Origin of the sequence: Cupriavidus sp. SZY C1, assembly GCF_032190535.1 — a bacterium.
GTDB lineage: Bacteria > Pseudomonadota > Gammaproteobacteria > Burkholderiales > Burkholderiaceae > Cupriavidus > Cupriavidus pauculus_C.
This window is the reverse complement of record NZ_JAUANU010000012.1, coordinates 1-110769: the sequence shown is the minus strand read 5'-3', so window position 1 is coordinate 110769 and position 110769 is coordinate 1. Positions and strand designations below refer to the sequence as shown.

The following is a 110769-nucleotide window of genomic DNA, read 5'->3' as shown; positions in this document are numbered from 1 at the left end:
GCCGCCGAGCACCCATTCCACGACTTCCATCGTTTCCTCGTCGGTCACCCGCATGCCCTGGATGAACGTGCCGACCTTGCCCACCTTCTTCAGCGCCTCGTCGATCTGCGGGCCGCCGCCGTGCACCACCACCGGGTTCATGCCCACCAGCTTCAGCAGGATCACGTCGCGCGCAAAGCCGTGCTTGAGCTTTTCCTCGGTCATCGCGTTGCCGCCGTACTTGACCACAATGGTCTTGCCGTGGAACTTGCGGATGTAGGGCAGGGCCTCGGCAAGGATTTCGGCCTTGAGGGCGGGGGCGATGGCCGCTACCGACGTGGTGGCAGGCCCAGGATTGTCAGCGTTCATGGCTTCGGACATTCCGTGTGATCTGGAGCAGGTATCATGACGAACCGTCCGCCGCAGGACGGCGATACGGGGCGACCCGGCAATGCGGGCAGGCGCCGATTCTACAAGAAACCGGCGGCGGCATTGCAACTGCGGCAATGCAACAAGGATACACGCCATGACCGACCCGTCGACGATCCAGGCCGGGCGCCTGCGGCCCGTGGAGCGTTGCAGCGCCTGCGGTGCGGCCTTCGTCTGCGGGTACGCGGCGGGGCTGCCCGAATGCTGGTGCGCCAGCCTGCCGCTGCTGCCGGCGCGCCAGATCGTGCCGGGCCAGCATTGCCTCTGTCCGGACTGCCTGAAACGTCGCCAGTCTGAGACACCTCCCAATCCGTCGTGAATTTTTTCGCGCCTGCGGTTACGCGAATGACAAAACGGGCCCACTCCGGTTTAACATTCGCGTCATGAATAGCCTTCGTGGAATCGACCTCAACCTGCTGGTGGTGCTGGAAGCACTGCTGGCCGAACGCCATATCTCGCGCGCGGCGCTGCGGCTCCAGCTCAGCCAGCCGGCCGTCAGCCATTCGCTGGCGCGGCTGCGGCAGTTGCTGGACGATCCGCTGCTGGTGCGCGGCCAGGGCGGGCTGGTGCTCACGCCCCGGGCCCACGAACTGACCGCCCCGCTGGCCGAGGCGCTGGCGCAGGTGCGCATCCTGCTGGGGCCGGGCGGGTTTCAGCCGGCCACGGCGCGGCGCTCGTTCCGCATGGCGATGTCCGACTATGGCGAACTGGTGGTGCTGCCGCGCCTGCTGCGCGCGCTGCGCCGGGCGGCCCCCAATATCGACCTGGTGGTCACGCAGGCCAGCCGCGAGACGATGACGGCCCAGATTGCCGACGGCGAGCTGGACATCGCGCTGGGCGCCTTTGCGTTCGAGCCCGAGGGCGTGCGCACGGCGGTGCTGTTCGACGACGACTTCGCCTGCGCGGTCGATGCCGCCACGGTGCGCGACACGGGCCGGCTCGACCACGTGGCCTACCTGGCGCGCTCCCACGTGCTGGTGACCGCCGCCACCGAGCGCGGCGAGGCCATCGACGCGGCGGTGACGCGGCTGGGCGGGCGGCGCAAGATCGCCTGCTCGGTGCCGCACTGGAGCGTGGCGCCGGCGCTGATCGTCGGCACCAACATGGTCCTGACCACGGCGCGGCGCAGCCTGGAAGCGCTGGCCGACAGCCGCCTGGCGATCTTCGAGGCGCCGTTCACGATCCCCGGCTTCACCTACAGCATGATCTGGCCCGAGAAGGCCGACGCCGACCCGGGCCACACCTGGCTGCGCGAGCGCGTGCGCCAGGCCGTGGCCGCGCCCGAGGACGAGGACGCGGCGGCCATCAGCCTGCGCGGCTGAGCGGCGCCCGCCCGCCGGCGCCGCCGCCGGGCAATGCCGGTGCTCAGTGCTTGTGCTGCATGTGGCCGGCCGGCTGGGCCGCCGGCGCGGTCACGTCGCGCACCTCGGCCTTGACGGTCTGCTCGGTCACCTTGCCGTTCTGCTCGAACTTCAGCGTGATGGGCACCGTGTCGCCGGCCTTGAGCTGCTGCTTCAGGCCCATCAGCATCACGTGGTAGCCGCCCGGCTTGAGCTGCACGTCCTGCATCTTCGGCAGGTCCAGCGACGGCACTTGCCGCATCCGCATCACGTTGTTGTCCATCTTCATCTCGTGCAGCTCGGCCGACGCCAGCGGCGACGACACGCCGACCAGCTTGGCCGCATCGTGCGCATGGATCGTCATGAACGCGCCGGACGCGGTCTGCGCCGGCACCGTGCCGCGCACCCAGGCGTCGGTGACGTCGACCTGGGCCATGGCCTGGGCGCTGGCCAGCAGGCCGGCCAGGCCAAGGGTGACGATAGCGGCGGCACGCGCCGCGCGGACTTTGGCTTGCATGGGTAACCTTTCCACGATGGGGCTCGAAGGGGGCATTTCAGGGGCGATCATTAGACCACGGCGCGCCGGACGTCGTCCTGCCGCGCCACGCAACCGGGTAGTCTGGCAGCACCGCCGCCGCGCCTGAATGCGGCACGGTGTCGCATCGCGGGCAGCCGCGCGCAGCATTGCTACACTCGCGCCATGCCTGCCCAGATCGACCTGTCCCCCGCCCCGCCGCCCGCCATCTTCGGCGTGCCGGCGCAACGCCACAGCCTTGTCAGCCTGCGCCGCCTGTGCTGGCTGCGCTGGGCGCTGCTGGCCGGGCAGGCGATGCTGCTGGTGTCGTGCGAATCGGCCGCCGGCATCATCCTGCCGTACCAGCCGCTGCTGTTCCTGTTCGCGGTGCAGGCCGCCTTCAACCTGTACACGGTGGCGCGGCTGCGCTGGCATGCCACGCGCGGCACCATGCCCGGCGACGGCGAGCTGATGGTGCAGATGCTGGTCGATCTCAGCGCGCTGTCGGCCATCCTGTTCTACACCGGCGGCGCCACCAACCCGTTCGTGTCGTTCTACCTGCCCGGGCTGGCCATCGCGGCGGCCATTCTGCCGTGGCGGCTGGTGGTGGTGCTGGCGCTGTACGCGCTGTCCTGCTATTCGCTGCTGCTGCTGGAATACCTGCCGCTGCACCTGCACAACCCCGACAACGCGGTGAACTACCACCTGGCCGGGATGTGGCTCAACTTCGTCGCCAGCGCGGTGATGATCGCGTTCTTCGTGGCGCGCCTGTCAAACGTGCTGCGCCAGCGCGACGCCCAGCTCAACCAGGCCCGCGAGCTGCTGCTGCGCGAGGCGCGCGTGGAAGCGCTCAACGACCAGGCCGCCGCCGTGGCCCACGAGATCGGCACGCCGCTGGCCACGCTGGCCGTGATCGCCGGCGAACTGCGTGCCGATGCCGCGGACACCGCGCGCGGCGAGACCCCGGTGGCCGCCTACCTGCCCGACCTGCGCACCATGGAGCAGCAGCTAGACCTGTGCCGCACGATCCTGGCGCGGCTGCGCGAGGACAACGAGACGCTGGCGCCGCAGCGCATCGACGGCTGGATTGCCGCGTTCGTCGAACGGTGGCAGCTCCGGCATCCGCAGGCCAGCCTGCAGGCCGATGTCTCGCCCGACGCCGGCGCGCAGGCCGTGGACACCGCGCGCGTGAGCCAGATCCTGACCATCGTGCTGGACAATGCCGCGCGCAGCCAGCAGACCGCCGGCGGCGCGCCGGGCCAGGCCCCGCCGCTGGCGCTGGACGTGACGCGCACGGCCGAGGCGCTGGTCTGGCGCGTGACCGACCACGGCAGCGGCATCGCGCCGGACCTGCGCGCCAAGCTGGGCGAGGCGCCGGTGACCAGCCGCCACGGCGGCCAGGGCATCGGTTTGTACCTGGCGCAGAGCGCCGCGCGCCAGCTCGGCGGCCGGCTGGCGTGGCGCGACAACCCCGCCGGCGGCACCGTGACCGAACTGCTCCTGCCCCTGGCCACGGCCGGGCAGGCGCCCCTCCCTACCTCCGCCTACGAATCGTGATGACCGACGCTCCCGCCAACGTGCCCACCGACGCCCCCGCGGGCACGCCCTTCCTTGTGATCGATGACGACGAGGTGTTCTCGGGCACGCTGGCCCGGGCGCTGACGCGGCGCGGCTATGCGGTGCAGGTGGCGCACACCGGCAGCAGCGCGCTGGCCATGGCGGCGCGCACGGCCTTTGCCTACGTCACGCTGGACCTGCACCTGGGGCCGCCGCCCGAGGCCAGCGGCACGGCCGCCGAGTCGGGGCTGCATTTCGTGGCGCCGCTGCGGCAGGCGCTGCCCGACGCGCGGATCCTGGTGCTGACCGGCTACGCGAGCATCGCCACGGCCGTGGCGGCCGTGAAGCAGGGCGCCGACGAATACCTGGCCAAGCCGGCCAATGTCGACTCGATCCTGACGGCGCTGATGGCGGGGATTTCGGAGGATGCAGCCGAGGCCGCGCTGGAAGAGCCGGTGCCGCTGTCCGTGGCGCGGCTGGAATGGGAGCACATCCAGCGCGTGCTCACCGAGCACGGCGGCAATATCTCGGCCACGGCGCGGGCGCTGAACATGCATCGGCGCACGTTGCAGCGCAAGCTCGGCAAGCGGCCGGTATCGCGCTGATCGCGCTACCGGCCGATCGGCACGCGCCGGCGGAGGATCGACAAGCGGATCAGAGGCGAAGCTGGACGTAGTCCCAGCCCAGGTCGTCGTCGTTCGACGCCTCGGCCATGCGCGCCGCGTCGCGGGCGTGGCGGTCGGCCAGCGTGACGAGCGCGCCGGACGCCATCGCTTCGGCCGCCACGGCGGCGCCGCGGCCGGTCGAATCCCCGGACCTGGCCGACCTGTCCGACTTGCCCGACTTGGCAGGCGTGACGGACTCGGCCGGCATGGCCGCGGCGGTGGCCGTCGGCAGCATGGCGGGACGAACGCAGAGAAAGACGGTGGCGGCCGTGATGGCGCCGACCACGGCGGCGGTGGCCATGGCAACGCGGCGTTTTCGCACGCGGTTGCTCTTGAAGAAGGTGGTGCGCAAGGCAGACTCCCGGTAGGTATTTGTGCAGAATGCGGTGGCTCCCGCATCGGTCCATCGACCAACAAGGTGCGCAAGGGTCGCATCGGCGCGGGGCCGGACGCCAGCATGCTTACCAATGCTTACGCGGGTTACGGGGCCGAGATCGCGCGGCACGGCGCTGAAACACGGCCGACTTGTTTGCCGGTGCCGCGCCACTGCGGCACCACGCCGCAGGGTGGCCATCGCGGCCCGCCGCTAGACTGACGCACTTTCCGTCCATCTCCGTTCCGCCATGATCTTCCGCACGTTCATCGCCCTGCTGCTGGCCGCCGCCGCGTCGCTGGCCTCGGCCCACATCGTCTTCGAACAGAAGCAGGCCAGCGCGGGCAGCTACTTCAAGGGCGTGCTGCTGGTGGGCCATGGCTGCCAGGGCAGCGCGACCAAGGCCATCACTGTCACCGTCCCGGACGGCGTGCAGGGCGCGCGTCCGCAGCCCAAGCCCGGCTGGCAGCTCGACGTGCAGCGCGCCAGACTGGCCAAGCCCTACACCTCGCACGGCCGGACCATCGAGGACGACGTGCGCACCATCCGCTGGTCCGGCAACACGCTGTCCGACCAGCATTTCGACGAGTTCCAGCTGCTGATGAAGCTGCCCGAGCAGGCCGGCAAGCTCTATTTCCCCGTGGTGCAGGAATGCGAGAACGGCAGGTCCGAGTGGACCCAGATCCCGGCCGATGGCCAGAACCCGCGCGAGCTGAAGTTGCCCGCCCCGGCACTGGAACTCGTCGCCCCGGCCGGCCACGCGGGGCACAACCACTGACCGACGCGCGCGGCAGATTCGCCCAGGCAAAAAAAGAGCCGGACCCTCGTCCGGCTCTTTTGCGTGGGCGATGACGCCGCGTTACAGCACGTAGCGCGACAGGTCCTCGTTGCCCGCCAGGTCGCCCAGGCGCTCGTCCACGTAGGCGGCGTCGATGGTCACCGTGGCGCCCGACGACTTCGCCGCGTGGAACGACAGGTCTTCGAGCAGGCGCTCCATCACCGTGTACAGCCGGCGCGCGCCGATGTTCTCGACCTTCTCGTTGACCGAGAACGCAATCTCGGCCAGCCGGCGGATGCCGTCCGGCGCGAACTGCAGGTCCACTTCCTCGGTCTTCAGCAGCGCCTGGTACTGCTTGGTCAGGCTGGCGTCGGTCTGCGTCAGGATGGCCTCGAAGTCCTGCACGGACAGCGATTCCAGCTCCACGCGGATCGGGAAGCGGCCCTGCAGTTCCGGGATCAGGTCGCTCGGCTTGGACAGGTGGAACGCGCCCGACGCGATGAACAGGATGTGGTTGGTCTTGATCATCCCGTACTTCGTGTTGACCGTGGTGCCTTCCACCAGCGGCAGCAGGTCGCGCTGCACGCCCTGGCGCGACACCTCGCCGCCGCCCACGTCGCTGCGGCTGGCGATCTTGTCGATCTCGTCCAGGAACACGATGCCGTTCTGCTCCACGTTGGCGATGGCCTTGTGCTTGAGCTCTTCCTCGTTGAGCAGCTTGGCGGCTTCCTCGTCGATCAGCAGCTTGAACGCTTCCTTCACCTTCATCTTGCGGCGCGCCTTCTTGCCCTGGCCCAGGCCCGCGAACATCGTGCGGATCTGCTCGGTCATGTCCTCCATGCCCGGCGGGCCCATGATGTCCATGCTCGGCAGCGCGGCGGCCACTTCCAGCTCGATGTCCTTGTCGTCCAGCTGGCCTTCGCGCAGCTTCTTGCGGAACACCTGGCGCGTGTTCGAATCCTTGTCTTCCTGCTGCTGGAAGCCGATGTCGCGCGGCGGCGGCAGCAGCACGTCCAGCAGGCGGTCCTCGGCCGCGTCCTCGGCCTTGGTGCGCACCTTCTTCATCTCGGACTCGCGCGTCTGCTTGACGGCCATCTCGGCCAGGTCGCGCACGATGGTGTCCACGTCGCGGCCCACGTAGCCCACCTCGGTGAACTTGGTGGCCTCGATCTTGATGAACGGGGCGTCGGCCAGCTTGGCCAGCCGGCGCGCGATCTCGGTCTTGCCCACGCCCGTGGGCCCGATCATGAGGATGTTCTTCGGCGTGATTTCCTGGCGCAGCGGCTCTTCCACCTGCTGGCGGCGCCAGCGGTTGCGCAGCGCCACGGCCACTGCCTTCTTGGCCTTGTTCTGGCCGATGATGTGCTTGTCGAGTTCGGAAACGATTTCCGACGGGGTCATGGTTTGCGACATGGGAATCCGTTGGCGCGTCAGTCGAGGCTCTCGATGACGAAGTTGGTGTTCGTGTAGATGCAGAGTTCGCCGGCGATGGTCAGCGCTTTCTCGACCACGTCGCGCGGGGCCAGCTCAGTGTTCTCGACCAGCGCCTTGGCGGCCGACTGCGCGTACGCGCCGCCCGAGCCGATGGCCGCGATGCCGCCCTCGGGATCCAGCACGTCGCCGTTGCCGGTGATGACCAGCGTGGTGTCCTTGTCGGCCGTGATCAGCATGGCCTCCAGGCGGCGCAGCGCGCGGTCCGAGCGCCAGTCCTTGGCCAGGTCCACCGCCGCGCGGGTCAGGTTGCCCTGGTACTTTTCCAGCTTCGCCTCGAAGCGGTCGAGCAGCGAGAATGCGTCGGCCGTGCTGCCGGCAAAGCCGACCAGCACCTTGCCGTTGTAGATGCGCCGGACCTTGCGGGCCGTCCCCTTCATCACGATATTGCCGAGCGTGACCTGTCCGTCACCGCCGAGCGCAACCTGGTTGCCGCGCCGGACGCTGACGATGGTGGTGCCGTGATACTGTTCCATGGTGCCTTTGCGTGAGAGGTGTCAGCCGGGTAGGTGGCGCCACATGACGGGCTTTCAAGAGCGGCCGGTGGCGGGCACGGTCTTCCAATATAGGAAACGGTCGGACACGGCGCGGCGCCCGGCGGTTCCGCACGGGCGCGCTGGCGCACCGGCGGATGCGGCGGCCCAATGAAAAAGGCCACGCGTCGTTCGCGTGGCCCTGGCGTGGCTTCGGGGGCACCGGCCGGGCGGCCGGCGCATCCGTGGCAACTCAGTCGGCGTACACCCCTGCCTTCTTGATGACCGGCGTCCACTTGTTGATCTCGGACGCCAGGAACGTGCGCAGCGATTCCGGCGTGGCGCGCTGGGCCGGCACGGCCTCGGCGCCCAGTTCGGCCATCTTGGCGCGGAAGGTCGGGTCCTGCACCGACTTCTGCAGCGCGGCCGACAGCTTGTCGATCACCGGCTTCGGCGTGCCCTTCGGCGCGTACATCGCGTGCCAGATCTTCACTTCCACACCCGGCAGGCCCTGCTCGGCGGCCGTCGGGATGTCCTTGAACGCTTCCACGCGGCGCGACTGCATCGCGGCGTACGGCTTCAGCGACCCGGCCTTGAGCTGGCCGGCGATGTTGGTGGTCTGGTCGCACATCAGGTTGACCTGGCCGCCCAGGATGTCGGTCAGCGCCGGGGCCGTGCCCTTGTACGGCACCGTGGTCAGCTCGGTCTGGATGGCGCTCTGGAACAGCAGGCCGCACAGGTGCGACGCCGACCCGATGCCGGCGTTGGCCAGCGACAGCTTGCTGGCGTTGGCCTTGATGTACGGCAGCAGTTCCTTGAACGTGGCCGGCGGCAGTTGCTTGTTGCCCACCAGCACCATCGGTACGTCGGCCAGTTCGCCGACCATCTCGAAGTCCTTCAGCGGGTCGAAGCCCAGGTTCCGGTACAGCGCCGGGGCGGTGGACATGCCGATATGGTGGATCAGGATCGTGTAGCCGTCGCCCTTGGCCTGCGCCACTTTCTTGGCGCCGATGGTGCCGCCGGCACCGCCCAGGTTCTCGATCACGATCGTCGTGCCCAGGTGCTTGGACATGATGGCGGTCAGTTCGCGCGCCACCTTGTCGGTCGGGCCGCCCGCGGCGAACGGCACCACTGCCTGCACCGGCTTGCTACCCGGATATTCCTGAGCCTGGGCTCCCGTGAAGGCACCCACGCCGGCAACGGCCAGCGCGGCTGCGATATGCATTGCAACTCGTTTCATTACGTCTCTCCTGTTCCTTCTGGGATTCCCCGTTCCAACGCCGCGCCTGCCGCCGGCACCGCGCGATGCGCAGCGCCGGAACGCGTCGATCCATATCGGAAAAACGCGCTGACCATCGGCAGGATGTATGGGTGGCATGCAGCGTCAAACCCCGCCGACAGGCGGAGCCGGAGGTGGATGTTAGCAACGCGGAACAAGCGGCAGGTATAGGGGCTAACCCGCGAGAATGTGGCGTTTCTAACGCGAATGTAATGAAACTGGGATTTTCTTCCCGCAGCGTGTCGGCGGCGTGCGAAGGGCATCCGCAAGTCGCCTTGCGTGCGTCGCTCTATATATATAGGCACGTCGCCGCCATCCGAAAAAAGACCCTGCTTGTGCAACTGAATTGCAACTCGTGAGGGCCTATGGTTAAATCGCCCGCATGAACCGCCCCACCCCCCATCCGGACGCCGACACCGGGCACGGTGCCGCCCCCGCCGACAGCGCTGGCAGCGTCGATGCGGCGCAGTCGCGCCTGCGCCAGTTGGGCGCGCGCGTGACGCAGCCGCGCGTGGCCATCCTGGCGTGCCTGATCGACGCCGAGGCGCCGCTCACGCACCAGGCCGTGATCGACCGCCTGCCCGCCGATGGCGACGTGGACCGCGTGACCGTCTACCGCGTGCTGGACTGGCTGGTGGACCAGGGGCTGGCGCAGAAGCGCGCCGGCAACGACCGCGTGTTCCGCTTCACGCTGGTGGAACACGAGGCCGCGCGCGCCGAAGTCCATCGCCAGCACAGCCACTTCCATTGCACGCGCTGCGACCGCACGTACTGCCTGGAGGCGGCCGGCAAGTCCGTGGCGCCCAAGGTGCCGAGCGGCTTTGCGGTGGAACACGTCGAACTGACCGTCAACGGCGTCTGCGCGGCCTGCGGCAAGGCGCCGGGCGGCCATGGCGGCGGCAGCGATCACTGATTGAACCGGGGCGGCGCGGTTGCCGCCCTGTCTTACCGGCTTACCGGCTTCCTCCTCGGAGCACAACAACATGTCCAAACTCGTCCCGGTCACGATCCTTACCGGCTTCCTCGGCAGCGGCAAGACCACGCTGCTCAAGCGCATCCTCAACGAGCAGCACGGCATGAAGATCGCCGTCATCGAGAACGAGTTCGGCGAGGAAAACATCGACAACGAGATCCTGGTGCAGGACGGCCGCGAGCAGATCGTGCAGATGAGCAACGGCTGCATCTGCTGCACCATCCGCGGCGACCTGGTCCAGGCGCTGTCTGACCTGATCACCCAGCGCGACGAAGGCAAGCTCGACTTCGACCGCGTGGTGATCGAGACCACCGGCGTGGCCAACCCCGGCCCGGTGGCGCAGACGTTCTTCATGGACGAGGAAATCGCGTCGCGCTACCTGCTGGACGCCGTCATCACGCTGGTCGACGCCAAGCACGGCAACGTCCAGCTCGACAAGCAGGAAGAAGCCCAGCGCCAGGTAGGCTTTGCCGACGCCATCTTCATCACCAAGTCGGACCTGGTGACCCCGGCCGAGGTGGACGACCTGCGCCACCGCCTGCAGCACATGAACGCCCGCGCGCCCATCCGCGCGGTGAATTTTGGCGAAACGCCGATCGACACGATCTTCGACCTGCGCGGCTTCAACCTGAACGAGAAGCTGGAGATCGACCCCGACTTCCTGCGCGCCGACGAGCACGACCATTCGCACGAGCACGGCGAGCACTGCGCCACCGACTGCGGCCACGACCACGCGCACGACCATGGCCACGGGCACGACCACGACCACGACCACGGCCACGGCCATGCGCACGACCACCACCACCATCACCACCACACGGACCGCATCGCGTCGTTCGTCTTCCGCAGCGACAAGCCGTTCCACTACGGCAAGCTGGAGGAATTCCTGTCGGGCATCCTGTCGGTCTACGGCGAGAAGCTGCTGCGCTACAAGGGCGTGCTCTATATGGAAGGCGTGGACCGCAAGGTGGTGTTCCAGGGCGTGCACCAGCTGATGGGCAGCGACATCGGCGCCAAGTGGGAAGACGAGACGCCGGGCACCAAGATGGTCTTCATCGGCGTGGATCTGCCCCGCGACGCCATCCTGAAGGGCCTGGCCGCCTGCCTGGCCTGATTTCCCGCCCGGGTGCGTCCGCCGCCGCCCGGCGGCCGGACGCACTGCCGCCCCGCCGCCGCCCGCCACCCTCCCGTCGGGTGGGGAATACCGGGAAAACTCCTGTCTCTTGTCGGTCTTTCTCCCATATCTCCGAAAAATTTGTTCAAGTACAATAGGCCGGATTTGATACCGACGGCGCACCTCCGGGTGCCAGCGGTATTTGCAGGGCGGCGGTCGTCGTCAGCATGAGGCGGGGCCGCCGGCAGGCGCGGTCGTTGGCTTCGTGCGGAGACCGCCCTCCGCCTGGGGCCCCACGATCGGAGCGCCGTCACTCTTCGACGCGTTGAGAGAGGTGTCCCCATGACAGCCGCAACAAAGACCAAGGAAAGCCGCAGCAAGACAGGTACCGCTGCGGCGGAGACGCTCAAGGCTTCGCCCGAAAAGGCGACGCCAGCTCCCCGCGGCAGTACGGCGCACGCCGATGCGGGCGAGGCCAAGGGAGGCACGCGAAGCAGCAAGACTGCAGCCAGCCAGAGTGAAACAGCCGCCCCGCGCAAGCGGGCGGCCACTGCACCCGAGCGGACGAAGACGCCGCCGGTCGCATCAACAAGAGAATCAGCAGGAACCATGAGCAGCAACAAACTTCTGACTGAAGCTGAAATCCTGAAGATGAGCGACAAGGATTACATGAACGAGGCGCAGCTTGCCTTCTTCAAGAATCGCCTTGAGCAGCTTCGCGATGAAATCCTCAAGAATGCGGACCAGACCACGGAGCACCTGCGCGAAACGGTCATCGTGCCCGATCCGGCGGACCGCGCCACCATCGAGGAAGAACACGCCCTGGAACTGCGCACGCGCGACCGCGAGCGCAAGCTGCTGAAGAAGGTGGAACAGTCGCTGCAGCGCATCGAGTCCGGCGACTACGGCTGGTGCGAGGAAACCGGCGAGCCGATCGGCGTGCCGCGCCTGCTGGCCCGCCCCACGGCCACGCTGTCGCTGGAAGCCCAGCAGCGCCGCGAACTGCGCCAGAAGCTGTTCGGCGACTGATCGCCCTGGCGGCCCGACGCGCCGTCATCGCCCGCGCGGCCCGGTCATCCGGGCCGCTTTGCCTTTCTGGCGGCGCGTTTTGCCTTTGTGGCGTCGCGGCGACGGCACTACCATTGCGAAAGGCCGCTGCTATGCCCGCTACGGCCTTTCTGTTACAGTCGCAACTTTGTTGCAACAACCGGCTTTCCCACCCATGCCCGCTCGCCTGCCCGTCACCGTGCTGTCCGGATTCACCGGCGCCGGCAAGACCACCGTGCTGCATCGGCTGATGTCGCAACCTGGCGTGCGTGTGGCCGTGGTGGACAGCCGTGCCGACCTGCTGGCGGAAGTGGATCGGCTGGCCCAGACCGGCCAGTACGATTTCGCGGTCATCGAGGCCGATCCGACCGACGAGCCGCTGGGCATCGCCGAAGGCTTTGCGTTCGAGGACGCCCACGGCGAACAGGCGCCCGGCGTGGCCCACCTGGACACGCTGGTGACCGTGGTCGATGCCAGCCGCTTCCTGACCGACTTCCACGACGCCGATTTCCTGTCCGCGCGCGGCCTGGCCGCCCACGATGACGACGACCGCACCGTGGTGGACGTGCTGATCGAGCAGGTCGAGGTCTGCGACGTCATCGTCATCAACAAGATCGACCTCGTCGATGCCGGCCAGCTTGGCCGCCTGCACGTGGTGCTGCGCGCGCTGAACCCGCGCGCCGCCATCGTCGACGCGAGCCAGGGCAACGTGCCGGCCGCGCAACTGCTGGGCACCGGCCGCTTCGACATGGAAGCCACGCCCAACGCAGCCGGATGGCAGGCGGCGCTGCAGGGCAACGCGGTGCCCGACGCCGCCGGCATCGCCACGCTGGTCTATCGCCGGCGCCGGCCGTTCCACCCGCAGCGGTTTGCCGACCTGATCCACACCGAATGGATGCGCGAGCATGGCGACGTGCTGCGGTCCAAGGGCCTGTTCTGGCTGGCCAGCCGCATGGATATCGCCGGCGACTGGAGCCAGGCCGGCGGCGTCTGCCGTCCCGGCGCGGCCGGCGCGTGGTGGGCCGCGATCGATCCCGACGAATGGCCGGCCGAGGGCCTGGCCCGCGCCGCCATCGACGCCGACCTGCTGGAGGACGGCCTGCCCGCCGAACACGGCGACCGCCGCCAGGAACTGGTGCTGATCGGCGCCGACCTGGACGTGCCCGCGCTGGAAGCCCGGCTCGACGCCTGCCTGCTGACCGACGAGGAAATGGCGGCCGGCCCCGATGCCTGGGCGGCCTATCCGGACCCGTTCCCGGACTGGGGCGATGCGTTCGACGACGATCACGACCATGATCACGGCCACGACGGCCATCGGCACGACCATGGCGACGGACCGTGCGACTGCGGGCATGCGCACTGATTTCCCGCTCCTCGCACGCTGGCGCGCGCGCGGCATCGGCTTCTGGCCGGCGCTGTGGCTCGTGGCCTGCCTGCTGCTGGCGCAGCACGCCGGGCTGGTGCACCGCGTGGTCCACGGCGGGCTGCCCAATGCCGCCGCGCCGGCGGCCGCCATCGTGCCCGTCGCCCAGCATGCCGCGGGCGACACCCATGGCGAACCATTTTCCCTGAAGCTCGGCCTCCACTCGTGCGTGCTCTTTGACGGCGCGACGATGGCCGACGCCCATGCCGGCGGCTTCACCCCGCCGCCGCTGGTCTTCGGCAAGCCGGTCAAGCCGGCCAGCCTGGCGTACCGCTGGCCGGACCTGCCGGCCGCCCGCCCGTTCCACTCCCGCGCCCCACCGGCCGCCTTCGCATTCGCCTGAACAGCCGGGCACGCGGCGCCATGCCGCGCGTCCGCGCATGCCTGAACGGGCGCGCCCACGCCATGCGTGGCGCCGCGCCCGCCCACCGAATCCGAAGCATCGCGAGCCATGTCCTCGAACAAGAACCTTTTTCCGGCGGTGCGCCGCACCCCGCTGGCGGCGCTCGCCGCCCTGATCGCCGCTGGCCTCTCCTCGCACGCCGTGGCGCAGGATGCCACCCCGGCCGCCCCGGTGGCGCCCGTGGCCCAGCCCGCCTCCCCGCAGACCCTCAAGGAAGTGGTGGTCACCGCCAACCCGCTCGGCAGCGACCTGAACGACATGGTCGCGCCCGTTTCCACGCTGGGCGGCGACGCGCTGACCGTGCGCCAGGCCAGCACGCTGGGCGAGACGCTGAACAGCCTGCCCGGCGTGACGTCGAGCTACTTCGGCCCCAACGCCAGCCGCCCCATCATCCGCGGCCTGGACGGCGACCGCATCAAGGTGCTGCAGAACGGCGGCGCCACGCTGGACGCATCCACGCTGTCCTATGACCATGCGGTGCCCATCGACCCGCTCGTCGCCGAGAAGATCGAGGTGGTGCGCGGCCCGGCGGCGCTGATGTACGGCGGCAACGCCGTGGGTGGCGTGGTCAACGTGATCGACAACCGCATCCCGCGCGACCCCATCACCGGCGTGACCGGCGCGGCCGACGTGAGCGGCACCATCGGCGGCGACAAGGGCCGCAACGCCAGCGGCCTGCTCGAAGCCGGCAACGGCAGGTTCGCCGTGCACGCCGACGCCTTCGTGCGCCAGACCAGCGACCTGCGCATCCCCGGCTACGCCCGCAGCGGCAACCTGCGCGCCACCCAGCCCCTGCCCGAGGGCGAGACCGAGCCGTACGGCAAGATCCCGAACACCAACGCGCACCAGGAAGGCGGCTCGATGGGCGGCGCCTACACGTGGGCGGACGGGTTCGTCGGCGCCAACTGGTCGACCTACCGCAACGACTACGGCACCCCGGCCGAGGAAGCCGCGCGCATCAAGATGCGGCAGGACCGCTTTGCCGTGGAAGGCGAATCGCGCAACCTGGCCGGCAGCACCAACGGCATCTTCCAGTCGGTCAAGGGCAAGTTCAGCTACACCGACTACGAGCACCGCGAGATCGAGGACGGCGAGACCGGCACCACGTTCAAGAACCACGGCTGGGACGCCCGCATCGAAGCCACGCACGGCAAGATCGGCAACATGACCGGCGTGATCGGCACCCAGTTCGGCCACACCAACTTCTCGGCGCTGGGCGAGGAAGCCTTCGTGCCGTCCACCGCCACCGACAACGCCGCGTTCTTCGTGTTCGAGGAACTGCCGCTGATCCCGTCCGGCGACCTGAAGCTGAACTTCGGCGGCCGGCTGGACCACAGCCGCGTCAAGGCCACCGCCAACGGCAACGACCGCTTCAGCGACGCCGAGCGCAGCTTCAACGCCGGCAGCGCGTCGGCCGGCCTGCTCTACAAGCTCAACCCGGTCTGGACGATGACGTCGAACCTGTCGTACACCGAGCGGGCGCCCACGTTCTACGAGCTCTACGCCAACGGCCCCCACCTGGCCACCGGATCGTTCGAAGTGGGCGACCCGAATGCAGCCAAGGAGCGCGCGACGTCGATCGACCTGGGCGTGCGGTTCAAGCAGGGCGACCACAGCGGCAGCGTGTCCGGCTACTACAGCCGGTTCCAGAATTACCTGGCGCTGCTGAACACGGGCGCCTACCGCGACAGCGAAGGCAACGTGGTGGCCGCCGGCAGCGACGGCGCGCTGCCCGAGCTGACCTACCTGGGCGTGCCGGCCACGCTGTACGGCTTCGAGGCCGAGGGCAAGACCCGCCTGCTGAACAAGCTGCTGACCACCAGCGACACGCTCGACTTCGAAGCCCGCGCCGACTACGTCCACGGCGAAAACCGCAGCAACGGCGAACCGCTGCCGCGCCTGTCGCCGCTGCGCCTGGGCGGATCGCTGGTCTACGCCGCCGGCGCCTGGGGCGCCCGCGTCAACGTCGACTGGAACGCCCGCCAGAGCCGCGTGCCGTCCGGCGACACGGCCACCGACGCGTACACCATGCTCGGCGTGGCGCTGACCTACAAGGTCAAGCTGTCCGGCACCCAGACGCTGTTCTACGTGCGCGGCGACAACCTGACCAACACCGAAGCCCGCAGCGCCACGTCGATCCTGCGCGACATCGCCCCGCTGCCAGGCCGCAGCGTGCGAATCGGGATGCGGACGCAGTTTTGATTGGGGGATTTGACTCCCCTCTCCCGCCTGCGGGAGAGGGGCTGGGGGTGAGGGCCAGCGGTTCAAGACGCGACATGGCAACTTGCACAGCCATGCCCTCACCCCCGCCCCCTCTCCCACGATGTGGGAGAGGGGAGCAAACCAGAGGTGACGATGCTGCGAGGCGGCAATCCGCCAATGCCCTACCCCCCACCATCACCCCCTACCGCCCCCCTCAAATGACTCAGGCACCAGCGAATACACGGCGGCCGCCACGGGCCGGCCGCGCAGGATCAGGCGGTTGCGGGCGATGCATTCGAACTGCGCACCGATCTTTTCGGCGACGGCGCGGCTTGCGAGGTTGGTCTCGACGGCCACGATCTCCAGGCGCGTGAGCGCCAGCGCGTGGAAGCCGTGGCAGGCCATCATCGCGGCGGCGCCCGACGCCAGGCCGCGATGCTGGCGGCTTTGCCGGATCCAGTAGCCCAGGTTGCCCAGGTTGTCCTCGCGGCGGATCTGGTTGATGGCCACGCCGCCGTACAGCTCGCGCCCGTCCGGCGAGAACACGCCGATGTCGTACGCGGCGCCCTCGTCCATCATCGCCGCGCAGCGGTCGAACCACTCACGGGCGTCGTAGATGCCGTAGTCCGGGCGCGCCCAGGGCATCCAGAGGCCCACCGTCGGCATCGATTCCCGCACGGCCATCACGAACTGCGCCTCGTCGCTGGCGCGGAACGGGCGGAGCAGAAAGTCCTGGCTGCGCAGCGGCTGCATGGTCAGCCCGCGTCGACGACCCGCTCGCCCTCGCGCCGCAGCGCGCCGGCGCTCTCCAGCGCCTGCAGCGTCTGGTCGAACAGCGCGTCGAGCGGCTCCTCGGCCAGAAAGCGGGTGTGGATGCGGTGCATCAGCGGCGTGGCCCGGAACCACGCGTACAGCGCGTCGCGGGACAGCGCCTGCGCCTCCAGCAGCCGGAACTTCACGAGCACGCGCATCGCGTGGGTGGCATTGCGCAGCGGATCGCCGCGCAGGTAGTCGAGCCGGCTGCGCGCCCGCGCCACCGCGCCGGTCACGTCGCCAAAGACGGCACCGTGGCCGGGGATCACGATGCGGGCGCCGAGCGTGTCGATGCGCGCAAGGATGGCGGCCTGCTCGGCAAAGCCGCTGTCGCCGTCCAGTTCCGGAAAGATCACGCCGAAGCCGTTCTCCCAGAGCGCATCGCCCGAGATCAGGATGCCGTGCGCCGGCGCGAACAGCATGACCGCGTGCGGGTCGTGGCCCGGCGCGGCGATCACCTGCCAGTCGATGCCGCCCAGCGTCAGCGTGTCGCCGTCGTGCAGCACCGCATCGAACGTGAACCGGTCGCACTGCTGGCCGGTGGCGTCGAAGCTCAGCGCGTCGGCGTCCCAGGCGGACACCGCGGCGGCCTCGGCGGCCGGGATGGCCGTGCGCGGCTGCCAGCGCCGCTGCAGCGCCGCGTTGCCGCCGCAATGATCGGAATGGAGATGGGTATTGATCACGCGCCGCAGCGGCCGGCCCTGCAGTGCCGCTTCCACCAGCGCCACGGTCTGGGCGGCGTGCGTGACGTAGCCGGTATCGACCAGCGACGTGTCGCCGCTGGCATCGTCGACGAACAGCACGTTGTTGGCCGACAGCCAGCCACGCTCGAACACGCGCATCGTGGCGAGCAGCGCCGGGGCGGTCATGCCGCGCTGTCCTCGCACAGCCGCGCCACGCGGGCGGGCAGCAGCGCCCAGATGCGCCGCCGCTGCGCGTCGTCGGCGCCGGACCAGCCGGCGATCTCGTCGATGGTGCGCAGGCAGCCTTCGCAGAAGCCGCTGTCGCGGTCCATCTTGCAGACGCTGCGGCACGGCGACGGCACCGGCGAGACGATCTGCGCCGCCGCCGCGCCGCGCACCATGTCAGCCAGCAGCCGGCGGCGGGCGGGCGTCATGCCGGGGCCTGCTGCTGCGCCACGTCGGCCACGTCGGCGCCGGTCATGGCCTGCAACTGCTGGGGTGTCAGGTTGAAGACGGCGTGCGGATGCCCGGCGGCGGCCCAGACGCTTTCGTAGCGGAACAGGTCGGCGTCCAGCAGCATCACCGGCTTGACCGCGTGGCCGATCGGGCAGACGCCGCCAATCGCGTAGCCGGTCTTCTCGCGCACGAACCGGGCGTCGGCCTTGCCCAGCGCGCCCACGCGCGCGGCCACCTTGGCCTCGTCCACGCGGTTGCTGCCGCTGGCGATGACCAGCACCGGCGCGTCGTCCTCCACGCGCCGGAAGATGATCGACTTGGCGATCTCGGCCACGGTGCAGCCCAGCCCGGCCGCGGCCTCGGCGGACGTCCTGCCGGTGGCCGGCAGCATCACCACCGGCCGGTCATGGCCGATGCCGGCCAGCAGGTCCGCCACGCGCTGCGCGGATTCGGGGAGCGAGTTGTCACCCATGCTTGCAGTCCTCCCTGGTTCAGACGCAGACGGTGGCGTCCGCCGCCGCCGCCCACTTGGTCAGCAGTGCCTTGCCCACGCGCGAACTGTTGGCGCGGCCGATGGCCTGCGAGATGAAATCGCCGGCCCGGACCACCGCCTCCAGGTCGATGCCCGTGTGCAGGCCCATGCCGTGCAGCATGTACAGCACGTCCTCGGTGGCCACGTTGCCGGTGGCGCCCTTGGCATACGGACAGCCGCCCAGCCCGGCCACCGATGCGTGGAAGATGCCGATGCCCACTTCCAGGCTGGCCAGGATGTTCGAGAGCGCCTGGCCATAGGTATCGTGGAAATGGCCCGACAGCCGGTCCATCGCGAATTCGGCCGATGCGGCGCGCATCACCTCCTGCACCCTGACCGGCGTGCCGACGCCGATGGTATCGGCGATGTCGATCTCGTCGCAGCCCAGCTCGCGCATCCGGCGGACCACGTCCACCACGGCGCTCACGGGCACCTCGCCCTGGTACGGGCAGCCCAGCGAGCACGAGATGCTGCCGCGCAGGCGGATGCCGGCTTCCTTGGCGGCGGCCGCCACCGGCTCGAAGCGCGCGATCGATTCGGCAATCGAGCAGTTGATGTTCTTCTGCGAGAACGCCTCGCTGGCCGCGCCGAAGATCACCACCTCGTCGGCGCCGGCAGCCACGGCGCCCTCGAAGCCCTTCATGTTCGGCGTCAGCACCGAGTACAGCGTGCCCGGCCGGCGGGCGATGCGCGCCATGACCTCGGCGCCGTCGGCCATCTGCGGCACCCATTTCGGCGACACGAACGACGCCGCCTCGATGTTGACAAAGCCGGCGTCGGTCAACTGGTTGATCAGCGCGACCTTCACGTCGGCCGGCACCATCGCCTTTTCGTTCTGCAGGCCGTCGCGCGGGCCCACTTCGACGATCTTCACGTACTGGGGGATAGTCATGGTTGTCTCCTCGTTTGCCGGTTCGGCGCCGCTCAGTAGCCGCGCCCCAGGTCCACCACGCCGGCGATGGGCTTGCCCGCGGCGAGCAGGCGGATCTTGCCGGCGATCTGGGCGATGCTGTCCTCGCGCAGCGTCAGCGCCGAGATATGCGGGGTGATGGTGATGCGCGGCTCCTGCCAGAACGGATGCTCGGCGGGCAGCGGCTCGGTGCGGAACACGTCCAGCGTGGCGCCGGCGATCTGCCCGTCCTGCACGGCCGCCAGCAGGTCCGCTTCCACCAGGTGCTGGCCGCGCGCCACGTTGACCACGTACGCGCCCTTGGCCAGGCGGTAGAGCAGCGCGGTATCGATGATGTCCTCGGTCTCGGGCGTCAGCGGCAGCACGTTCACCAGCACCTTGAGCCCGTCCAGGAACGCGCCTTGGCCGTCGGTGCCGTGGAACGACTGCACGCCGTCCACCGCCTTCGGCGACCGGCTCCAGCCGCGCACCGGAAAGCCGAAACCGGCCAGCGTGCGCGCGATATGGGCGCCCAGCGCGCCGATGCCCATCACGCCGACCGTGAAATCGGCACGGCGGTGGGGCTTCAGGAATTTCCACGTGCCGGCCCGCTCCTGCGCGTCGTAGGCATCGAGCTTGCGGAAGTAGCGCAGCACGGCCGCCGTGACGTACTCGCCCATCTGGGCCGCCATGCCGGCGTCATCGAGCCGCACGATCGGCACGCCGGCCGGCAGCGCGTCGGGGGCCGTGTCGCGCAGCCGCAGGATGCCGTCCACGCCGGCGCCGAGATTGAAGACCGCCTTCAGGTCCGTGCGTCCGCGCAGCATCTCCAGCGGCGGCCGCCACACCACGGCGTAGTCGGCCTGCTGGCCCTGGCTGTCTTCCCAGGTCAGGCACTGCGCCTCGGGCAACGCCTCGGCAAATCCCTCGATCCACGGCGCGTAGCGGCCATCGGGCACATACAACTGCAACTTCATCTCGACTCCATTGTGTCTTGCGGGGCTATGAGCGGGAATTATGCGCGCATTTGCGGGCCGCGGCGGGGGGTACTGCAGGGCGGGATGGCGCGATGCCGCGGCCGTCGCACGCTTGCGGGCGCTGCCGCGGCTGGAACCGCCTGGGCCTCTCCCCCGGCCCCTCTCCCGCCTTGCGGGAGAGGGGAGCAAGAAGCCTCCGGGCTAGTGCGATTGCGCCTGCCTTGGTGAGGCCCCGGTCCCGCTCAGGCCACCGCTTCCGCCGCCGCGAAGGCCAGCAACTGCGCGCCTTCGGCCACCTGTTCGCCGACGCCGTAGAGCACCTCGCTGACCAGCCCGTCGGTGGGGGCGTGGATGGTGTGTTCCATCTTCATGGCCTCCATGACCAGCAGCGGCGTGCCGCGCGTGACCTTGCTGCCCGGCTCCACCATCACGGCGATGACCTTGCCCGGCATCGGCGCGGTCAGCTTGCCGCCCTCGCCTTCCGATTCGCCGGCGTGGGCCAGCGGGTCCAGCCAGGCCACCACGGTGTGGCGGCCGGCGTGGAACACGTGGAAGGTGTCGCCCTCGCGGTGTACCTGCCCGTGCGTGCGGCGTGTACCCAGGTCGACGCGGATGTCGTCGGCATTGAACGTGTAGGCGAACGGCGCGGCCTGATCGGCGTAGATCAGCGTGCTCTTGCGCGTGTCGCGGGCATCGCCCTTGAGCACGACTTCGAGCCGGTGGCCACCGCCTTCGAAATGCAGCGTGCGTGTGTCGCGCCCGTTCAGGCGCCAGCCGCCGGCCTGCGTCCACGGCGAGTGGCGATCAGCTTCGTCCACGCGGCGCTCGCGCGCCTCGCGCTCGAGCAGCGCGGCCACGGCCAGTGCGATGGCCTCGATGCCGACCGACTTCTGCGGCGGAAACAGCGTGGCCTGGTTGCGCTCGATCAGCCCCGTGTCCAGGTCGGCCGTGCGGAAGGCGTCGGACTTCACCAGCCGCTGCAGGAACGCGACGTTGGTCGACAGCCCCACCACGTGGTAGCCGGCCAGCGCCTGCGCCATGCGCGACAGCGCCTCGTCGCGGTCGCGGCCCCAGACGATCAGCTTGGCGATCATCGGGTCGTAGAACGGACTGATCGCGTCGCCCTCGCGCACGCCGGCGTCGATCCGCACGCCGGCCGGGCCATGGGCGTCGCCGCCACGCATGAACTGCACCGCCGGCGGCGTGCGCAGGAAGCGCAGCGTGCCGGTGGACGGCAGAAAGCCCTTGTCGGGGTTTTCGGCGTAGATGCGCGCCTCCAGCGCGTGGCCGTCGATGCGCAACTGGTCCTGCGTCAGCGGCAGCGGCTCGCCGGCCGCCACGCGCAACTGCCATTCGACGAGGTCCTGCCCGGTGATCATCTCGGTCACCGGATGCTCGACCTGCAGCCGCGTGTTCATCTCCATGAAGTAGAACGAGCCGTCCTGGTTGGCGATGAACTCGACGGTGCCGGCGCCCACGTAGCCCACCGCGCGCGCGGCGGCCACGGCGGCCTCGCCCATGGCGCGGCGGCGGTCCTCGGTCATGCCCGGGGCCGGTGCTTCTTCCAGCACCTTCTGGTGGCGCCGCTGCACCGAGCAGTCGCGCTCGAACAGGTAGACGCAGTTGCCGTGGGTGTCGGCAAACACCTGGATCTCGATGTGGCGCGGCCGCGTGAGGTACTTTTCCACCAGCACCTTGTCGTCGCCGAAGCTGGCCAGTGCCTCGCGCTTGACCGACGCCAGCGCGGCCTCGAAGCCATCGCCCGCCTCCACCACGCGCATGCCCTTGCCGCCGCCACCGGCGCTGGCCTTGAGCAGCACCGGGTAGCCGATGCGGTCGGCCTCGCGCCGCAGCAGCGCGGCGTCCTGGTCCTCGCCGTGGTAGCCGGGCACCAGCGGCACGGCCGCCTTTTCCATCAGCTGCTTGGCGGCGCTCTTGCTGCCCATCGCGTGGATGGCGTCGGCCGGCGGGCCGATGAACACGAGCCCGGCCTCGGCGCAGGCGCGCGCAAAGTCCTCGTTCTCGGACAGGAAGCCGTAGCCCGGATGGATGGCCTGGGCGCCGGTCTCCTTCGCCATCTCGATGATGTGGTCCGCGCGCAGGTAGCTGTCGCGCGCGGCCGGGCCGCCGATATGCACGGCCTCGTCGCAGAACGCCACGTGCCGGGCATCGGCATCGGCGTCCGAGTACACCGCCACGGTGCGGATGCCCAGCCGGCGGCACGTAGCCGCCACGCGGCAGGCAATCTCGCCACGGTTGGCGATCAGGATCTTGTTGAACATGGCTCCTCCCTTGTCTCCGGTAAGGCGAGCCGTGCTCCGTCGGACCAGCGGTACTGCGTCCCCCTGGCGTCGGTTACCCCGCGTAGCCTTCCGCGCGGATATCCAGACGGGCCAGCAGTGCGCGGTCGCGCTCTGCCTGGGGATTGCCGGTCGTCAGCAGCTTCTCGCCATAGAAAATGGAATTGGCGCCGGCCATGAAGCACAGCGCCTGCAACGCTTCGTCCATGGCCTCGCGGCCGGCGGACAGGCGCACCATCGCGCGCGGCATCGTGATGCGTGCCACGGCAATGGTGCGGACGAATTCGAACGGGTCCAGCGCCTCGGTGCCGGCCAGCGGCGTGCCTTCCACCTGCACCAGGTTGTTGATGGGCACCGACTCCGGGTACGGGTCCATGTTGGCAAGCTGGGCAATCAGCCCGGCGCGCGCCGCGCGCGACTCGCCCATGCCGACGATGCCGCCGCAGCATACGTTGATGCCCGCCTCGCGCACGTGGCCGATGGTGTCCAGCCGGTCCTGGTACGTGCGCGTGGTGATGATCTTGCCGTAGAACTCGGGCGACGTATCGAGGTTGTGGTTGTAGTAGTCCAGCCCGGCGTCCTTGAGCCGCTGCGCCTGTTCGGCCTTGAGCATGCCCAGCGTGACGCAGGTCTCCAGGCCCATCGCCTTCACCTCGCGCACCATGTCGATCACGGGCTCCAGGTGGCGGTCCTTGGGGCTGCGCCAGGCGGCGCCCATGCAGAAGCGCGTGGCGCCGTTGGCCTTGGCGGCGCGGGCGGCGTCGAGCACGGCGTCCAGCTCCATCAGCTTCTCGGCCTTCACGCCGGCCTCGTGGTGCGCGCTCTGCGGGCAGTAGCCGCAGTCTTCCTCGCAGCCGCCGGTCTTGATCGACAGCAGCGTGGAGAGCTGCACCGTGTTCGGGTCGAAGTGCTCGCGGTGCACCTGCTGCGCGCGGAACAGCAGGTCGTTGAACGGCAGGGCAAACAGCGCGGCCACGTCGTCCACGCGCCAGGCGTCGTCCGCCTTCGCGGCGGCGGCGGCGAGGTTGCGGGCCGACTGGCGCAGGGCGTCGGCGGAGATGGTGGCAACGGCCTGGCTGTCGTTGGTCCGGGTGTTCTGGGTGTTCTGGGTGTTCTGTGCGATCTGGGTCATTTTGTCTGGCGAATTCGGTTTGTCGGGCGCGGGTCAGGCGTGACGCGGCGCGCCGGTTTCGGCGGAGGGACCGGGCAGCGGGCTGGCAAACAGCGGCGCGAGGTCCAGGTGCTGGGCGGCGGCGGCCGGGGCCACCTGCCAGGGCAGCTCGCCCAGCAGCGGCGCGTCCAGCGCGTCCTGCAGCGTGACGATGTTCTCGGTGGGCAGCAGCATGTCCGGGTCGATGCGGTTGGCGATCCAGCCGGCCAGCTTCAGCCCGCGCGCACGTACCGCCTCGGCGGTCAGCATCGCGTGGCTCAGGCAGCCCAGCCGCACGCCCACCACCATGATCACGGGCAGGTCCAGCATCACGGCCAGGTCGGCGGTGGTCCACCGCACGGCGCCCACGTCCAGCGGCACCACAAAGCCGCCCACGCCCTCCACCACCACGGCGTCGGCCTTGCGGCGCAGCACCTCGAAGGCGTCGCGGATCGGGCCGCGCGTGATGCGCTCGCCCTCCAGCGCGGCGGCCAGGTGCGGCGACGCCGGCGTGCGGAAGAAGAACGGGCACATCTCTTCCTGCGGCACGATCACGGAGCCCGCCGCGCGCAACTGGTCGACGTCGTCGTTCTGCCAGCGGTCGTCCAGCCATTCGCCGCCGGCCGCCACGGGCTTCATGCCCACGGTGCTGTAGCCGGCGCCGTGCAGCGCGTGCAGCAGCGTGGCCGTGGCGTGCGTCTTGCCCACGCCGGTGTCGGTGCCCGTGACAAAGCAGGCAAAGCGCGCGGGACGGTGGGTTCGGATGGCAGTCATGCGGCCTCCCGTAGCACCTGCGGCGTGGCGCGGGCGATGGCGTCGAGCAGGCGCGCCACGTCGGCCGCCGTATGCGACGCCGACAGCGTGATGCGCAGCCGCGCCGTGCCGGCCGGCACCGTGGGCGGCCGGATCGCGCCCACGCGGATGCCTTCGGCCTCCAGCGCGGCGGACAGCGCCAGCGACGCGGCGTTGTCGCCCACGATCAGCGGCTGGATCGCCGTGTCGCTCGCGCCCAGCGTCCACCCTGCACGCGCGGCCAGGCCCGCCAGCCCGGCGCGCAACTGCGCGATCAGGTTAGCCAGATGGGCGCGGCGGCTGCGGCCTTCCTCGCCGCCGATGATCTCCAGGCTCGTCAGCAGCGCGTGCGCCACGGCCGGCGGCGCGGCCGTCGTGTAGATATACGGGCGCGCCGTGTTGACCAGGTGCTCGACGATGGTCTCGTGCGCGGCCACGAACGCGCCAGCCACGCCAGCCGCCTTGCCCAGCGTGCCGATGTAGATCAGCCGCTCGGAGCGCAGCCCCAGGTGTTCCAGCACGCCCCGGCCGTGCGCGCCGAGCGCGGCAAAGCCGTGCGCGTCGTCGACCACGATCCACGCGTCGTGGCGCTCGGCCAGCGCCAGCAGCGCGGCCAGCGGCGCGATGTCGCCGTCCATGCTGAACACGCTGTCGGTGACAATCAGCTTCAGCGTGCCCTGGCTGGCCTGCAGCAGTGCGTCCAGCGCCTGCACGTCGCCGTGCGGATAGCGTTGCACGTCGGCCCGGGCCAGCCGCGCGCCGTCGATCAGCGACGCATGGTTCAGCGCCTCGCAGAACAGCGTCGCCCCGGCCGTGCCCAGCGCGGTCAGCACCGCCAGGTTGGCCATGTAGCCGGTGCAGAAGTACAGCGCCTGCGCCTGCGGGATGTGCGGCGCCAGCCAGCGCGCCAGTTCGTGTTCCAGCTGCGCGTGCGCCAGCGAATGGCCGCTGACCAGGTGCGACGCGCCGCTGCCGGCGCCGTAGCGATGCGCGCCCTCGGCCAGCGCGTGGGCGATCGACGCATGGTCGGCCAGCCCCAGGTAGTCGTTGCTGCAGAACGTCAGCAGCGGCGTGGGCGTGGCGTCGACGGCGCCTACCGACTGATGCGGCGCGCAGGCCGTGTGGGCGATGCGGCGGCGGCGCGTCAGCGACTGCGCCTCGCGCTCGGCGGCGGCGCGCTTCAGGTGGTCAAGCAGCATGGCGAACCTCCTGCGCGGCGCCGATCACCGCGTGCAGCGTGGCACGCAACTGGTCGCCCAGCCACGCCGCCAGCGCGGCATCGAACACGTACGGCGGCATCACGTACAGCGTATGGCCAATCGGCCGGACCAGCACGCCGTGCGCGCGCGCGGCCAGGTGGAAGCGCGCGGCAAAGTCGGGGCCGGCGGCGGCCGGGTCGATGTCGGCCGCCCAGATCAGGCCGCGCTGGCGCACGTTCGTCACGCGCGGGTCGGCGGCGATGCCGGCCATGGCGTCGGCCAGCCACTGCGCGCGCTCGCGGTTGCGGGCCAGCACGTCGTCCTGCGCGAACAGGTCCAGCGTGGCCAGCGCCGCGCGGCACGCCAGCGGGTTGCCCGTGTACGAGTGCGAATGGAGGAAGCTGCGCGCGATGTCGTCGGCCACGAACGCGCGCTGCACCTCGGGCCGCGACAGCACCAGCGACAGCGGCAAGTAGCCGCCCGTGATGCCCTTGGACAGGCACAGGAAATCGGGCCAGCCATGCGCCGGCACCGGGTCGCCGCCGCGCGCCTGTTCCCAGGCGAAGAACGTGCCGGTGCGGCCGCAGCCCACCGCGATCTCGTCGGCGATCAGGTGCACGCGGTAGCGGTCGCACAGCGCGCGGGCGCCGTCCAGGTACGACGGGTCGTACATCGCCATGCCGGCCGCGCCCTGCACCAGCGGCTCGACGATCAGCGCGGCGATCTGGCCGGCGCGCTCGCGCAGCAGCGCTTCGAGCGCGGCCAGCGCTCGGGCGGCCACGTCGGCCGGCGTCTCGGCACCCACGGCCTGGCGCGCATCGGGCGACATCACCACGTGGGCGCGGCGCGTGAGCGGGTCGTAGGCGTCGCGGAAGATCTCCACGTCGGTCACGGCCAGCGCGCCCACCGTCTCGCCGTGGTAGCCGTGGCGCAGGCAGACGAACTCGCGCTTGGCCGACAGGCCCGTGTTGCGCCAGTAGTGAAAGCTCATCTTCAGCGCGATCTCGACGGCCGACGCGCCGTCGGACGCGTAGAACGCATGGCCCAGCGCGCCGCCGGTCAGCGCCGACAGGCGCTCGGCCAGCTCCACGGCCGGCGCGTGCGTGCAGCCGGCCAGCATCACGTGTTCCAGCGTCTGCAACTGCCGGGTCAGCGCCGCGTTGATGGCCGGGTTGGCGTGGCCGAACAGGTTGACCCACCACGAGCTGATGGCGTCGAAATAGCGGCGGCCGTCGGTATCGACCAGCCACGGGCCGTCACCGCTGGCAATGGCCAGCGGCGGCTCGTTGGCCGAAGCGTCGGGACGCAGCCGCGTGCAGGGATGCCAGACGGCGCGCTGGCTGCGCGCCGCGAGCGTGGCATCGCCCGTCGCGGATTGGGGGACAGGATGTGTCATGGGACCCTCCTTGGATAAGCCATGACCCGCCACGCCGGGCACGGCAGCGGCTGCCGGGGCGGTGCGGGATCGGGGGAGGCTCATGGTAGGAAGGTCCTTGGACGGTTGGCAAATCGCGTGGCGCTGGCCGTTTGGCGTCGCGTTAGGCGAGGTTGGGCGATGTTCGGGGCGCTGGTGGCGAGTGTGGCACCTGGGTGGACGGCTTTTGCGTGTAACGTCGGCCAAGATTTCGTGATGACCGGGGCGCTGGCCCTCTCCCCCAGCCACATCGGCATGACTGCCGCCGCGGGCTGACCTGGGAGCGGGCTGGCATCGCCATCACCGGCCTACACCTTCCACGCCGGTGCGCGCTTTTCCAGGAACGACCGCACGCCGTCGCGGCCTTCATCCGAGGCGCGGATGGCGGCGATGCGGTTGGCGGTGTCGGCCAGCAGGTCGCTGTCGATGGGGCGGCCAGACACTTCCTGCACCAGGCGCTTGCTCTCGCGCACGGCGTTGGGGCTGTTGGCGGCCAGTGTGGCGGCGATCTCGGCCACTTTCTCGTCCAGGTCCTGCGGCGGCACCACGGCGTGGACAAAGCCCAGGCGCAGCGCCTCGGCGGCGTCGAACCGTTCGGCCGTGATGAAGTAGCGACGCGCGGCCTGCTCGCCCATCGCGCGGATCACGTACGGGCTGATGGTGGCCGGCAGCAGGCCCAGCCGGGCCTCGGACAGGCAGAAGTTGGCCGTTGCCGACGCCACGGCGATGTCGCACGCGGCCACCAGGCCCATGCCGCCGGCGTAGGTATCGCCCTGCACGCGCGCGATCACGGGCTTGGGGCAGATCCAGACCGTGTGCAGCATCTGGGCCAGGGTCAGGGCGTCGGCGCGGTTCTCGTCGTCCGAGTAGCCGGCCATCTTCTTCATCCAGTTCAGGTCCGCGCCGGCGCAGAACGCCGGGCCGTTGCCGGCCAGCACGATGGCGCGCACCTCGGGCGTGTCGCCCAGCGCGCGGAAGGCGCCGGTCAGTTCGGCAATCACGGTCTCGTTGAACGCGTTGCGCACGTCGGGCCGGTTCAGCGTGACCGTGGCAACGTGGCGCTCGGCCGTCACGGTCAGGGTGGTGAATTGCATGGTTCTGTCTCCGGTAGATCGGTCGTGATCAGGATGCCTGGCCGGCGGGCCGGCCCCGGACCGGCAGCGCCCGCTCGGGCAGTTCGTCGAACGGCAGCCCCAGGTGGCGGAAGAACGCCTCTACCTCGGGCAGCCACAGCGCCACGCCGGCGCGGTTGCTGAACAGCCGGTGCGAGTCGCCCTCGAACTCGCCCACGTCGACAAAGCGCGCATCGGCAGCCGGGCCGCGCGCGTTGGCCTTGTAGCTGTTGAACATGCGCTCGGGCAGCGGCCACGGCCAGTAGCTGTCGTTGGCGCCGTAGATCCACAGCGACGGGTAGCGCGCGCCGCGCCCGTAGTCGCCGAACGCGTCGATCAGGTTGTTCTCCCAGCCCACGCAGTTGTCGTTGCGCAGGCCGCCCGCGAAATTGACCACGCCCAGCACGCCGGGGTAGCCAATGGCCGACAGCGCCATGGTCGACAGCCCGCCGTGCGACTGGCCCAGCACCACGATGCGCGCCGGATCGACGTAGGGCTGCTGCGCCAGGTAGTCCAGCGCCGCCACCACGTCCTCGGCCTGCATCATGCCGTTGCCGCGCACGTCGCAGCTACCGCCCACGTACTGGCCGCCCGATTTCGAGAAGCCCTGGCGCATGGGCAGCGCCACCACGTAGCCGCGCCGCACGAACTCGGCCGATTGCGCCGCAAAGCGCGCCCGGCCCTGGAACGCGGGCTTGCCCGGCGACTTGCCGTGGTTGATCACCACGAGCGGGAACGGGCCGTCGCCGGCCGGGCGGATGATCGTCGTCTCCAGGTCCACGGTGGCCTGCGCGTTCACCTTCGGCACCATCACCACCTGCTCCACGGCCTGCGGCGGCAGCGCGGCCTGGGCGGCGGCGGGGCCGCACCCGGCAAGGCCGGCCAGCGCGGCCAGCGTGGCCAGCGCGCGGTGCAGGGAGGGAACAGCTCGGGACATGACGACGACCAACCTTCCAGTCAAATTCGATGACCAACGTTAAGGGCCACGCCCGGCATCACATGCGGAAGACGCCGAACTTCATCTCGCCGATCGGCGCGTTCAGGCTGGCCGACAGGCCCAGCCCCAGCACCGTGCGGGTCTGGGCCGGGTCGATCACGCCGTCGTCCCAGAGCCGCGCGCTGGCGTAGTACGGATGGCCCTGGCGCTCGTACTGGTCGCGGATCGGCGCCTTGAACGCCTCTTCGTCGCCGGGGCTCCACTGGCCGCCCTTGGCCTCGATGCCATCGCGGCGCACCGTCGCCAGCACGCTCGCGGCCTGCTCGCCACCCATCACCGAGATCCGCGCGTTCGGCCACATCCACAGGAAGCGCGGCGAATAGGCCCGCCCGCACATGCCGTAGTTGCCGGCCCCGAACGAGCCGCCGATGATCACCGTGAACTTGGGCACCTGCGCCGTGGCAACAGCCGTGACCATCTTGGCGCCGTTGCGCGCGATGCCCTCGTTCTCGTACTTGCGGCCGACCATGAAGCCCGTGATGTTCTGCAGGAACACCAGCGGAATCTTGCGCTGGCAGCACAGTTCGATGAAGTGCGCGCCCTTCAACGCCGATTCCGAGAACAGGATGCCGTTGTTGGCCACGATGCCCACCGGGTAGCCCCAGATCCGCGCGAAGCCGCAGACCAGCGTGGTGCCGTAGCGGGCCTTGAACTCGTCGAACTCGGAGCCGTCGACAATGCGCGCGATGACCTCGCGCACGTCGTACGGCTTGCGCGTGTCGGTGGGGATCACGCCGTACAGTTCCTCCACCGGGTACAGCGGCTCCACCGGTTCGTGCAGGCGGATCTGGTCCGGCTTGCGGCGGTTCAGGTGCTGGACGATGTTGCGCGCCAGCGAGAGCGCGTGATGATCGTTCTGGGCAAAGTAGTCGGCCACGCCGGACAGCCGCGTGTGCACGTCGGCGCCGCCCAGGTCCTCGGCGCTCACTTCCTCGCCGGTGGCCGCCTTCACCAGCGGCGGGCCGCCCAGGAAGATCGTGCCCTGGTTCTTGACGATGATCGACTCGTCGCTCATGGCCGGCACGTAGGCGCCACCGGCCGTGCACGACCCCATCACCACGGCAATCTGCGGAATGCCTTGCGCCGACAGGTTGGCCTGGTTGTAGAAGATGCGGCCGAAGTGGTCGCGGTCCGGGAACACGTCGTCCTGGTTGGGCAGGTTGGCACCGCCCGAATCGACCAGGTAGATGCACGGCAGGTGGTTCTGCTCGGCAATCTCCTGCGCGCGGATGTGCTTCTTGACCGTCATCGGGTAGTACGTGCCGCCCTTGACCGTGGCGTCGTTGCAGACGATCACGCATTCCTGGCCGGCCACGCGGCCGATGCCGGTGATGATGCCGGCGCCCGGCGCGGCGTCGTCGTACATGCCGTAGGCGGCAAGTTGCGACAGTTCCAGGAACGGCGTGCCGGGGTCCAGCAGTTGCTGCACGCGGTCGCGCGGCAGCAGCTTGCCACGGCCCAGGTGCTTGTTGCGGGCATCCTCGCCGCCCCCTTCGGCCAGCCTGGCGATTTTCTGACGCAGGTCCGCCACCAGCGCCTGCATGGTCTCGGCGTTGGCCTTGAACGATTCCGAGCGTGCGTTCAGTTTGGTTTCCAGCGTGGGCATGTCTCTTCCTGTGGATGCTTGTTGTCTAGCCTGTTCCTGCCGGGTCCGGGGCGGGCGGTGCGGTCAGTCCGGCTCCCGGACCGTGCCGTCGACGTAGAGCCAGCGCGCCGGCGTGCCCGGCTCGCGCGGCTCGAAGACGAAGCGGCTCAGTTCCTCCAGCCGATGGGCGCGCCCGCCCACCTTGTAGCGCGCCACGAAGGCCACCGTGGCGTGGGTGTCGTCCTGCTGCGCGTGCGAGCGCACCGTCAGCCCCAGCCAGCGCGTGCCCGGATCGGGCGACAGGTCGTCGGGGCAGGTGGACACATGCCAGGTCTGGCGCAGCCAGCCTGCGTCGCCCAGCACGTAGGCGCTGTAGCGCGAGCGCATCAGCGCCTCGGCCGTCTGCGGCATGGCCTCGCCGCGATGAAAGCGGCCGCAGCACGAGGCGTAGGCGCCGTTGCCGCACGGGCACGGCTCGCTGGCGGCGCCGGCCGCGCGCTTCCTGGTCATCCGAGCAGCTCCGGCAGGTCGCGCATGTCGGTGAACACGGTCCGCACGCCGGTGGCGCGCAGCGCGTCGGCATCCGTGCGGGCGGCGTAGCCGAACACGGTCATGCCGGCCGCCACGCCGGCCGTGGCGCCGGTGGGGCTGTCCTCGATCACCGCGCAGCGCGCCGGGTCCACATTCATGGTGCGGGCGGCCAGCAGGTAGACGTCGGGCGCCGGCTTGCTGTGCTCCACCTCGCTGGCCGTGAAGATGTGCTCGCGCGTGTCGTCGGTGAACAGGTCCAGCAGCGCCGTGTGCGTGAGTTGGAGCTTGACCTTGATGCGGTCCGCGCCGGACGCCACGCACACGGGCAGGCCGCGCGCCTTGATCGCCTCGATGGTCTGGCGGATGTGCGGCACGGCCTCCAGTTCCTCGATCAGCGCGGCGTCGCGGCGCACGAACCATTCGGACAGAAAGTTGCGCGGCAGCGGCTTGCCGAGGCGGGCCTCGATGTTGCCGAGTTCGTCGCGCACGGCGCGCCCGAGGAACCATTGCATCGATTCCTCCAGCGTGATCTCGATGCCGAGTTCGTTGAGCACGCGGTTCAGCACGCGATGGACGATCGGCTCGCTGTCGACGAGCACGCCGTCGCAGTCGAAGATCACGCAATCGAAACGGGCGGCCTGGTTTGCTGCGGTCATGCGGGTTTCTTTTCCTTGGAAAGTTCGTTGCCGCCGACGGCGCGCAGTTCGGTCTGCCGCCGGCTCTTCAGGTGGGCCTCGACCTGCTCGAAGCGGTCGAAGCCCCAGAACGGCTCGCCGTCGATGATCACGAACGGCGACCCGAACACGCCCTTGGCCATCGCCACGTCGATCTCGGCCTTGAGCTGGTCCTTGATCTGGTAGCTCGTGGCGCCTTCGTTCATCGCCACCGGGTCGATGCCCAGCGCCTCGGCCAGCCTGCCCAGCTCGGCCGGCTCGGCGATGTTCAGGTCGTCGACGAACAGCGCGCGGTACACGGCCTTGGCAAAGCTGGCGGCCAGGTCGGCGCCGTGGTGGTTCTGCAGCCAGAGCATGGCGCGGGCGGCGTGCTGCGTGGGCAGCGGGAAGTGCGTGGGGCGCTTGTACTCGATGCCGTGGAACTGCGCGGTGCGCTCGAAATCGCGCCAGCAGTACTCGCCCTTGAGCGGGATGGACGGCAGCGGCGACGAGCCCGTGGTCTTGAACACCACGCCCAGCAGCACCGGGTGCCACAGCACGCCGCGCCCGTACTTCTGCGCGAGTTCGTCGATGCGGGTGCTGGCAAAGTAGCCGTAGGGCGAGGAGAAATCGAAGTAGAAGTCGATGGGGGCGGTCATCGCAGGGGGCTCCGGTTCGGGTACGACGGCGTGGACGGGGACGGTTTCAACGGGACGGCGGGTACATCATCCTAGCGCGCGGGCGATCAGGATCTTCTGGATGTCGCTGGTGCCCTCGTAGATCTGGCACACGCGCACATCCCGGTAGATCCGCTCGACCGGGAAATCGTTCACATAACCGTAGCCGCCGAACACCTGGATGGCGTCCGAGCACACGCGCTCGGCCATCTCGCTGGCGAACAGCTTGGCCATGGCGGCCTCCTTGAGGCAGGGGCGGCCGGCGTCCTTGAGCGACGCGGCGTGCCAGACCATCTGGCGGGCCACCTCGATCTGCGTGGCCATGTCGGCCAGCCGGAACTGCACGGCCTGGTGCTGGAACAGCGGCTGGCCGAAGCTCTCGCGCTCCCTGGCATAGGCCAGCGCCGCCTCGAACGCCGCGCGCGCCATGCCGATGCTTTGCGACGCAATGCCGATGCGCCCGCCTTCGAGCCCGGACAGCGCCATCTTGTAGCCGGCGCCCTCCTCGCCCAGCAGGCAGCCGGCCGGGATGCGGCAGTCCTCGAACACGATCTGCGCGGTGTCCGACGAGTGCTGGCCCAGCTTGTCCTCCAGCCGCGCGACGATGTAGCCGGGCGTGGACGTGGGCACCAGGAACGCGCTGATGCCGCGCTTGCCGGCCGCCTTGTCGGTCACGGCCATCACGATCGCCACGTCGGCATGCTTGCCGCTGGTGATGAACTGCTTCACGCCGTTCAGCACGTAGTGGTCGCCGTCGCGCGTGGCCGTGGTGCGCAGCGCGGCGGCGTCGGAGCCCACGTGCGGCTCGGTCAGGCAGAACGCGCCGAGCATCTCGCCCCGGGCCAGCGGCACCAGCCACTGCTGCTTCTGCGCGTCGCTGGCGAAGGCCATCAGCATGCTGCACACCGGGCAGTTGTTGACGCTGATGACGGTGGACGTGCCGCCGTCGCCGGCCGCGATTTCCTCCAGGATCAGCGCCAGCGACAGGTAGTCGAGCCCGGCGCCGCCCAGTTCCTCGGGCACGGCCACGCCGTAGGCGCCCAGGCGCGCCAGTTCGCGGTGCACGTCCTTGGGAAAGGTCTTGTCGCGGTCCCACTGGGCGGCCTGCGGGGCGATGACGTCCTGCGCGAACTGGCGCACGGCGTCGCGGATCATTTCCTGTTCGGGGGTCAGCAGCATGGGCGTCGGGCCTTACCAGGGGATGGGCGAGCCATCGTAGTTGTGAAAGCTGCCATTGTCGTGATGCGTCAGGCCGGCCAGCGTGCGGCGCATGCCGGCCACGCTCTGCTGCGGCTTCAGGTCGGCGTTGGGGCCGCCCATGTCGGTCTGGACCCAGCCCGGATGCAGCGCCACGCAGATGGCGTGCCGCGCGTCCAGCGACACGGCCTTGACCACCGCGTTGGCGGCGGCCTTGCTGACGCGGTACATCCAGGCGGCATTGCTTTCCATGCCGCCAATACTGCCCATCTTCGACGACAGCACGGCCAGCACGCCGCCCCGGCCGTGGTTGCCGGTCTCGACGAACGGCAGCACCAGCGGCAGCGCCATCATCGGGCCCAGCACGTTGGTGTGCATCACGGCGTCGAAGTCCTGCCGCGACACGGGCTGCGCGCCTTCCGTGCGCGGGCCGATCACGCCGGCGTTGTAGATCGCCACGTCAAAGCTCTCGCCGTCGAGCTTCCAGCCCAGGCCGGCCACCTGGCCGGCGTCGGTCAGGTCCACCTGGTGGGCCTCGGCGCCCAGCGCCGCCAGCGCGGCGACGCCTTCGGCGCTGCGCGCGGCGGCCACCACGCGCCAGCCATCGGCGCGGTACTGCCGGACGAATTCGAGACCGAGACCCCGGGAAGCCCCAAGGACGAGCGCGGTAGGCATGGCGAGACTCCAGCAGGTTGCGGGAAAGATGCGGTCAGACGATTTCGATGCCGACGGCCGTGGCTTCGCCGCCGCCGATGCACAGGCTGGCCACGCCGCGCTTGCCGCCGGTCTTGCGCAGCGCGCCGATCAGCGTGGTCATGATGCGCGCCCCGGACGCCCCGATGGGGTGCCCCAGCGCGCACGCGCCGCCGTGAATGTTCACCTTGTCGTGCGGAATCTTGAGGTCGTGCATCGCCGCCATCGGTACGACGGCGAACGCTTCGTTGATCTCGAACAGGTCCACGCTGTCGGTGGTCCAGTCCAGCTTGCGGTAGAGCCTGGCGATGGCCTCCACCGGGGCCGTGGTGAACCAGCCCGGCGCCTGGGCGTACGAGGTGTGGCCCAGCATGCGCGCCAGCGGCTGCAGGCCCAGTTGCTTCGCGGTGGATTCGCGCATCATCACCAGCGCGGCGGCGCCGTCGTTGATCGACGACGAAGACGCGGCCGTGATGGTGCCGTCCTTGGCAAAGGCCGGCTTCAGCGACGGGATCTTGTCCACCTTGATGCGGCGCGGGCCCTCGTCGGTGTCGATCACCGTGTCGCCGCCCTTGCCCGAAACCGTCACCGGGGCGATTTCCCAGCGGAAGTCGCCGGACTCGGTGGCCCGCTGCGCGCGGCGCACCGATTCCATCGCAAAGGCGTCCTGCTGTTCGCGCGTGAACTGGTACTTGGCGGCGCAGTCCTCGCCGAACGTGCCCATGGCGCGGCCCCCGCCTTTCTCGTCACGAATGTAGGCGTCTTCCAGCCCGTCCAGCATCATGTGGTCGTAGATCATGCCGTGGCCGATGCGGTAGCCGCCCCGGCCCTTGGGGATCAGGTACGGCGCGTTGGTCATGCTTTCCATGCCGCCGGCCACGGCGACGTCGAACGATCCGGCCAGCAGGCCGTCGTAGACCGACATGGCCGCGCGCATGCCCGACCCGCACATCTTGTTGACCGTCGTGCATGCCACGTCGAGCGGCAGCCCGGCGCCCAGCGCGGCCTGCCGCGCCGGTGCCTGGCCCTGCCCGGCGGGCAGCACGCATCCGAAGACCACCTCCTGCACCTGCTCCGGCCGGATACCGGCCCGCTCCACGGCCGCGCGGATGGCCGCCGCGCCAAGCTGGGGCGCCGTCAGGCTGGCCAGCTCGCTCTGGAACGCGCCCATCGGGGTGCGCGCCGCGGAAACGATGACGATGGGATCGCTGGAAGGATGTTGCATGTCGGTGTCTCCTCGGAGGCCCGGTCCGGGCCTCGACTGGTGGATCAGCGGATCGATGCCTGGGGGGGCTCGCCGTACTGCTGCAGCGCCGCGGCGGTCTGGGCCTGCAGTTCGTCGTTGTTGCTGGCGGCCATGCCCAGGTCGCGCAGCAGGCCGTCGGACACGCCGTAGATCCAGCCGTGCACGGTCACCTGCTGGCCGCGTGCCCAGGCGTCCTGCAGCACGGTGCTCTGGCAGACGTTGTTGACCTGCTCGATCACGTTCAGCTCGCACAGGCGCGTGTGGGCGTCGTCCTCGCGCAGCACGGTGCCCAGGTAGGCCGCGTGCTTGTCGGCCACGTCGCGCACGTGGCGCAGCCAGTTGTCGCACAGGCCCACGCGCTCGCGCTTGAGCGCCACCTTGACGCCGCCGCAGCCGTAGTGGCCCACCACGGTGATGTGGCGCACCTTGAGCACCTCGACCGCGAACTGGATCACCGACAGCGCGTTCAGGTCGCTGTGCGAGATCACATTGGCGATATTGCGATGGACGAACACCTCGCCCGGGGCCAGCCCCAGGATCTGGTTGGCCGGCACGCGCGAATCGGAGCAGCCGATCCACAGGTACTCGGGCGCCTGCTGGTTGGCCAGGCGGGTGAAGAAGGCCGGGTCTTCCGCGTTGACGCGGTCCACCCATTCGCGGTTGTTGCGGAACAGCTGGGCGATGGCGTCACTCATGCTGCCCTCCTTGCGTGGTCGGTTGTTGCGGCACCGTAGCGGTGGATGAAGCGGATGTGTTGTGGATAGGCAAAGACATCGTGAAAATGGCCGGCCAGCAGCCGGTCCTTGTGTTGCTGCCACATGGCGGCGTCAAAGAAATCGGGATGGTGCCGCAGGAACGCGGCGCGCACGCGGTCATCCCCGAGCAGGAACGTGCGAAAGGTTTCCGGAAAGATGTCGTGCGGACGTACGGTGTACCACACCTCGCCGGACATTTCCTCTTCCTCGTTGCGCGGCTCGGGCACGCGGCGGATGTTGCAGTCGGTCAGGTACTCGATCTCGTCGTAGTCGTAGAACACCACGCGGCCGTGCCGCGTGACGCCGAAGTTCTTGTAGAGCATGTCGCCGGGGAAGATGTTGGCGGCCATCAGCTCCTTGATGGCGTCGCCGTACTCGCGCACGCCGTGGTCCACCTGGGCGTCGGTGCCGTCCTGCAGCCAGATGTTCAGCGGCGTCATGCGGCGCTCGATGTACAGGTGCCGCACGACGATTTCCTCGCTGCCGTCGGGCGCGCGCTGGCGCTCCAGCATCGACGGCACGTGCTGCTCCAGCTCGCGCACCAGCGCCTCGTCGAAGCGGGACAGCGGGAAGGCCACGTCCGAATACTCCAGCGTATCGGCCATGCGGCCCACGCGGTCGTGCCGCTTGACCAGCTGGTACTTGGCTTCCACCTGGGCGCGCGTGGTCTCCTTGGGCGGCGCGAAGGCGTCGCGGATCACCTTGAACACGTACGGGAACGACGGTAGCGTGAACACCAGCATCACCAGCCCCCGGATGCCGGGCGCCACGATGAACTTGTCCGACGAATGCTGCAGATGGTGCAGGAAGTCGCGGTAGAACAGGTTCTTGCCCTGCTTCTGCAGCCCCAGGCTGGTGTAGATCTCGGCGCGCGATTTGCGCGGCAGCAGGTCGCGCAGGAACGTGACGTAGGCCGACGGAATCTCCATGTCGACCAGAAAGTAGGCGTGCGTGAACGAGAACAGCACCAGCAACTGCTCGTGCTGCAGCAGCACCGTGTCCAGCACCAGCTTGCCCGACGCGCCATGGACGACCGGGATCGCCATCGGATAGGTCTGGTCGCCGTTCAGCACCCGGCCGATGATGAACGCCGACTTGTTGCGGTAGAACAGCGACGACAGCGTATGGACCTGGAAATTTGGCGCAACGGCGAAGTCGCCGGCGTGCTCGTCGATGGCGCGCAGCACGTAGCCAATGTCGCGCTTCAGGTCCTCGAACGGCACGTCGAGCTGGAGGTTGTGGACGATCCGCTCCAAGCAGGCCGCCATGCCGGCCCGGCTGCCCGGGTAGTAGGCGCGGTAGGTGGGCCGCGTGGGCGATTCCTCGTTCTCGATGTACTCGGTGGACAGCGCCGGCCGCACGAAGATGAAGTCGTTGTTGAAGTACGACCGGTGCAGGATCCGCGTGCAGACCGAATTGAAGAACGTCTCGGCCAGCTCGGGCTGGTGGTGGTTGGTCAGCAGGCCGATGTAGTGGAGCTTGATCTGCTGCCAGATATCGTCGGCGATGCGCCCGGCGTCGTATTGCGCCTGCAGGATCGCCACGGCTTCCTGCACGCGGTCGTTGTAGAACGCGATGCGGTCCCGCTGCAGCTTGCGCAGGCCGTGCCAGTCCGCGGCCTCGAAGCGCGCCTTGGCCTCGATGCCGGCGTCGCGGAACAGCCGGTAGTGCTTGTCGAAGCCGTCCAGCATGGTCCGCGCCACATCGTAGGCAATCTGCGACGACAGCAGCTTGGGAAAGTGGGACATGGCTCTCGAAGGGTTCCGGGGCGCGGCGGGAGGGTCTGCAGACGAAATTGTAATGGCGTTCGGGACTTCCCTTCGGGTCGCCCCGAGCGCCGTTTGCGTAACTTCTGTCCTTACATTGTTTCCGCGAACAACTCGCGGCCAATCAGCATGCGGCGGATTTCGGACGTACCGGCGCCAATCTCGTACAGCTTGGCGTCGCGCCAGAGCCGGCCCACCGGGTATTCGTTGATATAGCCGTTGCCGCCCAGGATCTGCACCGATTCACCGGCCATCCACGTGGCCTTCTCGGCCGTGTAGAGGATCACCGCGGCGCAGTCCTTGCGCACCTGGCGCACGTGGTCGGTGCCCAGCGCGTCGAGGTTCTTGCCCACGGTGTACAGGTAGCTGCGGGCCGCCTGCAGCGTCGTGTACATATCGGCCACCTTGCCCTGGATCAGCTGGAATTCGCCGATGCTCTGGCCGAACTGCTTGCGGTCGTGGATGTACGGCGTCACCACGTCCATGCACGCCTGCATGATGCCCACCGGGCCGCCCGACAGCACGGCGCGCTCGTAGTCCAGCCCGCTCATCAGCACCTTGGCGCCGCCGTTTTCGGCTCCCAGGATGTTCTCGACCGGCACTTCGACGTCCTGGAACACCAGTTCGCCCGTGTGCGAGCCGCGCATGCCGAGCTTGTCCAGCTTCTGCGCCACCGAGAACCCCTTCATGCCCTTTTCGACGATGAAGGCGGTCATGCCGCGCGCGCCCAGGTCTGGCTCGGTCTTGGCGTAGACCACCAGCACGTCGCAGTCCGGGCCGTTGGTGATCCACATCTTGGTGCCGTTCAGTACATAGCGGTCGCCCTTGAGATCGGCGCGCAGCTTCATGCTGACCACGTCGGACCCGGCGTTCGGCTCGCTCATCGCCAGCGCGCCGATCCAGTCGCCCGACACCAGCTTCGGCAGGTACTTCGCCTTCTGCGCAGCCGTGCCGTTGCGGTGGATCTGGTTCACGCAGAGGTTGGAGTGCGCGCCGTACGACAGCCCGACCGACGCCGACGCGCGGCTGATCTCCTCCATCGCGATCATGTGCGCCAGGTAGCCCATGTTGGCGCCGCCGTATTCCTCGGCCACGGTGATGCCCAGCACGCCGAGGTCACCCATCTTCTTCCAGGCGTCCATCGGGAACTGGTCGGTGCGGTCGATCTCGCCGGCGCGCGGCGCCAGCTCGGCCTGCGCCCAGTTGCGCACCGATTCGCGCAGCATCTCGATGTCTTCGCCGAGGTGGAATTTCAGGCCGGGGAGTTCGGTCATGGTTGGGTCTCCTGTTTGTCCGGATATTTTATTGACGTTTACGTAAACGTCAATTGGGGCCGACACGCGGGGCAGCGTGCGGCGGCGCGATCAGGCCGACTGCGTCTTGGGAGCGCCATGATGGCTCGCCAGCAGCGTCTTGCACTGGCGTTCGTGCTGGTCGATCTCGGCCAGCTGGGCCTGCAGGTCCTCCAGCTGGCGCTCCAGCGCGCCGCGGTGCTGGGCCAGCAGGTGCAGAAAACGTTCGAGCTGCGGCGCGGTGTCGCGCGGCGATTCGTAGAGATCCAGGATTTCGCGGATTTCGTTGAGAGTAAGCCCTAACCTTTTGCCGCGCAGCGTGAGCTTGAGGCGGGTGCGTTCCCGCCCGTTGTACACGCGCTTGCGTCCGCTGGGGCCTTCGCGGTCGGGTGACAACAGGCCTTGGTCCTCGTAGAACCGTATTGCGCGCGGCGTGATCTCGAATTCACGTGCCAGATCGGTGATCGAGTACGTGGCGGTGGATGGCTGAGCCGACATATGGCGTCCTGCAAAAATGAACGGTCGTTCGCGGATTCGTTGCACGATCAACTTTTGAACTAAGATGACGTGCAGGGCCGGCGAATTGACGTTAACGTTAGCGTCAACCGTCGCGCCTGACAATCCAGAAGAGCGAGCCCCGCAGCCCGCCGCCTTTTCCACGAGACAAGCCCCATGAACGCACTCGAACATCAGCTTCAATACCCGTTTGGCGATGCCATGCCCGACCCCGGCACGCGCCAGGAAGTGGCGCCGGGCGTGTACTGGCTGCGCATGCCGCTGCCGTTCGCGCTGGACCATATCAACCTGTGGCTGCTGCGCGACCGCATCGACGGCCGTGACGGCTGGACCATCATCGATTGCGGCATCACCAACGACACGATCCAGGCCCACTGGGAAACGATCTTCGCCAACGAGCTGGAAGGCTTGCCCGTGCTGCGCGTGCTGGTCACGCATTGCCACCCGGACCACGTGGGCCTGGCGCACTGGATCTGCAAGCGCTGGGACGTGCGACTGTGGATGAGCCTGGGCGACTACATGTCCGCCCGCGTGATGGCCGGCGGCTCCGGCGTGGGCTCCAACGCCGGCGGCGACTTCGCGGCCAGCCATTTCGCCCGCCACGGCCTGACCGACCCGGAAAACCTGGAAAAGCTGCGCGCGCGCAAGAGCTACTACCCGTCGCTGGTGCCGGACCTGCCCACGCAATACCGCCGGCTGATGGACGGCGATACCGTCCGCATCGGCGCCGATCCGGCCACGGCCGCGTGGCGCGTCATCACCGGCTACGGCCACGCCCCGGAGCACGTGGCGCTCTACAACGCCGCCACCAACGTGCTGATCTCCGGCGACATGGTGCTGCCGCGCATCTCCACCAACGTCAGCGTCTTCGACATGGAGCCGGAAGCCAACCCGCTGCAGCTCTACCTGGACTCGCTGGGCAAGTACGAGGACCTGCCGGCCGACGTGCTGATCCTGCCGTCCCACGGCCGGCCGTTCCGCAACCTGCACACGCGGCTGCGGCAACTGCACGAACACCATGCCGACCGCCTGGCCGAGACGCTGCAGGCGTGCGCCGAGAAGCCGTGCAACGCGCACGACATCGTCGGCGTGATCTTCCGCCGCCAGTTCGACATCCACCAGTTGACCTTTGCGATGGGCGAGGCGCTGGCGCACCTGCACGCGCTCTGGCATCGCGGCGAACTGGTGCGCCAGGTGGACGACGACGGCGTGGTGCGGTTCCGCAAGGCTTGAGCGGGGTCAAACCCCCGCCGCCGCCAGATCGCGCAGGTACCGCACGCCGGCCACCGCCCGGCTGCCGTACCAGGACAGCATCTCGCCATCCACCAGCAGCACCGGCTTGCCGATCTGGCGCTCCAGCGTGTCGGCGTGGTCCTCGGTGAAGCGGTACGGCTCGGTCGACAGCAGCACGGCGTCCAGGTCGCGCACCAGCGCGTCGCTCCAGCGGAACGTCGGGTAGCGCTCGCCGCCCGCGTTCGGCCGGCTGCAATCGCCGTCGACGCAGGCCAGCGGCGTGGCGTCGGGCCACGTGGCCCAGTTCACCAGCGCCAGCATCTGGCTGATATAGGTGTCGCGCGACACGGTCATCCACGGGTCCTGCCAGATCGCGTAGAGCACGCGGCGCGCCGGCCAGGTGCGGTCCTGCAAGGCATCCAGCGCGGCGCTCAGGTCGTCACCCAGCCGGGCGGCCTGCGCCTGGCGGCCGAAGATGCCGCCGATCAGGTCATAGAGCGCGAAGTTGTCGGCCGGCCGGCACGGATGGGTGACCACCACATGCGGCACGAAGCCGCGAATCTCGTCCACGGTCTCGCGGCGGTTCTCGTCGATGTTGACGATGACGTGGGTCGGCGCCAGCGCCCGCAGCTTGTCGAGCCGCACGTCCTTGGTCCCGCCCACCTTTTCCACGGCACGCACCGCCGGCGCCGGATGGATGCAGAACCCCGTGCGCGCCACGACCTGCCCGCCGAGCCCCAGGTCGAACAGCAGCTCGGTGATCGACGGCACCAGCGACGCGATGCGCACCGGCCCGCTGGCCGGCGCGTGCGGCTGCCCGAGCGCGTCAGTCCACATCGTGCGGCTGGCCAGCGCTGCCCGAGGCGCCGGGCGGGAAAGGGGTCTGGGAGGTCATGGGCGTCAATATAGCGCTTCCGGCCAGCGCGGGCCCGGCGGCGGTCGGAAACAAAACAGCCCGGGCAGGCGCTGCACCGGGCTGTTTCGAAAGGCGGCGGGGGGAGACGATCAGAGCTTCTTGTCGCGCACGCCCGTGACCAGGAAGTCCATCGCCTGGATCGCGGCGCCCTTGGTGCCAGCGATCGACGGCGACGTCTCGTACTTGCCCTGCACCACCACGGTCGGCACGCCGTCGATCTTGTAGGCGTCGGCCACCTTGTTGGCGCGCTGGGCGTTCGTCGTCACCGAGAACGAGTTGTACGTGTCCAGCCACTGCTTGCGGTCGATGCCGTTGGCGGCCATGAAGTCGGCAATCTCGTTCGTGTCCACCATGCGCTTGCGCTGCTTGTGGATCGCGTCGAACACCTTGGTGTGCATCGCGTCGACCTTGCCCAGCGCTTCCAGCGCGTAGAAGATCTTGGTGTGCGGCAGCAGGTCGTCGCGGAAGGCCACCGGCACGCGCTTGAACACCACGTCCTTGCCCTGCTTCTTCACCCACGCTTCCAGTTCGGGCTCGAAGTCGTAGCAGTGCGGGCAGCCGTACCAGAAGAACTCGGTCACTTCGATCTTGCCAGCGGGCACCGGCTGCGGGGCTTTCAGAACCGTGTAGTCCTTGCCTTCGGTCGGCGCGGCCATGGCGGCTGGCGCGGACATCAGCAGGCCGCTCACGGCGGCAGCGGTGGCGATCAGTGCGGCGATTTTCTTCATGTCAGAAGGGCCTTACGGGTTGTACGCGCTCGGCGAGCGGATGGATTGCGTCTAAGACCGGGCCGGCGGCACTTGGTTCGCATGGCCGGCCCGGTCAGATTTATTTCAACGGATTACTGCTTGGTGAACCGGATCACCGAGGCGTCGAAGCCGGCCGACTGCAGGCGGTCACGCGCACGGTTCATGTCCTCGATCCGGTTGAACGGTCCCAGTCGAACGCGGTACATCTTGACGCCGTTGACATCGCGGTCGGTCACCTTGGCCTCGAACCCCTGCATGGCCAGGTTGGCCTTCTGGCGGTCCGCGTCGTCCTGCGAGCGGAAGGCGCCCACCTGCAGCAGGTAGCCCACCTTGTTGGCATCGGCCTGGGCGATCTCGGCGATCGGGTCCGCCACCGGCTTCTCGGCCGGGCGGGTGGGCGGCTTCTCGGCAGGCTTTTCGGCCGGCTTGCTGGCCACCGCGCCGTTGCTGGCGCCGGGCACCTCGGCCGGGCGGCTGGTGGCCACGGGCGGCTGCGGGGCCGCCGGCTGCTCGGCCGGGGCCACCGGCTTGGCCGGCGTCTTGCTCCAGAGCGGCTTGTTCGGATCGCTGGGTTCGCCGCCGGGCTGGGCCTGCTGGGCCGGGTTGGGCAGCGTGCTGGACACATTGCCCGGCTCGGTCGGCCGCGGCGCGGGCGCGTTGCCGCCCTTGAACGGCGCCGGGGACTTGGTGATGTACAGCGCGATGACCACGGCAATGGCCAGGCCGACGATCAGCCCGAGCACCAGGCCCAGGAACGTGCCGCCACGCTGCGTCTGGCGATGGCGGACGGCGCGCAGGGCGCGCTTGGCATTGTGTTGCATGTAGTCCTCTTCGGTGATGCCGGGGATTATAGAGCCACTGCCGTGACGCGAAGTTCAGGCCGCCGGGGAATCGGCTTCCGGGGCGCGATCCATCCGTTGCGGCGCCGACACGCCGATCACGGCCAGGCCGTTGCGCAGCACCTGGCGCGTGGCCGCCAGCAGCGCCAGGCGGGCCTGCTTGACGGTGTCGTCGTCCACCAGCACGCGGTCGGCGTTGTAGAACGCGTGGAAGTCGCCCGCCAGGTCGCGCAGATAGAACGCCACCGCGTGCGGGGCCAGTTCGCCGGCGGCGGCAGCCAGCATGTCCGGGAATTCGGCCAGCCGGCGGCCCAGCGCGATGGCCTGCGGGCTCACGTCCGCGGCCGTCACGGCGGCCAGGTCCACGCTGGCCAGCGCCGGCAGGCGGGCCTGCCAGTCCGCGCCGCCCCAGGCCTCGAAGATCGAGCAGATGCGGGCGTGGGCGTACTGCACGTAGTACACCGGGTTCTCGTCGTTCTGCTTCAGCGCCAGGTCCACGTCGAACACGAACTCGGTATCGGCCTTGCGCGACAGCAGGAAGAAGCGCACCGCGTCGCGGCCGCGCGTGAAGTGGGCGGGCCAGTCGGCCACGCCGCCGTCCAGGCAGCCGCGGATCGTCTCGTCGCCGCCGTTGCTCCACTCGATCAGGTCGCGCACGGTCACGTACGAGCCGGCGCGCTTGGAGATCTTGACCTCCTCGCCGTTCTTCATGACCGTGACCATCTTGTGCAGCACGTAGTCGGGGTAGCCCTTGGGAATGCCGATGTCCAGCCCCTGCAGGCCGGCGCGCACGCGGGCGATGGTGCCGTGGTGGTCGCTGCCCTGCACGTTGATGACCTTGGCGAAGCCGCGTTCCCACTTGGTGGTGTGGTACGCCACATCCGGCACGAAGTACGTGTACGTGCCGTCGGACTTCTTCATGACGCGGTCCTTGTCGTCGCCGTCGTCGGTGGTGCGCAGCCACAGCGCGCCTTCGTTCTCGTAGGTCTTGCCCTTGCCGACCAGCGATTGCACGGCGGCATCCACGCGGCCGTCGCTGTACAGCGACGATTCCAGGTAGTAGCGGTCGAACTTCACGCCAAACGCCTGCAGGTCGATGTCCTGCTCGTTGCGCAGGTACGTGACCGCGAAGCGGCGGATCGATTCCAGGTCCTCGATGTCGCCCGACGCCGTGACCGGCTCGCCGTCGGAGGCCGCCACGGTCTTGCCGGCCTTGAAGTCGGCGGCGATATCGGCGATGTAGTCGCCGTTGTAGGCCGACTCGGGCCAGCCGGCGTCGCCCGGCTTCAGGCCCCGGGCGCGCGCCTGGACCGAGATGGCCAGCGTGTGGATCTGCACGCCGGCGTCGTTGTAGTAGAACTCGCGGTGGACCTTCCAGCCCTGCCAGGCCAGCAGGTTGGCCAGCGCGTCGCCCAGCGCCGCCTGGCGGCCGTGGCCCACGTGCAGCGGCCCGGTGGGGTTGGCCGAGACGAATTCGACCAGCACCTGGCCGTGCTCGCCGGCCGGGCGGGCGCCGAACTGGTCGCCATCGGCCAGCACGGCGCGCAGCACCTCGGCGCGGGCGGCCGGGCTCAGGCGCAGGTTGATGAAGCCGGGACCGGCAATTTCCAGCGCCGCCACCAGCGCGGACGCGCGCGGGTCGGCCTGCACGGCCGCCACCACCTTCTGCGCCAGTTCGCGGGGGTTGGTCTTCAGCGCCTTGGCCACCTGCATGGCGATGTTGCAGGCCAGGTCGCCGTGGGCGGCGGCCTTGGGGCGCTCGAACGTGACCGCGGGCAGGGTGGCGTCGGCCGGGGCGAGCGCGCGCACGGCGTCAGTGAACGCGGCGGCGAGTTGGGAGGTCTGAACAGGCAGCATGGATATCTTGGCCCTGAAAGGCTGGAATGCTTCCGGCTGGGGGCAGGCTCGAAGTGGAGGCCCCGCCGCGCGCGCCGGCAGTCGAAATCGGGAAACGCGGAATTTTATCAGGTGCTATGCTGACATCATGCGACGACCTGTGCGCCCCGCGCCTCCACTGTCGCGTTACGTGAAAGGAAACATCATGCTGATCACCTTCAAATCCCACGCGGCGCAGGACCTGATCATGATGAAGGATCTTGCCATGACCCTGCTTGGCATCATCGGCAAGCACTTGGGCGAACGCGGGGTGATCACGTCCGAGGAGCTGCCGGGCGCCATCCGCAAGCTGGAAGCCGCCGTCCTGGACGCGAAGAAGGTCCACCCCGCCGACACCACGGTCCACCCCGACGTGGATGACGAGCGCGAGGAAGAACCGCTGCACCTGGGCCAGCGCGCCTACCCGTTCCTGGACATGCTGCGCGCGTCGCAGAAGGAAGGCACGGACCTGATGTGGGGCGTCTGAGGCGCCCCCGCTGATTCCGGGCTGCCTTCGGGCCGCCCGGCCCGGTTCCACCCCACCCTGACGTGCGCCGCCACCCCGGCGGCGTCTGTCCACCCCCCGCCCCGGGGCGCGACGCCGCCCCACCCCCTTCTTCGACAGCAAAAAAAAGAACCCGGACACCGCTGGGTGTCCGGGTGTCCCGGATCAGGGATATATCCGGAAAGGGGGTTGCTGCAGGGCAGAGGGGAGAGACCCTCGGTATTCTTGCGGGCCCCGGCTGTGCCGCCGGTACGTCCCGGGCGCGCCCGGCTATTCGCCGTGGCGGCGCGAGGACGCCAGCAGCAGGCCGACAAAGGCACCCACCAGGGCTGCCACGCCCACCGCCTTGAGCGGGGATTCCACGACGCGCTGGCGTCCGTGGTCGACCGCGACGTCCACCTGCCCGCGCGCCCAGTCCATGCCTTCGCGGCTGCGTTCGCGCATGCGGTCGGTCAGTTCGTGGGCGCGGGCCCGCAGGCGGCGGCCGGCGGCCATGCCTTCGGCGGAACCTTCATGCGCCAGCACGTCGATGGTCTGCTGGAGCTGGGTGATCAGCGCCTTCACTTCGTCGGATACCGGGCCGACGGCGTCGCGGGTGTCGCGGGCCGAATGCCGGATCTGGCGCACGGCGGCATCTGCGCTGTCGTGCAGATGGTTGATTTCCTTCCGGATCTTTGGATTCTGCGTGAGCATGGATACTCCTTTAAGTCCAGTCCTGGCGTGGAGTCCCGCGGTATGCCACCGCGGGCCCCGCGAACCTGGCGCTTAACGTCGGCGCACCAGGCCCATCACGGCGGCCACGAGGGCCACGACCAGGAAGATGAAGAACAGGATCTTCGCGATTTCCACGGCGCCGGCTGCAATGCCGCCGAAGCCGAAGATTGCCGCCACGATGGCGACGATGAAAAAGACGAGTGCGTAGTACAGCATGACCAGTCTCCCGAGGTTAGCGAACGCGCCGTCCTGGCTTTGCGTTCTGCTTGCGCCACGGTGCGCAAGCTCATAGCCTCACTCTAGGGTTCGGCATGTGGACCGCACACCGAAAACAGACCGATTCAGATGTCAGCCGAGTCCTACACCTCACCCCGTCGGGCGCTGGATGCGCGGCCGTGGCGGCCCCGGTACGATTGACCCTGCCAAAATGATGTGATTCCATGTCCGCACGCCCGCGCGGGCGCGTGCCCAACCCGCTGAGTTCCGATGGCCAAGCATTCCCTACTCCTGAGAAATACCCTGCTGCTGGCGGGAGGCATCGTGCTGACGCTGGCCGTGCTGATCGCATCGGAAACGGGCAACCTGCGCCTGCGCCAGGGCTACACCGAGGCCATCCGATCCCAGCAGCTGCAGAGCGACCTGGGCGCGCTGATCGCCGAACTGGTCAACGCCGAGGCCGGCCAGCGCGGCTTCCTGCTGACCGGCAAGGAAAGCTACCTCGACCCTTACTACAAGGCGCTGCCGCAGATCAACGAGCTGATGGCCCGCGTGCGCCAGCACTACGCGAACGACCCCGAGGGGCTGCGCCAGTTCGGCGAGGCGTCGCAGTTCGTCACGCGCAAGCTCAACGAGATGGCCCTGACGCTGGTCTACGGCAAGCGCGACGTCGACGTGGCGCTGGACCTGATCCGCACCGACTTCGGCAAGCAGACGATGGAGAGCGCGCGGCGCGGCCTGGAGCAGCTGCAGGTGCGCGAATCGGGCACGGTCACGCACAACCTGGAGGCCGCCGAGCATGACCTGCAGTTGTCGCGCTACGGCATCGGCCTGCTGACGGCGATCAACATCCTGCTGCTCGTGGCCGTGGGCCTGGGCCACCAGCGCCGCATGAAGATGGCCGAGGCCGCCCGCGCCCAGCTCGAAGAGGAAAGCGCCCGGCTGGACCGCAAGGTGCGGGCGCGCACGCGGCAGCTGTCGGCCCTGGCGGCCCACCTGCAGCGCGTGACCGAGGACGAGAAGACCCGTCTGGCGCGCGAGCTGCACGACGAGCTGGGCGCCATCCTGACCGCGATCAAGCTGGACCTGCACTGGGTGAAGATGCGCGTGCAGGCGTCGCACCCCGACGCGCGGGACAAGATCACGCGCGTCATGCAGCATGCCGACCAGGCCATCCAGATCAAGCGCCGCCTGATCGAGGACCTGCGTCCGACGGTGCTGCTGAACCTGGGGCTGCGCGAGGCCATCATCCAGCACGTGGAAGACGTGGGCGCGCGCAACCAGTGGGAAACCGAGGTGGACCTGCCCGAGTCGCTGCCGCAGTTGCGCGACAACGCGGCCATCGCGCTGTACCGGATCGTGCAGGAATCGCTGACCAACGCCAGCAAGTACGCCGAGGCCAAGCACATCTCGGTGGCGCTGGCCTGCACCAGCCAGCAACTGACGCTGACCGTGCGCGACGACGGCCGCGGCCTGCCGCCCGACTTCGACGCCGGCAGCATCGCCGGCCATCACGGCCTGCTTGGCATGGAACAGCGGGTACTGGCGCTGGGCGGGACGATCCACGTCGACTCGTCGCCCGGCCAGGGCGTGGCCATCCGCATCGAGGTGCCGCTGACCACCAGCGTGCTGGCACCGCCGGAGGAAACCACGGAAGTTTGAAGGGTGTCGTCCGCGATGTCCCGCTCGCCTCTCCCGCCGCGCGGGAGAGGGCCGCAAACCCATCCGGAGATTTGAGTCAGGGCCGGCTTACGCCGACGTCGCGTAGTCCTCGATCACCCGGAACACCTGCTCCAGCTCCAGGGACTTGTCGAAGAAGTAGTCCGCGCCCGCCTCGGTGCACTGGCGGCGGTACATCGATACCTGCGCGTGGTTGGTGTAGACGATGCGGATGCCCGATAGCTGGGCCTTCTGCATTTCGCGCAGGACGTTGATGCCGTTGCCCTGACGCAGTTGCAGGTCGACGATGGACACGTCGTAGTGGCCCTGGGTGGCCAGCTTGACCGCGCCGCTCTCGGTATCGGCCCAGTCCACCGACTCCACGAACGGGAAGGCGGTCAGGTATTCCAGCAGCATGCCCCGCAAGACTTCGGAGTCCTCGATCAGGAGGACTCGCAGCGAGCGGTTGGGAGAGGCCGAGGCGTGCTCCGGCATGGCGCTAGGCAACTGTCAGGCGAAGGGGTGGACGAGCGAGGGCGCTGGCATGTGCAACGTGATGTCGGCCTATTCCACGAGCCCGTTCTTGATGGCGTAGTAGGTCAGGTCGGCATTGGTCTTCATGCCCATTTTCTCCAGGATGCGGGAGCGGTAGGTACTCACGGTCTTGACGCTGAGGAACAGCTCGTCGGCGATCACGGACACCGACTGGCCGCGCGACAGCTTGCAGAAGATCTGGAACTCGCGCTCGGACAGCGTCTGGTGCACGGGTTGCTCGGTCGGCTTGTCGAGCCCGCCGATCAGCAGGTCCGCCACGGTGGGGCTCACGTAGCGGCGGCCCTGGGCCACCGTACGGATTGCCTTGACGAGGTCGTCCGGCGCCGATTCCTTGGTCAGGTAGCCCGAGGCGCCGGCACGGATCAGGTTGATCGCGTACTGGTCTTCCGGGTAGGTCGACAGGATCAGCACCGGCAGGTTGGGCAGGCGCTGACGAATCAGCTTCAGGACATCGATGCCGTTGCGGTCCGGCATCGAGATGTCGAGTACGAGTACGTCGAACTCGCTGTCGCGCAACTGCGCCATCACTTCGTCGCCGCTGGCGGCTTCGCCCGTCACCTTGATGTCGGGTTCCTCTGAAATGAACTGGCGCAGACCGGCGCGCACGATCTCATGATCGTCGGCGATCAAGACGCGAATCATCGGTGTCTCCACGGTGAGGGGGGCGACCCGCGGCCGAAAGGCGGCCCGGGCCGGTTTCCTGCATTGTAGTGCCGACGCGACGCGGAAGCTGTCGGCGTCCGGCTGACATGACGCGCCACGGCGACGGGCACCCGGCGGCGTGTTGACGCCCATCCGGGCGGTTGGAAATTGGCGCGATTGCTGCGCCGCGGCAGCGGACGGCCGGGTGCGGCTGCCAGGGACGAAAAAAAACGGGCGCCATGGCTGGCGCCCGTTCGTCCATTCGCGGCCGCGGCGGCCGGGGCGGTCTGGAGGGGCCCGCCCCGGGCCTTTCGCGGACAGGCCGCTTACTTCGTCATCGTGCTGGCACCGGCGTCCGCGCCGCCCGTGGCGCCCAGCGTATCGCCCTTCTTCGACTTCGACTTGGCGTGGCCGGAATGCTTGCCCTGGTTCGTCTTGTCGGTCGTGGTCGACGTGGTGGTGTCGTTCTGCGCCTTGGCGCCCAGGCTGGCCTTGCTGCCCGGATCCGCAGAGCTCGGGCTGGCCGGGGTCACCGCGCCGCCCGCCGCGCCACCGGCGTTGAGGCCGGCGTTGGCACCTGCATTCGTGGAAGGTGCGTTCACGGAGGCGCCGACGCCCGCTTGGGTGCCAGCGGTGGCACCGGTGCCTTGCGCCATCGCCATCGACGAGGCAGCGGCAATCGACAGGGCGGACAGGGAGATCAGCAGCTTCTTCATGGGAGAGACTCCTTTACTGAATGCGCCACGGCGAACCATTCGCCTGCGGCATCCACGCGGTGTCACGTGAACTGGTTCCCAGTCTAGGGACGCCCGCCGTGCCGGTCTGTGAGCACTTGTCAGTGTGTGTAAGCAGTCGTGAAGACATTGCGAACATGGGCGCCACGCCCCGTTTGCCCGCGCCCGCGCGGCGCCAATCGCCGCCTGCCCTTGTGCATCAACGGCTGCCGCGCCCATGAAAAAACCGGGAGGCCCCGCGATACGCGGCCTCCCGGTCATTGCAACTGCTTACAGCTACGCCGAAGCGATTACAGGTTGGGCGCCAGCGCGCGCTCCAGCGTCAGGCGATCCTCGCCGCGGCGCGCCACCATGTCGTCAAGCTGGTCCTGGCCAATCTTGCCCACGCTGAAGTAGGTGGATTCGGGATGCGCCAGGTAGAAGCCGCTGACCGACGCCGCCGGCGTCATCGCCAGTGCCTCGGTGATGCCCATGCCGATCTCGGCCGCGTCCAGCAGCTCGAACATCGGCGCCTTGACCGTGTGCTCCGGGCAGGCCGGATACCCCGGCGCCGGGCGGATGCCCCGGTACGCTTCGGCGATCAACTGGTCGTTGGTCAGCGTCTCGGCGGCGTCGTAGCCCCACAGGTCGGTCCGCACGCGGGCGTGCAGGCATTCGGCAAACGCCTCGGCCAGCCGGTCGGCCAGCGCCTTGAGCATGATCGCGCTGTAGTCGTCGTGGTCGGCCTCGAACTGGGCCTCCTTCTTGTCCACGCCGATGCCGGCCGTGACCGCGAACAGGCCGATGTAGTCGGCTACCCCGCTGGACTTGGGCGCGACGAAATCGGCCAAGCAGCGGTTCGGCCGCTTGACGCCGTCCACCACCGGGCGCTCGCTCTGCTGGCGCAGGTTGTGCCAGGTCAGCGCCACCTTGCTGCGCGACTCGTCGGTATAGATCTCGATGTCGTCGTCGTTGACCGTGTTGGCCGGCAGCAGCGCCATCACGCCGTTGGCCGTCAGCCAGCGGCCCTGGATCAGCCGCGACAGCATGCTCTTGCCGTCCGAATAGACGCGCCGCGCGGACTCGCCGACGATCTCGTCGTTCAGGATGTCCGGGAATTTGCCGGCCAGGTCCCAGGTCTGGAAGAACGGGCCCCAGTCGATGTAGTTGGCCAGTTCGGACAGGTCGTAGTTGCGGAACACGCGCCGGCCGATGAACTTGGGCTTCGGCGGCGCGTAGGTGCTCCAGTCCACCGGCGTCTTGTTGGCGCGCGCGTCGGCCAGCGACACCATCGGCGTGGCCTTCTTGTTGGCGTGCTGGTGGCGGATGCGGTCGTAGTCGGTCTTCAGCTCGTCCAGGTAGCGCGCGGCGCCCTCGTCCGACAGCAGGCTCGACGCCACGCTGACCGACCGCGACGCGTCCGGCACGTAGACCACCGGGCCCTCGTAGTTCGGCGCGATCTTCACGGCCGTGTGCACGCGCGACGTGGTGGCGCCGCCAATCAGCAGCGGAATCTTCTTCACGCGGAAGTAGTCGTCGCGCTGCATCTCGGCGGCAACGTAGGCCATTTCCTCCAGCGACGGCGTGATCAGGCCCGACAGCCCGACGATGTCCGCGCCCTCGACCTTGGCACGCGCCAGGATCTCGTTGCACGGCACCATCACGCCCATGTTCACGACCTCGAAGTTGTTGCACTGGAGCACCACCGACACGATGTTCTTGCCGATGTCGTGCACGTCGCCCTTGACCGTGGCGATCACGATCTTGCCGCGCGCGCGCACGTCGCCGCCGGCCTCGGCCAGCAGCCGCTTTTCTTCCTCGATGAACGGCAGCAGGTGGGCCACGGCCTGCTTCATCACGCGGGCGCTCTTGACCACCTGCGGCAGGAACATCTTGCCGGCGCCGAACAGGTCGCCGACGATGTTCATGCCGTCCATCAGCGGGCCCTCGATCACCTCGATGGGCCGGCCGCCGCGCGCCGCGATCTGCTGGCGCGCTTCCTCGGTGTCCTCGACGATGTACGTCGTGATGCCGTGCACCAGCGCGTGCGCCAGGCGGTCGCCCACAGACACGGGCGCCTCGGGCGTGCCGCGCCAGGCCAGGTTCTCTTCCTTCTTCTGGCCGCCGCCCTTGAAGCGGTCGGCAATCTCCAGCAGGCGGTCGGTGGCGTCGTCGCGGCGGTTCAGCACCACGTCCTCCACGCGCTCGCGCAGTTCCGGGTCAAGCTGGTCGTACACGCCAAGCTGCCCGGCGTTGACGATGCCCATGTCCATGCCCGCCGCGATGGCGTGGTACAGGAACACGGTGTGGATGGCCTCGCGCACCACGTCGTTGCCGCGGAACGAGAACGACACGTTCGACACGCCGCCGCTGACCTTGGCGTACGGCAGGTTCTGCTTGATCCAGCGCGTGGCCTCGATGAAGTCCACGGCGTAGTTGTTGTGCTCCTCGATGCCGGTGGCCACCGCGAAGATGTTCGGGTCGAAGATGATGTCCTCGGGCGGGAAGCCCACCTCGTTGACCAGCACGTCGTAGCTGCGCTTGCAGATTTCGGTCTTGCGCGCGAACGTGTCGGCCTGGCCCTGCTCGTCGAACGCCATCACCACCGTCGCCGCCCCGTAGCGGCGGATCAGCGTGGCGTGGTGGCGGAACTGTTCCTCGCCCTCCTTGAGCGAGATGGAGTTCACCACGGGCTTGCCCTGCACGCACTGCAGGCCGGCCTCGATCACGTCCCACTTGGACGAGTCGATCATGATCGGCACGCGCGCGATGTCCGGCTCGGACGCAATCAGGTTCAGGAACCGCACCATGGCCGCGCGCGAATCGAGCATCGCCTCGTCCATGTTGATGTCGATGATCTGCGCGCCGTTCTCCACCTGCTGGCGGGCCACGGCCAGCGCCTCGTCGAACTGGCCGTTCAGGATCATCCGCGCGAACGCCTTGGAGCCCGTGACGTTGGTGCGCTCGCCGACGTTCACGAACAGCGTGTCGTCGTCGATCGTGAATGGCTCCAGGCCGGACAGGCGCATCGGACGCGGGGGCAGGTTTTGCTGGCTCATGTGTGGGGTCTCTATGCTTCGTGCGTGCGATGCGTCAGGCGGGCTGCGCGGCGGTCTCGGTGTAGTTGGCCCACGCGCGCGGCGCGCGGCCGGCCACGCGCTGGGCGATGGCGGCGATGTGGTCGGGCGTGGTGCCGCAGCAGCCGCCCACCAGGTTGACCAGGCCCGAGGCCGCGAATTCGTCCACCAGCGACGACGTGACCTCCGGCGTCTCGTCGAAGCCGGTGTCGCTCATCGGATTGGGCAGGCCGGCGTTCGGGTAGCACGACACGGCCGCGTCGCAGATCTTGGCCAGCTCGGCGATGTACGGCCGCATCAGCGTGGCGCCCAGCGCGCAGTTCAGGCCGAAGGTCACCGGGCGGGCATGGCGCAGGCTGTTCCAGAACGCCTCGACGGTCTGGCCGGACAGGATGCGGCCCGAGGCGTCGGTCACGGTGCCCGAGATCATCACGGGCACGCGCTCGCCGGTGTCCTCGAACAACTGGTCGATGGCGAACAGGGCCGCCTTGGCGTTGAGCGTGTCGAAGATCGTTTCCACCAGGAACACGTCGGCGCCGCCTTCGAGCAGCGCCTTGCCCTGTTCGTAGTACGACTGGCGCAGTTCCTCGAAGCTGACGTTGCGCGCGCCGGGGTCGTTCACGTCGGGGCTGATGCTGGCGGTCTTGGGCGTGGGGCCGAACGCGCCGGCCACGAAGCGCGGCTTGTCCGGCGTGCTGTACTTGTCGCAGGCCGCGCGCGCCAGGCGGGCAGCCTCGACGTTCATCTCGTACGCCAGGTCGGCCATCTTGTAGTCTTCCTGCGCCACGCGCGTGGCCCCGAACGTGTTGGTCTCGATCAGGTCCGCGCCGGCGGCCAGGTACTGCTCGTGGATCTCGCTGATGACCTGCGGGCGCGTCAGCAGCAGCAGTTCGTTGTTGCCCTTGACGTCGACCGGATGGTCCGCGAAGCGCGTGCCGCGGTATTCGGCCTCGCCCAGCTTGTAGCGCTGGATCATCGTCCCCATCGCCCCGTCGAGGATCAGGATGCGTTCGCGGAGCAGCCGGGGCAGGCTGGCGGCCCGGGTGTAGGGGCGGGAGATCGGTTGGTCGGCGCTCATGGTGGGACAGTCAGGTGTCGCGCGCGCGGCGGGGGCGGGCATGCGCGGGGTACGGCCAGGATTCGGCAAGACCGCGATTTTATCAGGTAGATCAAGGGATTGCGGGCGGGCCGCCGGCGTCGCCCGGCGGCGGCCGGGCGCGGTTGTCAGCCGGGGATGCCGCGCCTACACTGGGAGACGTATTCGCCACCGATGTCCGTACCATCCATGCAACACCTGAGCCCTCACGACGCCCGCGCCCTGCTGGACGCCGAACCCGACGCGCTGTTCATCGACTGCCGCAGCGAGATGGAATACCTGTTCGTCGGCCATCCGCAGGGCGCGCACAACGTGCCCTGGAACGACGGCCCCGACTGGGAGGTCAATCCGCACTTCGTGCAGGCGGTGAAGAAGCTGGCGGGTCAGGTATCGGCCCGGCCGGTGCTGCTGATCTGCCGCAGCGGCAACCGCTCGTCGGCCGCCGCGCGTGCGCTGGAAGGCGCCGGCTTTACCACCGTCTACAACGTGCTGCACGGCTTCGAGGGCGACCTTGACGCCCAGCGCCATCGCAACACCGTCAACGGCTGGCGGCACGACGGGCTGCCCTGGGAACAGTACTGACGGCGCCCATGAAAAACGCCCGCTCGGAGCGGGCGCCTGGCGTGGGGAGCCACCGGTACGATCACCCGGCGGCGGCATTTGCGGGCAGCTTCAGTGCATCACCAGCGGGTTGTTCATGACAGTATCGAACTTGCCGAGGAACTCGTCCACTTCCTCCACGGATGGCTCGCTCTCGATCAGACGGGTCACGTCGGCGCGGAAGGTCTCGGCCATATGGCCGCCGAGGAAAATTTCGCGTTTCAGGTTCTTGTCCACGATTTCGTAGCCGCCCGAGGCAAGGGTCGCATGCTCGACATCTGCGCCAAACTCGACAATGCAGTAGTTGTCGCTGTTGTAGATCATTTGCATCGCACTTCCTCCTGGCGTATGGTTGGCGCCCTTCCTACTGCCTTGCCGGGGGCGCGATTTCCTCTCCAAGCTGAGGGTCCCCGTCCGTAATTCAAGTTGTGTGGCCCGGACGGGCCTTGCGTGCCTTTGCTGCCCTCGTACTCTTGGGCATCGGCGCGACGGGCAAGTTTCTTGAGCGCCGTGCACCAGTGTGTTGCGATCTTCCCAATGGCGTTACGGAATATCACACTGCCCGCCACACGCTGCATGCCCCAGGAACGCTTCGAAGATCGCAAGAAAGCGTTCCCGTTGTTCGATAAACGACAGATGCGCGGCGTCCGGCAGCACTTCCAGCTTCGCACCATGAATTTTTCGCGCAATGGATTGGGCCATCTCCACCGTCGCGCTCTCGTCCTTTGACCCTGTCACCACCAGGGTCGGACAGTGGATGCGGCCGATCGCATCGGCCAGGTCGAACGCCAGGATGGCCTGCGCCACCCCCACGTAGCCCTGCACCGGCGTGGCCGCCAGCATCCGGCCAATCGCTTCCACCGTCTCGGGATGGGCGTCGCGGAACGGCTGCGTGAGCCAGCGCTCCATCGTCGACGACACCATGCCGGCCATGCCATGGGCCTCGGCCTGGCCGATCCGGTTGGCCCACATCGGATGCGCCGTCATGGGCGTGTGGTCGATGGTGTCCACCAGCGCCAGCGACAGCAGCCGGTCCGCATGGCGCACGCCCATGGTCTGGGCCACCATGCCACCCACCGACACGCCGCAGACATGGGCCTGGCCGATGTCCAGCGCGTCCATCAGCGCCACCACGTCGTCGGCCAGCCGCGTCATCGTGTACGCGCCCACGGGCGCATCGCTGCCGCCGTGGCCGCGCAGGTCGAAGCGCAGCACGCGGTAGCGGTCGGACAGATGGCGCGCGGTATCGTCCCACAGCGTCAGATTCGCACCAAGCGCGTGGATCAGGACCACCCACGGCCCTTCGCTGCCATCGATGCGGACCTGGAGCTCGGCATCGCCGGCCCGGATTCGCTGCGCCATTGTGTCAGGCATGTTTCAGTCTCCCGCGTCGTCACTGCGTTTCACGACCTGCGTCGGCATCACCGCCCTTCCCTACTACGATAGACGAGATCGATCTGAGTGCCATCGGGCTCCGTCTGACGAAGGCGCGCTGGCATCCAGTTCAGCGACGGCGCGAGCCAGATTTCCACGCGCCGCTTGTCGTTGGCGTGGCGCGGCAGCCGCACAAAGTGCTTGGTACGCACCATCTCGGTGCCGACGTCGATATCCTCGTCGCCCACGTACTGGATCTGCATGCCCTCGATTTCACGTGTGTCGGCCACGTTGAACGACTCGGTGGCGCCCGGCGTGACATAGCGCTGCGGGTCGCCGCGTGCCCAGCCCACCAGTTGCAGGAAGATGCTGAAGCGGTCCTGGAAGGCCGTGGGCATCGGCGCCTGTCCGCCACGCGTTTCAAACACGACCATGCTTGACGGATGGTCGAAGCGCGCCACCTCCACCTTGCTGCGGCGGGCTTCTTCGTAGCGCGTGGGCGACAGGCCGCGCTCGGTCATGTCGCCGGCGCTCTGGAACGCGAAGCGGAACCACAGCACGCGCGTTTCCACGGCCAGGCGGTAGTGCTGGCCGTCCTGTTCCCAGCGGATGATGCCGTCGGGGTTCTGCACGCCGTTGACGAAGCTGGCATAGCGCAGCGTGACCGAAGGCGGCGCCGAGTAGCGCGGCCCGGGTGCCTCGGCGGGGGCCGGCGGGGCCGCCGGCGCGGCCGAACCCGAGGCGGCGGCGCCCGTGCCGCCCGAACCAGCCGTGGCGGTGGTGTCGCCGCTTTCCGCGGTCGCCAGCGCAGGCGCCGCCGGGTCTGGCGCAGGTTCGGGTACGGGCGCGGGGGCCTGGGACTGGGCGGGCCGGCGCGGGGGTGTGGCCGGCGGGGGCGGGGCAGGCGGCCGGGGCGGGGGCAGCAGGATCGCTTCCATCGTCGGCGCGGTGTCCGGGTCTGGCAGCGACGGGATCGGAACACGCAGCAGCCCAAGCAGCAACAGCCCGTGCGCGACCGCCACCAGCGCGATCACGGCCATCCAGCGGCGCACGCGCCGCTGGCGCTTACGAGGGGGTTTCGTCCCTTCCGGACGGCTGGCCGTCGCCAAGATAACCAAGTTCCGAGGAAATCTGCCGCGCGATCTCGCGCACGCGGCGGTCCACCGCGCCGCCCCATTCTGCATCGAATACGCTCTGCGCGCCGAGCACGATCAGGCCCATCGCCAGATGGCCGTTGGCGTCGAACACCGGGGTCGAGATGGCGTTGATGCCCGGCAGCACGCCGCCGCGCGTGCGGGCCGCGCCCTGCTGGCGCACGCTGGCGCAGATCGCGTCGTAGTCGGCCAGCGACGCGGGCATGTCCGGCAGCGCCGCGTCGCCGCGCGTGGCCAGTTCGCGCTCGATCAGCGGCAGCGTCTGACGCCGCGACAGATACGCACCATAGAGCCGCCCCGTGGCCGAATTGAGCATCGGCATCACGTCGCCCAGCCGCAGGCTGACGCTGACCGGATGGCTCGATTCCTCCCAATGGACGATGGTCGGCCCGTGGTTGCCCCACACGGCGATGCCGGCGGTCTGGTCGATCTCGTCGCGCAGCCGGGACAGGATGGGCCGCGCCTTGCGCACCGGATCGAGCCGGTTAAGCCCGGCCAGCCCCAGTTGCAGCGCGAACGGTCCGAGGTCGTAGCGCTGGCTCACGGCGTCCTGCGCCACCGCGCCAAGCCGCTGGAAGCTGACCAGGTAGCGATGGGCCTTGGCCGGGCTCATGTCGGCGGCGGCGGCCAGGTCGCGCAGCATCATGGCGCGCGGCGAGGCGGCCAGCGCCTGCAGCAGCCGGAATCCCACCTCGATGGACTGGATGCCGGCGCGCTTGCTGTCGTCGCGCGCATCGTCGTCGCGGGAATCGTCGTCGTCCACAGCGGTCATGCGTGAGTCGGGTATCTGGAATGTGATGCGGCCATTCTATACAAGGCCGCTGCGGCCCCGGCGCGCCCGTGGGCCGGCCAGGGCGGCTCCGGTAGACTACCGCCCATTCCATCCTGCCTACGTTCGATTTCGCATGAAACTCGCCACCCTGAAGGACGGTTCGCGCGACGGCCAGCTCGTCGTCGTCTCGCGCGACCTGAAGACCGCGCACTTTGCCACCGACATCGCCGGCAAGCTCCAGACGGTGCTGGATGACTGGCATTTCTATTCGCCGCAGCTCCAGGACTTGTCCGACGCGCTCAACGCCGGGCGCGCGCGGCATCCGTTCCCGTTCCAGCCCAGGGACTGCATGGCGCCGCTGCCGCGCGCGTACCAGTGGGCCGACGGCTCGGCCTACGTGAACCACGTGGAACTGGTGCGCCGCGCGCGCGGCGCCGAAATGCCGCCCGAGTTCTGGACCGATCCGCTGATGTACCAGGGCGGCTCGGACGACTTCATCGGCCCGCAGGACGACATCGTCTGCCCCAGCGAGGCGTTCGGCATCGACTTCGAGGCCGAGGTGGCCGTGATAACGGGCGACGTGCGCATGGGCGCCACGCCCGAGCAGGCGGGCGAGGCCATCCGGCTCGTGCTGCTGGCCAACGACGTGTCGCTGCGCAACCTGATTCCGGCCGAGCTGGGCAAGGGCTTTGGCTTCTTCCAGAGCAAGCCGGCCACGGCGTTCTCGCCGGTGGCGGTCACGCCCGACGAACTGGGCGACGCCTGGCGCGAGCGCAAGGTGCACCGGCCGATGGTCGTGCACTGGAACAGCCGCAAGGTGGGCCAGCCCGACTGCGGCACCGACATGGTGTTCGACTTCGGCCAGCTGATCGCCCACATCTGCAAGACGCGCAACGTGCGCGCGGGCAGCGTGGTGGGATCGGGCACGATCTCGAACGTCGACCGCAGCAAGGGGTACTGCTGCATCGCCGAGAAGCGCATGCTGGAGACCATCGACGGCGGCAAGCCCGAGACCGAGTTCATGAAGTTTGGCGACGCGGTGCGCATCGAGATGTTCGACGCCGACGGCAAGTCGATCTTCGGCGCGATCGACCAGGTGGTGGCGCCGCGCTGACCGCCCCGTCCGGGCCCCTCACCGGTGCCTGACACACTGGGCGAAACCCGGCTTGCGGCGCGCCATGGCCTTGGGCCTATAATTCCCCGACCACGCGGTCGGGGAATTTTTTTGCCCGCCGTCCGCGCCTCTTTCGCCCCCCAATGGAAGCCGCCCATGACGACCGATGCCAACACGCTGTCCCCCCGCCTGGCCCGCTACCAGGCCCTCACGCTGCGCCGCCACGGCCCGGTGCTCGAAGTGATCATGGGCGCGGCGCAGTCGGCCAACCGGAAGCTGGCCACGGCCGACGCCAATATGCACCGCGAACTGGCCGAGATCTGGCGCGACGTGTCCGCCGATCCCGACATCCGCGTGGCGCTGATCCGCGGCGAGGGCAAGGGTTTCTCGGCCGGCGGCGACCTGGCGCTGGTCGAGGACATGGCCAACGACTTCGAGACCCGCACCCGCGTCTGGCACGAGGCGCGCGACCTCGTCTACAACGTCATCAACTGCGACAAGCCGATCGTGTCGGCCATGCACGGCCCGGCCGTGGGCGCCGGGCTGGTGGCGGGGCTGCTGGCCGACATCTCGATCGCGGCCCGCACCGCGCGCATCGTCGACGGCCATACGCGGCTGGGCGTGGCGGCCGGCGACCATGCCGCCATCGTGTGGCCGCTGCTGTGCGGAATGGCCAAGGCCAAGTACTATCTGATGCTGTGCGAGTCGGTCAGCGGCGAGGAAGCCGAGCGGATCGGCCTGGTATCGCTGGCGGTGGAAGAGGACGAACTGGTGGCCAAGGCATTCGAGGTGGCCAACCGGCTCGCGGCGGGGTCCCAGACCGCCATCCGCTGGACCAAGTACGCGCTGAACAACTGGCTGCGCATGGCCGGCCCGGCGTTCGATACCTCGCTGGCGCTTGAATTCATGGGCTTTTCCGGCCCCGACGTGCACGAAGGCATGGCGAGCCTGCGCCAGAAGCGGCCGCCCGAATTCCAGTAACCGGCCGCCCGCACCGCATGGGCGGCCCCCACGACAGGGAGTGCCGCACCATGTTTGGACAGATTCCCGATTTCGGCAACGGCTTCGAATTCCTGCGCAAGCTCTGGGCCACGGGCAGCGGCATGCCCGGCGGCCTGATGCCGGGGCTCAGCGCCATGACGCCGCCGATGGACCTCGACGAGGTGGACAAGCGCATCCACGACCTCAAGGCCGTGGAAAGCTGGCTGCAGCTCAACACCAACCTGCTGCGCACGACGATCCAGGGCCTGGAGGTGCAGCGCGCCACGCTGGTGGCGCTGCAGACGTTTGGCAACGCGCTGTCGCCCGAGGCCATGCAGAGCGCGATGGAGAACGTCGCCCGCGCCGCCAACGCGCCGAGCGCGCATCCGCCCCAGCATCCGCACCCGTTCGGCACCGGCCAGACCGTCTCCCAAGAGCAGGCCGACGCCGAGAACGACGAGCCCGAGGACGACGAACCGGCCGACGACGGCCCCGCACCGTCCGACATGGCGGGCGACGCGGCCCAGGCCGGCGGCGCCGCGCCGATGCCGCCCAATGCGTCGCTCTGGTGGGACCTGCTCCAGCGCCAGTTCACGCAGATCGCCAGCAGCGCGGCGGCGGCCAGTGCGGCAGCGGCCAGCACCGCGCCGTTCGGCGGCATGGCTGGCTTCGGCGTCCCCGGCGCCGCGGGCGCGGAAGGCGTGGAGCCCGGCGTCAAGGGCGATCCGCCAGCCCGGCGCAAGCCCGCCGACGGCAAGGCCGCGCCCAAGTCCGCACCGGCCGCGAAGGCCAAGGCCACCAAGGGAACGGCCCCCAAGCGCACCGCCAAGGGCCCTAAGGCCGGCGCCAAGCGCGCATCGACGGGGGCTCGCCGCACCAGGGCGGCCACCCCGGACGCCCCGCCCGTGCCCGGTTCGCCCGAGGACAACTTCGAGTGACGCCGGAAACCAAGCCCACGGCACAGGCCGTTTCCGGAGTGTCGTAGTTCCGCCACTTTTGGCACCGCCGGGCGCACCGGCGGCCCCGCATCCATCGTCTAAGGGCTAAAACGGAGTAGAGAAAACATTCGAGAATGATTCCTGTCTGGTAGAATCCGCCCGTAATTTCAAAGGCTTAGCATGCTCTACCCCGAACTGTTCAAATCACTGGAAGCGGTCCGCTGGCACATGGACAAGGACATCCCCTGGGATACGTTCGACGCCAGCCTGCTTACCGACGACCAGGCGAAGACCATCCGCATGAATGCGATCACCGAATGGTCGGCCCTGCCCGCCACGGAGATGTTCCTGCGCGACAACCGCCACGATTCCGACTTTTCGGCGTTCATGAGCATCTGGTTCTTCGAGGAACAGAAGCATTCGCTGGTGCTGATGGAGTACCTGCGCCGCTTCCGCCCGGACCTGGTGCCGACCGAGGAAGAACTGCATGCCGTGCGCTTCGAGTTCGACCCCGCCCCGCCGCTGGAAACGCTGATGCTGCACTTCTGCGGCGAGATCCGCCTGAACCACTGGTACCGCCGCGCCGCCGAATGGCATTCGGAACCGGTCATCAAGCATATCTACCGCACGCTGTCGCAGGACGAGGCCCGCCACGGTGGCGCCTACCTGCGCTACATGAAGAAGTACCTGGCCCAGTTTGGCGACAGCGCGCGCTCGGCATTTGCCAAGATCGGCGTGCTGATGGCGTCGGCTCGCCGCACGGAAAAGCCGCTGCACCCGACCAACCTGCACGTGAACAAGGCCCTGTTCCCCAACGACACGGTGCAGTCGCGCCTGCCGGACCCGGACTGGCTGGAGCACTGGCTCGACGAGCAGATCCGCTTCGACGAAGTGTGGGAGAAGAAGGTGATCGAGCGGATCCTGCACAATATGTCGCTGCTGTTCGAGCGCACGTTCGAATCGGTGCAGGACCTGAACCGCTACCGCAAGGAACTGAACGCCAACCTGCAGGCCGCCCAGGCCTGACCCGGCCCCGCGGCGCGCGCCGCCGCAAGGACAAGACCCCATCGGATCGCTACGATGGGGTTTTTCATTGGGGCGCGCCGTGCCGGCCGCCCCGCATACCCTCCGCCCGGACCGATCCATGAACGCACCCGCCTACGAATCCAAGCTGGTTCCCGCCGACGACACCGCCGCGCTGCACGCCGCCGTGGCCGCCCTGCCGCGCCCGCTGGTCTTTACCAACGGCGTGTTCGACATCCTCCATCGCGGCCACGCCACCTACCTGGCCCAGGCCCGGGACATGGGCGCCGCGCTGGTGGTGGGCGTCAACAGCGACGCGTCGGTGCGGATGCTGGGCAAGGGCGACGACCGCCCGCTGAACCAGGAGGCCGACCGCATGGCCCTGCTGGCCGCGCTGGCGTCGGTAGACCTCGTGGCGATGTTCCGCGAGCAAACCCCGGTGGAACTGATTCGCCTGGTGCGGCCGGACATCTACGTGAAGGGCGGCGACTACGATATCGACACGCTGGAAGAAACGCGGCTGGTGCGCAGCTGGGGCGGCCAGGCATACGCCATCCCGTTCCTGCACGACCGCTCGACCACCAAGCTGCTGACGAAGGTACGCGGGCAGGGGTGAGGGGGGAGGTTGGCTGACCAGTACAGGCTCCCCTCTCCCGCTTGCGGGAGAGGGGTTGGGGGAGAGGGCCAGCGGGTCCATTGCCGACGGGTCGCGATTTGAATCTCAACGCCCTCTCCCCCAGCCCCTCTCCCAAAGGGAGAGGGGAGCAAAACCAGCGCAGGTTGAAGCGCCAGTCCCTCGTCCTACCCCGCCACCCCCGTCCCCCGTCCTTCGCTCGCCTGCGTCAATCCCTTGCACGACTGCAGTACCTCGGCGCCGTAGCGCTGGCGGACTTCGTCCATGCGGGCGCGTACCGCGTCGTCGGCGTGGGTCACGCGCAGCCATTGGCGCGAGATGGCGCGCGGGGCGTCGCTGACCTGGGCGGTGCGCACGCCCTGAGCGCGCAGGGTGTCCAGGAAGCGGTCGGCGCGTTCGCGCTCGCGGAACAGGCCCAGCGACACCGTGTACGACTCCGGCTCCGTGGCGCTGACCACCGAGACGTCGGTCACCTTGCGGCGGCGCAGTTCGGCCAGCTTGCGCTCGGCGCTTTCGCGCGTCGGCTGCGCGGGCAGATGGACCCACCAGCGCACCTGCTCGCTGCGTTCGAACTGGTCCAGCGGCAGCGGCGTCCCGGCGGCGATGGCGGCAAGGTCCTGCCTGGCACGCTCCACGTTCTGCGCCGTGAAGCCGCCCATTTCCATGCAGCTATCGGCCGGTGCGGCGGCCAGCGTCAGGTTGCCCGGCGCCGCGCTGCGCGGGGCGCCCGGTGCCGAGGCATCGCCCGGCGGCAGTAGCTGCATGCGCTCGCCGCGCACCTGCTGCTCCACGCGCTGCGGCTCACGCGGGCTTTCCAGCAGGCCGCCCAGCGGCTGCGGGCCGAAGACGCCCAGCAACGCGGCCAGCAGCAGCACATTGGCGAGCAGCAGGATCAGCAACAGGAGGGTCGGGCCGCGCCGGGACATGGAGTCGGAAGTGTCTGGTGGATGGTCGGCGCTTCGGTCGCGGAATCTTTGCAATCTGGCGCGATGGCGGGCCGGCGCGGCGTGCGCTCAGCCCGGCGCCGCCATCGCGTGCAACCCAAGCAGCACGAGATTATCGTGCATCTCGCACGGCATCGCGAGTGCGCCGGCCACGGCGTGGCGCGCCCCGCCCGACAGCAGGCAGCGCACCGGCCCGCGCTCGGCCAGCGTACGCCAGGTTCGCTCGATGGCGCCGGCCTGGGCGGCCAGGCAACCCGCCGCGATGGCGTCGTGGGTGTTGTCCGCGCCCAACGCCCGCACCGCGCGGGCGGCGCCGCTGCCGGTTTCCAGCACGTCCAGTTCGGGCAGTTGCGCCGTGTTGCGCGCCAGCGTGCCGAGCATCAGTTGCAGGCCGGGCAGGATCAGCCCGCCCTCGAACCGGCCGCCGTCCGCCGTGGCGGTCACGATGTCGAGCGTCGTGGCAGTACCGGCGGTGACGACCAGCAGCGTCTGGCCGGGCAGCCAGCGATGCGCGCCGATGCTGCCGACCCAGCGGTCGACGCCAAGCTGCGTCGGCTCCCGATAGCCGTTCACCAGGTCGCCATGCCGCGCGGCGGTGCGCACCCATTGCGGCGCGACGTGGCTGCCGAACGTGTCGGCCAGCAGCGCATCGACCTGTCCGGCCAGCGTTGGCCCGGCGACATTGGCGATCCACACCGCGGGTGCGCCCCGGCTGGCCAGCCCCTGCCACGTCGCGCGCAAGGCGGCGCGCTCGGCGGGCACCGCGTGCGACGCCGCGCCGGCGTGCTGCCACGGCGTTGGCAGGCCGCCGGGGGCCGCGGGCTGGGCAGGAGCCGGCGCCCCGTCGCACCATGCCCACTTGAGCCGCGTGTTGCCGATGTCGATCAGCAGGAGGCTCATGCGCGCTCCCCGTCGGCCGCCGGCAGCGCTCCGCGCAGCGACAGCTCGCCGCTGGCAATGCGCTGCAAACCCTCCGGCGTTTCCAGCAGCAGGTGGCCGTCGCCGTCCACGCCGCGCGCCAGCCCTTCGGCCAGCACCTGCCCGTCGTGCAGCAGCCGTACCGGTTCGTCGCGGAACGCATCGCGCGCCGACCATGCGGCGGCCAGCGGCGCGAAGCCCTGGGCCAGGAACGTGGTGCGCAGCGCCGCCAGCCGCGCCAGCACGGCGGCCAGGATGCGCGTGGGGTCGCGCTGGGCGTCGAACGCCGTCATGGCCTCTGCCACGCCGGCCAGCTCGCGGCCGAGCACCGCTTCCATATGCGTGTCGCGCACCAGGTTGAGCCCGATGCCGATGACCGCCCAGATGCGCTGCGGGCCCGCCGGCACCGATTCGATCAGGATGCCGGCCAGCTTGCGCCCGTCGATCTGCAGGTCGTTGGGCCATTTCAGGCCCACCCGGGCGCCGCACGCGGCGTCGCAGTCTTCCAGCGCCTGGGCCACGGCCAGTCCGACGCCCAGGCTCAGCCCGCTCAGGCGCGCCGGCGGCAGCGCCAGCGGCATGGCCACCGAGAACGTCAGCCCCGCCTGCCCCTGCCAGGGCCGGCCCTGGCGGCCGCGTCCCGCCGTCTGGCGGTAGGCCACGCGCACCTGCACGGCGTCGTCGTGCCATGGGGCGGCGCGGCAGGCGCGCGTCAGGTCGGCATTGGTCGAGCCGGTTTCCTCCACCACCTCTACCTGCCACGCCCGGGCCGGGCCGCCGTCCAGCGCCTGGCGCAGCGGGCCGGCGTGGATGCGCCAGGCTGGCAGGGCGCCGGCGTCGATGGCGCGCGCGTCGGAAGCGGGATGGGAAAAATCGGACATGGGGCAGCAGGAAGGGGATGGGGCCGGCCGACGGCGCCGGGTCTGCCGGAATTGTAGCCGCCGCCGTGTCGGCGGACGTCTGATCGCGCCCGCGCGGCGGGTAGCATAGAATCGAGACTCAGCCATCACATCGCCCGCCATTTGGACCGCCTGCCGACGCCCGCCATCGATATCTCGCGCCAGGACGGCGCCTGCAGCGTCGAGCTGCAAGGCGACTGGACTGCCCTCGCGCTCGCCGGCTGCCGCGAGGCCCGCGGCCTGCGCGCCCAGCTTCACAAGCTGGCCGAGGCGCCCGAAGGCGCGCGCTGGTCGCTGGCCGGCGTCACGCGGCTGGACCACATCGGCGCGCAACTGATCTGGCAGGCCTGGAACGGCAAGATGCCCGAGCACGTGGAAATCAACGACGGCCAGCGCCGCGTGTTCGACCGCATCGCCGGGCTGCGCCCCGAGGGCTGGCGCAAGACGATGGTCGACCGTTTCAATCCGGTGGTCATCCTGGGCGCGAGCCTGCTGTCGTTCTTCGCCCAGCTTGCCAACGGCATCACGATGCTGGGCCAGCTTGCCTTCGACCTGCTGCGCTTCCTGCGCGCGCCGCAGCGCGGGCCGTGGCGCGAGATTTCCGCGAATATCTACAACGTCGGCTACAAGGCGCTTGGCATCACGGCGCTGGTCGGGTTCCTGATCGGCATCGTGCTGTCGTACCTGTCGGCCAACCAGCTCCGCACGTTCGGCGCCAGCACCTTCATCGTCAACATCCTCGGCATGGCCGTGATCCGCGAGCTGGGGCCCGTGCTGGCCGCGATCCTGATCGCCGGGCGCTCGGGCTCCGCCATCACGGCCCAGATTGGCGTGATGCGCGTGACCGAGGAACTGGACGCGATGAGCGTGATGGGCATCTCGCACGGCTACCGGCTGATCATGCCGCGCGTGATCGCGCTGGCGATCTCGATGCCGCTGCTGGTGGCTTGGACCGACGTGATGGCGCTGGCCGGCGGCATGGTGGCCGCGCGCTATCAGCTCGACATCAGCTACGCGTTCTTCCTGCGCCAGTTGCCGGACGCGGTGCCGGTGGCCAACCTCTGGCTCGGGCTGGGCAAGGGCGTGGCGTTCGGCATGCTGATCGCGCTGACGGCCTGCCACTTCGGGCTGCGCATCAAGCCCAACACCCAGAGCCTGGGCCAGGGCACCACGGCATCGGTGGTGACGTCGATCACCGTGGTGATCCTGGCCGATGCCATCTTCGCCATCCTCTTCAAGAACGTCGGCCTATGACCATGATCGACCATCCGGCCGTCGGACGCGACACGCCGCGCGAGGCCATCATCGAGGTACGCAACCTGGTGAAGCGCTATGGCGACAACGTGGTGCACGACGGGCTGGACCTGGACGTGTACCGGGGCGAGGTGCTGTCCATCGTCGGCGGCTCCGGCACGGGCAAGACCGTGCTGCTGCGCCAGATCGTGGGGCTGGAGCGGCCGACATCGGGCACGATCAAGGTCTTCGGCGAGAACCCGGCGAGCCTCAGCGCCGCGCAGTTGCAGACGCTGCGCAACCGCTGGGGGCTGCAGTTCCAGCGCGGCGCGCTGTTTTCGGCGCTGTCGGTGATCGACAACATCGCGCTGCCGCTGCGCGAGCTGCGCGCGCTGCCGGACAACCTGATCTGCCAGGCGTCGCTGCTGAAGCTGCAGTTGGTGGGGCTGTCCGCGAAGGACGCCGACAAGATGCCCGCCGACCTGTCCGGCGGCATGATCAAGCGCGTGGCGCTGGCGCGCGCGCTGGCGCTGGAACCGGAGCTGGTCTTCCTGGACGAACCCACGGCGGGGCTGGACCCGATGGCGTCGGACGACTACGTCGCGCTGATCCAAGAACTGCGGCGCGAGTTGGGCCTGACCGTGGTGATGATCACGCACGACCTGGACACGCTCGTGGCGCTGTCAGACCGCGTGGCCGTGCTGGCCGACCGCAAGGTACTGGCCGCCGCGCCGATTGCCGAGGTGGTGCAGGTGGACCACCCATTCATTCGCGAATACTTCCTGGGCGAACGCGCCCAGCGCGCGCTGCAGGCGCTGCCGGCCCTTCGCGGCCCGGACGGCGGCGCGCAAACCGGAGAAGCCTGATGGAAAACAAGTCAAACGCCTTCCTGGCCGGCGTGTTCACCATCGGACTGGCGGTCCTGGTGCTGTTCTCGCTGTTCTGGTTCAGCAGTGACCATGCCGTGCGCGTGCCGTACGACCTGATCACGCGCTCCACGGTGAACGGGCTGGGGCCGCAGGCCGATGTGAAATACCGGGGCCTGGACGTCGGCAAGGTGGTGTCGATCAAGTTCGACCCGCAGGTGCCGGGCCAGATCATCGTCCGCATCAACGTGAACCAGGACACCCCGATCACCCGCACCACCTACGCCACGCTGGGCTTCCAGGGCGTGACCGGCATCGCCTACGTGCAACTGGACGACACCGCGCGCGAGGAAGGCGCCAACACCAGTTCTCCGCCGCTGCGGACGTCGGCGCGCGAGCCGGCGCGCATCGTCATGCGGCCGGGCTTCTTCGAGGAACTGGAAAAACGTGGCGATTCGCTGCTGACGCAGACCGAGACGCTGATGGCATCGCTCAACGAGATGTTCCAGACCACCAACCGCGACGAGCTGATGGCGGCGATCAAGTCGGTGCACCAGACCGCCGAGGACTATTCGCAACTGGCCAAGACGCTGCAGCCGGCCGCCGCCCGCCTGCCGCAGGCCGTGGAGAACCTCAACGCCACGCTGGCTTCCACGCGGCGGCTGGCCGACGACCTGGCCAATCCGAACGGCACGGTCATGAGCACCGTGAACCGCGTGGGCGTGAACATGCAGGCCGCCGCCGATTCGGTGCAGCAGGCGGCCGGCATCTTCACGCAGGAGACCCTGCCGCAGATCAACGGCCTGGCCCGCGACGCCCGCCAGACCGCGCGCAGCATCGACCGCGCGGCCGGCACGTTCAACGACCAGCCCACCAGCGTGCTGTTCGGCGGGCCGTCGCCGACGCCGGGACCGGGCGAGCCCGGCTTCCAGTCGCCATGATCCACGCCGCCCTGCCCCCTCACGCCATGCGCCAGAACCTTCGACGGGAATCCTCCATGAGAACCGCTTCCGCCCTTGCCACACTGGCCCTGCTGCTCGTCCTGTCCGGCTGCAGCGTGCTGTCGCCGTCCAAGCCGAGCACCACTTTCGATCTGGGCCCGCTGGCCGCTGCGCCGTCCCAGCCGCCAGCACGGCTGCCCAAGCTGCGCGTGGCGCAGACCGACGGCCCGACGTGGATGGACGGGCGCGGCATCTACTACCGGCTCCAGTACACGCAGGCGCAGCGGCTGCAATCGTATTCGACGCAGCGCTGGGTCGACGCGCCGACGCGGCTGTTCGACGACCGCCTGCGCGACGCGGTGTCGTCGCGCGGCGAACTGACGTGGTATGGCGACACCAGCGTGCCGGCCATCAAGGTGGACCTGCTTGGCTTCGAACAGGTCTTCGATTCCGCCACCAGCAGCCGCGGCGTGGTGCGCGCCCGGGCCACCGTGTTCCATCGGGGGCTGATCGGCCAGAAGACGTTCGTGGCCGAGCAGCCGGCGCCCAGCGCGGACGGCGCGGGCGGGGTCAAGGCGCTGTCGGCCGGCAGCGACGCGGTGATCGCGGCAATCCTGGACTGGGCCGCCACGCTGCCGCTGGAGGCCGCCGCCGCGGGCGGCCCGGCCCAGCTTCCGCGCGAGAATCCGCCCGGCCGCGACACGGTGCCGCTGTCGCCGGACGCCACGCCCAAGCCCAACCCGCCGCGCCAGTGAGGCGCGGAGCGCCTATAGTGCGACTGAGGTCACAAGGTTTCCCGTAGTCATGACCACGGTCAATCCACCCCCGCCTGCCCCGCCGCAGACTCCGGTACAGCCCGAACTGGACGGCTGGCTGCCCCGCCATTCGCCGCTGGCGCGCGTGGGGCTGGTCTGCTTCACGCTGCTGGTGGCCTACGCCAGCCTCTATCCGTTCTCCGGATGGGTCAACAACGGCATCTCGCCGTTCGCGTTCCTGACCGCGCCCAAGCCGCGCTACATCACCGATTTCGACCTGCTGACCAACGTCATCGGCTATTGCCCGTTCGGTGCGCTGGTGGTGCTGTCGCTGCATCCGCGCGTATCCGGCGCGCGCGCGACGCTGATCGCGCTGATCGCCGGCGCGCTGCTGTCGTCGGTCATGGAGGCGCTGCAGACGTGGCTGCCCACGCGCATCCCTTCGAACATCGACCTGATCACCAACGCGCTGGGCGCCATGCTGGGCGCCGCCGTGGTGGCACCGTTCACCGGCGCACTGATCGACCGGGGCACGCTGACGCGGCTGCGGCTGGCGTGGTTCGAGCCCCACGCCAGCTTTGCCATCGTGCTGATCGTGCTGTGGCCGTTCGCGCAGATCTTTCCGCAGGAGCACCTGTTCGGCATGGGCGGCATCGTCCGCGAATGGCTGACCGATCCCGATTCCTGGCCGATGGCGTGGGTGCAGGCGTACTTTCCGGCGCTGGTGGCGTGGCAGGACAGCATCAACCTGCGGCCCGACGACCTGCAGAACCAGTTGCTGCTGGAAACGCTGGTGACGGCGTCGAGCTGGATCGGCACGGGCCTGTTCGCGTCCGTGGCAATGCGCCGCTCGGCGCCGATGCTGCGCATCCTGGCCGGCCTGCTGGCCGCCGCGCTGATCATCAAGGCATGCGTGGCCGAGCTCCAGTTCCCCGACGACAACGCATTCAACTGGCTCTCCGAAGGCGGACGCTTTGCGCTGCTGACCAGTTCGCTGGTGCTGGTCCTGCTGCTGCGCGTGCCCCGCTGGCTGCGCGCCGTACTGGCCGTGGTGGCGCTGGTCGGCCTGGTCGCGCTGACCAACATCCTGCCGCCGAACCCGTACGCGTGGATCTCCGAGCAGGGCTGGCGCATGGGCCGCTTCGTGCACTTCAACAGCCTCGCCCAATGGCTGGGCTGGCTATGGCCGTTCCTGGCGTTCTTCTACGTGGTCTGGCGCTTCGAGCAAATCACGCTGCGCCGCCGCCTGCAGAAACGCGCCCAGCGCCGCGCAACGGCAAGAGCCGTGGCGGCGGCGACCGAGGGACGGCGGGAGAGCAATCGACCGCAGTCCTGACCAGTCGCACGGTCACACCGCACCCGGCCGCAGCCGGATCGAATCGACGAGCCGGTCCCAGAGTTGGAGCGCTTCCGCGTCGTCGGCAAAGGAGGCTTCGTTGGTGGTGTAGTCGCTCTCCGTCACGTTCATGGAGACGTTGATGTGGGGGTCGCCCAGCTCGTACGCCTTACCCGGCGACTCCCACTTGAAGGCGTAATGTCGCTTGCCAGCTTCGGTCCCCGCCACCAGGATTTCGTGACCCACAATCGGCCCCACATCACGCGCTTGGTTGCGCAACTGATGCATGCCGGCGAAGGATCGCAGCAGGCTCGGCAGTATCCCGCCTGCCCGCTCTCGCAGCCCCGGGCGATCCACGCTTCGTGCGTAGGTGGCGATGCGGAGGGCGACATCGGGCTTTCTGGCTAGGCGGATGGCCAGGGTCCAGCTTTCGTGGTTGAAGGCAGTCCGCGCCAGCAGCACGTTGCGTGCGACGAATCCCGCTTCCTGCGGGAGCGTGCGATCTTCGATCAAACGCCAACTCTGGCTTAGCGCGTCACGCGTTTGCCGCGCAACGTCCATTCGATCGTCGGTAACTTCCCCGGAGTACAGGATGGTCTGGTTACCGACTCGAAAGTAGGTATCGAAGAGGTACATGTACTGACTGAATGGCTTGGGCCAAGAAACCACGGTCACGGCTCGATTTGCGTGATGGATGCGTCGAACAAAGAGATTGCCGTGCTTATCGTGCTTTGCTGATCTCAGCACCTGCTCACGCTCATTCACCATCTCGTCGAATTGTGCATCGGTCCGAACGTCATCGGCGAGGTTTATGGCCACGCCGTTGTACAGCCACTGAGGGATGACGGTAGCGGTGCCGGGCACATCCACCAGATGACGGCCGATTGCCATGGTCTTCCAGACCTGCATCATCACTCCCTCGGCCCCACCGCACCCGGCCGCAGCCGGATCGAATCGACGAGCCGGTCCCAAAGCTCCAGCGCTTCCGCGTCGTCGGCAAAGGAAGTTTCGTTGGTGGTGTAGTCGCTCTCCGTCACGTTCATCGACACATTGATGTGGGGGTCGCCCAGCTTGTAGGCCTTCCCGGGCGCTTCCCATTTGAAGGCGTAATGCCGCTTGCCGGCTTCGGTGCCGGCAACGAGAATCTCATCGGCTGCGATCGGCCCCACATCGCGCGCATGATTCCGCAACTGATGCATGCCGGCGATCGAACCCAGCAAGCTGGCGAGCAGTCCGCCCGATCGCTCGCGCAAGCCTGGGCGGTCCACGCTTCGTGCGTAGGTGGCGATGCGGAGGGCGACGTCGGGCTTTCCGGCAAGGCGGATAGCTAGGGTCCAGCTTTCGTGGTTGAAGGCGGTGTTCTCCAATATGGTGTTTCTAGCCACGAAGCCAGGTCGCTCGGGAATTGTCCCCGGAACGATCTCCCTCCAGCTCTGGCTCAGTTCATCGCAAACTGCGATGGCACTGTCGCGTAGATCGACGGTCACCTCGCCGGAGTAAATGACAGTCTGACCACCTGCCCGGTAGAACGTATCAAAGAGATAAACGTACTTGCTGAATGGCTCACGCCACGAAACAAGGGTTACGCCACGATTTGCGTGCTGAACGCGTTGCACAAACAGCGTGCCATGCTTGTTGTGCTTTGAAGCTCGAAGTACCCGTTCGCGGTCGTCGACCATCTTGTCGTACTCAGCGTCAGTCCTGATCTCGTCCGCCAACTCGATCTGCACCTCGTTGTGTCGCCACTGCGGGATAACTTTGGCAGTGCCCGGCACATCGACCAAGTGGCGGCCAATGGCGAGAGTTTTCCAGTCCCACTTCATTTTGAAGGCTCCTCATTCAACGGGTACCAATTTGCTTGCTGAGAAATCTTGATGATCGCGTAGAGCGTCGCGAAAAGCGCGCGCTCGTCGTTGTAGCTGTCTTGATGGTCATAGCCGAAGCTCGCATTGCGCGTTCCTGAGCTTCCATGGCCGTGCGCGAACGACATGAGGACGCCGGGTTGCCCGGTGGGTGCAGCAGCAGATTCGACTGGCACAGTTCCGTCGCCCGGCGACTGTGGTGCGGCGATGTGCATCCAGATGCCGTCGGTGGTGCGGAGTTTTCCATTCCCGTCGTCGACCGCAATGCTCACGCTATCTGGGTCCAATACACCGTGGTCGCGCGCCTCCCAGACGACCTCGCCCCATGCGCACCTGTCGTTAGGTGCCATCAGCCCGGTTCCAAACAGCCCACCTTTGTCGAGTTTGCTATCCCGCCGCCCTTGCGCGCCATAGTGAACGTAAGTGTGTTTCATGTAGCCACGCTCTATTGCTGCGTGGAACTGTTTGACTTTCTCAATGCGCTCGGACAGTTTCAGTCGGTGCGCCCCTCGCTCGGGTAGGGACGTCGCAACTGGAGATGCGCTGTCACCTTTTTGCTTCTTACCCAACGACAACATCCCCTCGTTATGCTCGGGCACCAGCCCATACCAAGCCGACGTCTGATAGATCTCCGAGTACGGGTCACCGTGCTGGGGCAGCGCCAGCACCGGCGGATGTTGGGCTCCCTGCCCTACCTTTCGCTCTCGCACGAAGAGCCATGGCTTTCCGTCGTTGTAGTCGGCTGTCGGCAGCAGTTCCAGCGCGCCGGGTGATTGCGCGGATACGGCCGTCACCTCTGCCGCGTTGCTGCCCAGGATGATCTGTTCCTTGCCTTCGAAGCCGGCCCGCATTCGCTTGTACGCGGCCGGTGCGCCGGTTGCCGGCTGTACGCCGTGCGAGACGCCCAGTACCTTGTCGCAGCCGTGGATTTCGGTCAGGGCGCGGCTCACCAGGCCGCCCATCGAGTGCGTGACGATGATCACCTTCTCCGCCACCACGCGTGATGGCCGCCTGCGGACCATCGTCGCTTCGTCCTTGCCCTTGCCGTCGGGGGTGCCGGTGACCCGGATCGTGCGGCCCTGGTTGTAGAACGGGAGCATCTGGTTCTCGATGAAGTCCTTGATCTGCTGGCCCGAATCGCGATTGCTCTGGATCCAGTTGTAGCCACCGGCCCAGACGTCGAACTTGTACCGCGCCGCGTGCAGGATTTCCTCGCGCGTCAGCGGCTCGCCGGTCTCGCTGCCCCAGTCGGTGGGCGATTCCGCGCCGGTCTCGTGGGCCCATTCCTTGAAGTCCACCTCGTTGCGCTCGAAGTCGTACAAGGCCAGGTTGTTCAGGTAGAACTCCAGGTTGGCCATGAACGGGTGGTAGCTGGACCGCATCAGCGCGCCCCAGCCGCGCGCCTTGAGTACGTTCTTTGGCAGGCCGCTCCTGCCGGCGTCGATGGGGCCGCTGGGGTCCACCTCCACCCGGTCCATGGCCAGGGTGTCCGCCCGTTCCTCGGCTGACGTGAAGGCGTAGACGATCAACTGCAGGAAGGCGTTCGGCAGTCCCACGAGGTCGGTGTTGGGCGGGCGCCAGGCCTTGCTGCCGTCGGTCTTGTTGCGCAGGTTGGTGCCCATGATGCCGGGCAGGAACAGCACGGGGATGATGCATGGCTTGAGGAGGACGATCTTCTCGATGTTCTCCTCGACGGGGCTCATCGTCGAGACGGTGTACGGCTGGCCGTCGTCGTCGATGAGCGTGGGCGGGATGACGATCCTCGGCGGGTTCATATCGCGCCCCGCACCGGACGGCCAGCATGGTGGCTGGCTGACTGAAAGCGCATTGACCTGCGGCGTCTCCCGACTTTCCACATGTTGCACGGCTCCATTCGACGTGGCATGCCCGACGCATGCACATGGCGCCTCACACTACGTGAGCCGATACGGACCAGCTTTGGCTTAGGTCAAGGACGACTTGCCGACGCGGAGCCCTCGCGCGGGCAGCGGAACCACAAGGCGAACAGCCCTTCGGCCATGCAGGCGGAAGGGCTTCGGAAAAGGCCTAGGGAGAGTCAGTGCCTAATGCAGCTGCCCGCCCTGCTCGCGGATATCGGTCTCGGTCGACAGCGTCGTTGCCACCGCCACGCGCAGGCCGGCGATCAGCGTGTCCAGGGCCAGGCTCGGTGCGCCGGGATGGCGGGCGGCCTGCTCAGGCAGGTAGGGGATATGGATGAAGCCGCCGCGCACGCCGCTCAGGCCGCGCTGGGCCAGCGTGTGCATCAGGCCGTAGAACACGTGGTTGCAGACGAACGTGCCGGCCGTCTGCGACACCATGGCCGGCACGCCGGCCGCGCGCAGGTCGCGGACTATGGCCTTGATGGGCAGCGTGGAGAAGTAGGCGGCGGGGCCGTCGGGGGCGATGGCGTGGTCCACGGGTTGCGCGCCCGCGTTGTCGGCGATGCGCGCGTCGTCCACGTTGATGCCGACCCGCTCGATCGACAGTTCCGTGCGGCCCCCCGCCTGGCCCACGGCGATCACCACGTCCGGTTGCAGCGACGCCACCAGCCCGGCCATCGCGTCGATGGCCTTGCCGAACACGCACGGCAACTGCCGCGCCACCACCACGGCGTCGCCGATGCGCGCGCCGTCCAGCGCCCGCACCGCTTCCCATGACGGATTGATCGGCTCCTGCTCGAACGGCTCGAAGCCGGTCAGTAGAACGGTACGGGGCATGGTGGTTTCCTTACATCAGGAAGTAGAGCAGGAAGATGTTGGCCACGAGGATGGCCACCGCCGACGGCACCTGCGCGCGGATCACGGCGTTCTTGTCGTCCAGTTCCAGCAGCGCGGCGGGCACGATGTTGAAGTTGGCCGCCATCGGCGTCATCAGCGTGCCGCAGTAGCCCGAGAACATGCCGATGGCCGCCATCACCGCCGGGTTGGCGCCGAACACGCCCACCAGGATCGGCACGCCCACGCCGCCGGTCATGACCGGGAAGGCCGCGAAGCCGTTGCCCATGATGATCGTGAACAGCGCCATGCCCACGCAGTACACCGCCACGGCCACGAGCTTGAAGTCCATGTTGATGTACGACGTGGTCAGGTGCGCCACGGCCTTGCCCACGCCGGCGTCGGCAAACACCAGGCCCAGCATGGCCAGCATCTGCGGCAGCACCAGCGCCCAGCCCAGCGACTCGATGAGCCGGCGCGACTCGCGCATGCCCTGCGTGACGGTGTCGCGCGTCAGCCAGCAGACCACGAACAGCGACACCAGGCAGCCGATGCCCAGCGACACGAACGTCACGTTCTTGGGATCGAGCAGCGGCAGCCCGGCGATCTTCACGTCCTTGAACAGCACCGTGCCAAGCACCGTGATCAGCGGAATCAGCAGCGCCGGGATGAACAGCCGGTTGCCCAGGCGCCGCGCGCTGGCGCGCCGCTCGGCCTCGGGCAGCGTGCCGTGCTTGCCGATGCCCACGCCGCCAAACCCGGCGATCAGCGCCATCACCACCGCGGCCACGCCGACGATGGCCGGCGGGATCTTGTCGCCGATGAGAAAGATGACCGCGTAGAGCAGCCAGAACAGGCCCGTGGACAGCCGGCGCGGATGCGCCTTGTCCGTGAACGTCATCAGCGCCGTGATCAGCAGGACAAGGCCGGCCAGCCAGTACAGGTATTCGATCGAGACGATCATCGCTCACTCCCCCTTCGCGCCGGCGGTGGCCGGAGTACCGGCGGCCTGCGGGCCACCGAGTTCGCGCTCCAGCCAGCCGTCCAGCCGCTTCAGGCGCACCGCGTGGATCAGGAACGCGCAGATCGCGGTGGGGATGCCCCACACGGCAATGTGCAGCGGTTCCACGTCGATGTTCGACGACAGCAGGAACGTGTGCATCAGCGCGATGGCGCCAAACGCCACGAAGATGTCCTCGCCGAAGAACAGGCCCACGTTGTCGGTGGCGGCGCAGAACGCCAGCACGCGCTGGCGCACCGGCTCGGGCAGATGGCCGAAGCGGTTCTCGGCCGCGCCTTCGGCCATCGGGGCCAGTAGCGGCCGCACCATCTGCGGATGGCCGCCCAGGCTGGTCAGGCCCACCGCGGCGGTCAGCTCGCGCACGGCCAGGTAGACGATCAGCAGCCGGCCCACCGTGGCCGACGCGATGCGCGAAATCCACGCCTGCGCGTGCTCGCGCAGCCCGTGGCGCTCCAGCAGGCCGATCACGGCCAGCGGCAGCAGGATGATCAGCGGCAGGTTGCGCGCCTTGACGAACGCGGTGCCGATCGCCGTGAAGATCTGTTCGAGCGGCATCGACGCGGCCAGCCCCGTGACGATGGCGGCTGCCGCCACCACCATCATGGGATTGAACCGCAGGACAAAGCCAAGGATGATGACACCGACCCCCAGCAGGGGCCAAAGGTTGACAGCCGGTTGCATAGGACTTACCTGAGTGCGGAGTGGAGCAAAGCCAGCGCTGGCGGGGTTGGCCCGTCAGCTGGCCCGGATGGCGATGCCTTCCGCGCCGAGCCGTTCCCGGATGCGGCGTGCAAAGGCAAGCGCGTGGGCGCCGTCGCCGTGCAGACACACGGTTTCGGCGCGAATCGGTACCCAGGTACCGTCGATGGCGCGCACCTGCCGGTCGCGGATCATCGACAGCGTCTGGTTCAGGGCGACGTCCTCGTCGTCGTGCAGCGCGCCCGGCGTGCCACGCCTGACCAGCGTGCCGTCGGGGTTGTAGCCTCGGTCGGCAAAGACCTCTTCCTTCACGCGCAGCCCGGCGTCGCGGGCCATCGTGATCATCTGGCTGTTGGCCAGGCCGAAGAAGACCAGGCTGGCGTCGTAGTCGCGCACGGCGCGGATGATGGCGTCGCACAGCCGGGCATCGCGCACGGCCATGTTGTAGAGCGCCCCGTGCGGCTTCACGTGGGCCAGCCGGCCGCCCTGCGCGCGCACCATGGCGTCGAGCGCGCCGATCTGGTACAGCACGTCGGCGTAGACGGCCTCGGGGTCGCGTTGCATCTCGGTGCGGCCGAAGTTGTCGCGGTCCGGAAAGCTCGGGTGCGCGCCGATGGCCACGTTGTTGTCCAGCGCCCACTTCACGGTCTGCAGCATCGTGGCCGCGTCGCCGGCGTGCCAGCCGCACGCGACGTTGGCGGAACTGATCAGCTTGAGCAGGGCTTCGTCGTTGCCGCAGCCTTCGCCAAGGTCGGCGTTCAGGTCGATTTGCATGGGAACGTTCTCCGGATGGATGGGGGCGGGGGAATTCATGCGACGAACCGCGTGGTGGTGCGGCGGCGCGCGGCAATCTGCATGCCGCCGTCCTGCCAGCGCAGCGCCTGGTCGATCTGGCGCAGGTAGCGGTCCACCTCGGCCTGCGCCGCGGCGGCCTGGTCCAGCGTCACCTGCGCGAACCGCACGGTGGCGCCCAGCGGCACCTGCGCCAGGCGCCACAGGTCGGCGCCAATCACGGTGCCGATCTTCGGGTAGCCGCCCGTGGTCTGCGCGTCGCTCATCAGCGCGATGGGCTGGCCATTCGGCGGCACCTGCATCACGCCCGGCACCACGCCGTGCGACAGCAGGTCCGCAGACCGCTCGGCGCGGCGCGCCAGCGCGGGGCCTTCCAGCCGCAGGCCCATGCGGTTGCTCTGCGGCGTGATGGTCCAGTCAGCCGACCACAGCGCCTGCTGCGACGCGGGCTCGAAATCGGGATACTCGGGGCCGGGCAGCAGCCGGATGGTCAGCGCGTTGCCCTGGCGGTTGACCGGCAGCGCCCAGCCCGGCGCGGCCACGCCGACCCAGTCCTGCGGCGCGGCCAGCCCCGGCCGGCCGGCGGGCAGGCGGTCGCCCTCCTTGAGCACGCGGCCTTCAAAGCCGCCGTAGCCGGACTTCAGGTCGGTGCTGCGCGATTGCATGACCAGCGGCACGTCGATGCCGCCGGCCACGCAGAGGTAGGTGCGGGTGCCGCCGCGCGGTGCGGGCAGCGTCAGGGTCTCGCCACGGCGCACGTCGAACGCATGCCAGGACCAGACCGGCACGCCGTCCAGGTTGGCGCTGCATTCGGCGCCGGTCAGCGCCACGCGCATGTCGGCGTCGAACCGCAACGCCGCGCGGCCGAGCGTGAATTCGATGGCCGCCGCGTTGGGGTCGTTGCCCAGCAGCCGGTTGCCCACGCGCAGCGCCAGGTCGTCGGCGGCGCCGGAGCGGCCCACGCCAAAGCGCCGGAAGCCCACGCGGCCCAGGTCCTGCACCGACGCCTGCGCGCCGGGTCGGATGATCTCGATCACAGCAGCACCTCCTCGGCAACGAAGCGGACGGTATCGCCCGGGGCGAACAGCGACGGCGGGTCACGGTCGGCCACGAACAACTGGGCGTCGGTGCGGCCGATCAGCTGCCAGCCACCGGGCAGCACGGCCGGATAGATGCCGGTCTGCTCGCCGCCGATGCCCACGGCCCCGGCCGGCACGGCCAGGCGCGGCTCGCGGCGGCGCGGCGTGGCCAGCTCGGGCGCCAGCCCGCCCATGTAGGCAAAGCCGGGCTGGAAGCCCAGGAAATAGACCACGTACTCGCCCGCCGCATGGCGGCGCACCACTTCCTGCGGCGACAGGCCCGTGTGCGCGGCAACGTCCGCAATGTCGGGGCCGAACTCGCCGCCGTAGCGCACGGGGATCTCCACCAGCTTGCCCGTGGCGTTGCGCGTCTCGCCGGACGCCCAGGCCAGCTTCAGGTTGCGCTCCAGCGCGTCGACGTCGGCGCTGGCGTCGAAGGTCAGTGTCAGGTTGTTCATGCCCGGCACCACATCCACCACGCCGCGCCAGTCGGCGGCGCGCTCGGCCATCGCCCAGATGCGTCGCTGGACGTCCAGCGACGCGGGCGGCGCCACGCTGTACAGCAGCGCCTGCTCGGCCAGACGGTGAACGGTGCAGTGGGGCATGGACGGGCTCACAGGTTGGATCGGGTTCGGTGCATGCAGTGTAGGCGCCACAAGCACCGCGTTCCGGCGTCGTCGGGAATCCCCGCGTGACTCAAGAAAATTTCATCGACGATTTATCGATAAATTCATGGTATCGAAACATGGTCATGCCCGGCACCTCGGGGGAACCCTAGGTCGTTTTGCACGGAAATGCGGCAAACGGCGCCGAAACGGGGAGAAAGCGGCGCGGCGGGCGCCCCCGCTGAAAGGTGGCTGAAAGGCGCGATGCAGACATCCAGCCCCCATCAAGCAAAAAAGCCGCGCCCAAGGAGGGACGCGGCTTCTGTGCGGGGCAGGACGGGCCGGAGGGGCCGGTCAGGCAAACCCGGCCTGATGGGCCTGCTGGTCGGCGTGGTACGAACTGCGGACCATGGCACCCACGGCGGCATGGGTGAAGCCCATCTTGTACGCCTCTTCCTCGAACATCTTGAAGGTGTCCGGATGGACGTAGCGCATCACCGGCAGGTGGTGGTTCGACGGCGCCAGGTACTGGCCGATCGTCAGCATGTCGATGTCGTGGGCGCGCATGTCGCGCATGACTTCCAGGATTTCCTCGTCGGTCTCGCCCAGGCCCACCATCAGGCCGGACTTGGTCGGCACGTCCGGGTTGCGGCGCTTGAACTCCTGCAGCAGCTTCAGCGAGTGCGCGTAGTCGGCGCCCGGGCGGGCCTGCTTGTACAGGCGCGGCACCGTTTCCATGTTGTGGTTCATCACGTCGGGCGGCGACACCTGCAGGATGTCCAGCGCCTTATCCAGGCGGCCGCGGAAGTCCGGCACCAGCACCTCGATGCGCGTGTTCGGCGACAGCTCGCGCGTCTGCGAGATGCAGTCGACGTAATGCTGGGCGCCGCCGTCGCGCAGGTCGTCGCGGTCCACGCTGGTGATCACCACGTAGTTGAGCTTGAGCTGGGCGATGGTGCGGGCCAGGTTGCCGGGTTCGTTCACGTCCAGCGGGTCCGGGCGGCCATGGCCGACGTCGCAGAACGGGCAGCGGCGCGTGCACTTGTCGCCCATGATCATGAACGTGGCCGTGCCCTTGCCAAAGCACTCGCCGATGTTCGGGCAGCTGGCTTCCTCGCAGACGGTGACGAGGTTGTTGGCGCGCAGGATGTCCTTGATCTCGTAGAACCGCGAATTGCCGGTGGCGGCCTTGACGCGGATCCAGTCCGGCTTCTTGAGCTTTTCGGCCGGCACGATCTTGATGGGGATGCGCGCGGTCTTCTCGGCGGACTTCTGCTTTTTCGTGGCGTCGTATTCGGCAGGGCTTTGCGCGGCAGGGCTTTGCGGGGCTTCGCTGGACGTGGCGATCAGGGCGTCGCTCATACTGTTCTCCGCACGCGCAGCCGCGTGCATGTTGGGCGTTGAATCGGGGCCGGGCGTGCCACGGTCAGGCAGCCTCGGCGGCGGCATTTCCGTGGGCCTGCCGCGCGCGCGACTCGCGCGCCGACAGGACCTCGCACAGGGCCGCCGCCAGGCGTCGTGCGATTGCGGGTTGTTGTGCCGCGGTAACGGGCAGCGGGCCGGCATCGTCCGCCGCCGCGAAGGTGGCGCCCGCCGTGGCCATGTCGACTGTTTCCAGCCCGGCATAGCCGCACGGGTTGATGCGCAGGAACGGGCCCAGGTCCATCTGCACGTTCAGGCTGACGCCGTGGTAGCTGCAGCCGTTGCGGATCTTGAGCCCGAGCGCGGCAATCTTGGCGCCCCGGTGGGGTCCGTCGGTCAGATAGATCCCGGGCGCGCCGGCCTTGCGTTCGGCTGCGAGATTATACGCCGCGAGCGTGTCCAGCACGGCCTGCTCGATATCGTGCACCAGCTCGCGCACCATCAGGTGGCGGCGGCGCAGGTCCAGCAGCAGGTAGGCCACGACCTGGCCGGGGCCGTGATAGGTGATCTGTCCGCCACGGTCGATCTGCACGACCGGAATGGCGTCGTCCGGGGCCAGCAGGTGGGCCGGGTCGCCGGCCTGCCCGAGCGTGTAGACGGGAGGATGCTCGACCAGCCAGATCTGGTCGGGCGTCTCGGGCGTGCGGGCCGCGGTGAAGGCCCGCATGGCGTCGAAACAGGGCGCGTACGGCTGGCTGCCCTGGTCGATGACTTGGATCGGATGCATGCCCGAGAGTGTAACGAAAAGGGCCGGGCTGCGCTGGCAGTCCGGCCCTGTGGCGGGTGGTGCGAGGGTGGCGCCAAGGTGCCGCGAAGATCACCTGTGCGGCTGCTTATCATCGCGCGGCGGCCACACCAGTTTCAGGCGCGGCCGGCCGTCGGCAGCGCGCTCAGGAGGCGTGTACCTTGTCTTTCCCCGGCGTCCATTCGGTGCCTCGAACCAGACGCTTCACGGCGCGGTACACCAGGTGCGGCACGTCGGCCAGCGTCAGCACCGGGCGGCGGGCTTCGGCGATCAGTGCCAGCCGCACCGGTCCGCTGGCGCGCGGATCGATGCTCAGCACGATCTCGTCCCCGCGCCGCAGCAGCAGGCTGCCGCCGCAGCGCAGCCAGTAGTCCTCGGAATCGTTCTCGCGGGTCACCCATACGTCCACGCCTTTGGCATCTTCCACGAACAGGCGCTGGGCGGCGTGCACCGACAGCGGTGCCACTTCGCCGGGGTTCAGCGTGAAGACGGTCGTTGTGAGTAGGGCTTTCATGATCGGTTCTCCGTGAGTCCGGGGCCCGGCGCGCGGCCGGCAGGTCCGGAACTGGCTTGGTCATTGGACCAGCACAGTTGGGGGCGCGTGTGGCGGGGTCCGGTGCATTGGATTCTAGGGAGGTCCACGCCACTATCAAAACGATATATATTCTTGGGTCTTGTTAGCTCATCTCACATAGCCGAGGTCATCATGGTCTGGAGCGGCGCCTGGCATCCCGACGAACCCCGTAGCTGGAAACGCGAATTTCCGCGCCTGCCCGCGCTGGCCGCGCTGCGCACGTTCGAGGCCGCGGCGCGCCACGAAAGCTTCTCGCGCGCGGCGGCCGAGCTGTTCGTCACCCATGGCGCGGTCAGCCACCAGATCCGCGCGCTGGAGGAGGAACTGGGCCAGCCGCTGTTCGAGCGCCGGGGCAAGCGCGTGATGCTGACCGCCAACGGCCGGCTCTACGCCGAGCGCGTGCGCGACGCGCTGCTGCAGATTGCCGACGCCACGCGCGCGCTGCAGGCCGGCAACCGCGAGAAGCGCCTGACAATCAGCACCATGCCGTCGTTTGCCGCGCGCTGGCTCACGCCGCGCATCGGCAGCTTCATCGAGCAGCATCCCGAGTTCGACGTGGAGCTGCTGTCGTCGAACTCTCTGGTCGACTTTGCCTCGGAGGAGGTGGACGTGGCGCTGCGGATGGGGAGCGGCCAGTATCCGGGCCTGTATGTGGAGCGGCTGCTCGACGACGTGTTCTTTCCGGTCTGCAGCCCAAACTTCAACGGCGGCCGCCTGCCCGAGCAGCCCGCGCACATGGCCGGCATGCCGCTGCTGCGCGGCGAGGGCGATCCGTGGAAACCGTGGTTCGAAGCCGCCGGGCTGACCTGGGCCGAGCCGACCAAGGGCCTGATGATGCAGGATTCGTCGCTGCTGCTGCAGGCCGCCGCCGAGGGCCAGGGCATCGCGCTGATCCGCTCGTCGCTGGCCTATAACGACCTGCTGTCCGGGCGCGTGGTGCGGCTGTTCGACGTGAGCATCCCGTGCCCGTGGCTGCTGCACTTTGTCTGCACGCACGCCAGCCTGGAAACCCCGAAGGTGCAGGCGTTCCGCCAGTGGCTGCTGCCCGAGATGGAGCGCTTCCGGAACATCCTGTCGCAGTGGACCTAGCCGACTGACCTACTCGTCGGCATCCGGCGCCTCGGCTGCCGGAGGCGGCGCGCTGGCGGCACCCTTGGCTGACCGCCCGGCGCGCGGATGGGCCTGGTCGTAGACCTTGGCCAGGTGCTGGAAGTCGAGCGAGGTGTAGACCTGCGTCGTGGCGATGCTGGCGTGGCCGAGCATTTCCTGCACCGCGCGCAGGTCGCCCGACGATTGCAGCAGGTGCGTGGCAAACGAGTGCCGCAGCATGTGGGGATGGACGTTGGTCGGCACGCCGGCCGCCAGCGCCTGTTGCTTGATCCGCGTCTGGATCGTGCTGCCCGACAGCCGCCGGCCGCGCGCGCCCAGGAACAGCGCGTGGGCGTCCTCGGGCAGCGCGCCGGGGCGCAGCAGCGTATCGCGCACCGCCAGCCATGCCCGCAGCGCCTCGATCGCCTTGCTGCCCACCGGCACGGTGCGGCGCCGCGACCCCTTGCCGATCACCGTCACCTCGGCGCCGGCCAGGTCCAGCCAGCCGGCCGAGCGGTAGTCGCCGTCCTCGGTGTAGCGCACGTCTAGCTGGGTCAGTTCGGACAGCCGCAGCCCGCTGGAATAGAACAGTTCGAAGACGGCCTGGTCGCGCGCGGCGTCGGCCGTGTCGCCGCGCCGGTGCGCCACCAGCGCCACCGCGTGCTCCACCGACAGCGCCTTGGGCAACGGCTGCCCGCGCTTGGGCGCGCGCACCCCATCGACGGGATTGGCGGCCACGCCATGCCCATGCCGCGCTGCCCACAGATAGAAGCCGCGCCACGCCGACAACGCCCGCGCGATGGTCCGGGCCGACAGCCCGCCACCGTGCAGCCGGGCGGCGAACGACCGGATATGGCGCGTTTCCAGCGCCAGCAGCGGCACGCCCGGCGCCAGCCGCATGGCCGATTCCTGCAGCACGGCCAGGTCGTGGCCGTAGCCGACGAGCGTGTATTCCGAAAGTTTGCGGTTGGTTGCCAGCCAGTCCAGGTAGCGCGCCACGAGCGGATCGGGCGGCGGCTTCGGGGCCGTATCGGCCGCGGCGGGATCTGGCTTGGCCGGATGGCGGGTCATGGCGGGAAGGTGGCGGCCCGGCAGGCCGCTCAGTCGCGCAGGCGGTTCAGCGCCGCGCCGGCCACCTCGCCAATCTGCGACAGGTAGGCCGTGCCCATGCCTTCGTGGAAGCGGCGCGGCTCGGGCGATCCCAGCACCAGCAGGCCGAACGCCGGGCCGGCGTCCTCCTCGGCCGAGCGGGCCGGCGCGCGCAGCGTCACCATGGCCAGCGACGCGATGTCGTCGCGCTCCAGCAGCCCGGCCGCCTCGAAGCCGCTGTTGGCGCCGCAGTACGGCGCGCGCAGCCCTTCGGCAAACAGGCGCAGGTCGTCGCTGGCGCCCTGGGCCACTTCCATGTGCGCGAACGGCTCGGCCACGTTCCACAGGCGCAGGGCCACGGCCGGCACGTCGAACACCTGCTGCAGGCCGTCCTGCACCGCGTACGGCAGCGCGTGGGAATCGGCCTCGGCCAGCAGGCGCAGTTGCCACGCGTGCATGCGCTGCTGCGTGCGGTCGTTCTCGTGGCCGTGGCGTACCAGGTCGGCCAGCTTCAGCTCCAGGCCCTTGTTCTTCTCGCGCAGGATTTCCATCTGGCGCTCCTGCAGTGACACCGCGCGGTGGCTGTGCGGGCTGGTGAGCTGCACGGTGGCCAGCAGCTCGGCGTGGTCCTCGAAGAACTGGGGGTTGTTCTGCAGGAAAGCGGCAACGTCTTGCGCGTTCATAAGCTTCTACCGGTACGAATTCAGGTTTTTTCGGCTGGCAGTGTAGCAAAGTGCCTTAGCGGGCGGCTTCAGGTCTGGATCAGCCGCTTCTGCCGCGAAATACTCATCAGGATGCCGATGCCCATGCCCAGCGTCACCAGCGCCGTCCCGCCATAGCTCAGCAGCGGCAGCGGCACGCCCACCACGGGCAGGATCCCGCTCACCATGCCCATGTTCACGAACGCATAGGTGAAGAAGATCAGCGTGATGGCCCCGGCCAGCAGCCGCGAGAACAGCGTGGGCGCGTTGGCCGCGATATACAGCCCGCGGAAGATCAGCAGCAGGTACAGCACCAGTAGCACCGCGTTGCCAATCAGCCCGAACTCCTCGGAAAACACCGCAAAGATGAAGTCGGTGTGCTTTTCCGGGATGAATTCGAGGTGGGTCTGGGTGCCCTTGAGCCAGCCCTTGCCCGTCACCCCGCCCGAGCCGATGGCGATGATCGACTGGATCGTGTGGAAGCCCTTGCCCAGCGGGTCGGTGGTCGGGTCCAGCAGCGTGCAGACGCGGTGCTGCTGGTAGTCGTGCAGCACGGGCCAGTTCACGCCCGGCGCGCAGATCTGGCTCTCGTAGGCCACCAGCAGCGTGATGGCCACCACGCCCACCGCCAGCAGCGGCAGGATGATCTTCCACGACAGCCCCGCGAAGTAGATCACGTACAGGCCGGCGGCCAGCACCAGCAGGCCGGTGCCCAGGTCTGGCTGCTTGGCGATCAGGCCCACCGGGACGCCCAGGATGGCCAGCGCCACGATGAAGTCGAACCACTTGATCACGCCCTCGCGCTTCTGGAAGTACCACGCCAGCATCAGCGGCATCGAGATCTTCATGATCTCGGACGGCTGGATCACCATGCCCACGTTCAGCCAGCGCCGCGCGCCCTTGCGGATCAGGCCGAACATCGCCACGGCCACCAGCAGCGCCACCCCCACCGTGTAGAGCGGCACGGCAACCCGCATCAGCAACTGGGTGGGCATGTACGCGATGACGATCATCACCACGTACGACAGCAGGATGTTGCGAAGCTGGTCCTCCACGCGGCCGGGCATGTCGATGGCGGCCGAATACAGCGCCACGATGCCCGTGGCGAACAGCAGGAAGACGATCAGGGCCAGCGGCTTGTCGAAGCCGGTCAGGGCCGTCTTGATCATCGATGCGACGCGGCGTTTGTCCATGGCGCGTCTCCTTTACTCTGAAGCGGATTGGCCGGCGCCGGCCGGGGCGGCCTGCGCCACCTTGGCGGGCCGGGCCGGCTGGGTGCGGGGCTTGGGTGCCGGCGCCGACGCGGGCGCGGCCTTGGGGGCCGGGGCCTGCGGAGCCGACGCGGGCGGCTTGCTGTGGCCCAGCGCCTGCAGCATGCGGGCGTCGAGCGTCACCACGGCCGATGCCGGGGCAATCGCGGCGGGATCGAGCTGCGCGGCGATCGACTCCGACGCCGTGCGCGCCGCCGGCACCGCGCCGGACGCGGCAGCCACGGCGCTGGCCGCTCCGGCCACGGCGGGCGCGCTGGCCCCGGCCGCCGACGCCGCGGCAACGGTGCCCGGCGCGGTCTGCATGACCGTGGCCGTGGCCGCGTTGGCCGTGTCGCCGGTCGTGAACACGCTGGGCGTGTCCACCGGCGGCCGGTTGCCGGCCCGCAGCGCCTCCTCGGGCGGCGGCGCGGTGGCCTGCAGTTCCTCGGGCCACTTGCGCAGCAGGTAGTAGTCCATCACCTTGCGCGCGATCGGCGCCGCCACGGCCGCGCCAAAGCCGGCGTTCTCGACGATCAGCGCCAGCGCGATCTTCGGCTTGTCAGCCGGCGCAAAGGCCGTGTAGAGCGAGTGGTCGCGCTTGCGTTCGTCCAGCGCGTGGTGGTTGTACTTCTCGCCCTTGGCCAGCGTGTAGGTCTGCGCCGTGCCGGTCTTGCCGGCCGATTCATACGCCGCGCCCGCGAACACGCGCGCCGCCGTGCCCGAATGGGTCACCGCCACCATCGCCTTCTTGATCACGTCGATGTCGGCCTGCTTGAACGGCAGCCGGTAGCTTTCCTTCGGCACCGTCAGCGCCCGCTGGCGCGTGACCGAGTTCTCCACCGCCTTCACCAGGTGTGGCTTCATCGCCACCCCGTTGTTGACGATGATCGACACCGCGTTGGCCAGCTGCAGGATCGTGAAACTGTTATAGCCCTGGCCAATGCCCAGCGAGATCGTCTCGCCTTCGTACCACTTCTGCTGCTCGGGCTTGCGGTACGCCTTGCGCTTCCATTCCGTGGACGGCAGGATGCCGCGGCTTTCGCCCTCGATGTCGATGCCCGTCAGCTGGCCAAAGCCCAGCGGCTTCATGAAGTCGTGGATGCCGTTGACGCCCATGTCGCGCGCCAGCGCGTAGTAATAGGTGTCGCACGACTGCACGATGGACGTCTGCATGTCCACCCAGCCGTGGCCGCCCGGCTTGTCGTCGCGGAACGTGTGGTTGCCCAGCGTGAAGAAGCCCGGGTCGTGCATGCCCCACGCGGCCGTGCGCTTGCCGGTGGTCAGCGCGGCCAGCGCCATGAACGGCTTGTAGGTGGACCCCGGCGGGTAGGTGCCGCGCAGCGGGCGGTTCAGCAGCGGCTTGTCGGGCGAATTGTTCAGCTCGTCCCAGGTCTTCGAGTCGATCCCCTCGACGAACAGGTTCGGGTCGTAGGTCGGCTTGGAGACGAACGCCAGGATGTCGCCGGTATCCGGTTCGATGGCCACCAGCGCGCCGCGGCGGTCGCCAAATAGCTGTTCGGCCAGTTGCTGCAGCCGGATATCGAGCGACAGGATCAGGTTGTTGCCCGGCGTGGCCGGCGACGTGGACAGCGTGCGGATGGGCCGCCCGCCCGCGCTCACTTCCACCTCTTCGAAGCCGGTCAGCCCGTGCAGTTCGGTCTCGTAGCTCTGCTCCAGGCCGATCTTGCCGATGTAGTTGGTGCCCTTGTAGTTGTCGGCGTCCTTGCGCGGGTCGTACCTGGCGGGATCGGCGTCATTGGCCTCGTCCATCGCGTCGATCCGCTCCTGGTCGCGCTGCGAGATGCGGCCCAGGTAGCCCACCACGTGGCTGGCCGACTCGCCCAGCGGGTACTGGCGGAACAGCCGCGCGCGCACGTCCACGCCCGGAAAGCGGAAGCGCTGGGCCGAAAACTTCGCCACTTCCTCGTCGGTGAGCTGGCTGCGGATCGGCAGGCTCTCGAAGCTGCGCGATTCCTCCAGCAGCCGCTTGAAGCGGCGGCGGTCGCGCGGCTGGATGTCGACGAGCCGCGCCAGTTCCTCGATGGTGTTGTCCAGCGTGTCGGTCAGCTTGGACGGCGTGATTTCCAGCGTGTACGCCGAATAGTTGCGCGCCAGAATCACCCCGTTGCGGTCCATGATGATGCCGCGGTTGGGCTCGATCGGCGCCACGGAGATGCGGTTGTCCTCGGCCTTGGCCGAGTACTGGTCGTGCTTGTACCACTGCAGCCACAGGAAGCGGGTGAACAGCAGGCCAAAGCAGATGACCGTGAACAGGGCGGCCGCCGCCACGCGGATGCGGAAGCGGCCGATTTCCAGTTCGACGTTGCGGATTTCGGTCATGGCGGTACTGCGGCGGCTGGGCGGTAGGGTTGGACTAGATCGGCCGCGTCTCGTCGACGTCGGCCGAACGGCGCTGGGGCGCCAGCAGCAGCGCGGTGGCCATCGGCCAGAGCACCGCCTCGATCACCGGGGCCACCAGCAGCGGCCAGCCCGGCAGCGGCGCACCCATCGCCAGCCGGATCACCACCGGCACGGCATGGGTGATGAACAGCAGCGGCATCACGTGCAGCGCCTGGGTATAGACCGAGAACCACAGCACGCGGCGGTGGATCGTGATCGCAAAGTAGGCCAGCAGCGTGTACGCCAGCGCGTGCTCGCCCAGCAGCCGGGCGTCATGCACGTCCATCAGCAGCCCCAGCAGGAACGCCACGCCCATGCCCACCTTGCGCGGCTGGTGGATGTTCCAGAACACCAGCACCAGCGCCACCATGTCCGGGATCCAGAGCGTGGTGCCCCACGGCATCAGGTTCCACAGGAAGGCCAGCACGAACGTCAGCGCGATGAAGACCGGGTTGACCGGACGCAACAGGTATTGGGACGTCGTCACTGGGCTCGCTCCAGGGATTTCTGGCGATCGGTGGACTTGTCGCCGGGCTTGTCGGCCGCCTTCTGCTCGGCGCCGGCGCGGGCGGCGGCGGAACGGGCGCCCTTCTCGGCCTTGGCCGGGGCGGTTTCCTCCTGCGGGCGCGGGCCCAGGCCCGATTCGTAGCGCACCACCAGCAGTTGCCGGTGCGAGCGCACGCCCGCCACCGGCTCGCAATAGACGCGCGAGAACGCGGTATCGGCCTTGCGCTCGATCTGCACGACCTTCGCCACCGGCAGGCCCGGCGGATAGGTGCCGTCCAGGCCCGACGTCACCAGCAGGTCGCCCTGCTGCAGGTCGGCCGATGCCGCCATGAAGCGCAGGTCCAGCAGCCCGGCGCGCGACCCGCCAAACGCCACGCTGCGCAGCCCGTTGCGCACCACCTGGACGGGGATGGCCTGGTCCTTGTCGGTCAGCAGCGTCACTTCGGACTGGAACGGCGACACCCGCGTGACCTGGCCGATCACGCCGCGCTCGTCGATCACGGGATAGCCGGTGCGCAGGCCCTGGGCGCTGCCGCGGTCGATCACGATGCGCTGGCTGTACGGGTCGCGGGCGTCGTAGAGGATCTCGGCCGCCGTGACCGGCGTGGCCGACTGCTGCTGCAGGTTCAGCAGCTTGCGAAGCTGGCCGTTCTCGGCCTCCAGCTGGGACTGGCGCACGTAGGCGTTGGCCTGCTCCACCGCGTGGCGGCGCAGTTCGCGGTTTTCATTGGCCAGCGTGACCGATGACTGGGCGTAGTCGAAGACGCCGCGCAGGGCGTCGCGCGGCACCAGTACCAGCCGCTCCACCGGCATCAGCACGGTAGCGGCCACCTGGCGGGCGATGCGCATGGCGTCGAAGCGCGCGTCGACGATCAGCAGCGCCAGCGCGATCGCCACGAAGACGACCAGCCGGGCGACAGCGGACGTGCCTTGCTTGAAGAGCGGCGGTGGAGAGTAATCCATTTACCGGTGGGCAGGCGAAACCCATCCGCCAGCGCGTCCGCGGCCCCCGGGCGGGGCGGGGCGGAACGGGCTGGCGGGCGTAGACATCGAAGGGCGCGGGGACGGGGCGACGCGGGTCACCACGGTCCCAGCCACGTATTACTCGTAGGAGAAGATGCTGCCGAGCTTGTCCATGCGCTCCAGGGCCATGCCCGAGCCGCGCACCACGCAGGTCAGCGGGTCTTCGGCCACCAGCACCGGCAGGCCGGTTTCCTCGGCCAGCAGGCGGTCCAGGTCGCGCAGCAGCGCGCCGCCGCCGGTCAGCATCATGCCGCGCTCGGCAATGTCGGCGCCCAGTTCGGGCGGGGTCTGTTCCAGCGCGATCTTCACGGCCGACACGATCTGGTTCAGCGGATCGGTCAGCGCCTCAAGGATTTCGTTGGACGACACGGTGAAGGCGCGCGGAATGCCTTCGGACAGGTTGCGGCCCTTCACTTCCATTTCGCGCACTTCCGAACCCGGGAACGCGGAGCCGATTTCCTTCTTGATCGCCTCGGCGGTCTGCTCGCCGATCAGCATGCCGTAGTTGCGGCGGATGTAGTTGACGATGGCCTCGTCGAACTTGTCGCCGCCCACGCGCACCGAACCCTTGTAGACCATGCCGCCCAGCGAGATGATGCCCACCTCGGTGGTGCCGCCGCCGATGTCCACCACCATCGAGCCCGACGGCTCCGAGACCGGCAGCCCGGCGCCGATCGCGGCCGACATCGGCTCCTCGATCAGGTACACCTGGCTGGCGCCGGCGCCCAGCGCCGATTCGCGGATGGCACGGCGCTCCACCTGGGTCGACCCGCACGGCACGCAGATGATGATGCGCGGGCTCGGGCGCAGCAGCTTGGTGTCGTGCACCATCTTGATGAACTGCTTGAGCATCTGCTCGGTCACCGTGAAGTCGGCGATCACGCCGTCCTTCATCGGCCGGATGGCCTCGATGTTGCCCGGCACCTTGCCCAGCATCTGCTTGGCTTCCTTGCCGACGGCGGTGATGGTCTTCTTGGCGTTGGGGCCGCCTTCCTGACGGATGGCCACGACCGACGGCTCGTCCAGGACGATGCCCTTGTCGCGCATGTAGATCAGGGTGTTGGCGGTGCCCAGGTCGATGGCCAGGTCGTTGGAGAAATAGCTGCGGAGAAATCCGAACATCAGGAATCCTGTCTTCTGTTGGTTCGCGGGTATGCGAAGCGGCCGGTGCCTGCGGCGGCCCGGCCACGAATACGTTTGCAAGGGTGATGGTTCACGGTTCCCCGGCGTGCGCGGCCGCGCCGGCCTGGCCGGCGCGCCCGGTACCCCTGGCACGGCAAAACCCCCGGTGCGCCAGCGGCGATCCGCTCGGGCCGGCGCGGTGTTGCACGCCGGACCTACGGGAACCTTTGATTAGACTCTGCGCGAAAGTTCGCCGCCAGATGCGCCGGACAGGACGAATACGTGAAGTACGCCTGACGATTGCAGTAGCCTAATCGGAGGAACCAGTTTCTTACGACCGAAAAAACGACGAAAACGGGCCGCTAATTGACGGCCAGGCCACGATCATGGCGCATTACTGTTGCATGCTCGCGACGCCCGGCGGTGCATGCCGTCCGTCTGGGGCCATCGGCACCGCTGGCGACGCTGCCCGCCGCGGTCTGCCGATGCGCGAACTGTGCCGACCGCATCACCGCCCGGCCGCCGCGCCGAAACCCAAGTGGAGCGCGCGCTGCGGCAAGACAGCAGCGCGTAATGATACCTTATAATTCCGGCTGTTTCGGGGCGTTCGGGCCCTGAAAAACTTGTAACTTCGACGATCCTGGGGTGCCCCCCGGGCGCACCCGTCCGGCACCCCCTGGCCATGGCGCCAGTTGCCGGACGCGCGGCGTCCTTGCGGGCCCCCCGACGGCCACCCGACGACGGTTGGGTGGACGCCGGTCCGCGAACCGGCGCCCACCCGCGCGTCACGGCCGCAACACCCCCGGTCCGCAGGACCGAACCCGGCGCGCGCGCCGTACCACGCCATGGCTCTCGAACTCTCCGACGTCAAGCGCATCGCGCATCTGGCCCGCATCGAAACCAGCGATGCCGAGGCCGAGCAGACGCTTGCCCAGCTCAACAACTTCTTCTCCCTGGTGGAACAGATGCAGGCGGTGGACACCACCGGCATCGAACCGCTGGCCCACCCGCTGTCGGCCGTGCGCGACATCGCCCAGCGCCTGCGCGACGACGCCGTGACCGAGTCCGACCGCCGCGACGACTACCAGCGCCCCGCGCCCGCCACCGAAGGCGGCCTGTACCTGGTGCCGAAGGTCATCGAGTGACGACGCCCGCCCAGCCGTCGCCCACCCTCCAGCCGCCTGCCGATCCGACATGACCTTTTCCGCCGACCAACAGACCTCCCTGCGCCAGATCGCCGACGCGCTGGCCGCCCGCACCATTTCCGCCGAGGAACTCGCGCGCGACTACCTGGCCCGCATCGACGCGGCCCGTGACCTGAACGCCTTTGTCGACGTCGACGCCGGGCGCACGCTGGCCCAGGCCCGTGCCGCCGACGAGCGGCGCGCCAACGGCCAGGCCGGCCCGCTGACCGGCGTGCCGATCGCCCACAAGGACGTCTTCGTGACGCGCGGCTGGAAGTCCACCGCCGGCTCGAAGATGCTGGCCGGCTACGAGAGCCCGTTCGACGCCACCGTGGTCGAGCGCCTGGCCGCCGCCGGCATGGTCACGCTGGGCAAGACCAACATGGACGAATTCGCGATGGGGTCGTCCAACGAGAACGCCTGGCAGGGGCCGGTGCGCAACCCTTGGGACACCAGCCGCGTGCCGGGCGGGTCGTCGGGCGGGTCCGCCGCCGCCGTGGCCGCGGGCCTGGCCCCGGCCGCCACGGGCACCGACACTGGCGGCTCGATCCGGCAGCCGGCGTCGTTCTCGGGCATCACCGGCATCAAGCCGACGTACGGCCGCGTGTCGCGCTACGGCATGATCGCGTTCGCGTCGTCGCTGGACCAGGGCGGCCCGATGGCCCACACGGCCGAGGACTGCGCGCTGCTGCTCAACGCGATGGCCGGCTTCGACCCGAAGGATTCCACGAGCCTGTCGCCCGAGCAGGGCGGCGTGGACGAGGACTTCACCCGCCTGCTGGGCCAGCCGCGCGCCGGCGCCAGCGCGTCGCAGCCGCTGGCCGGCCTGCGCATCGGCCTGCCGCGCGAGTACTTCGGCAAGGGGCTGTCGGCCGACGTCGAGCAGGCCGTGCGCGCCGCGCTGGCCCAGTACGAGAAGCTGGGTGCCACGCTGGTCGACGTCTCGCTGCCCAAGACCGAGCTGTCGATCCCGGTGTACTACATCATCGCGCCGGCCGAGGCGTCGTCGAACCTGTCGCGCTTCGACGGGGTGCGCTACGGCCACCGCGCCGCCGAGTACCGCGACCTGCTGGACATGTACAAGAAGAGCCGCGCCGAGGGCTTCGGCCCCGAGGTCAAGCGCCGCATCATGGTGGGCACCTACGTGCTGTCGCACGGCTACTACGACGCCTACTACCTGCAGGCGCAGAAGATCCGCCGCATCATCGCCGACGACTTCCAGCGCGCGTTTGCCGAGTGCGACGTGATCATGGGCCCGGTGGCGCCCAGCGTGGCCTGGAAGCTGGGCGAGAAGACCGCCGACCCGGTGCAGATGTACCTGGCCGACATCTTCACGCTGTCCACCAGCCTGGCCGGCCTGCCCGGCATGAGCGTGCCGGCCGGCTTTGGCGACGGCAACATGCCCGTCGGCCTGCAGATCATCGGCAACTACTTTGACGAAGCGCGCCTGCTGCAGGTGGCCCATGCGTTCCAGCAGGCCACCGACTGGCACCTGCGCCGTCCGGCCTGAACGGGGCGCCCGGACCATGCGCCTGCACGCCCTGCCCCGCCTGCCGCTGCGGCTGGCCGCCGCCCTGACGCTGGCCGTGATGGCCACGCTGCTGGCCGGCTGCCAGATCCCGTTCGTCGGCCGCTCCACGCCCATCGCGGCGCGTGACATCGACCTGGTCGGCAACTGCCAGCGTACCGAGGAAGACGGCTTCCGCGAGGACGCGCAGTTGCGCGTGGCCGACAACACCGTGCAGCAGCTGAACTGGAAGCTGTGGGTCGGCAAGCGCGGCTCGTGCAGCTTCAACCTGGCCGAGTTCCGCCAGGTGCGCAAGACGCCACACATCGAGCTGCGCGCCAACGACGGCAGCGCCTGCAAGCTGATGGTCTGGCAGGACCCGCGCCGCGTCACGCTGGCGCACGCGGGCTGCCAGGCGCGCTGCACGCCGGGCATTTACGAGGAAGCCTGGCCCGTGATGTTCGAGCCAGGCACCGGCGCCTGCGCCAGCACGCGCTAGCGGCCCGCCCAACCAGACCCAGACCATGGCGCTGCCCCAGCCCGCCTCTGCCCGGCCACCGACGGTTCCCACCGTGGTGGGCCGCTGGCTGCGCGGCACGCTGGCGGCCGGCGCCATCGCCATCGCGCTGATGCCATCGGCGCCGGCCCAGCCGACCGTGGCGCTGGCGCCGATGGCGCCCGCCGCGCCGCTGCCGGCCCTGTCGGCACCGGCCAGCACGCCGCTCGCGATGCCGGCCACGGCCACCGAACCCGCCACCGCGCGCGTGCGCCTGCCCGCCGAGCCCGGCATGCCGGCGCTGACCGCTTACTGGTTCATGCCGCGCGAGGGCTCGGTCGCCCGCAGCCAGCCGCTGCCCGTGGTGGTGGCGCTGCACGGCTGCGGCGGGCTGGTCGACATGAAGGTGGCGGCCCGGCGCGCCGGCACCATCGAGGAAGTCATCGACCCGGCCGGGGGGCTGCAGACCCGCTACCGCGACTATGCGCACTGGCTGACCGAGCGCGGCTACGCGGTGCTGATGCCCGACAGCTTCAGCCCGCGCGGCAAGGCGCAGGGCATCTGCACCGAAGCGCTGGACAACCGCGCCATCGACGAGAAGACCCGCCGCGCCGACACGCTGGCCGCGCTGCGCTGGGTAGCCAGGCAGCCCGGCATCGACACGCGGCGCATCGTGCTGCTGGGCTGGTCCAACGGCGCGCAGGCCGTGCTGGCGACGATCGACGCCAGCCGCCCGTGGCCCGAAGGCACGCCCACCGTGGACCGCGCCGTGGCGTTCTACCCCGGCTGCAAGCGCGCCGTGCAGCAGCACGACTTCCGGCTGCGCACGCCGCTGCTGCTGATGATCGGCGGCGCCGACGACTGGACGCCCGCCACGCGCTGCGCGATGCTGCAGAATGCGGTGCAGAGCCGGCAGCCCAAGGCCCGTTTCCGCCTGGAGATCTATCCCGGCGCGTACCACGGCTTCGACGGCACCAGCGAACTCCACGTGCGGCGCGACGTTGCCGCGCGCCAGGGGTCCGGTGTCACGGTCGGCGGCGACGCCGTGGCGCGCGTGGCCGCGCTGGCGCAACTCGATTCATGGCTGGCGAGCCCGGACCCCTGACGACACCCAGACGCGGGACCCGGATTCGACACCAAACGCACACCGATACAGCAAGACTTCATACAGGAATACCGCCATGCAATGGGAAGTGGTGATCGGCCTGGAGACGCATACGCAGCTCTCCACGGCCTCCAAGATTTTCTCCGGCAGCTCCACCGCGTTCGGGGCCGCCCCGAACACGCAGGCGTCGCCGGTTGACCTGGCGCTGCCGGGCGTGCTGCCGGTGCTGAACAAGGGCGCCGTGGAGCGCGCCATCCAGTTCGGGCTGGCGATTGGCGCCAGGATCGCGCCGCGCAGCATCTTCGCGCGCAAGAACTACTTCTACCCCGACCTGCCGAAGGGCTACCAGATCAGCCAGTACGAGATCCCGGTGGTGCAGGGCGGCCAGATCACTATCCAGGTGGAAGGCAAGCAGGGCGTCTACGAGAAGACCGTCAACCTGACGCGCGCGCACCTGGAGGAAGACGCCGGCAAGTCGCTGCACGAGGACTTCGCGGGCATGACCGGCATCGACCTGAACCGCGCCGGCACGCCGCTGCTGGAAATCGTGACCGAGCCCGACATGCGCAGCTCGGCCGAGGCCGTGGCCTACGCCCGCGCGCTGCATTCGCTGGTGGTGTGGCTCGGCATCTGCGACGGCAACATGCAGGAAGGCAGCTTCCGCTGCGACGCCAACGTGTCGGTGCGCCCGGTGGGCCAGGAGAAGTTCGGCACCCGGCGCGAGATCAAGAACCTGAACTCGTTCCGCTTCCTGCAGCAGGCCATCGACTATGAAGTGCAATGGCAGATCGCCGAGATCGAGGATGGCCGCGAGATCGTCCAGGCCACCGTGCTGTTCGATCCGGACACCGGCGAGACGCGCGCGATGCGCACCAAGGAAGACGCGCACGATTACCGCTACTTCCCCGACCCGGACCTGATGCCGCTGGAGATCGACGCGGCCTGGATCGAGCGCGTGCAGCGCGACCTGCCCGAGCTGCCGGCCGCCATGCAGGCGCGCTTCGTGTCGCAGTACGGCCTGTCGGCCTACGACGCCAGCACCATCACGGCCACCAAGTCGATGGCCGCCTACTACGAGGCCGTGGTGCAGGCCGTGGGTGCCGCCAGCGCCAAGCCGGCCGCCAACTGGCTGATGGGCGACGTGGCGTCGCAGCTCAACCGCGACGGCATCGCCATCGACGAGGCGCCGGTCCAGCCGGCCCAACTGGCGAAACTGCTATCGCGCATTGCCGACGGCACGGTGTCGAACAACACCGCCAAGAAAGACGTCTTCCCGGCGATGTGGGCCGGCGAGAGCGACGGCGACGCCGACGCGATCATCGCCGCCAAGGGCCTGAAGCAGATGTCCGACACGGGCGAGCTGGAAAAGATCATCGACGACGTGCTGGCCGCCAACGCCAAGTCGGTCGAGGAATTCCGCGCCGGCAAGGAAAAGGCGTTCAACGCGCTGGTCGGCCAGGCCATGAAGGCCACCAAGGGCAAGGCCAACCCGGCCCAGGTCAACGAACTGCTGAAGAAGAAGCTGGGCTGAGCGGGATCGGCATCCTGGAATGAAAGCCGGCCACGCCCGAGAGGGGGTGGCCGGCTTTTTTCATGGGTGCGGATGGCTGCCGGTCAGCCCCGCCCTTCCAGCGCGGCCAGCCGTGTCTGCAAGCCGGCCAGTTGTTCCAGCAGGGCGTTGAGCTGCCCCAGGTTCACGGCGTCGTTGGCCTCGGTGCCCGCCGCCACGTTGACGATCTGCCGCGGCAGGTCCGGCGCGCCGACGGAGACGGCCTGCGCGCGGTCGCACGTGGAGCCTGCGCCAAGTGCCACGCTGCCGGTTGCGGTCGCCGATGCCGCGCTGCCGAGTGCCACCGTGTTGCCGCTGGTGGCGCTGGCGTTGGAACCCACGGCGAGCGCCGCGTTGCCCTCGCCGCTGGCGCGGGCACTGACGCCCACCGCAACGTCGCCGGTACTGGACGCGTGCGCGCGGCCGCCGATGGCCTGCGCGCTGTCGGCGGTGGCGGCGGCGCCGGACCCGATCGCCATCGCGCTTTCCCCGCCCGGCGCCAGCGCGCCCCGGCCGATGGCGATGCTGTTGGGGCCGCCCGCGCCGGCACCGGGGCCGAAAGCGATCGATTCGGTGCCCGCGGCCACCGAATCGCGCCCGGCGCTGTTGACGTGCAGGTACTTGGGACCCCGCGTGCCATCCTCCAGCGCGGTCACCCGCTTGGCGGTGGCATCGAGCTGGCTGCCGTTCACGGCATCGGTACTGGTTTCCGAGACCGCGCCCGGCGCCACGTTGACGATTATCCGGCGCGTATTGGCGTTGCCCACCGATACCACGTCGTCGGCGTCGGCCGTGCTGTGGGCGCCCAGCGCCACGCTGCGCGCGCCGGCCGCCGAGGCGTGGTAGCCCAGCGCCAGCGCGCTTTCGGCGTTGGCCGACGCATCGACGCCGAACGCCTGGGCCGCGTGGGCGGCCGCCACCGAATGCCCACCGATGGCCAGCGCCCGCGTGCCGCTGGCCTGCACCACGCCGCCGATCGCAATCGAATTGTGTTCGCCCGTAGCCCGGGCCATGACGCCGAATGCCATGTTCTCGACGCCGCTGGCCACCGCCACCGGCCCCACGGCCACCGAATCGGCGCCAGATGCATTGGCATCCTCGCTCCAGCCCGGGTTCACTCGAAAGTATTTGATGCCTTCCTGCGCCATCGCGTTGCTCCTGATCGTCCGTATTTGTAGGGATGCCCGCCGTCTCGGCCTGCGATGGCCGGCGACGTGGCAAGGCCATCGTGTCAGACAACCTTTTCGGACGACATGGAAGCGGATGGAGCAACACTGACCCATGCCGCCTGCCGCCGGTATGGCAGCGCGGAGGCGGCAACCAGGGCGATGGGGCGGCCGTCGCGGCTGGTTACATCGGGCTCTTGGCGCGCAGGCCCTCTTCCAGCAGCGACCGCAGCTTGGCCAGCGCGCCGGGGTCGCCATGCGCGGCGGCGCGGGCGTACCAGATCTTGGCCTGCTCGATGTCCTTGTCGACGATGCCGGGATAGCCGCGCTCGTAATAGCTGCCGACGATGTACTGCGCGCCCCCGTCGCCGGCCGTGGCGGCCTTGCTGTACCACGTGAACGCCTGCCCGTAGTCGCGTGGCACGCCGCGCCCGGTGAAGTAGTTGGTCGCCAGCGCCATCTGGGCCTGCGTGTGGCCGCCCTGCGCGGCACGGGCGTACCAGCGGTTGGCATCCTCCAGCGATTTCGGCACCAGCTCGCCGCGCTCGTGCAGGTCGCCCAGCGTGTACTGGGCGTGGGTCATCTGGTTGTCGGCGGCCTTGCGCAGCCAGACCAGCGCCTCCTGTGGCTTGGCGGTCGTGCCTTCGCCGCGCAGCAGCATCATCGCGTAGTTGAACTGGGCGAGCCGGTTGCCCTTCTGCGCGGCGGCGGCAAAGCCCTGGAGCGCGGCATCGAAATGGCCAGCCTCGTAGGCGGCCACGGCGTCGCGGGTCTGGGACTGGGCGACAGCGGGTGGCTCACCCGCCGCATTCACGCTGCCGGTCAACAAGGCGGCATGAAGGATGGCGATCAGGCAGAGACGGGCGAAGGCGGGGTTCCGTGGCATGGAAGGCTCCAGAACCTCTGTCGAGTCGAGGTCCTGATTTAGTGTAGGCGGCTTCCAGGCGCCCTCTTATGCCACGGACAAATTACTTAGATCTCGCTATCACCATTTATATTCTTCGCGCGAATATCAACTTCAACTCGCCCCGGTCAGGCTGGCAACGCGGTCGCTCAACGCGGTCAACTGCGCCTGCAGTGCCTGAAGCTGATCGACGTTCACAGCGTCCGTCCCCTGCTCGCCGGGTGCCACATTGACGATCTGGCGCGTACGCACGCCCTCGGCGCCGACTGAAACCGCGCCCGCGCGATCGCATACCGAACCGTAGCCAATCGCCACACCGTAGTCCACATTGACCCGCGACTGGCTGCCGAGCGCCGATCCATAGAGCGCGGGAGCCGCCGAACTGGCGCCCAGCGCCACAGTGCCAACCTGGCTCGCCTGGGTGTTGGCGCCGATCGCGCAGGCGAACATCTGGCTGGCGCCCGAATTCGCGCCCAGCGCCACACTCTGCGATGCCGTCACCGACGATTGGTCGCCGATTGCCACGGCCCGCACCGCCGAGGCAACGGCGACGCCGAGCGCAATGGCATTGGCGCCCGATGCGCTGGCCTTGCTGCCGACAGCGACGGCGTCGTTGCTGCTGGCCACCGCGCCTGCGCCGGAAGCCACGCTGTACGGTGCCGATGCATTGGCTTGTCGCCCGAAAGCCGAGGCACCCTCGGCAGCGGCCACCGCCAGCGTGCCCACGGCCGTGGCGAACAGCGCCGTGGCCGACGTCGTAGACCCCACGGCCGTGCTGCGGTCGCCCGATGCGTTGGCCTCGGCGCCCAAGGCCGATGCGCGCCCCACCGTGGCCTGCGCGGCGCGTCCCACCGCCACGCTGTAGATGCCGGAGGCGCGCGCTATCGTGCCGACTGCCACGGCATTGTTGCTTCCCTCGGCCACCGATTCGGTCCCGATGGCAATGCCGTCGGCGCCGGGGGCATTGGCCGACTGCCCGATCGCGATCGCCGTGCTGCCCGTCGCCGTGGCGTCCGGCCCGGTCGCGTTGGCGCGGAAGTAGGGAATGCCGCTCGCGAGCGCGGCCGAGGTAGCCGTTGCTTGGAATTGGTCTGCCATTGTCTGCTCCACAGGTTCGATATCTGGAAGCCATCGGCCCTGCCGATGGCGGACCCCCATCGTTCCAAAGGGCGTTGGCAGTTGCCATGGAAAGGGATGGAACAGACCGCTTCCATCGCCACGCCGCAAACGTGGCGCGAATTCTCCGGCGATGGATTCCCGCGTTCCCCGCCCTACCCCGCAAACCGGTACCCCACCCCCACCTCTGTCAGCAGGTGCACCGGCTGCGCCGGGTCGGCTTCGAGCTTGTGGCGCAGGTGGCCCATGTACACGCGCAGGTAGTGGCTGCTTTCCGAATGCGACGGCCCCCAGACCTCGCGCAGCAGTTCGCGATGGGTCATGACCTTGCCGCGATGGGCGATCAGCACGGCCAGCAGCCGGTATTCGATCGGCGTCAGGTGCACGGACGCCTCGCCGCGCGTGACCAGCCGGTTGGCCAGGTCCACGCGCACGTCGCCGAACGCGATCTGCGGCGTGCCCTGGGGGTTGGCCCTGGCGTGGCGGCGCAGCAGCACGCGCACGCGCGCCACCAGTTCGCCCACGCCGAACGGCTTGGTCAGGTAGTCGTCGGCGCCGGCGTCCAGCGCGGCGATCTTGTCGGCCTCGTCGGTGCGGGCGGACAGCACCAGCACGGGCACCTCGGTCCACGTGCGCATCTCGCGGATCAGCGTCATGCCGTCGCCGTCGGGCAGGCCCAGGTCCAGGATGACGATGTCCGGCTGGCGCGTGCCGGCATCGATCAGGCCGCGCCGCAGCGTGTCGGCCTCGTGCACGGCGCAGCCCTCGGCCTGCAGCGACTCGCGCACGAAGCGGCGGATATGGGGTTCGTCCTCGACCAGCAGGACGGTCGGCGAATAGTCGAAAGGCATCTCAGTGCGGCGTGGGTTGGGGCGGCGCGGCCAGCCCGGGCTGGTCGGACGATTCTGGCAATTCGGGGGCGATGTCGGGCGGATTGCCGCGCGGCAGCGCCATGACGAAGCGTGCGCCGGGGCGGCCGGGCTCGACCCAGATGCGGCCCCCGTGGGCCTGCACGATGGCCTCGCAGACGGCCAGCCCCAGCCCGACGCCGGCCGTGGCCGACTCGCGCTCGCCGCGCGTGAATTTCTCGAAGATCCGGCGCTCCTGGCCGGCCGGCACGCCGGGGCCGTCGTCGGCCACCACCAGCCGCACCTCGCCATCTCCGGGCGCGCCAGTGGCCTCGCCCGACACGCGGATCGTGCTGCCCGGCGGCGTGTACTTGGCGGCGTTCTCGAACAGGTTGCACAGCACACGCTCGACCAGCACGGCGTCGCACTCCACCAGCGGCAGCACCGACAGGTCGTCCACCTGCACGCGATGGCCGCGCAGCGTGTCGCGCATCGACGCCAGCGCCGCGCCCACCAGTTCCTCCAGCGACTGCCAGCCGCGCTGCAGCGCCACGTCGTGCTGCTGCAGCCGCGCCATGTCGAGCAGGTTGACCACCATCGTGCGCATACGCCGCGCTTGCGCGTGCAGCGCCGCCACCGTCTCGGCGGCCGCCGGCGGCAGCGGCGGGCTGGCGCGCTGCAGCGTCTCGGCCATGCCCAGCAGGCCGGTCAGCGGCGTGCGCAGGTCGTGCGACACCGCGGCCAGCAGCGAACTGCGCAGCCGTTCCGATTCGATCGACAGCAGCGCGCGCTGCGCCACGTCGACGTAGTGCAGCCGCTCGATGGCGATGGCCACCAGCGTCGCGAACACGTCGGCCTGCCGGCGCAGTTCGGGCCGCGCCAGCGCGTGCCACGCGCTTGGCTCCACGGCCAGCACGCCGCGCGTCTGCATCGGCGCCTTCAGCGGCAGGTACAGCACGGTGCTGCCGGGCAGCGTGTGCGTGCCGGTGCCGGCCGGCTCGCCGTGGTCGTAGACCCACTGCGCCAGCACCGTGTCCACGGCCTCGCGCCGGGCCGTGCGCGAGCCGGCATCGGGCGACGACGGCCCCGCCACCGGCGCCAGCCGGCCGCCCGCATCGGGCAGGAAGAACGTGGCATGCGCGTCCAGCGCGGCGCGCAGGAACCGGCTGCCGATCTCGACGATCTGGTCCGGCGTCAGCGCCGCCGACAGCTCGCGCGCCAGTTCGTACAGCGTGCGCGCGTCGGTCTCGCGCTGCACCGCCACGCGCGCCTGCTCGCGCAGCCCGGCCGTGAGCTGGCCGATGACCAGCCCCACGGCCAGCAGCACCAGGAAGGTCAGCAGGTACTGCACGTCGCTGACCGCGAACGACAGCCGCGGCGGCACGAAGAAGAAATCGAACGACGCCACGGCCAGCACCGACGCCAGCGCCGCCGGCCCGCGCCCGTGGCGCAGCGCCACGCCGACCACGGCCACCAGGAACAGCATCGCGATATTGACGATGTCGAACCACGGCCGCGCCAGCGTGGAAACCCCCGTGGCGCCGGCGCACCACACCACGGCCCAGGCGTAGTCGCGGCGGCGCAGGCCGGGGCGGGGGGCGGCGTCGGCATCGGACAGCGCCACGCCAGGCGGCGGCGCGATGCCGGGCGCCATGCCGGGGGTGATGCCGGGCGCATCGGGCCGGGTGGCGTCGGCGCGCGTGGTATCGGCGGCCACGCGGATCACGTCGATCTCGGGACAGTTCGCGGCCAGCGCATCGGCAAACGACGGCCGGCCGATCAGCCGCCCGCCCGCACCCAGCAGCGGCGCCATGGTCCGCGCCAGCCACATGCGTGCGCGTTCGACCGGGCCGCCGTCGGCACGCCATTCGGTGGGCGCGCGGCCCACCAGCACCTTGGTGAGGTTGTGCCGGCGGATATAGCCGGCCACGGCCGCCACCATGTCGTGCCCGGCCAGCGTCTCGGTGCGGGCGCCGAGTGATTCGGCCAGTTCCAGCGCGGCGCGCAGCCGCACGCGCGGCGGCTCGGCCGGCGGCAGCAGGTGCGACGCCGCCACGGTCACCACGTGCCAGTCGCAGTCGAGCTGCCCGGCCAGCCGGTGCGCGCTGCGCACGACCTGCGCGGCATCGTCGCCGGGGCCGATGCACGCCAGCACGGCCTCGCGCGTGCGCCAGACCGGCGTGATGCGCTCGGCGTCGCGGTACGCGCGCACATCGTCGTCCACGCGGTCGGCCGTGCGGCGCAGCGCCAGCTCGCGCAGCGCGATCAGGTTGCCCTTGCGGAAGAAGTTGCGCGCGGCATGGCGGGCCTGCTCGGGCAGGTAGACCTTGCCTTCGCGCAGGCGCCGCAGCAGTTCGTCGGCCGGCAGGTCCACCAGCACCACTTCGTCGGCGCCATCGAACACGGTGTCAGGCACGGTTTCCCAGACGCGCACGCCGGTGATGCCGCCCACGGCCTGGTTCAGGCTGTCCAGGTGCTGCACGTTGACGGTGGTCCAGACGTCGATGCCGGCGGCCAGCAGCTCGTGCACGTCCTGCCAGCGCTTGGGATGGCGGCTGCCCGCCGCGTTGGAATGCGCCAGTTCGTCGACCAGGATCAGCGCCGGCCGCCGCGCCAGCGCGCCATCGAGATCGAACTCGCGCAGCACGCGGTCACGGTACGGCACGTCGCGCAGCGGCAGTTGCGCCAGGCCGTCGAGCAGCGCCTGGGTCTCGGCCCGGCCATGCGTCTCGACCACCCCCACCACCACGTCCAAGCCCTGCTCGCGCTGCGCCCGCGCCGCGGTCAGCATCGCAAACGTCTTGCCGACCCCCGCCGATGCACCAAAGTAGACCCGCAACCGCCCCCGCGCCGCACGCACGTCTTCCGCCTGCATGCGTTGCAGGAGGGCGTCGGGGTCCGGGCGATGGGGGTCAGTCATGGTTGGGGATTTTGCCATGGGGCGCGGGACGACATCGCGGGTATGGTTTGGCTTCCCTCTCCCGCGTTGCGGGAGAGGGCCGGCGGCTCAACGTGCGGCGTGGTCGGCAAGCAGAGCCTCGACGCCCTCTCCCCCAGCCCCTCTCCCGCGTCGCGGGAGAGGGGAGCGAAAACCGTGCGATGCGTCATGCGTTCCCGCTTGTTGGCTCCCCTCTCCCGCCTTGCGGGAGAGGGGTCGGGGGAGAGGGCCGGCGGCTCAACGTGCGGCGTGGTCGGCAAGCAGAGCCTCGACGCCCTGTCCCCCAGCCCCTCTCCCGCGTCGCGGGAGAGGGGAGCGAAAATCGTGCGATGCATCACGCGTTCCCGCGTGTTGGCTGCCTACCCCCCAACCTTCGCGCCATCGAGCGCCAGGTTCAGCTTCAGCACATTGACCCCTGGCTCGCCGAGGATGCCCAGCGTCGGGGTTTCGGTGTTGGCGGCGATCAGCGCTTGCACCTTTGCCAGGGGCAGCCCGCGCAGGCGGGCGACGCGGCTGGCCTGGTAGCGGGCGGCGGCCGGGCTGATGTGGGGGTCCAGGCCGCTGGCCGAGGCGGTGACCAGGTCCACCGGCACCGGCGCCGTGTTGCCGGGATCGGCGGCGTGCAGGGCGTCCAGGCGGGCGCGGGCGGCGTCGGTCAGGGCGGGGTTGGTCGGGCCCAGGTTCGAGCCGACCGAGGCCGCCGCGTTGTACGGCATCGGCGCCGTGGCCGAGAGTCGGCCCCAGAAGTATTTCGGGTCCGAGAACGGCTGGCCGATCAGCGCCGAGCCGACGGTCTTGCCGTCCTGCACGATCAGCGAGCCGGCGGCCTGCTGGGGAAACACCGTGCGGGCGATGCCGGTCACCACGCCCGGATAGAGCAATCCGGTGAGCACCGACAGCCCCACGAAAATCGTCAGCGCCGGGCGCAGCATACCGGCCTGGCGCGCCGGTTCGGTCATGGGATGGGCTTGCGTAGACATAGCAATTCTCCTAAATCAGATCCAGCCGAACATCGTCAGCAGCAGGTCGATCAGCTTGATGCCGACGAACGGCACCAGGATGCCCCCCAGCCCGTAGACCAGCAGGTTGCGGCGCAGCAGCACGGCGGCGCCCAGCGGGCGGTACACCACGCCGCGCAGCGCCAGCGGAATCAGCACCACGATGATCAGCGCGTTGAAGATCACCGCGGACATGATGGCCGACGCCGGCGTGGACAGGTGCATCACGTTCAGCAGGTTCAACTGCGGATACGTGGTGGCGAACGCGGCCGGGATGATCGCGAAATACTTGGCCACGTCGTTGGCCACGCTGAACGTGGTCAGCGACCCGCGCGTCATCAGCATCTGCTTGCCGATCTCGACGATCTCGATCAGCTTGGTGGGATTGCTGTCCAGGTCGACCATGTTGCCGGCCTCGCGCGCGGCCTGGGTGCCGCTGTTCATCGCCACGGCCACGTCGGCCTGGGCCAGCGCCGGGGCGTCGTTGGTGCCGTCGCCGGTCATGGCCACCAGCCGGCCCTGGCCCTGGTATTCGCGGATCAGCGCCAGCTTGGCCTCGGGGGTGGCCTCGGCCAGGAAGTCGTCCACGCCGGCTTCCGCTGCGATGGACGCCGCCGTCAGCCGGTTGTCGCCCGTGATCATCACGGTGCGGATGCCCATCTTGCGCAGTTCGCCAAAGCGCTCGCGGATGCCGGTCTTGACGATGTCCTTGAGCTCCACCACGCCCAGCACGCGCACGGTGTCCTCGGTGCCCTCGGCCACCGACTCGGCCACCACCAGCGGCGTGCTGCCGGCGCGCGCCACGTCGTCAACAGCCTGCATCACGGCGTCCGGGAACTTGCCGGCGCGCTCGGTCACGTAGCGGCGCAGTGCATCGGCCGATCCCTTGCGCACGCTGCGCACCACGTGGCCCTGCGCCACGTCCACGCCGCTCATGCGCGTCTGCGCCGTGAACGGCACGAACACGGGCGCGGCCACGCCCCGGCCGCCCATCTCGGGCGACGCGGTGCCGGGACGCTGGCGGGCCAGCGCGACGATGCTGCGGCCCTCGGGCGTCTCGTCGGCCAGCGACGCCAGCCACGCGGCCTCGGCCAGCTGGCGCTCGGTCACGCCCGGCGCGGCGATGAAGCGCGACGCCTGGCGGTTGCCGTGCGTGATCGTGCCGGTCTTGTCGAGCAGCAGCACGTCGACGTCGCCGGCCGCTTCCACGGCGCGGCCCGACGTGGCGATCACGTTGGCCGCCATCATCCGGCTCATGCCGGCCACGCCGATGGCAGACAGCAGCCCGCCGATCGTGGTCGGGATCAGGCACACCAGCAGCGCCACCAGCACCGTCACCGACACCGGCACGCCCGCCTTGGTCACCAGCACCGCGTAGAGCGAGTACGGCTGCAGCGTGGCGGTGGCCAGCAGCAGCACCAGCGTCAGGCCCACCAGCAGGATCGTCAGCGCCAGCTCGTTGGGCGTCTTCTGGCGGCGCGCGCCCTCGACCATGCCGATCATGCGGTCGATGAAGCTTTCGCCGGGGTTGGTGGTGATGCGAACGACGATCCAGTCGGACAGCACGCGGGTGCCGCCCGTGACCGACGAGAAATCGCCGCCCGATTCGCGGATCACGGGCGCCGATTCGCCGGTGATGGCGCTTTCGTCGACCGAGGCGACGCCTTCGATGACCTCGCCGTCGCCGGGAATCATCTCGCCGGCCTCGACCAGCACCACGTCGCCGCGCCGCAGGTCGGTGGCCGGGCGCGGCTCGGTGGCGCCGGTGGCGCGGGCGTCGGCGCGGCCCTGGCGCACCACGCGGGCCATCGTGGTGGTCTTCAGCCCGCGCAGCGCGGCGGCCTGCTGCTTGCTGCGGCCCTCGGCCAATGCCTCGGCAAAGTTGGCGAACAGCACCGTGAACCAGAGCCAGACCGTCACGGCCAGGATAAAGCCGGCCGATTCGCCGCCCGGCGACGGCTGCAGCCAGGCGCGCAGGAACAGGATCGTGGTCAGGATGCTGCCCGCGTAGACCACGAACATCACCGGGTTGCGCAACTGCGCGCGCGGGGTGAGCTTGCGCAGCGCGTCGAGCATGGCCGGCTTGACCAGCTCTGGCGCGAACATGCCGCGCGCCGGGCGCGGATGGTGCGGCACGCCGGCAACGGTGGTGGCGGGTTGGCGGGACGGCGCGGCGGCGGGGGTGCGGCTGGCCGGAGTGTGTTGTGACATGCGAATTCTCCGCGGATTACCGGGCAGCCGCCGAGGCGGACTGCAGTTGCTCTGCCACCGGCCCCAGGGCCAGCGCGGGCACGTAGGTCAGCGCGCCAACCAGCAGCACGGACCCCGTGAGCAGCACCACGAACAGCGGGCCGTGGGTGGGCATCGTGCCGGACGTGGCCGGCGTGCGGCGCTTGGCGGCCAGCGATCCGGCCATCGCCAGCACGGGCACGATGATCCAGAAGCGGCCGAACCACATGGCCGCGGCCAGCAGCACGTTGTAGAACGGCGTGTTGGCGGACAGCCCGGCAAAGGCGCTGCCGTTGTTGTTGGCGGCCGACGACAGCGCGTACAGGATTTCAGAGAAGCCGTGGGTGCCCGGGTTGAACACGCCCGCGCGCCCGGCCCCGGCCATCACCGCGATGGCCGTGCCCACCAGCACCAGCAGCGGCGTGACGAGGATGGCCACGGCGGTCATCTTCATCTCGTACGCCTCGATCTTCTTGCCCAGGTACTCCGGCGTGCGGCCGATCATCAGGCCGGCGATGAACACGGCCAGCACGGCGTAGACCAGCATGCCGTAGAGCCCCGATCCCACGCCGCCGAACACCACCTCGCCGAGCTGCATCAGCAGCATCGGCACCAGCCCGCCGATGGCCGTGAACGAGTCGTGCATGGCGTTGACGGCGCCGCACGACGCGGCCGTGGTGATGGTGGCGAACAGCGCGCTGGCCGAGATGCCGAAGCGCAGTTCCTTGCCTTCCATGTTGCCGCCGGCCTGCAGCGCCGACGCCGCGTGGTCGATCGGCAGCCCGGCCAGCGCGGCGTTGACCTGCGATTCGGACGCCATGGCCGCCAGCGCCATCACCACGAAGATCACGGTCATCGACGCAATCACGGCCACGCCCTGCCGGCGGTCCTTGACCATCTCGCCGAACGTGAAGCACAGCGCGGCGGGGATCAGGAAGATCGCCAGCATCTCGATCAGGTTCGCCAGCGGCGTGGGGTTCTCGAACGGATGCGCCGAGTTGGCGTTGAAGAAGCCGCCCCCGTTGGTGCCGAGCATCTTGATGGCCTCCTGCGACGCCACCGGCCCCATCGCCAGCGTCTGCGTGGCGCTGCGCGCGGCCTCGGTCACAGGCTGGCCGGCGGCGTCCAGCACCGGCTGGCCGGCCGCGTCAACCTTGGGCTGCGTGTATTCGACCGGCGTGACGAGCTGCACGTCGCGGTAGGCATCGAAGTTCTGGATCACGCCCTGGCCGACCAGCGCCACGGCGACGACCACCGACAGCGGCAGCAGCACGTAGAGCGTGGTGCGCGTCAGGTCGACCCAGAAATTGCCGATGGTCTGCGCACTGTGCCGCGCGAAGCCGCGGATCAGCGCGAACACCACGGCGATACCGGTAGCGGCCGAGACGAAGTTCTGCACGGTCAGCGCCAGCATCTGCGTCAGGTAGCTCATCGTCGACTCGCCGGCGTAACCCTGCCAGTTGGTGTTGGCGACGAAGCTGACGGCCGTGTTGAACGACGAGTCCGGCGAGACCGCGCCAAACCCCTGCGGGTTCAGCGGCAGCACGCCCTGCAGCCGCTGCAGCGCGTACACGGCCACCACGCCGAGCACGTTGAAGACGATCACGGCGATGGCGTACTGCTTCCAGCCCATTTCGGCGTCGGCGCGCACGCCGGCCACGCGGTACAGCCCGCGCTCCAGCGGACGGCCCCAGGCCGTGAGCCGGTAGGTGCCCTCCTCGATCGCGCGGCGCATGTAGCGCCCCAGGAAGGGGCCGGCGACGAACAGGATCGCCAGGAACAGGGCCAGCAGACCCAGAAACTGGGCCCAGGGAATGGCAGGCGTCGACATCAGAATTTCTCCGGCCGGAACAGGGCTACGAGCAGGTAGACAAAAAGCGCGACGGCCAGGCCGCCGCTGAGCAGGTCGGTCCAGTCCATCAGAGCCCCCTGTCGGCGGCCGACTGCTTGGAAGACGCACCGTCGGCGCCACCGCGCCCCGCCGGCAGGTTGGCGCCCAGCGCGGCGCACAGGGCCAGCAGCGCACCCGTCAGCGCGCCAAAGGCCAGCAATACGAGGAAATAGATCCCGTCCATGATGTTTTTGCAGGCCGGGCGCCTGCAGAGTGATTCACGGATTGGAGGTTAGGGACCGGGGGGTAAAAACGGGGTAGAGAGGGAGGGAGGGGGTGTAAAGGAGATATAAAAATGCGGGGGGGGCTGGTGGCTGGTGGGCTGGTGGGCTGGTGGGCTCGAAGGCTGGGGGGCTGGTAGCTGGTAGCTGGTAGCTGGGGGCTGGTGGTTGGGGGCTGGGGGTTGGTGGGCATCCGCCTGCTGCCGGTTTGCTCCCCTCTCCCGCCTGCGGGAGAGGGGTTGGGGGTGAGGGCCGGCGGCTCAAGATGCGACAGTGGCAGTTTGGACCGCGGGGGGGCGCCCCCCCCCCCCCCCCCCCCCCCGCCGGGGGGGGGGGGGCCCCCCCCCCCCCCCCCCCCAACCCCCCCCCACCCCCCCCCCCCCCCCC

Annotated in this window: 108 protein-coding genes (1 of these 108 only partly in view); 31 read left to right on the top strand and 77 right to left on the bottom strand. The window is 69.2% G+C overall.

What is annotated here, in order from left to right:
- Window positions 1-348, bottom strand: the beginning of a protein-coding gene (argB, locus tag QTN24_RS18665) for an acetylglutamate kinase (protein WP_124682677.1). It extends 570 nt beyond the left edge of the window; 348 of the gene's 918 nt are visible here — the first part of the coding sequence; it begins with the start codon at window positions 346-348; the stop codon falls past the left edge of the window.
- 157 nt (window positions 349-505) lie between these two features.
- On the opposite strand from argB, the gene QTN24_RS18660 reads away from it, so the two are divergent.
- Window positions 506-727, top strand: a complete 222-nt coding sequence (locus tag QTN24_RS18660) for a cysteine-rich CWC family protein (protein WP_124682678.1) — start codon at window positions 506-508, stop codon at window positions 725-727.
- A gap of 64 nt (window positions 728-791) precedes the next feature.
- On the top strand, window positions 792-1730 hold the full coding sequence (locus tag QTN24_RS18655) for a LysR family transcriptional regulator (protein ID WP_124682679.1): 939 nt from the start codon (window positions 792-794) through the stop codon (window positions 1728-1730).
- A gap of 43 nt (window positions 1731-1773) precedes the next feature.
- Here the strand turns inward: QTN24_RS18655 and QTN24_RS18650 are convergent, their stop codons facing one another.
- Window positions 1774-2265, bottom strand: coding sequence for a copper chaperone PCu(A)C (locus QTN24_RS18650; RefSeq protein WP_313838908.1), 492 nt, complete (start codon window positions 2263-2265; stop codon window positions 1774-1776).
- A gap of 183 nt (window positions 2266-2448) precedes the next feature.
- Here QTN24_RS18650 and QTN24_RS18645 point away from each other — a divergent pair, with 183 nt between their 5' ends.
- On the top strand, window positions 2449-3819 hold the full coding sequence (locus QTN24_RS18645) for an ATP-binding protein (protein ID WP_313838906.1): 1371 nt from the start codon (window positions 2449-2451) through the stop codon (window positions 3817-3819).
- Window positions 3819-4424, top strand: coding sequence for a response regulator transcription factor (locus tag QTN24_RS18640; RefSeq protein ID WP_124682682.1), 606 nt, complete (start codon window positions 3819-3821; stop codon window positions 4422-4424). Before QTN24_RS18645 ends, QTN24_RS18640 begins: the two co-directional genes overlap by 1 nt.
- A 49-nt stretch (window positions 4425-4473) precedes the next feature.
- Here QTN24_RS18640 and QTN24_RS18635 read toward each other — a convergent pair whose 3' ends face one another.
- Window positions 4474-4785: a hypothetical protein gene (locus QTN24_RS18635; protein ID WP_409559052.1), complete on the bottom strand. Its 312-nt coding sequence runs from the start codon at window positions 4783-4785 to the stop codon at window positions 4474-4476.
- 322 nt (window positions 4786-5107) lie between these two features.
- Here QTN24_RS18635 and QTN24_RS18630 point away from each other — a divergent pair, with 322 nt between their 5' ends.
- Entirely contained in the window at window positions 5108-5635 is a 528-nt protein-coding gene (locus QTN24_RS18630; RefSeq protein ID WP_313838902.1) for a YcnI family protein, read from the top strand.
- 81 nt (window positions 5636-5716) lie between these two features.
- On the opposite strand, the gene hslU is transcribed toward QTN24_RS18630, so the two are convergent.
- From hslU to QTN24_RS18615, 3 genes are all read right to left on the bottom strand, one after another.
- A complete protein-coding gene (gene hslU, locus QTN24_RS18625) occupies window positions 5717-7048 on the bottom strand; it encodes an ATP-dependent protease ATPase subunit HslU (RefSeq protein ID WP_313838900.1) in 1332 nt (443 codons plus the stop codon).
- 17 nt (window positions 7049-7065) lie between these two features.
- Window positions 7066-7602 carry an ATP-dependent protease subunit HslV gene (gene hslV, locus QTN24_RS18620; RefSeq protein ID WP_124682686.1) on the bottom strand — a complete coding sequence of 179 codons (537 nt, stop codon included), beginning with the start codon at window positions 7600-7602 and terminating at the stop codon, window positions 7066-7068.
- 250 nt (window positions 7603-7852) lie between these two features.
- Complete coding sequence (locus tag QTN24_RS18615; RefSeq protein ID WP_124682687.1) at window positions 7853-8839, bottom strand: tripartite tricarboxylate transporter substrate-binding protein; 987 nt, start codon at window positions 8837-8839, stop codon at window positions 7853-7855.
- A 421-nt stretch (window positions 8840-9260) separates the two neighbouring features.
- Between QTN24_RS18615 and QTN24_RS18610 the strand changes: the two genes are divergently transcribed.
- The 6 genes from QTN24_RS18610 (at window position 9261) to QTN24_RS18585 (ending at window position 16040) form a co-directional block, all read left to right on the top strand.
- Window positions 9261-9791: a Fur family transcriptional regulator gene (locus tag QTN24_RS18610; protein ID WP_124682688.1), complete on the top strand. Its 531-nt coding sequence runs from the start codon at window positions 9261-9263 to the stop codon at window positions 9789-9791.
- 70 nt (window positions 9792-9861) lie between these two features.
- Window positions 9862-10965: a GTP-binding protein gene (locus QTN24_RS18605; RefSeq protein WP_313838899.1), complete on the top strand. Its 1104-nt coding sequence runs from the start codon at window positions 9862-9864 to the stop codon at window positions 10963-10965.
- Window positions 10966-11307: 342 nt separating this feature from the next.
- The gene (gene dksA, locus QTN24_RS18600; RefSeq protein ID WP_253699984.1) at window positions 11308-11994 is read left to right on the top strand and encodes an RNA polymerase-binding protein DksA; all 687 of its coding nucleotides are present in this window, start codon (window positions 11308-11310) and stop codon (window positions 11992-11994) included.
- Window positions 11995-12187: 193 nt separating this feature from the next.
- Window positions 12188-13375, top strand: coding sequence for a GTP-binding protein (locus QTN24_RS18595; protein ID WP_313838898.1), 1188 nt, complete (start codon window positions 12188-12190; stop codon window positions 13373-13375).
- Entirely contained in the window at window positions 13365-13778 is a 414-nt protein-coding gene (locus QTN24_RS18590) for a hypothetical protein (RefSeq protein WP_313838896.1), read from the top strand. The genes QTN24_RS18595 and QTN24_RS18590 overlap by 11 nt, the downstream gene beginning before the upstream one ends.
- 108 nt (window positions 13779-13886) lie before the next feature.
- Window positions 13887-16040: a TonB-dependent receptor domain-containing protein gene (locus QTN24_RS18585; protein WP_313838894.1), complete on the top strand. Its 2154-nt coding sequence runs from the start codon at window positions 13887-13889 to the stop codon at window positions 16038-16040.
- A gap of 195 nt (window positions 16041-16235) precedes the next feature.
- Here the strand turns inward: QTN24_RS18585 and QTN24_RS18580 are convergent, their stop codons facing one another.
- From QTN24_RS18580 to QTN24_RS18465, 24 genes are all read right to left on the bottom strand, one after another.
- A complete protein-coding gene (locus QTN24_RS18580) occupies window positions 16236-16793 on the bottom strand; it encodes a GNAT family N-acetyltransferase (RefSeq protein WP_313838893.1) in 558 nt (185 codons plus the stop codon).
- 2 nt (window positions 16794-16795) lie between these two features.
- The gene (locus QTN24_RS18575; protein WP_313838892.1) at window positions 16796-17722 is read right to left on the bottom strand and encodes an MBL fold metallo-hydrolase; all 927 of its coding nucleotides are present in this window, start codon (window positions 17720-17722) and stop codon (window positions 16796-16798) included.
- Complete coding sequence (locus QTN24_RS18570) at window positions 17719-17970, bottom strand: DUF1289 domain-containing protein (RefSeq protein ID WP_313838890.1); 252 nt, start codon at window positions 17968-17970, stop codon at window positions 17719-17721. The genes QTN24_RS18575 and QTN24_RS18570 overlap by 4 nt, the downstream gene beginning before the upstream one ends.
- Complete coding sequence (locus QTN24_RS18565) at window positions 17967-18464, bottom strand: YbaK/EbsC family protein (RefSeq protein WP_124682696.1); 498 nt, start codon at window positions 18462-18464, stop codon at window positions 17967-17969. The genes QTN24_RS18570 and QTN24_RS18565 overlap by 4 nt, the downstream gene beginning before the upstream one ends.
- Before the next feature lie 19 nt (window positions 18465-18483).
- Window positions 18484-19416: a hydroxymethylglutaryl-CoA lyase gene (locus QTN24_RS18560; RefSeq protein WP_313838888.1), complete on the bottom strand. Its 933-nt coding sequence runs from the start codon at window positions 19414-19416 to the stop codon at window positions 18484-18486.
- 32 nt (window positions 19417-19448) lie between these two features.
- Window positions 19449-20390, bottom strand: coding sequence for a glyoxylate/hydroxypyruvate reductase A (locus QTN24_RS18555; protein WP_313838887.1), 942 nt, complete (start codon window positions 20388-20390; stop codon window positions 19449-19451).
- Between the two features lie 242 nt (window positions 20391-20632).
- Window positions 20633-22672 (bottom strand): acetyl/propionyl/methylcrotonyl-CoA carboxylase subunit alpha, encoded by a 2040-nt coding sequence (locus QTN24_RS18550; protein ID WP_313838885.1) that lies wholly within the window; start codon window positions 22670-22672, stop codon window positions 20633-20635.
- Window positions 22673-22745: 73 nt separating this feature from the next.
- Window positions 22746-23822 carry a biotin synthase BioB gene (bioB, locus tag QTN24_RS18545; protein WP_313838883.1) on the bottom strand — a complete coding sequence of 359 codons (1077 nt, stop codon included), beginning with the start codon at window positions 23820-23822 and terminating at the stop codon, window positions 22746-22748.
- Window positions 23823-23855: 33 nt separating this feature from the next.
- The gene (gene bioD / locus QTN24_RS18540) at window positions 23856-24614 is read right to left on the bottom strand and encodes a dethiobiotin synthase (protein ID WP_313838881.1); all 759 of its coding nucleotides are present in this window, start codon (window positions 24612-24614) and stop codon (window positions 23856-23858) included.
- The gene (gene bioF, locus QTN24_RS18535; RefSeq protein WP_313838879.1) at window positions 24611-25831 is read right to left on the bottom strand and encodes an 8-amino-7-oxononanoate synthase; all 1221 of its coding nucleotides are present in this window, start codon (window positions 25829-25831) and stop codon (window positions 24611-24613) included. The genes bioD and bioF overlap by 4 nt, the downstream gene beginning before the upstream one ends.
- The gene (bioA, locus tag QTN24_RS18530) at window positions 25821-27227 is read right to left on the bottom strand and encodes an adenosylmethionine--8-amino-7-oxononanoate transaminase (protein WP_313838877.1); all 1407 of its coding nucleotides are present in this window, start codon (window positions 27225-27227) and stop codon (window positions 25821-25823) included. The genes bioF and bioA overlap by 11 nt, the downstream gene beginning before the upstream one ends.
- Before the next feature lie 326 nt (window positions 27228-27553).
- Window positions 27554-28339, bottom strand: a complete 786-nt coding sequence (locus QTN24_RS18525; RefSeq protein WP_124682703.1) for an enoyl-CoA hydratase/isomerase family protein — start codon at window positions 28337-28339, stop codon at window positions 27554-27556.
- A 28-nt stretch (window positions 28340-28367) separates the two neighbouring features.
- On the bottom strand, window positions 28368-29294 hold the full coding sequence (locus QTN24_RS18520) for a CocE/NonD family hydrolase (protein WP_313838874.1): 927 nt from the start codon (window positions 29292-29294) through the stop codon (window positions 28368-28370).
- Window positions 29295-29352: 58 nt separating this feature from the next.
- Entirely contained in the window at window positions 29353-30960 is a 1608-nt protein-coding gene (locus QTN24_RS18515; RefSeq protein WP_124682705.1) for a carboxyl transferase domain-containing protein, read from the bottom strand.
- Window positions 30961-31023: 63 nt separating this feature from the next.
- Window positions 31024-31449 carry a YchJ family metal-binding protein gene (locus QTN24_RS18510; RefSeq protein WP_313838871.1) on the bottom strand — a complete coding sequence of 142 codons (426 nt, stop codon included), beginning with the start codon at window positions 31447-31449 and terminating at the stop codon, window positions 31024-31026.
- Window positions 31446-32126: an HAD family hydrolase gene (locus QTN24_RS18505; protein WP_124682707.1), complete on the bottom strand. Its 681-nt coding sequence runs from the start codon at window positions 32124-32126 to the stop codon at window positions 31446-31448. Before QTN24_RS18505 ends, QTN24_RS18510 begins: the two co-directional genes overlap by 4 nt.
- Complete coding sequence (locus QTN24_RS18500) at window positions 32123-32782, bottom strand: 2-hydroxychromene-2-carboxylate isomerase (RefSeq protein WP_124682708.1); 660 nt, start codon at window positions 32780-32782, stop codon at window positions 32123-32125. The genes QTN24_RS18505 and QTN24_RS18500 overlap by 4 nt, the downstream gene beginning before the upstream one ends.
- Window positions 32783-32848: 66 nt before the next feature.
- Window positions 32849-33979, bottom strand: a complete 1131-nt coding sequence (locus QTN24_RS18495; RefSeq protein ID WP_124682709.1) for an acyl-CoA dehydrogenase family protein — start codon at window positions 33977-33979, stop codon at window positions 32849-32851.
- 12 nt (window positions 33980-33991) lie between these two features.
- A complete protein-coding gene (locus QTN24_RS18490) occupies window positions 33992-34672 on the bottom strand; it encodes an SDR family oxidoreductase (RefSeq protein WP_313838867.1) in 681 nt (226 codons plus the stop codon).
- Between the two features lie 34 nt (window positions 34673-34706).
- On the bottom strand, window positions 34707-35915 hold the full coding sequence (locus tag QTN24_RS18485; protein ID WP_313838865.1) for an acetyl-CoA C-acetyltransferase: 1209 nt from the start codon (window positions 35913-35915) through the stop codon (window positions 34707-34709).
- Between the two features lie 44 nt (window positions 35916-35959).
- Window positions 35960-36631, bottom strand: a complete 672-nt coding sequence (gene can, locus QTN24_RS18480; RefSeq protein ID WP_124682712.1) for a carbonate dehydratase — start codon at window positions 36629-36631, stop codon at window positions 35960-35962.
- Window positions 36628-38439 (bottom strand): bifunctional isocitrate dehydrogenase kinase/phosphatase, encoded by a 1812-nt coding sequence (gene aceK, locus QTN24_RS18475; protein WP_313838862.1) that lies wholly within the window; start codon window positions 38437-38439, stop codon window positions 36628-36630. Before aceK ends, can begins: the two co-directional genes overlap by 4 nt.
- Before the next feature lie 110 nt (window positions 38440-38549).
- Entirely contained in the window at window positions 38550-39731 is a 1182-nt protein-coding gene (locus tag QTN24_RS18470) for an isovaleryl-CoA dehydrogenase (protein ID WP_124682714.1), read from the bottom strand.
- 90 nt (window positions 39732-39821) lie between these two features.
- Window positions 39822-40247 (bottom strand): MerR family transcriptional regulator, encoded by a 426-nt coding sequence (locus QTN24_RS18465; protein ID WP_124682715.1) that lies wholly within the window; start codon window positions 40245-40247, stop codon window positions 39822-39824.
- A 174-nt stretch (window positions 40248-40421) separates the two neighbouring features.
- On the opposite strand from QTN24_RS18465, the gene QTN24_RS18460 reads away from it, so the two are divergent.
- Complete coding sequence (locus QTN24_RS18460; protein ID WP_124682716.1) at window positions 40422-41498, top strand: MBL fold metallo-hydrolase; 1077 nt, start codon at window positions 40422-40424, stop codon at window positions 41496-41498.
- A gap of 6 nt (window positions 41499-41504) precedes the next feature.
- Here the strand turns inward: QTN24_RS18460 and QTN24_RS18455 are convergent, their stop codons facing one another.
- The 4 genes from QTN24_RS18455 to argS all read right to left on the bottom strand — a co-directional run bounded on the left by QTN24_RS18455 (window position 41505) and on the right by argS (window position 45859).
- A complete protein-coding gene (locus QTN24_RS18455) occupies window positions 41505-42335 on the bottom strand; it encodes a helical backbone metal receptor (protein ID WP_313838861.1) in 831 nt (276 codons plus the stop codon).
- Window positions 42336-42503: 168 nt separating this feature from the next.
- Window positions 42504-43142, bottom strand: a complete 639-nt coding sequence (locus tag QTN24_RS18450; RefSeq protein ID WP_124682718.1) for a thiol:disulfide interchange protein DsbA/DsbL — start codon at window positions 43140-43142, stop codon at window positions 42504-42506.
- A gap of 113 nt (window positions 43143-43255) precedes the next feature.
- Window positions 43256-43984, bottom strand: a complete 729-nt coding sequence (locus QTN24_RS18445) for an SPOR domain-containing protein (RefSeq protein WP_313838860.1) — start codon at window positions 43982-43984, stop codon at window positions 43256-43258.
- 54 nt (window positions 43985-44038) lie between these two features.
- Entirely contained in the window at window positions 44039-45859 is a 1821-nt protein-coding gene (gene argS / locus QTN24_RS18440) for an arginine--tRNA ligase (RefSeq protein WP_124682720.1), read from the bottom strand.
- A gap of 184 nt (window positions 45860-46043) precedes the next feature.
- On the opposite strand from argS, the gene QTN24_RS18435 reads away from it, so the two are divergent.
- On the top strand, window positions 46044-46364 hold the full coding sequence (locus tag QTN24_RS18435; RefSeq protein ID WP_313838859.1) for a DUF1840 domain-containing protein: 321 nt from the start codon (window positions 46044-46046) through the stop codon (window positions 46362-46364).
- 288 nt (window positions 46365-46652) lie between these two features.
- Here the strand turns inward: QTN24_RS18435 and QTN24_RS18430 are convergent, their stop codons facing one another.
- On the bottom strand, window positions 46653-47075 hold the full coding sequence (locus tag QTN24_RS18430; RefSeq protein WP_124682722.1) for a DUF883 family protein: 423 nt from the start codon (window positions 47073-47075) through the stop codon (window positions 46653-46655).
- A gap of 72 nt (window positions 47076-47147) precedes the next feature.
- Window positions 47148-47312 (bottom strand): DUF1328 domain-containing protein, encoded by a 165-nt coding sequence (locus tag QTN24_RS18425; protein WP_124682723.1) that lies wholly within the window; start codon window positions 47310-47312, stop codon window positions 47148-47150.
- 270 nt (window positions 47313-47582) lie between these two features.
- On the opposite strand from QTN24_RS18425, the gene QTN24_RS18420 reads away from it, so the two are divergent.
- Window positions 47583-48974 (top strand): CHASE3 domain-containing protein, encoded by a 1392-nt coding sequence (locus QTN24_RS18420; protein WP_124682724.1) that lies wholly within the window; start codon window positions 47583-47585, stop codon window positions 48972-48974.
- Window positions 48975-49061: 87 nt separating this feature from the next.
- Here the strand turns inward: QTN24_RS18420 and QTN24_RS18415 are convergent, their stop codons facing one another.
- The 5 genes from QTN24_RS18415 to QTN24_RS18395 form a co-directional block, all read right to left on the bottom strand.
- Window positions 49062-49466 carry a response regulator gene (locus tag QTN24_RS18415; protein WP_124682725.1) on the bottom strand — a complete coding sequence of 135 codons (405 nt, stop codon included), beginning with the start codon at window positions 49464-49466 and terminating at the stop codon, window positions 49062-49064.
- Window positions 49467-49535: 69 nt separating this feature from the next.
- Complete coding sequence (locus tag QTN24_RS18410) at window positions 49536-50168, bottom strand: response regulator transcription factor (RefSeq protein WP_061956399.1); 633 nt, start codon at window positions 50166-50168, stop codon at window positions 49536-49538.
- Between the two features lie 326 nt (window positions 50169-50494).
- Entirely contained in the window at window positions 50495-50884 is a 390-nt protein-coding gene (locus QTN24_RS18405) for a hypothetical protein (protein WP_313838858.1), read from the bottom strand.
- A 308-nt stretch (window positions 50885-51192) separates the two neighbouring features.
- The gene (metH, locus tag QTN24_RS18400; RefSeq protein WP_313838856.1) at window positions 51193-53940 is read right to left on the bottom strand and encodes a methionine synthase; all 2748 of its coding nucleotides are present in this window, start codon (window positions 53938-53940) and stop codon (window positions 51193-51195) included.
- A gap of 34 nt (window positions 53941-53974) precedes the next feature.
- On the bottom strand, window positions 53975-55036 hold the full coding sequence (locus QTN24_RS18395; protein WP_124682728.1) for a homocysteine S-methyltransferase family protein: 1062 nt from the start codon (window positions 55034-55036) through the stop codon (window positions 53975-53977).
- Window positions 55037-55243: 207 nt separating this feature from the next.
- Here QTN24_RS18395 and QTN24_RS18390 point away from each other — a divergent pair, with 207 nt between their 5' ends.
- Window positions 55244-55636 carry a rhodanese-like domain-containing protein gene (locus QTN24_RS18390; protein ID WP_124682729.1) on the top strand — a complete coding sequence of 131 codons (393 nt, stop codon included), beginning with the start codon at window positions 55244-55246 and terminating at the stop codon, window positions 55634-55636.
- Window positions 55637-55726: 90 nt separating this feature from the next.
- On the opposite strand, the gene QTN24_RS18385 is transcribed toward QTN24_RS18390, so the two are convergent.
- The 4 genes from QTN24_RS18385 to QTN24_RS18370 form a co-directional block, all read right to left on the bottom strand.
- Entirely contained in the window at window positions 55727-55984 is a 258-nt protein-coding gene (locus QTN24_RS18385; RefSeq protein WP_061956410.1) for a DUF3567 domain-containing protein, read from the bottom strand.
- A gap of 213 nt (window positions 55985-56197) precedes the next feature.
- Window positions 56198-57028 carry an alpha/beta fold hydrolase gene (locus tag QTN24_RS18380; protein ID WP_313838853.1) on the bottom strand — a complete coding sequence of 277 codons (831 nt, stop codon included), beginning with the start codon at window positions 57026-57028 and terminating at the stop codon, window positions 56198-56200.
- Window positions 57029-57075: 47 nt separating this feature from the next.
- Window positions 57076-58080, bottom strand: a complete 1005-nt coding sequence (locus QTN24_RS18375; protein ID WP_313838851.1) for a DUF3108 domain-containing protein — start codon at window positions 58078-58080, stop codon at window positions 57076-57078.
- 13 nt (window positions 58081-58093) lie between these two features.
- A complete protein-coding gene (locus tag QTN24_RS18370) occupies window positions 58094-58954 on the bottom strand; it encodes an IclR family transcriptional regulator (RefSeq protein WP_124682731.1) in 861 nt (286 codons plus the stop codon).
- A gap of 133 nt (window positions 58955-59087) precedes the next feature.
- Here QTN24_RS18370 and QTN24_RS18365 point away from each other — a divergent pair, with 133 nt between their 5' ends.
- The 5 genes from QTN24_RS18365 to rfaE2 all read left to right on the top strand — a co-directional run bounded on the left by QTN24_RS18365 (window position 59088) and on the right by rfaE2 (window position 63626).
- Entirely contained in the window at window positions 59088-60068 is a 981-nt protein-coding gene (locus tag QTN24_RS18365; protein WP_124682732.1) for a fumarylacetoacetate hydrolase family protein, read from the top strand.
- A 156-nt stretch (window positions 60069-60224) separates the two neighbouring features.
- Window positions 60225-61049, top strand: coding sequence for an enoyl-CoA hydratase/isomerase family protein (locus tag QTN24_RS18360; RefSeq protein WP_124682733.1), 825 nt, complete (start codon window positions 60225-60227; stop codon window positions 61047-61049).
- A 50-nt stretch (window positions 61050-61099) separates the two neighbouring features.
- Window positions 61100-61987 carry a PhaM family polyhydroxyalkanoate granule multifunctional regulatory protein gene (locus QTN24_RS18355; RefSeq protein WP_313838849.1) on the top strand — a complete coding sequence of 296 codons (888 nt, stop codon included), beginning with the start codon at window positions 61100-61102 and terminating at the stop codon, window positions 61985-61987.
- A gap of 180 nt (window positions 61988-62167) precedes the next feature.
- Window positions 62168-63013: a ferritin-like domain-containing protein gene (locus tag QTN24_RS18350; RefSeq protein WP_124682735.1), complete on the top strand. Its 846-nt coding sequence runs from the start codon at window positions 62168-62170 to the stop codon at window positions 63011-63013.
- Between the two features lie 118 nt (window positions 63014-63131).
- Entirely contained in the window at window positions 63132-63626 is a 495-nt protein-coding gene (gene rfaE2 / locus QTN24_RS18345) for a D-glycero-beta-D-manno-heptose 1-phosphate adenylyltransferase (protein ID WP_313838847.1), read from the top strand.
- A 185-nt stretch (window positions 63627-63811) separates the two neighbouring features.
- Here rfaE2 and QTN24_RS18340 read toward each other — a convergent pair whose 3' ends face one another.
- The 3 genes from QTN24_RS18340 to QTN24_RS18330 all read right to left on the bottom strand — a co-directional run bounded on the left by QTN24_RS18340 (window position 63812) and on the right by QTN24_RS18330 (window position 66387).
- Window positions 63812-64543, bottom strand: a complete 732-nt coding sequence (locus QTN24_RS18340) for an SPOR domain-containing protein (protein WP_313838846.1) — start codon at window positions 64541-64543, stop codon at window positions 63812-63814.
- Between the two features lie 114 nt (window positions 64544-64657).
- Window positions 64658-65488, bottom strand: coding sequence for a type III pantothenate kinase (locus QTN24_RS18335; protein ID WP_313838844.1), 831 nt, complete (start codon window positions 65486-65488; stop codon window positions 64658-64660).
- On the bottom strand, window positions 65485-66387 hold the full coding sequence (locus QTN24_RS18330) for a biotin--[acetyl-CoA-carboxylase] ligase (RefSeq protein WP_313838843.1): 903 nt from the start codon (window positions 66385-66387) through the stop codon (window positions 65485-65487). The genes QTN24_RS18335 and QTN24_RS18330 overlap by 4 nt, the downstream gene beginning before the upstream one ends.
- A 141-nt stretch (window positions 66388-66528) precedes the next feature.
- Between QTN24_RS18330 and QTN24_RS18325 the strand changes: the two genes are divergently transcribed.
- Genes QTN24_RS18325 through QTN24_RS18305 form a run of 5 tightly spaced genes read left to right on the top strand, consistent with a single transcriptional unit; the run spans window position 66529 to window position 71536 of the window.
- Entirely contained in the window at window positions 66529-67659 is a 1131-nt protein-coding gene (locus QTN24_RS18325) for an MlaE family ABC transporter permease (protein WP_409559047.1), read from the top strand.
- On the top strand, window positions 67656-68504 hold the full coding sequence (locus QTN24_RS18320) for an ABC transporter ATP-binding protein (RefSeq protein WP_253699985.1): 849 nt from the start codon (window positions 67656-67658) through the stop codon (window positions 68502-68504). The genes QTN24_RS18325 and QTN24_RS18320 overlap by 4 nt, the downstream gene beginning before the upstream one ends.
- Complete coding sequence (locus tag QTN24_RS18315; protein WP_172966010.1) at window positions 68504-69445, top strand: MlaD family protein; 942 nt, start codon at window positions 68504-68506, stop codon at window positions 69443-69445. Before QTN24_RS18320 ends, QTN24_RS18315 begins: the two co-directional genes overlap by 1 nt.
- A gap of 56 nt (window positions 69446-69501) precedes the next feature.
- Window positions 69502-70200, top strand: a complete 699-nt coding sequence (locus tag QTN24_RS18310) for an ABC-type transport auxiliary lipoprotein family protein (RefSeq protein ID WP_313838840.1) — start codon at window positions 69502-69504, stop codon at window positions 70198-70200.
- 49 nt (window positions 70201-70249) lie between these two features.
- Window positions 70250-71536, top strand: coding sequence for a VanZ family protein (locus QTN24_RS18305; RefSeq protein WP_313838839.1), 1287 nt, complete (start codon window positions 70250-70252; stop codon window positions 71534-71536).
- 12 nt (window positions 71537-71548) lie between these two features.
- Here QTN24_RS18305 and QTN24_RS18300 read toward each other — a convergent pair whose 3' ends face one another.
- The 12 genes from QTN24_RS18300 to QTN24_RS18245 all read right to left on the bottom strand — a co-directional run bounded on the left by QTN24_RS18300 (window position 71549) and on the right by QTN24_RS18245 (window position 82989).
- Window positions 71549-72448, bottom strand: coding sequence for a T6SS immunity protein Tli4 family protein (locus QTN24_RS18300; RefSeq protein WP_313838838.1), 900 nt, complete (start codon window positions 72446-72448; stop codon window positions 71549-71551).
- Complete coding sequence (locus tag QTN24_RS18295; protein ID WP_313838837.1) at window positions 72448-73359, bottom strand: T6SS immunity protein Tli4 family protein; 912 nt, start codon at window positions 73357-73359, stop codon at window positions 72448-72450. The genes QTN24_RS18300 and QTN24_RS18295 overlap by 1 nt, the downstream gene beginning before the upstream one ends.
- Complete coding sequence (locus tag QTN24_RS18290; protein WP_313838836.1) at window positions 73356-75263, bottom strand: hypothetical protein; 1908 nt, start codon at window positions 75261-75263, stop codon at window positions 73356-73358. The genes QTN24_RS18295 and QTN24_RS18290 overlap by 4 nt, the downstream gene beginning before the upstream one ends.
- Before the next feature lie 198 nt (window positions 75264-75461).
- Window positions 75462-76115 (bottom strand): pyroglutamyl-peptidase I, encoded by a 654-nt coding sequence (pcp, locus tag QTN24_RS18285; RefSeq protein WP_313838834.1) that lies wholly within the window; start codon window positions 76113-76115, stop codon window positions 75462-75464.
- Between the two features lie 10 nt (window positions 76116-76125).
- On the bottom strand, window positions 76126-77076 hold the full coding sequence (locus QTN24_RS18280; RefSeq protein ID WP_313838832.1) for a DUF979 domain-containing protein: 951 nt from the start codon (window positions 77074-77076) through the stop codon (window positions 76126-76128).
- 3 nt (window positions 77077-77079) lie between these two features.
- Window positions 77080-77814: a DUF969 domain-containing protein gene (locus QTN24_RS18275; RefSeq protein WP_124682747.1), complete on the bottom strand. Its 735-nt coding sequence runs from the start codon at window positions 77812-77814 to the stop codon at window positions 77080-77082.
- 54 nt (window positions 77815-77868) lie between these two features.
- Window positions 77869-78606 (bottom strand): 5-oxoprolinase subunit PxpA, encoded by a 738-nt coding sequence (gene pxpA / locus QTN24_RS18270; RefSeq protein ID WP_313838829.1) that lies wholly within the window; start codon window positions 78604-78606, stop codon window positions 77869-77871.
- A 35-nt stretch (window positions 78607-78641) separates the two neighbouring features.
- Window positions 78642-79661, bottom strand: coding sequence for a biotin-dependent carboxyltransferase family protein (locus QTN24_RS18265; RefSeq protein ID WP_313838827.1), 1020 nt, complete (start codon window positions 79659-79661; stop codon window positions 78642-78644).
- The gene (gene pxpB / locus QTN24_RS18260; protein ID WP_313838825.1) at window positions 79658-80308 is read right to left on the bottom strand and encodes a 5-oxoprolinase subunit PxpB; all 651 of its coding nucleotides are present in this window, start codon (window positions 80306-80308) and stop codon (window positions 79658-79660) included. The genes QTN24_RS18265 and pxpB overlap by 4 nt, the downstream gene beginning before the upstream one ends.
- A 354-nt stretch (window positions 80309-80662) precedes the next feature.
- Window positions 80663-81670, bottom strand: a complete 1008-nt coding sequence (lipA, locus tag QTN24_RS18255; RefSeq protein WP_313838823.1) for a lipoyl synthase — start codon at window positions 81668-81670, stop codon at window positions 80663-80665.
- Window positions 81671-81734: 64 nt separating this feature from the next.
- Complete coding sequence (gene lipB / locus QTN24_RS18250) at window positions 81735-82457, bottom strand: lipoyl(octanoyl) transferase LipB (RefSeq protein WP_313838821.1); 723 nt, start codon at window positions 82455-82457, stop codon at window positions 81735-81737.
- Window positions 82458-82620: 163 nt separating this feature from the next.
- On the bottom strand, window positions 82621-82989 hold the full coding sequence (locus tag QTN24_RS18245; protein ID WP_313838819.1) for a DUF2917 domain-containing protein: 369 nt from the start codon (window positions 82987-82989) through the stop codon (window positions 82621-82623).
- Between the two features lie 192 nt (window positions 82990-83181).
- Between QTN24_RS18245 and QTN24_RS18240 the strand changes: the two genes are divergently transcribed.
- Window positions 83182-84138 (top strand): transcriptional regulator GcvA, encoded by a 957-nt coding sequence (locus QTN24_RS18240; protein ID WP_124682754.1) that lies wholly within the window; start codon window positions 83182-83184, stop codon window positions 84136-84138.
- A gap of 9 nt (window positions 84139-84147) precedes the next feature.
- On the opposite strand, the gene QTN24_RS18235 is transcribed toward QTN24_RS18240, so the two are convergent.
- The 7 genes from QTN24_RS18235 to QTN24_RS18205 all read right to left on the bottom strand — a co-directional run bounded on the left by QTN24_RS18235 (window position 84148) and on the right by QTN24_RS18205 (window position 92230).
- Window positions 84148-85209, bottom strand: a complete 1062-nt coding sequence (locus QTN24_RS18235; RefSeq protein WP_313838817.1) for a tyrosine recombinase XerC — start codon at window positions 85207-85209, stop codon at window positions 84148-84150.
- 29 nt (window positions 85210-85238) lie between these two features.
- Window positions 85239-85910 (bottom strand): DUF484 family protein, encoded by a 672-nt coding sequence (locus tag QTN24_RS18230; protein ID WP_124682756.1) that lies wholly within the window; start codon window positions 85908-85910, stop codon window positions 85239-85241.
- Between the two features lie 68 nt (window positions 85911-85978).
- Complete coding sequence (gene rodA / locus QTN24_RS18225) at window positions 85979-87121, bottom strand: rod shape-determining protein RodA (protein ID WP_313838814.1); 1143 nt, start codon at window positions 87119-87121, stop codon at window positions 85979-85981.
- A gap of 12 nt (window positions 87122-87133) precedes the next feature.
- Entirely contained in the window at window positions 87134-89518 is a 2385-nt protein-coding gene (gene mrdA / locus QTN24_RS18220; RefSeq protein WP_313838813.1) for a penicillin-binding protein 2, read from the bottom strand.
- Window positions 89519-89552: 34 nt separating this feature from the next.
- Window positions 89553-90065, bottom strand: coding sequence for a rod shape-determining protein MreD (gene mreD / locus QTN24_RS18215; RefSeq protein WP_124682759.1), 513 nt, complete (start codon window positions 90063-90065; stop codon window positions 89553-89555).
- Window positions 90062-91048 (bottom strand): rod shape-determining protein MreC, encoded by a 987-nt coding sequence (gene mreC, locus QTN24_RS18210; RefSeq protein ID WP_124682760.1) that lies wholly within the window; start codon window positions 91046-91048, stop codon window positions 90062-90064. Before mreC ends, mreD begins: the two co-directional genes overlap by 4 nt.
- A 138-nt stretch (window positions 91049-91186) precedes the next feature.
- Complete coding sequence (locus tag QTN24_RS18205; protein ID WP_019450345.1) at window positions 91187-92230, bottom strand: rod shape-determining protein; 1044 nt, start codon at window positions 92228-92230, stop codon at window positions 91187-91189.
- 845 nt (window positions 92231-93075) lie between these two features.
- On the opposite strand from QTN24_RS18205, the gene gatC reads away from it, so the two are divergent.
- From gatC to gatB, 5 genes are all read left to right on the top strand, one after another.
- Window positions 93076-93375, top strand: a complete 300-nt coding sequence (gatC, locus tag QTN24_RS18200) for an Asp-tRNA(Asn)/Glu-tRNA(Gln) amidotransferase subunit GatC (protein ID WP_124682761.1) — start codon at window positions 93076-93078, stop codon at window positions 93373-93375.
- A 49-nt stretch (window positions 93376-93424) separates the two neighbouring features.
- Window positions 93425-94924: an Asp-tRNA(Asn)/Glu-tRNA(Gln) amidotransferase subunit GatA gene (gene gatA / locus QTN24_RS18195; protein ID WP_124682762.1), complete on the top strand. Its 1500-nt coding sequence runs from the start codon at window positions 93425-93427 to the stop codon at window positions 94922-94924.
- Window positions 94925-94940: 16 nt separating this feature from the next.
- Window positions 94941-95420 (top strand): hypothetical protein, encoded by a 480-nt coding sequence (locus QTN24_RS18190; RefSeq protein WP_124682763.1) that lies wholly within the window; start codon window positions 94941-94943, stop codon window positions 95418-95420.
- Between the two features lie 25 nt (window positions 95421-95445).
- Window positions 95446-96522, top strand: coding sequence for a dienelactone hydrolase family protein (locus tag QTN24_RS18185; RefSeq protein WP_124682764.1), 1077 nt, complete (start codon window positions 95446-95448; stop codon window positions 96520-96522).
- A gap of 76 nt (window positions 96523-96598) precedes the next feature.
- Window positions 96599-98053 carry an Asp-tRNA(Asn)/Glu-tRNA(Gln) amidotransferase subunit GatB gene (gene gatB / locus QTN24_RS18180; RefSeq protein WP_313838808.1) on the top strand — a complete coding sequence of 485 codons (1455 nt, stop codon included), beginning with the start codon at window positions 96599-96601 and terminating at the stop codon, window positions 98051-98053.
- Window positions 98054-98136: 83 nt separating this feature from the next.
- Here gatB and QTN24_RS18175 read toward each other — a convergent pair whose 3' ends face one another.
- The 10 genes from QTN24_RS18175 to QTN24_RS18130 all read right to left on the bottom strand — a co-directional run bounded on the left by QTN24_RS18175 (window position 98137) and on the right by QTN24_RS18130 (window position 110345).
- The gene (locus tag QTN24_RS18175) at window positions 98137-99219 is read right to left on the bottom strand and encodes a hypothetical protein (protein ID WP_124682766.1); all 1083 of its coding nucleotides are present in this window, start codon (window positions 99217-99219) and stop codon (window positions 98137-98139) included.
- A 202-nt stretch (window positions 99220-99421) separates the two neighbouring features.
- Window positions 99422-100123 carry a tetratricopeptide repeat protein gene (locus tag QTN24_RS18170; RefSeq protein ID WP_313838804.1) on the bottom strand — a complete coding sequence of 234 codons (702 nt, stop codon included), beginning with the start codon at window positions 100121-100123 and terminating at the stop codon, window positions 99422-99424.
- Between the two features lie 132 nt (window positions 100124-100255).
- On the bottom strand, window positions 100256-101239 hold the full coding sequence (locus tag QTN24_RS18165) for a hypothetical protein (protein WP_313838803.1): 984 nt from the start codon (window positions 101237-101239) through the stop codon (window positions 100256-100258).
- 173 nt (window positions 101240-101412) lie between these two features.
- Window positions 101413-102108 (bottom strand): two-component system response regulator KdpE, encoded by a 696-nt coding sequence (gene kdpE / locus QTN24_RS18160; protein ID WP_313838802.1) that lies wholly within the window; start codon window positions 102106-102108, stop codon window positions 101413-101415.
- 1 nt (window position 102109) lies between these two features.
- Entirely contained in the window at window positions 102110-105025 is a 2916-nt protein-coding gene (locus QTN24_RS18155) for a sensor histidine kinase KdpD (RefSeq protein ID WP_313838800.1), read from the bottom strand.
- A 377-nt stretch (window positions 105026-105402) separates the two neighbouring features.
- Window positions 105403-106023, bottom strand: a complete 621-nt coding sequence (kdpC, locus tag QTN24_RS18150; protein ID WP_313838798.1) for a potassium-transporting ATPase subunit KdpC — start codon at window positions 106021-106023, stop codon at window positions 105403-105405.
- 15 nt (window positions 106024-106038) lie between these two features.
- Window positions 106039-108252 carry a potassium-transporting ATPase subunit KdpB gene (gene kdpB / locus QTN24_RS18145; RefSeq protein WP_313838796.1) on the bottom strand — a complete coding sequence of 738 codons (2214 nt, stop codon included), beginning with the start codon at window positions 108250-108252 and terminating at the stop codon, window positions 106039-106041.
- 16 nt (window positions 108253-108268) lie between these two features.
- Window positions 108269-110101 carry a potassium-transporting ATPase subunit KdpA gene (gene kdpA, locus QTN24_RS18140; protein ID WP_313838794.1) on the bottom strand — a complete coding sequence of 611 codons (1833 nt, stop codon included), beginning with the start codon at window positions 110099-110101 and terminating at the stop codon, window positions 108269-108271.
- Complete coding sequence (gene kdpF, locus QTN24_RS18135) at window positions 110101-110190, bottom strand: K(+)-transporting ATPase subunit F (RefSeq protein WP_124682774.1); 90 nt, start codon at window positions 110188-110190, stop codon at window positions 110101-110103. The genes kdpA and kdpF overlap by 1 nt, the downstream gene beginning before the upstream one ends.
- The gene (locus tag QTN24_RS18130; RefSeq protein WP_172966012.1) at window positions 110190-110345 is read right to left on the bottom strand and encodes a hypothetical protein; all 156 of its coding nucleotides are present in this window, start codon (window positions 110343-110345) and stop codon (window positions 110190-110192) included. The genes kdpF and QTN24_RS18130 overlap by 1 nt, the downstream gene beginning before the upstream one ends.
- Window positions 110346-110769: the final 424 nt, after the last annotated feature.

Excerpts from the sequence above, each read along its gene's own strand:
- QTN24_RS18660 (WP_124682678.1), top strand. The coding sequence starts at position 506 with ATGACCGACCCGTCGACGATCCAGGCCGGGCGCCTGCGGCCCGTGGAG.
- QTN24_RS18655 (WP_124682679.1), top strand. The coding sequence starts at position 792 with ATGAATAGCCTTCGTGGAATCGACCTCAACCTGCTGGTGGTGCTGGAA.
- QTN24_RS18650 (WP_313838908.1), bottom strand. The coding sequence starts at position 2,265 with ATGCAAGCCAAAGTCCGCGCGGCGCGTGCCGCCGCTATCGTCACCCTT.
- QTN24_RS18645 (WP_313838906.1), top strand. The coding sequence starts at position 2,449 with ATGCCTGCCCAGATCGACCTGTCCCCCGCCCCGCCGCCCGCCATCTTC.
- QTN24_RS18640 (WP_124682682.1), top strand. The coding sequence starts at position 3,819 with ATGACCGACGCTCCCGCCAACGTGCCCACCGACGCCCCCGCGGGCACG.
- QTN24_RS18635 (WP_409559052.1), bottom strand. The coding sequence starts at position 4,785 with ATGGCCACCGCCGCCGTGGTCGGCGCCATCACGGCCGCCACCGTCTTT.
- QTN24_RS18630 (WP_313838902.1), top strand. The coding sequence starts at position 5,108 with ATGATCTTCCGCACGTTCATCGCCCTGCTGCTGGCCGCCGCCGCGTCG.
- hslU (WP_313838900.1), bottom strand. The coding sequence starts at position 7,048 with ATGTCGCAAACCATGACCCCGTCGGAAATCGTTTCCGAACTCGACAAG.
- hslV (WP_124682686.1), bottom strand. The coding sequence starts at position 7,602 with ATGGAACAGTATCACGGCACCACCATCGTCAGCGTCCGGCGCGGCAAC.
- QTN24_RS18615 (WP_124682687.1), bottom strand. The coding sequence starts at position 8,839 with ATGAAACGAGTTGCAATGCATATCGCAGCCGCGCTGGCCGTTGCCGGC.
- QTN24_RS18610 (WP_124682688.1), top strand. The coding sequence starts at position 9,261 with ATGAACCGCCCCACCCCCCATCCGGACGCCGACACCGGGCACGGTGCC.
- QTN24_RS18605 (WP_313838899.1), top strand. The coding sequence starts at position 9,862 with ATGTCCAAACTCGTCCCGGTCACGATCCTTACCGGCTTCCTCGGCAGC.
- dksA (WP_253699984.1), top strand. The coding sequence starts at position 11,308 with ATGACAGCCGCAACAAAGACCAAGGAAAGCCGCAGCAAGACAGGTACC.
- QTN24_RS18595 (WP_313838898.1), top strand. The coding sequence starts at position 12,188 with ATGCCCGCTCGCCTGCCCGTCACCGTGCTGTCCGGATTCACCGGCGCC.
- QTN24_RS18590 (WP_313838896.1), top strand. The coding sequence starts at position 13,365 with ATGCGCACTGATTTCCCGCTCCTCGCACGCTGGCGCGCGCGCGGCATC.
- QTN24_RS18585 (WP_313838894.1), top strand. The coding sequence starts at position 13,887 with ATGTCCTCGAACAAGAACCTTTTTCCGGCGGTGCGCCGCACCCCGCTG.
- QTN24_RS18580 (WP_313838893.1), bottom strand. The coding sequence starts at position 16,793 with ATGCAGCCGCTGCGCAGCCAGGACTTTCTGCTCCGCCCGTTCCGCGCC.
- QTN24_RS18575 (WP_313838892.1), bottom strand. The coding sequence starts at position 17,722 with ATGACCGCCCCGGCGCTGCTCGCCACGATGCGCGTGTTCGAGCGTGGC.
- QTN24_RS18570 (WP_313838890.1), bottom strand. The coding sequence starts at position 17,970 with ATGACGCCCGCCCGCCGCCGGCTGCTGGCTGACATGGTGCGCGGCGCG.
- QTN24_RS18565 (WP_124682696.1), bottom strand. The coding sequence starts at position 18,464 with ATGGGTGACAACTCGCTCCCCGAATCCGCGCAGCGCGTGGCGGACCTG.
- QTN24_RS18560 (WP_313838888.1), bottom strand. The coding sequence starts at position 19,416 with ATGACTATCCCCCAGTACGTGAAGATCGTCGAAGTGGGCCCGCGCGAC.
- QTN24_RS18555 (WP_313838887.1), bottom strand. The coding sequence starts at position 20,390 with ATGAAGTTGCAGTTGTATGTGCCCGATGGCCGCTACGCGCCGTGGATC.
- QTN24_RS18550 (WP_313838885.1), bottom strand. The coding sequence starts at position 22,672 with ATGTTCAACAAGATCCTGATCGCCAACCGTGGCGAGATTGCCTGCCGC.
- bioB (WP_313838883.1), bottom strand. The coding sequence starts at position 23,822 with ATGACCCAGATCGCACAGAACACCCAGAACACCCAGAACACCCGGACC.
- bioD (WP_313838881.1), bottom strand. The coding sequence starts at position 24,614 with ATGACTGCCATCCGAACCCACCGTCCCGCGCGCTTTGCCTGCTTTGTC.
- bioF (WP_313838879.1), bottom strand. The coding sequence starts at position 25,831 with ATGCTGCTTGACCACCTGAAGCGCGCCGCCGCCGAGCGCGAGGCGCAG.
- bioA (WP_313838877.1), bottom strand. The coding sequence starts at position 27,227 with ATGACACATCCTGTCCCCCAATCCGCGACGGGCGATGCCACGCTCGCG.
- QTN24_RS18525 (WP_124682703.1), bottom strand. The coding sequence starts at position 28,339 with ATGCAATTCACCACCCTGACCGTGACGGCCGAGCGCCACGTTGCCACG.
- QTN24_RS18520 (WP_313838874.1), bottom strand. The coding sequence starts at position 29,294 with ATGTCCCGAGCTGTTCCCTCCCTGCACCGCGCGCTGGCCACGCTGGCC.
- QTN24_RS18515 (WP_124682705.1), bottom strand. The coding sequence starts at position 30,960 with ATGCCCACGCTGGAAACCAAACTGAACGCACGCTCGGAATCGTTCAAG.
- QTN24_RS18510 (WP_313838871.1), bottom strand. The coding sequence starts at position 31,449 with ATGACCAGGAAGCGCGCGGCCGGCGCCGCCAGCGAGCCGTGCCCGTGC.
- QTN24_RS18505 (WP_124682707.1), bottom strand. The coding sequence starts at position 32,126 with ATGACCGCAGCAAACCAGGCCGCCCGTTTCGATTGCGTGATCTTCGAC.
- QTN24_RS18500 (WP_124682708.1), bottom strand. The coding sequence starts at position 32,782 with ATGACCGCCCCCATCGACTTCTACTTCGATTTCTCCTCGCCCTACGGC.
- QTN24_RS18495 (WP_124682709.1), bottom strand. The coding sequence starts at position 33,979 with ATGCTGCTGACCCCCGAACAGGAAATGATCCGCGACGCCGTGCGCCAG.
- QTN24_RS18490 (WP_313838867.1), bottom strand. The coding sequence starts at position 34,672 with ATGCCTACCGCGCTCGTCCTTGGGGCTTCCCGGGGTCTCGGTCTCGAA.
- QTN24_RS18485 (WP_313838865.1), bottom strand. The coding sequence starts at position 35,915 with ATGCAACATCCTTCCAGCGATCCCATCGTCATCGTTTCCGCGGCGCGC.
- can (WP_124682712.1), bottom strand. The coding sequence starts at position 36,631 with ATGAGTGACGCCATCGCCCAGCTGTTCCGCAACAACCGCGAATGGGTG.
- aceK (WP_313838862.1), bottom strand. The coding sequence starts at position 38,439 with ATGTCCCACTTTCCCAAGCTGCTGTCGTCGCAGATTGCCTACGATGTG.
- QTN24_RS18470 (WP_124682714.1), bottom strand. The coding sequence starts at position 39,731 with ATGACCGAACTCCCCGGCCTGAAATTCCACCTCGGCGAAGACATCGAG.
- QTN24_RS18465 (WP_124682715.1), bottom strand. The coding sequence starts at position 40,247 with ATGTCGGCTCAGCCATCCACCGCCACGTACTCGATCACCGATCTGGCA.
- QTN24_RS18460 (WP_124682716.1), top strand. The coding sequence starts at position 40,422 with ATGAACGCACTCGAACATCAGCTTCAATACCCGTTTGGCGATGCCATG.
- QTN24_RS18455 (WP_313838861.1), bottom strand. The coding sequence starts at position 42,335 with ATGTGGACTGACGCGCTCGGGCAGCCGCACGCGCCGGCCAGCGGGCCG.
- QTN24_RS18450 (WP_124682718.1), bottom strand. The coding sequence starts at position 43,142 with ATGAAGAAAATCGCCGCACTGATCGCCACCGCTGCCGCCGTGAGCGGC.
- QTN24_RS18445 (WP_313838860.1), bottom strand. The coding sequence starts at position 43,984 with ATGCAACACAATGCCAAGCGCGCCCTGCGCGCCGTCCGCCATCGCCAG.
- argS (WP_124682720.1), bottom strand. The coding sequence starts at position 45,859 with ATGCTGCCTGTTCAGACCTCCCAACTCGCCGCCGCGTTCACTGACGCC.
- QTN24_RS18435 (WP_313838859.1), top strand. The coding sequence starts at position 46,044 with ATGCTGATCACCTTCAAATCCCACGCGGCGCAGGACCTGATCATGATG.
- QTN24_RS18430 (WP_124682722.1), bottom strand. The coding sequence starts at position 47,075 with ATGCTCACGCAGAATCCAAAGATCCGGAAGGAAATCAACCATCTGCAC.
- QTN24_RS18425 (WP_124682723.1), bottom strand. The coding sequence starts at position 47,312 with ATGCTGTACTACGCACTCGTCTTTTTCATCGTCGCCATCGTGGCGGCA.
- QTN24_RS18420 (WP_124682724.1), top strand. The coding sequence starts at position 47,583 with ATGGCCAAGCATTCCCTACTCCTGAGAAATACCCTGCTGCTGGCGGGA.
- QTN24_RS18415 (WP_124682725.1), bottom strand. The coding sequence starts at position 49,466 with ATGCCGGAGCACGCCTCGGCCTCTCCCAACCGCTCGCTGCGAGTCCTC.
- QTN24_RS18410 (WP_061956399.1), bottom strand. The coding sequence starts at position 50,168 with ATGATTCGCGTCTTGATCGCCGACGATCATGAGATCGTGCGCGCCGGT.
- QTN24_RS18405 (WP_313838858.1), bottom strand. The coding sequence starts at position 50,884 with ATGAAGAAGCTGCTGATCTCCCTGTCCGCCCTGTCGATTGCCGCTGCC.
- metH (WP_313838856.1), bottom strand. The coding sequence starts at position 53,940 with ATGAGCCAGCAAAACCTGCCCCCGCGTCCGATGCGCCTGTCCGGCCTG.
- QTN24_RS18395 (WP_124682728.1), bottom strand. The coding sequence starts at position 55,036 with ATGAGCGCCGACCAACCGATCTCCCGCCCCTACACCCGGGCCGCCAGC.
- QTN24_RS18390 (WP_124682729.1), top strand. The coding sequence starts at position 55,244 with ATGCAACACCTGAGCCCTCACGACGCCCGCGCCCTGCTGGACGCCGAA.
- QTN24_RS18385 (WP_061956410.1), bottom strand. The coding sequence starts at position 55,984 with ATGCAAATGATCTACAACAGCGACAACTACTGCATTGTCGAGTTTGGC.
- QTN24_RS18380 (WP_313838853.1), bottom strand. The coding sequence starts at position 57,028 with ATGCCTGACACAATGGCGCAGCGAATCCGGGCCGGCGATGCCGAGCTC.
- QTN24_RS18370 (WP_124682731.1), bottom strand. The coding sequence starts at position 58,954 with ATGACCGCTGTGGACGACGACGATTCCCGCGACGACGATGCGCGCGAC.
- QTN24_RS18365 (WP_124682732.1), top strand. The coding sequence starts at position 59,088 with ATGAAACTCGCCACCCTGAAGGACGGTTCGCGCGACGGCCAGCTCGTC.
- QTN24_RS18360 (WP_124682733.1), top strand. The coding sequence starts at position 60,225 with ATGACGACCGATGCCAACACGCTGTCCCCCCGCCTGGCCCGCTACCAG.
- QTN24_RS18355 (WP_313838849.1), top strand. The coding sequence starts at position 61,100 with ATGTTTGGACAGATTCCCGATTTCGGCAACGGCTTCGAATTCCTGCGC.
- QTN24_RS18350 (WP_124682735.1), top strand. The coding sequence starts at position 62,168 with ATGCTCTACCCCGAACTGTTCAAATCACTGGAAGCGGTCCGCTGGCAC.
- rfaE2 (WP_313838847.1), top strand. The coding sequence starts at position 63,132 with ATGAACGCACCCGCCTACGAATCCAAGCTGGTTCCCGCCGACGACACC.
- QTN24_RS18335 (WP_313838844.1), bottom strand. The coding sequence starts at position 65,488 with ATGAGCCTCCTGCTGATCGACATCGGCAACACGCGGCTCAAGTGGGCA.
- QTN24_RS18330 (WP_313838843.1), bottom strand. The coding sequence starts at position 66,387 with ATGTCCGATTTTTCCCATCCCGCTTCCGACGCGCGCGCCATCGACGCC.
- QTN24_RS18320 (WP_253699985.1), top strand. The coding sequence starts at position 67,656 with ATGACCATGATCGACCATCCGGCCGTCGGACGCGACACGCCGCGCGAG.
- QTN24_RS18315 (WP_172966010.1), top strand. The coding sequence starts at position 68,504 with ATGGAAAACAAGTCAAACGCCTTCCTGGCCGGCGTGTTCACCATCGGA.
- QTN24_RS18310 (WP_313838840.1), top strand. The coding sequence starts at position 69,502 with ATGAGAACCGCTTCCGCCCTTGCCACACTGGCCCTGCTGCTCGTCCTG.
- QTN24_RS18305 (WP_313838839.1), top strand. The coding sequence starts at position 70,250 with ATGACCACGGTCAATCCACCCCCGCCTGCCCCGCCGCAGACTCCGGTA.
- QTN24_RS18300 (WP_313838838.1), bottom strand. The coding sequence starts at position 72,448 with ATGATGCAGGTCTGGAAGACCATGGCAATCGGCCGTCATCTGGTGGAT.
- QTN24_RS18295 (WP_313838837.1), bottom strand. The coding sequence starts at position 73,359 with ATGAAGTGGGACTGGAAAACTCTCGCCATTGGCCGCCACTTGGTCGAT.
- pcp (WP_313838834.1), bottom strand. The coding sequence starts at position 76,115 with ATGCCCCGTACCGTTCTACTGACCGGCTTCGAGCCGTTCGAGCAGGAG.
- QTN24_RS18280 (WP_313838832.1), bottom strand. The coding sequence starts at position 77,076 with ATGATCGTCTCGATCGAATACCTGTACTGGCTGGCCGGCCTTGTCCTG.
- QTN24_RS18275 (WP_124682747.1), bottom strand. The coding sequence starts at position 77,814 with ATGCAACCGGCTGTCAACCTTTGGCCCCTGCTGGGGGTCGGTGTCATC.
- pxpA (WP_313838829.1), bottom strand. The coding sequence starts at position 78,606 with ATGCAAATCGACCTGAACGCCGACCTTGGCGAAGGCTGCGGCAACGAC.
- pxpB (WP_313838825.1), bottom strand. The coding sequence starts at position 80,308 with ATGCCCCACTGCACCGTTCACCGTCTGGCCGAGCAGGCGCTGCTGTAC.
- lipA (WP_313838823.1), bottom strand. The coding sequence starts at position 81,670 with ATGAGCGACGCCCTGATCGCCACGTCCAGCGAAGCCCCGCAAAGCCCT.
- lipB (WP_313838821.1), bottom strand. The coding sequence starts at position 82,457 with ATGCATCCGATCCAAGTCATCGACCAGGGCAGCCAGCCGTACGCGCCC.
- QTN24_RS18245 (WP_313838819.1), bottom strand. The coding sequence starts at position 82,989 with ATGAAAGCCCTACTCACAACGACCGTCTTCACGCTGAACCCCGGCGAA.
- QTN24_RS18240 (WP_124682754.1), top strand. The coding sequence starts at position 83,182 with ATGGTCTGGAGCGGCGCCTGGCATCCCGACGAACCCCGTAGCTGGAAA.
- QTN24_RS18235 (WP_313838817.1), bottom strand. The coding sequence starts at position 85,209 with ATGACCCGCCATCCGGCCAAGCCAGATCCCGCCGCGGCCGATACGGCC.
- QTN24_RS18230 (WP_124682756.1), bottom strand. The coding sequence starts at position 85,910 with ATGAACGCGCAAGACGTTGCCGCTTTCCTGCAGAACAACCCCCAGTTC.
- rodA (WP_313838814.1), bottom strand. The coding sequence starts at position 87,121 with ATGGACAAACGCCGCGTCGCATCGATGATCAAGACGGCCCTGACCGGC.
- mrdA (WP_313838813.1), bottom strand. The coding sequence starts at position 89,518 with ATGACCGAAATCCGCAACGTCGAACTGGAAATCGGCCGCTTCCGCATC.
- mreC (WP_124682760.1), bottom strand. The coding sequence starts at position 91,048 with ATGGATTACTCTCCACCGCCGCTCTTCAAGCAAGGCACGTCCGCTGTC.
- QTN24_RS18205 (WP_019450345.1), bottom strand. The coding sequence starts at position 92,230 with ATGTTCGGATTTCTCCGCAGCTATTTCTCCAACGACCTGGCCATCGAC.
- gatC (WP_124682761.1), top strand. The coding sequence starts at position 93,076 with ATGGCTCTCGAACTCTCCGACGTCAAGCGCATCGCGCATCTGGCCCGC.
- gatA (WP_124682762.1), top strand. The coding sequence starts at position 93,425 with ATGACCTTTTCCGCCGACCAACAGACCTCCCTGCGCCAGATCGCCGAC.
- QTN24_RS18190 (WP_124682763.1), top strand. The coding sequence starts at position 94,941 with ATGCGCCTGCACGCCCTGCCCCGCCTGCCGCTGCGGCTGGCCGCCGCC.
- QTN24_RS18185 (WP_124682764.1), top strand. The coding sequence starts at position 95,446 with ATGGCGCTGCCCCAGCCCGCCTCTGCCCGGCCACCGACGGTTCCCACC.
- gatB (WP_313838808.1), top strand. The coding sequence starts at position 96,599 with ATGCAATGGGAAGTGGTGATCGGCCTGGAGACGCATACGCAGCTCTCC.
- QTN24_RS18175 (WP_124682766.1), bottom strand. The coding sequence starts at position 99,219 with ATGGCGCAGGAAGGCATCAAATACTTTCGAGTGAACCCGGGCTGGAGC.
- QTN24_RS18170 (WP_313838804.1), bottom strand. The coding sequence starts at position 100,123 with ATGCCACGGAACCCCGCCTTCGCCCGTCTCTGCCTGATCGCCATCCTT.
- QTN24_RS18165 (WP_313838803.1), bottom strand. The coding sequence starts at position 101,239 with ATGGCAGACCAATTCCAAGCAACGGCTACCTCGGCCGCGCTCGCGAGC.
- kdpE (WP_313838802.1), bottom strand. The coding sequence starts at position 102,108 with ATGCCTTTCGACTATTCGCCGACCGTCCTGCTGGTCGAGGACGAACCC.
- QTN24_RS18155 (WP_313838800.1), bottom strand. The coding sequence starts at position 105,025 with ATGACTGACCCCCATCGCCCGGACCCCGACGCCCTCCTGCAACGCATG.
- kdpC (WP_313838798.1), bottom strand. The coding sequence starts at position 106,023 with ATGTCTACGCAAGCCCATCCCATGACCGAACCGGCGCGCCAGGCCGGT.
- kdpB (WP_313838796.1), bottom strand. The coding sequence starts at position 108,252 with ATGTCACAACACACTCCGGCCAGCCGCACCCCCGCCGCCGCGCCGTCC.
- kdpA (WP_313838794.1), bottom strand. The coding sequence starts at position 110,101 with ATGTCGACGCCTGCCATTCCCTGGGCCCAGTTTCTGGGTCTGCTGGCC.
- kdpF (WP_124682774.1), bottom strand. The coding sequence starts at position 110,190 with ATGGACTGGACCGACCTGCTCAGCGGCGGCCTGGCCGTCGCGCTTTTT.
- QTN24_RS18130 (WP_172966012.1), bottom strand. The coding sequence starts at position 110,345 with ATGGACGGGATCTATTTCCTCGTATTGCTGGCCTTTGGCGCGCTGACG.